Raw genomic sequence first — 115,343 nt, forward strand, 5'->3', positions numbered from 1 at the left:
GTCTGGGCAAAAGCTTCAAACACTGTATTGGTGCTTGCATCTTCACGCCCCGCAACCATACAGGCCAGCGTGTCGATAATCGCATCGCGCGCCAGCAAACGCGCCTTTGCACTGGTGACCGGCTTTGCACAAACCTGCGCAATCGCTCCGGCAACCGTCATTTCCTCCTCCCGCATTTCCCTCACCCCTGAAATGCGTCGAAGATCAGTTTCAACAAGCGACCGAATTTGTGCCGGTTAAGCTGGCGACCGGTAATGTCGGTATCCACCCGATGCACAATCACCATGTCCAGTGCCGGAATGGTAATACAGAAATGTCCGCCTGCGCCAAAACCGGCATAGCTGCCTTTAGGGGTTACAACACCGGGGAAGAACACACCGTCCCGCTCCAGCCACCACATATAGCCATAAGCGCCGCGCGCACCGGCATCGGAATAAGGCATCACGCATTCCTGCGCCCAGCCTTTTGGCAGCACATCTTCACCATTCCAGCGGCCATGACGTAAGTATAGCTGGCTGAAACGCGCCAGATCGCGGGTCGACAGACGGAACGGATAGGCCGCATGACGGCTCTCGGTGAAACGGTCATGCCAGCCATCCGGCTTATCACCGGTGAGAGAGAAATCTGCAAACTGCAGCGGTTTGGCAATGCGTTCATCAAAGGCCTGATGCACAGTCTTACCGGTCAGTTGTTCAAAGATTGTACCCAGCGCATTGAAATCCCAGTTATTATAGCACCAGAAAGTGCCCGGTGCATGGGAGTGACGCTTCTCTTTAATCATACGCATCCACGGCGTTTCATAACCTGCCGCATGATAAATACCGGAGCGTGCCGTCAAAAGATCATAGACTGTTGCCTGTTTTTCAACTTCGCTCAGACCGTCATTGTCGTCGATGCCAAGTTGCTCAAGCGTCAGGCTCAGATCAATCGTACCATCCGCCACATCCTGCCCCATCAGCGCGGCCAGAATGCTTTTACGGATCGAATGGCAGAGATATTTATGGGTAACATCACCATAGGTGTAGATGATCTTGCCGCTCTGCACGATCATCAGGGCATCCGTTTCCTGACTATCAGCACAGGCTTCAACCGCCTGTAACCCCGCTTCAGACCAACCGTATTGAGAAGGATTTTGCACCCGTTCCCATTCAGCCGCCGGATTGGCCGCATGCTGATAACTCATATCTCTTCCCCCAATTTAATTATGCGCCACGGCCTCAACACTGGCCTGCAAAAATTCCTGCGTATAAGATGCGCTGGCACGGGACTGGCGCAGATCATCTGCCGTCAGTTCTTCCAGAATAATGCCTTTATGCATCACACCGACCCGCTCACAAATATGCGCAACCACCGCCAGATCATGGCTGACCATCAGATAAGTCAGACCGCGTTCACGGCGCAGGGTCTTGAGCAGGTTGAGAATTTCCGCCTGAACGGAAACGTCCAGCGCCGAGGTCGGCTCGTCCAGCAACAGCACTTCCGGCTCTATAATCAGCGCTCGGGCAATCGCCACACGCTGACGCTGACCGCCCGACAATTCATGCGGATAGCGATACATGAAACTCGGGCCCAGACCGACAGCTGTCAGCACATCGCGGATACGCTCTTCCTTGCGATCCATACCGTGAATGGTCAGAGATTCCGCCAGCACTTTATGCACCATCTTGCGCGGATGCAGCGAAGCATAAGGATCCTGAAACACCATCTGCACGCGGCGGAAGAACGACTTGTCCCGCTCGCCGGACAGCAATGTACCGTCGAAATTAAAATTGCCGGTATAATGCGGGATCAGGCCAGCCAATGCGCGCAGGATTGTGGACTTTCCGCAACCGGATTCCCCGATCAGACCATAGGCCTCACCACGGGCAATGTGGAAACGCGCTTTTTTGACCACTGTCGAGCGCTTGCGCCCCTTGCCGAAGCTGACAGACAGGTCAGACACATCCACCAGCGGCTTTGCATTTTCGCTCATAATATCCGCCATTATTTCTGACCTCCGCTGAGTGTCGCACCTGAAAGCCAGCTCGGATCACGCTCCGGCACTTGCAGTATATCCACCGGATGGTCGAGACGCGGCAGGCTAGCAAGCAGAGCCTGCGTATAAGGATGCTGCGCTTTGTGCAGTTCTTTGGCAGGCAGGTCTTCCATGATACGACCGGCATACATCACCAGCACGCGGTCGCAGAAATCCGCCACCAGATTGAGATCGTGACTGATAAACATCAGGCCAGTACCGGAGCGGCTCACCAGTTCATCCAGCACGGTCAGTACCTGACGGCGCACTGTGACATCCAGCGCCGAGGTCGGCTCATCGGCAATAATCATATCCGGTTCAGGGATCAGCATCATCGCGATCATCACGCGCTGCCCCATACCGCCGGAAATCTCATGCGGGAACAGGTTCATCACCCGCTCCGCATCGCGGATATGCACGGCTTCCAGCATGTTCAGTGTGCGCTGACGGGCTTCCTGCTTATTCACCCGATGATGCAGCCGGTAGGCTTCCATAATCTGGTCGCCGATACGGATCAGCGGATTGAGCGAATATTTCGGATCCTGCAAAATCATCGAGATTTTATTGCCGCGCACCGAGCGCATCTGGCGCTCGCTGGCACCCAGCAAGTCAACATCACCGAATTGCAGTTTCTTGGCTTTAATCTGTGCTACTTTCGGGGTCAGTTTGAGGATCGAACGGCCGGTCATGGATTTACCGGAACCGCTCTCCCCTACAATACCGACTTTCTCGCGCCCGATGGAAAAGCTGATGCCGCGCACCACATCGATTGAGCGGTCAACACCCGGAAAAGACACCCACAGATCTTCAACTTCTAACAGAGGTTTGGTCATTTGATTTATCCGTTCCTCTTATCCGTTACGCGGGTCAAGCACATCGCGCAGACCGTCACCAAACAGGTTGAAGGCAAGGCTGGCGAGCAGAATGGCACAACCGGGCATGGCTGCGAGCCACCACGAGGTCATCATGAATTCACGGCCGCTGGAGAGCATCGCACCCCACTCAGGGCTTGGCGGTTGCGCACCAAGACCGAGAAAGCCAAGACCGGCGGCTGTGAGAATAATCGACGACATATTGAGAGTAATGCGGATCACCACCGACGGGATACACATTGGAACCACGTGATGCCAGATCACACGCATGATGGAGGCACCCTGCAAGCGGATGGCAGCCACATAATCGGACGAGCGGATGGTCAGGGTTTCCGCACGCGCCAAACGGGCAATCGGCGGCCATGCAGCCAGCGAGATCGCAATCACTGCATTTTCAATGCCGGGTCCGAGCGCCGCTGCAAAAGACAGCGCCAGAACAAGGCTTGGAAATGCGAGGAAAATATCAACAATACGCATCAGCGCTGTATCAACCCAGCCGCCCATATAACCGGCAGTGGTGCCGACAATCAGGCCGATTGGTGCAGCGATAATGGCCGTCAGCGTCACGATATAAAGCGTAATCCGCGAACCATAGACCAGACGGCTGAAAATATCGCGCCCCAGCTCATCCGTGCCGAAATAATGCGCCCATGATGGCGGCTGCAAACGGTTGGCCAGATTATTGGCGCCGATATCATAAGGCGCGATATAAGGCGCGAAGATCGCCACAGCCACCAGCAACAGAATAACGAACAGGCCGAAAACTGCGGATGTGTTGGTCAGAAGCTTCAGCCAAGAGCGGCGCAATTGCTGCACATTGGCCTGAAGGGCGGAAGAAGGCACCGGCGCACGCAGCCATTCACGGAATGACGAAGTGTTAGGTGCGGAATTGGAAGTATCAGTCATGAGAGCACCTATCGTGTACGCGGATCAAAGACGCGGTAAAGCAGATCGCTGATCAGATTGATGACAACGAAGAGAATACCCACGATCAGCGTACAGCCGACCACAGCATTCATATCACCGGCCATCAGAGCATTGGTGAGATAGCGGCCGAAACCCGGCCATGCGAACACGGTTTCTGTCAGCACAGCACCTTCGAGCAGGAACGCATAGGACAGCGCCACAACCGTCACCACCTGCACGGCGACATTGCGGAATGCATGTCCCCAGACGGTGCGCGACCATGACAGGCCTTTCACGCGGGCAGTGATGATATATTCCTGATTGAGCTGCTCTATCATAAAACCGCGGGTCATGCGGCTGATATAGGCCATGGAGCCGAAAGCCAGAATGAGCGCAGGCATGATGATATGACTGAAGGCATTGCCGAATGCTTCCCACTGCCCCTGCATCGCACTATCGAGCAACAGGAAACCGGTTGTCGGCTCGACTGAGAACTCATGAACGAAATCAATACGACCCGGACCACCGATCCAGCCGAGACCGGCATAAAACACCAGCAAAGCCATCAGACCGAGCCAGAAATTCGGCGTGGAATAGCCGAGCAGGCTGAGCATACGCACCAGATGATCCAGCGGTGAATTGCGATACATTGCCGAGAACACGCCGAGCGGAATACCAAAACCGGTACCGATGATAATCGCAACGGTTGCCAGTTCGATGGTGGCAGGGAATACGCGGCCGATATCTTCCAGCACAGGTCTGCCGGAGGTCAGCGCATTGCCGAAATCAAACATCACGGCATTTTTAATATAAAGACCATATTGCACGATCAACGGCTGATCGAGACCAAGCTTGCGATACATCGTATCATAAGCTTCCTGAGAGATATTATCCCCCAGCATCGCGATCACCGGATCAAGCGGCAAAAGACGGCTGATGAAAAAAGTCAGCGTGACCAGACCAAGCAGCGTAATCGCCACGGAAATGATCAGGCGTGCGGCGGCGGCGAGAAAGAGAAGAACGGGATGAGGTTCATGATAGACCTCATTGTCAAACTCCGTATCTTGCAAAGTTTCGGGCGTCGTCATGGCAATGTTTCCGTCAATATCGGGAAAAGGAGAATTTGCAGCACACAGCTTTCAGCACCGCAAAGGTGCCGGTAAAATAAATAGAATGTGCTGCAAACCTGACTGAATGCCGGAATATCAATTCCGGAAATTACCTGCCGCCGCAATGCAAGCGGCAGGTCTTTCGCGGTCAGTTATTTAGCGGCTGTATCATAATAGGTGCGGAAACCGTTCCACTCCCAATTCGTGATACCCTTGTTAATACCGGCAACATTATAGATCTGGAACATATAGGCCTGCGGGCCTTTTTCCATCATCTCTTTCTGCAGGGCATGATAAAGCTCGACACGCTTGGCTTCATCTTTTTCAAACAAGGCTGCATCGACTTCCTTGTTCACAGCTTCATCGAAATAGCTCGCGCGCCAGCTCGGATACATGGTCTGCTTGGCTTCCATGCGGTTATCCGGATTGAAAATATGACGCGAGGCATTGCCATGCGCATCCGGCACGCCGGTCGACCAGCCCATCAGCGAGGTCTGGAATTCACGACCACGGATACGGCTGAACAGCTGGGCATTGGCCATACGTTCGATCTTGATTTTCACACCGGCTTTGGCTGCAGCATCCTGAATACTCTGGGCAATCGGCGCATCATAAGGTGCGGTACCGATAAACATGGTGGTTTCAAAACCATCCGGATGACCTGCTTCAGCCAGAAGTGCTTTGGCTTTTTCCACATCCAGAGTGAATGGCTGGCCTTCTTTTTCATCCAGCGCACCGAAAGCACCAAGCTGCACAAAGCTTGCACGCGGCACGCCGACATTGTGCATCACAGTCTTTGCCAGACCGTCATAATCAATGAGATAGCGCATAGCGAGACGCACTTTTTCATTGTTGAAAATCGGATCAGCATTGTTGAAGTTCCAATAGAACAAGGTCGGCTTCAAAGCGCGGGAAACCGCCACTTTATCCTGTGCTTCCAGATCTTTCAGATCTTCCGGTGTCAGGTCACGGGCGATATCAATATCGCCTTTTTCCAGCAGCAGACGCTGGGTACCAGCTTCCGACACGTGACGGATCAGAACCTGTTTCAGCTTTGGTGCTTCACCCCAGTAATTATCACTCGCTTGCAGCAGTACAACTTCTGCAGGGTTCCAGCGCATCAGCTTGTAAGGGCCTACGCATTCGGTACGGGTGGCCAGATATTTATTGCCCATATCGCCTTCGACCTGATTGGCCGTCAGCACTTTTTGGTTGAGCAGAATTGAAACACGGTTTGCAGCAATAGCTGAAAAGATGAGATTGACCGGATATGGCTTATCGAGCTTAAAGACGAGCGTCTGATCATCCGGCGCTGTAATCGCAGTATCAACATTGTCTTTGACGAAACCATATTCCGTCAGTGTTGCAGCATTACCAAAACCAAGCTTAACAACGCGCTGCATCGACCATGCCAGATCACCGGCAGTTGCCTTGTCACCATTGTCAAATTTCAGGTCATCGCGCAGATGGAATGTGATCTGCAAACCGTCTTCCGACACGTCCCAGCTCTTGGCCATACGCGGCAGAATTTTGGTTTCATCTTTTGGGTCAAAATCAACCAGCGGATCGCAGGTATTCTGGATGATTTCGTTGCTCACCACTTCGCCGATCTGAGCCGGATCGAACGTGCTGATCGCATCAATATTCCATGCCATCACCAGCGCATTTGGCGGTGATGCAGCTTCCGATGCAAATGTTGCACCGGCCAGAGCGGCAGTACCGGCAATCATTGCCAAAGCAGAACTGCGGTTCAAAAATTTATTAGTCTTCATCTTTATCCCCTGTTTATGATTTTTCAGTCTTGATAAAGGGCATGGCAGCGATGCACCGCCATGCCAATTCATTTATTCCGCCACTTATTCAGCAGGGCGCGGCTGCAGCGGAGGGTTCACCTCCGGCGGAATCGGGCAGGTATAAGGTGTCTTCGCCATACGTGCCTGATGATCGGCCTTGGCAGCATTCAGGATGCTATCATCCTGCATCACATCCAGCGCGGTTCCGGCCATAACTTTAGCCGCATAGACCATACCTTTATGCGCGGCAGGCATTTTGCCCTGTGCTGTGATCTGCCATGAGTGACCAGGTGAGCCGATCGCATGGGTGGCAACACGTGCCTGCACAGTCGGCACTGCCCAGCTGACATCGCCCAGATCGGTGGAACCGATCATCGGCACGCCGGTCTGTTCACGCGGCAGCACATAATCACAAAGCGGTGCATTTTCAGCGAAAGGCTGACCAACGCGCAAGTAATCGGTTTCGATATCTTCCGCCGACAGAGTTGTCTGAATTTCCGCTGCAAAAGCACGGTCAGCATCATCAAACGGCACGCCACCAAGACGCTCCATATTGGAATGCATTGCGATTTCCAGCGGCGTATTACCGAGCAGGTTAGACACCGCACTCATGATCGAAATATCGACTGTGGTTTCAGTCATCATTGCAGCGCCCTGCGCCACTTTTTTCACACGCTCATTGAGCGAGAACATGCCCGGCAGATCGGTTGCGCGGATCGCATAACGGACTTTGGCTTTTGCCTGCACCACATTCGGCGCAATACCACCGGCATTAAGATAGGCGTAATGCAGTCGGCAATCCGCCGGAATATGCTCGCGCAGATAATTGCAGCCAACGCTCATCAGCTCAACCGCATCGAGAGCAGAACGGCCGAGATGCGGTGCAGCAGCGGCGTGCGATGCACGACCGGTAAACTCGAAGTCCATACGGGTATTGGCGAGAGACTGGGCATCATCCACTTGCGTGAACGAAGCCGGATGCCACGAAATGGCAATATCCACATCGTCAAAAGCACCGGCGCGCACCATAAAGGCTTTAGCAGCACCACCCTCTTCCGCAGGGCAACCGTAATAACGCACACGGCCTTTTTTACCATTCTGTTCCAGCCAGTCTTTCACAGCCGTTGCTGCGAGAAGTGCTGCAGAACCCAGCATATTATGACCGCAGCCATGGCCGTGTCCTGTGCCCGGAATCGGACGCGGCTCAGCAATACCGGCTTCTTGGCTTAGACCCGGCAATGCATCATATTCACCGAGGATCGCGATAACAGGCCCGCCTTCACCGGCTTCACCGATCACGGCAGTCGGAATACCGGCCACATTTTCCGTGATTTTAAAACCCTGATCGCGCAGCATCTGAGTATGCTCGGCGCAGGATTTATATTCCGTATAGGCAATTTCCGGCATACCCCAGACGCGGTCGCTAAGTTCCTCGAACTCACGCTTTTTCGCATCAACCAGATCCCAGATCACCTCACCATTCTTCATGGTGTTCCTCCCGATTATCATGTCATTTGAATACAGTTTCAGGAACAGGCCTCCACCCGCGCCTGAAACCGTGTTGTCTTTAAAGGTTTTCGTCGATGAAGCGTCCCAGCGCATCAAACACTGTGTGGCGGTTTTCAATCCGTGCGAAACCATGGCCTTCATGCGGAATACGCAGAATTTCCACCGGCTTGCCCAAGCCACGCAGGCAGGAATAAACCATCTCGCTCTCACAAGGCGTTACGCGCGGATCTTCCAGCCCGTGCACCACCATCAGCGGTGCCTGTACTGCTGCCATTTTATGAATTGGCGAGAAGCGCTCAAGCGCATCTTTCATCGTCGCCACATCACCATATTCCACTTCGCGCAGAACTTTGCGCCACGGGCCGGTGGTCTCCATCAGCGTCAGGAAATTGGCGATGCCGTAATATTCCACGCCGAGTTTCCACAAATCCGGATATTCAGTGAGTGCAGCCAGCACCATGAAACCGCCATAGGAGCCACCAAACACACCGATACGGCTGTCATCAACATCCGCACGATTGCCGACAGCCAGACGCACGGCTTTGAGATCAGCCACGCTGTCCATGCGCAATTCGCGGTCATCTAGATGCTGATAAGGACGGCCATAACCGGTGCTGCCGCGAATATTCGGTGCAACCACCATGATGCCGCGTGCCAGCATATATTGAATATCGGCGCGGAAATCAGGCTTCCACTGGGCTTCAGGGCCGCCATGAACAATGATCATCACCGGATAGCCGCTCGCAGGCGCAGCAACTGTCGGCTGGTAGACGAAGTAAGGAACATCCAATCCGTCAAAGCTCGCAACACTGGTCACAGTCGGCTCAATAAAGTCCGGCAGAGCGGTTTTTGCCTTCGGTGCATCGGTCAAACGACTATAGGTGCCTGTAGCCACCTCACAGCGCCAGATATCACCGGAGGTTGCCGCACCTTCCGCAGGCATTACCAGTGCCACACCATCCTGCGTCCATGCCACGGATGCAATCACACATGGCATCGGGGTTGGCAGAGATTTCTGCACTTTCCCCTGACGATCAATAATAACGATCTCGCTCCAGCCCTGACGGTTCAGCACCAGCGCCACGCTCTGCTGATCCGGCGCAATAGCCAGAGCTTCCACATCCTGTTTTTCAAAACCGGCAATTTCAACAAGTTCATTGCTGTCGTGGGCTTTGAACATCACACTGGAATAATCACGTCCCTGATCGGAAATCAGCAAAATACCGGAATCATCCTTGAGGAATTTCGCAGCCTGATAGGAAGCGCGTCCCTGATGCGGCAGCATATCTTCATAAGCACCGCTTGCCAGATCAAGGCGGCAGAAATTCTGATCCGTCATAGCGCGGGTACAGTCATTGACCAGCAGTGCCGCACCATCCGGTGTAAAAGCTGCCGGAGTGCGCCAGCCGGTGCCCTGATAAACACATTTGGCTTCACCTGTCGCAACCGTCATCACATAGAGATCCATGTGGGTGCGGTCACGGTAATTGGCGGAATAGGCAATCTGTGTGCCGTCCGGCGACCAGCAGCCCCAGCCATGTACCACAGTTGCGTCAGTGGTCAGCTTACGCGGCTCACCTTCCGCATTTTCAATCAGCCAGAACTGATGACGCTCATCGCCACCCCAATCGGTGCTGATCAGCAGATCACGGCTTTTCGGGTTGAAAGACAGCGTGCCGACAGGTTCCGGCAGATTGGTCAGCTGCTTCGCTTCGCCACCGGCCAGCGGCTTGATCCAGACCTGTGCGGTGCCGCTTGCATCGCTCAAAAATGCCAGCAATTCGCCATCCGGTGAGATGGCCGGTTTTACGGCTTTGCGGATCTCCGTATAGGAGGACATCGCAACGGCGGAAGGATCGGATTTCAGTGTATCAAACATTAAGCTGCCCGTTATTTTAAAAGAAGTTATGCGTGAACCGGTGCTTTGACGGCCTTAGCCAGACGCTCGGAAGCATCGGCAAGAGCGCCAGCCATAGGGCCGGTTGTCGACTGATGATTAGACAAAGTAACAATGGTGAAATTGGCTTCCGGCCATGCGGTTTTCAGCTTCCAAGCTGTCACCATCGGGGTCACCGTATCATAACGCCCCTGCACAATTTCTGCAGGCAGATGGCGGATACGGTCGAGATTATCCAGCAGTGCATTGGCAGGCATAAAGGCGCCATTCATGCAATAATGCGTAAAAATGCGCGAAACTGCCAAAGCCGCATCACTCTGCAACAAGGTCGAGACATGCTCGGCACTTGGTTCCAAAGTCTGAGTGCGGGCAGAGAAACCGCGCAGGCTCTGTGCCGCTGCATGTTCCACCGCCGGATCACCGCAGGTCAGACGCTTGTAATAGGCGCTCAAGAGATCGCCGCGTTCATCCTCCGGCACAAATTCTGCAAATTCCTGCCAGTAATCAGGAAAAATCGTTCTGGAACCATGGAACCACCAGTCACTGTCTTCGCGATCACCAAGGAAAATCCCGTGAATGCGGAAGCCAAGGCAGCGTTCAGGATGGGCCTGCCCATAGGCCAGTGACAGGCAAGAGCCCCACGAACCGCCGGCAACCAGCCAGCGCTCAATGCCAAAATGCTCGCGAATGCGTTCAACATCTTCAATCAGATGCTGCGTGGTATTTTCGCGCAATTCTGCAACAGGGGTCGATTGTCCGGCACCGCGCTGATCAAGTGTAATCACGCGATAGGTATCAAGATCAAAGCTGGCAATCTGCTTGGCCGATACACCGGCACCCGGCCCGCCATGCAAAAACACAGCCGGAATACCGTCCGGATTGCCGTAATCATAAACCGCAATTTCATGAATATCGCTGACTTTCAGACGAAAGCTGTCACGCGCCTGACGCAATTCTGCCACGGCCCATCCTCCTGCTGCTGTTTATTGAAACAGCACTCCGTTCACCACTCTTGCGTCTGAATTGATTTGCCTCTTTGCGGCATTTATTTTTTAATTTCAGACGTGAAATTTATAGGCAGCGAACAGCTTTCAAGGCCAATGCAATTTCCGACTACCTATACCAAAACGGAATAGTTTTGCTCAACATTACATAAAAATCCTCAAAACCACTCTTTTCGACAGCTATTCATCCGAAGAAAGCTATTGAAATTTATGGGGAAATAAAAAACTCCGGCATTGCTGCCGGAGTTTTCAATCAGACTGATCTCTCTTGTTTAGCGGAACAGGATCAGAGATTTCTCAAAGGTTGTCCACACACCCCAGAGTATCGGAAGTCCTACGGCTGCCCATGCAAGAGCAGCTTTGGCATCCAACCCGCCTGTGCCGATACCGAAGGAACCGCTCGGCCCTGTCGCTTCCGCTTTTGTGGCTGCTTGCAGTTTGGCAACTTCCGCATCCGACATGAACCATTTATCGCCCAGCGGTCTGATGAAGAAATTTGCAATCAGACCCAGTGCCAGCATACCCGCCAGAATATACATCGTATAATCATAGACCTGCGCGCGCGGCACACCGGCAGCAATCTGGAACTCGCGGATATAATTCACCACGACCGGCCCGACGATCCCCGCCGTTGCCCATGCGGTCAGCAAACGCCCGTGGATAGCACCCACAAATTGCGTGCCGAAAATATCCGCCAGATAGGCAGGCACAGTCGCAAAACCACCGCCATACATCGACAGGATGATACAGACCATCACCACAAACAATGTGACCGAGCCCATATGCGCGGCTGTCGGCAGCAATGTATAAAGTGCAATGCCAAGAGCGAAGAAGGTGAAATAAGTGGCTTTACGACCAAGGCGGTCAGACAGGGAGGCCCAGAAGAAGCGGCCGCCAATATTAAACAGCGAGATCAGACCGGTAAAACCGGCTGCAATCGCTGCAATCGCAGCCTTTTGCTCGGTGCTCAGTTCGGTAAATGTCAGTCCTGCCTCACCGATCAATTTGCCGCCGAAAATTTCCTGCAACATTGGTGAAGCCATGCCGATCACACCAATACCGGCAGACACATTCAGGCACAGCACCGCCCAGATCAGCCAGAATTGCGGGGTCTTATGCGCGTCACGCAAATGGACGTGACGAGTGGTGATCATAGCCTTTTTGGTCTGCGGTGCGACCCAGCCTTCCGGCTTCCAGCCCGCAGGCGGAATACGGTAGCCAAAGGCACCGCCCATCATGAATACGAAATAGCCTGCTGCCATCACCAGAAATGTCTGCCAGACACCAATGGAATCCGGTGTTTTGAAATGTTCCATCAGCAGATCAGCCAGCGGCGCACCGATCATGGCACCGCCACCAAAACCCATAATCGCCATACCGGTCGCCATACCGCGGCGATCAGGGAACCATTTAATCAATGTGGAAACCGGTGAAATATAACCAAGGCCAAGACCGATACCGCCAATGAAACCGGCACCAACCCACATCAGCCATAATTGGTGGGTCATCACGCCGAAAGCGGCAATCACCATACCGCCGCACCAGCATAGCGCGGAAACAAAACCGGCTTTGCGCGGGCCTACCCGCTCCAGCCAGCCGCCCCAGATCGCAGCGGAACAGCCGAGCAGAACAAAGAACAGCGTATAAATCCAGCCGAGATCAGCCACGCGCCAGTCGCAACTGGTGGTGAACAAGGCAGTTAAAAGGCTCATATCCGCACAGGCAGCGGCGGTTTCACCACCCAAAGCACGGCTCAGCGGCAGCCAGAACACGCTGAAACCATAGGCCATACCGATACACAGATGGATTGCCAAAGCAGCCGGTGGCACCAGCCAGCGGTTAAATCCGGGTTTGGCGATAATCCGCTCGCGGTCGAGAATCCCCGGCCCGCTCAAACCTCCCAGGGTTTGATCTGTTGCACTCATGTCAAAATCCTCCCTTCTGCGAACGCGCCGCAGCCTGCCCATCTCCCGTGAGCATCCCTTAATTGTCAGAATGAAATTATTTAAATGCTGAATCATTTCAGCCGGATACTGGACTGTATCCGGCTGAAATTGCGTATTATGAGACCGGACGTTTAATCAGTGGCGCGGCCTCAAGCACCAGAGGATGCAGCCCCTCTCCGCCTGCATCAATCAGATTAAATAATTGCGTACGCATGCGTGGTTCCCAAAACATGTTGATATGTTTGGCGACACCCGCCGCCTGATCAATCTGCGTCTGCGAACTGAAAAATGTGGCAATCTGCGATGCCATCATCGGAATACGGCTGTGATAAGTATGTTCACTCATAGCTTAGCTCACCGTATCCAAAGCTGTTTCAATATGGCGGCTGGCATCAGAATGTTCGCGATATTCCTGCTGCCATTGTGTCGGGCCGTTGGATGCGCTGATCTGCACCGCAGTTACCTTATATTCCGGACAGTTGGTCGCCCAGTCCGAGAAATCGGTAGTCACCACATTGGCCTGTGTCGTCGGGTGGTGGAAGGTCGTATAGACCACACCCGGCGTCACGCGATCTGTGACCAGCGCCCGCAAAGTGGTTTCACCGGAGCGGCTGGCGATCTTCACCCAGTCGCCGTCACGCAGACCACGCACTTCCGCATCATGCGGATGGATTTCCAGACGGTCTTCCGCATGCCATGCCACATTTTCGGTACGGCGGGTCTGTGCACCCACATTATATTGCGAGAGAATACGCCCTGTGGTGAGCAGCAGCGGGAAGCGCGGGCCCGAACGCTCGTCAGTTGCCACATATTCCGTGCGCATGAATTTGCCTTTGCCGCGCACGAAATGGTCAATATGCATCACCGGCGTGCCGAGCGGTGCTTTAGCATTACACGGCCACTGTACGGAACCTTCACGTTCCAGCAATTCATAGGACACATTGGCAAATGTCGGTGTGGTCATGGCGATTTCGTCCATGATCTGCGACGGATGCGTATAGTTCCAGTTCAGCCCCATTGCACGGGCCAGATTCTGCGTCACTTCCCAATCGGCATAGCCGTTGGTTGGTGTCATCACCTTGCGCACGCGGTTGATACGGCGTTCCGCATTGGTGAAAGTGCCGTCCTTTTCGAGGAAGGTCGAACCCGGCAGGAAAACATGAGCGAAATTAGCGGTCTCATTGAGGAACAGGTCCTGCACCACCACACATTCCATCGCTTCCAAACCAGCAGCCACATGACGGGTATCCGGATCGGACTGCAGAATGTCCTCACCCTGAATATAGATGCCCTTGAAGGTGCCTTCCACCGCCGCATCCAGCATATTCGGAATACGCAGACCCGGCTCATCCTGCAGGATCACACCCCAGATATTTTCATAAATCTCACGGGTTGCAGGATCAGAGATATGACGATAGCCCGGCAATTCATGCGGGAATGAGCCCATATCACAGGAGCCCTGCACATTGTTCTGACCACGCAGCGGGTTCACACCCACGCCCTTGCGGCCGATATTACCGGTGACCATCGCAAGATTGGCAATCGCCATTACAGTGGTGGAACCCTGACTATGCTCGGTTACACCAAGACCGTAATAGATTGCACCATTACCACCGGTTGCAAACAGACGGGCTGCACCGCGCACTTCCTCCGCCGGAACACCGGTCAGCAGTTCCACAGCCTCAGGGCTGTATTGCGGCTGGGATACGAATTCCACCCAATCGCGGAACTCTTCATTCTCGCAACGCTCACGGATGAAAGCATCATCCTGCAGGCCTTCCGTTACGATCACATGCGCAAGCGCAGTCATGATTGCCACATTGGTACCCGGACGCAGCGCCAGATGATGTGCTGCCTCAATATGCGGTGAACGCACCAGATCAATACGACGCGGATCAATCACGATCAGCTTGGCACCTTGGCGCAAACGCTTACGCAGTCGCGAACCGAATACCGGATGGCCATCGGTCGGGTTGGCGCCGATCACCATCACCACATCGCTATGTTCAACACTGTCAAAATCCTGCGTCCCCGCAGAGGTACCGAAAGTCTGGTTCAGACCATAGCCGGTCGGCGAGTGGCAAACACGTGCACAGGTATCGACATTGTTATTGCCGAAACCGGCGCGGATCAGTTTCTGCACAAGAAAGGTTTCTTCATTGGTACAGCGTGATGAGGTAATACCGCCGATGGAATTGCGCCCGTACTGTGTTTGCAAGCGTTTAAATTCGCTCGCCACACGGCCATAGGCTTCGTCCCATGACACTTCGCGCCAAGGATCGGTGATCTTTTCACGGATCATCGGCTTGAGAATACGGTCTTTATGATGGGCATAACCGTAAGCAAAGCGGCCTTTAACGCAGGAGTGACCACGATTGGCCTTACCGTCTTTATACGGCACCATACGTACCAGCTCTTCGCCGCGCATTTCCGCTTTGAAGGAGCAACCGACACCGCAATAAGCACAGGTGGTAACTTTGGAATGTTCCGGCTGACCGATTTCGATCACTGATTTTTCCGTCAGTGTTGCCGTCGGGCAAGCCTGTACACAGGCACCACAGGACACACATTCCGAGCCCAGAAAGCTCTCATGCATGCCCGGAGATACACGGGAATTGAAACCGCGTCCTTCAATGGTCAGTGCGAATGTGCCCTGCACTTCCTCACAAGCACGCACGCAGCGTGAGCAGACAATACATTTGGACGGATCATAGGTGAAATACGGATTGCTCTCGTCTTTCGGCATCCATTTCGCATTCAGCGCACCGTCATTGCGGCCTTGTTTGAACACGTGGTTCGCACCGTCCTGACCATAACGCACATCACGCAAGCCCACAGCACCGGCCATATCCTGCAATTCGCAGTCACCATTGGCCGCGCAGGTCAGACAGTCCAGCGGGTGATCGGAGATATAAAGCTCCATCACGCCTTTGCGCAAAGATTTCAGACGGCCGGTCTGGGTATGAACCACCTGACCTTCCATCACCGGCGTGGTGCAGGAAGACGGCGTACCGTTTCGGCCTTCAATCTCCACCAGACACAGACGGCAGGAACCAAATGCATCCACCATATCGGTGGCGCAAAGCTTCGGAATGGCAATGCCGGCTTCCATCGAAGCACGCATGATTGAAGTGCCTTCCGGCACAGTCACCTGATTACCGTCGATGGTCAGGGTCACCATTTTCTCAGAGCGCGATGCAGGTGTGCCGTAATCGATTTCTTTAATTAAGCTCATCTTCTGTCACTCCTATTCCGCTGCCTGCACGAAAGTCTGGCTTTCAGGGCGCGGGCGAAAATCCTCTTCAAAATGCGTCAGGGCACTCATCACCGGATAAGGGGCGAAGCCGCCAAGCGCACAAAGGGAGCCGAATTTCATTGTCTGGCAAAGATCTGTCAGAATTTCGATCTGCGTCTCTGGCTCTGAACCCTCTGCAATTCTGTCGATCACTTCAACACCGCGTGTCGAGCCAATACGGCATGGGGTGCATTTTCCGCAGGATTCAATGGCACAGAATTCCATCGCAAAACGCGCCTGCTTCAGCATGTCTGCCCGATCATCAAAGACCACAAGACCGGCATGACCGATCAGACCATCTTTGGCAGCGAAGGCTTCATAATCAAACGGCGTATCGAATAATGCGCGCGGGAAATAAGCCCCCAGAGGTCCGCCGACCTGAACTGCCTTAACCGGACGGCCGGTTGCGGTACCGCCACCGATATCATCGACAATCTCACCCAGTGTCAGACCGAAAGCGGTTTCAAACAACCCGCCATATTTAACATTACCGGCAATCTGCAACGGAATTGTACCACGGGAACGCCCCATACCAAAATCACGGTAATAGGCAGAACCCTTGTCCATAATCACCGGAACAGAGGCCAGCGAGATCACGTTATTGATCACGGTCGGTTGGCCGAACAAGCCTTTATGGGCAGGCAATGGCGGCTTGGCGCGCACCAGTCCGCGTTTGCCTTCAAGGCTTTCCAGCAGAGCGGTTTCTTCACCGCAGACATAAGCACCGGCACCGGTGCGCACTTCCATATCAAAGGCGAAACGTGAGCCCATCACTGATGCGCCCAGCACACCGGCTTTACGGGCAATCTCAACGGCCTGTTCCATCATCGCAATCGCATGCGGATATTCGGAACGCGTATAGAGATAGCCTTTGGTTGCACCCACTGCGATACCGGCAATCGCCATCCCTTCAATGAGTACGAAAGGATCGCCCTCCATAATCATACGGTCGGCAAAAGTACCGCTGTCGCCTTCATCGGCATTACAGACAATATATTTGCGTGCGCCTTGCGCATCGTGAACGGTTTTCCATTTGATACCGGTCGGGAAGCCCGCGCCACCGCGACCGCGCAGACGGGATTCCGTGACCTGCGCCACAATATCTGCAGGCTGCATGGCAATCGCGTTTTCCAGACCTTTCAAGCCGTCATGGACGCGGTAATCATCCAGCGACAAAGGATCGGTCAACCCGCAACGGGCGAAAGTCAGGCGGGTTTGTTTTTTGAGAAACGGGATTTCTTCGGTCAGTCCCAGCGACAGTGCATGGTCTTTGCCCTCAAGCAGACCGCTGTCAAACAACGAGGCCACATCAGACACATCCACAGAGCCATAGGCCATGCGGCCTTTGCTCGTTGCCACTTCAACCAGCGGCTCCAGCCAGACCATACCACGGGAGCCATTGCGCACCACTTTGATATCCAATCCGCGCTTAACAGCTTCACCGGCAATCGCATACGCCACTTCATCGGCACCAAGCGCCAAAGCGGCAGCATCACAAGGCACATAAATCGTCACACTCATGCCCGTGCCTCCGCGATCATTCGTTCTGCTTTGCCTTCATTCAGGCGACCGATCAGCCGGTCATCCACTTGCGCCGCAGGCGCACAGGCACACAGACCAAGACAATAAACCGGCTCAAGCGTGATTTTACCGTCGCCGGTTGTTTCACCCCAGCCGATACCGAGCAATTTTTGCACCGCTTCTGCCACGCGGTCGCCGTCCATAGACTGGCAAGCCTCAGCGCGGCACAACCGGATCACATGGCGACCGGTCGGCGATGCGCGAAAATCGTGATAAAAAGTCATAACGCCGTGCACTTCTGCGCGCGACAGGTTCAGTGCCTCGGCAATCAGCGTCAGCGTTTCAGCCGGTACATAGCTGAATTCTTCCTGTATGGCGTGCAAGACAGGAAGCAGCGGGCCCTCAATGGCTTTATACTCATTGATAACATCTATCGTGCGCTCGGCGACATCAGACTTTTGAGATGACGTACCTGCGCTTCTGGTAAAAACTGAATCCAAGCCTGACATTGACGTCAAAGCCTCCCGCATTATTTATATATCTCTTCCCCAACTTAGAAGAGATCAAAACTGCCTTTCTTATTCAATAGGGTAAAACCGTTGGTCGATAGAAAAAATCTATCAAGTGAGCGGCATCATGATACGGGATAAAGCACGAGCTTCATGCAGCAAAGCCGCAATCAGCGGCGTATGCGGTTCACGCTGCGCGGCAATCAGCCCAACACTATGGCTGGCCTGCGGCTCAACAATCGGAATTGAGCGGATCGGCTCGCTAAAGCCCAGAATCTGGGAAAGATTGAGCGGCATGATGCTTGCCCATTTGCCTGTACGGATATGGGAAAACAACACAATCATCGAATTGGATTCCAGTGTCGGCTGCACGGTTACACCAGCCTGCGCCAGATGTTGATTGATAATACGACGGTTCTGCATATCGCTTGTCAGCAAACAAAGCGGCAGGCCTCCCACTTCTGCCCATGTGACACTTTCACGCTCCGAAAGCTGACTGCCAACCGATGTAATCAGCTGATAGCTCTCGCGATAGATCGGCACAGCGGTAACTTTTCCAAGCGGCTCATTGTCCAGATAGCTGATTCCGGCATCAATATCGAAATTATCCAGAGCCGCCAGCACTTCAACAGAGGTGCGGGAAATGACTGTAAAAGTCACATCCGGATGTTTTTCGCGAAAAGGCGTCGTCAATTGTGAAACCATGGCCAGTGCGGTGGGAATTGCCGCAATACGGATATGTCCGCCAAGACCAAAGCGCGCCGCCCGCATTTCCTCTTTCATCGTCCGCGCATCACCGACAATGCGCCGCGCCCATTCCAGCACGCGCTGCCCTTCCGGTGTCAGCCCCTGAAAACGGGAGCCGCGCTGCACCAGCATAACGCCAAGAGTATCTTCAAGCTGACGAATACCAGCAGAAAGTGTCGGCTGGGTAATGCCACAATCCTCTGCCGCTTTGCCAAAGTGCTTTTCCCGCGCAAGCGCAATGAAATATTCCAGCTTGTCGATCATGGTGTTCCCCGTTATTTTCTGCCCTGTTATATGCAATAATATATGAGCGGTACAATCAACCGCTCAGAACTATGCCTGCGGATACAGGCGGAGACAGCTTTTGGCCGAGACCCAGCCCCTTAAAAAATCGCGCTTGCAGAAAAATCTCATGGTCTTGAGTGGCACCGCGATTGCATTGGCTGTGACATGGGCCAGCCTGGAAATTCTCGACAAAGCCTTTCCGCCACCATTGGAGGTTGTCAGTCAAACATCCAAAGAAGTGATGGATCGCGATGGCAATCTGCTGCGTGCCTTTGCTATTCCGTCCGGTCACTGGCGGCTCGCTACCACCCATAAAGATGTCGATCCGCAATTTATAGACATGCTGATTGCCTACGAGGATCAGCGTTTTCGCGACCATGGCGGCATTGATCCCCGCGCTATGGGGCGTGCGGCCATACAGCTTGCCAGCCACGGGCGCATTATCTCCGGCGGCTCCACTCTGTCGATGCAGGTTGCGCGCCTGATTGAACCGCGCACGGAGCGCTCCTTTATTGCCAAATTTCGCCAGATGCTGCGCGCCGTGCAAATCGAGCGCCGTCTATCAAAAGAAGAAATCCTTGATGCCTATCTGACGCTTGCGCCTTTCGGCGGTAATCTTGAAGGTATCCGTGCTGCGAGCCTCGCCTATTTCGGCAAAGAACCGCGCAGGCTCACAACCTCGGAAGCAGCGCTGCTGATTGCCCTGCCACAATTGCCCGAGCGCCGCCGTCCCGACCGCTATCCTGACAATGCCCGTGCCGCCCGTGACCGTGTGCTGAACCGCTTGGCCGTAGTATCGCTGATCGGCAAGGACGAGGCCGACCGTGCCGCACATCTGGCGGTGCCAAAGCGTCGCTTGGCCATGCCGGCGCTTGCGCCGCATGTCAGTGAAGCCGCATTGCGCAAAGATAGCCAAGCCAATGTGCATCATGTGACGCTCAAGCGCTCGGTGCAGCAGGCACTGGAAACCGTGGCAATGGATTCCGCCAAACGTTTTGGCCCTAAAATCTCCGTCGCCATGGTCATGGCCGATGCGGTAAGTGGCGAAATTATCGGTGAAGTCGGCTCCTCGGATTATTTTGATTCCAGCCGCTCTGGCTGGATTGATATGACCAATGTGCAGCGTTCACCGGGTTCGGCACTCAAACCTTTCATTTTCGGACTGGCTTTTGAAGATGGTCTGGTGATGCAGGAAACCATTATTGAAGACCGGCCGACCAATTTCTCCGGCTATCGCCCGCGTAACTTCGATATGAGCTATCAGGGCGACGTGACGGTACGCGAGGCGCTGCAACTCTCGCTCAATGTGCCATCCGTCCGCCTGCTCGACAGTGTCGGTGCCACACGCCTCATGGTGCGGATGCGCCGCGCCGACATTAAAACCACATTGCCACCCGGTGAAACACCGGGTCTGGCTATTGGTCTTGGCGGGCTTGGCATCAGCCTTAAAGATCTGGTGCAGCTTTACACCGGCCTTTCCAATCGCGGTAAAACTACCGTCATTTCCAATGGCGTGGATGACCGTATAAAAGATGACAAAAGCGCAATCTCCGGTGAGCCGCTGCTGCAACCCGCAGCCGCATGGCAGGTGGCTGATGTACTTGCGGGTGTTAAACCGCCGCTGGGGTCACTCCAGCGCGGCCTCGCCTATAAAACCGGCACCAGCTACGGCTATCGTGATGCATGGTCTGTCGGTTTTGATGGCCGCTATGTGCTGGGTGTCTGGGTTGGCCGTGCCGATAATGGCGCCGTGCCGGGTTTGAGTGGTTATGGCTCCGCCGCTCCTATCCTGTTTGAAGCTTTTTCCAAATCCGGTGTCGGCTTTACCCCGCTTGCAGCCCCACCGGTCGGTACAATGCGGCTACGCCAATCCGAGCTGCCGGTATCGTTGCGGCGCTTTACACCCTATCTCGCACCACTAGTCAGTGCGTCCGTACGGGAATCCGCACCGCAAATCCTGTTTCCGCCGGAAGGTGCGCGGGTTGAGCTGACCAACCAGCCTGACGGCACCACCGCACCGCTGGCATTGAAAATGCAGGGCGGCCGTGCACCGTTCATCTGGCTGGCCAATGGCAAGCCGCTGGATAAAGCCTCACGCAAGCGCTCCGGCCTCTGGCAACCGGATGGTGCAGGCTATTCCACACTGACCGTGATTGACGCGGTTGGCCGTGCCGCCAGCGTACGCGTCTTTATCGATTAGAACTAAGCTCATACCCGCATATCATCACGCCCGTAATGCACTTCGCATTGCGGGCGTTTTTATGTGATGAATTTCGATTCCGCACAGCTGCAACTTATTACCAAACGCACAATGCTAAATATAAACATATATTTATCTGCGATAGTTTTATTCGTGATTTAGCAAAATTACGCAAAAATATTCTAATAAAACTTAATTCGTAGACGAAACTTCCTTGTTATCGCATACCATTCTGTGAAGAATATACTCACACAATCCGCCTGCCTCCGTTTGAGAGAAAACAGGTATGAGATTTGTGAGGCAAAACCGTTAAGCGAGACACCGCTTAATGACCAAAATTATAAGGAAAACAGCAATGTCGTTGTCAGATATCGCCCGCGTCAAAACCTTAATTTCGCGCCGCACCGGCATGAAAATGATGCTGCTTTCCGCTGTTGCCATGAGCGTTGCATTTGCTGCACCTCTGTCGGTTCAGGCACAGGACACAACTATCAAAGTCGGCATCATGGGTGGTGAAGACGAAGATGTGTGGAAAGTTGTTGCTGAACAGGCTGCAAAAGAAGGCCTCAAAATCGAAACCGTCATTTTCAACGATTACACCCAGCCGAATGAAGCGCTGGAGCGTAAAGAAATCAATGCCAATGCATTTCAGCATGAGCCATATCTGAATGAGCAGATCAAACAGCACGGTTACAAAATTTCCGTTGCCGGTTACACTGCCCTCTGGCCAATTGGTATTTATTCCCGCAAAGTTGAAAAGCTGGAAGATCTGAAAGAAGGCGCAATCGTCGGCGTTCCGAATGATCCGACCAATGAAGGCCGTGCCCTGCGCGTACTCGAAAGCAAAGGTCTGATCAAACTCAATCCGGATGCAGGTATTCTTGCAACTCCGATTGATATTGTTGAGAACCCGAAAAAGCTTGAAATCAAAGAACTGGATGCCGGTGTTGTCGGTCTTTCCATTGATGATCTCGATGCAGCTATCGTCAACAATAACTGGGCAGCCAAATCCGGTCTGGATCCTGTAAAGGATGCTATCGGCTGGGAAGCAAAGGAAAACAATCCTTACCGCAACTTCATTGCCATCCGCACTGAAGACAAGGATGCAGCATGGGTGAAACCGCTTGTTGCAGCTTTCCAGAACGAGCCGGTGAAAGCAGAACTCGACCGTGCTTATAAGAGCACAGGTATTCCTGCCTGGGAATAAGAGCTGTCAAACCAAGCTTAAACCGCGCATAGTAACGGTCCGGATTTATCCGGACCGTTTTGCACTCTGAGCATTGCCATTTTGCTCCGTTATTATTGCCTCAATTTAAAGAAAGAGCTCGAGCATTTTCATTTTAAACTAACTCTTTGAAAATGCTCTATCTACTTGTTTTTACGCGCATTTTTTCCGAAAACCGCTTCGCATTTTTCGGGATGCGCTCCAGAGGATAAAGTGAATACTTCAGTTCCAACAAAGAATATGCAGCAAAAGCTGCCTTCCGCATCCGGTCAGCCTCCCGTGACCGGTGACGAAGTAGTTAAACTCTCCAATATTAAACGTATGTTCGGCACAACACCTGCCGTGGATGATATTTCTCTCTCGGTTCAGCGCGGTGAAATTCTCGGCATTATCGGCCGCAGCGGCGCGGGCAAATCAACGCTGATCCGCTGCCTCAACGGTCTGGAACGGCCGGATAGCGGCTCGGTCATCATTGAGGGTCAGGAAATCACCGGCCTCACTGAAAGCCAGTTGCAGCCGGTGCGTCGCCGTATCGGCATGATTTTCCAGCACTTCAATCTGATGTCGGCCAAAACCGTAGCGCAGAATATTGCCCTGCCGCTCAAAATTGCCGGCATTGCCAAGCCGGAACGCCAGAAAATCGTTGCTGAATTGCTGGAACTGGTCGGCCTGTCAGAACGCGCGCAGCATTATCCGGCACAGCTTTCCGGCGGTCAGAAGCAGCGCGTCGGCATTGCCCGTGCGCTTGCAGCCAAACCAAGCCTGCTCTTGTCGGATGAGGCAACCTCCGCTCTCGATCCGGAAACCACCCAGTCCATTCTGGCGCTGCTGAAAGACATCAACCAGAAACTCGGCCTGACCATTCTGCTGATTACCCATGAAATGGATGTCATCCGCAAAATTGCAGACCGTGTGATTGTGCTGGATCACGGGCATATTGCCGAAGAAGGCCCAGTCTGGGAAGTTTTTGCACGCCCGAAAGCCGATACGACCAAAAGCCTGCTGAAAATGCTGACCCCTGCGCTGCCGGACAGCATTGCCGCGCAACTGACACAGAACCCGCAATCAGCCTCGGAAGCGATTATCCGTCTGCGCATCTCCGGTGAAGCCGCACGCAGACCACTGATCAATGATATTGCCGCCGCTTCCGGCCTCAATGCACGCCTTGTTCATGGCGGTATTGATACGATTCAGGGAGAGCCGGTCGGCACATTATTCCTTGGCCTCCCCGCCCATGACCAGTCAGCTTTGCAAAAGGCTGTGGGTTTTCTGAAGACAATTTGTGATGAAACGGAGGTTGCCGGATATGTTTCAGTTCCTGACACCCGCAATGCTTGATCTGCTCTGGCGCTCGTTAGGCGAAACCCTGATTATGACGGGTTTCTCCAGTTTCTTCACATTGCTCTTCGGCCTGCCGCTTGGTCTGTTGCTGATCCTGACAGACCGTAACGGCCTGCTTCAGAATATTCCGGTTAATCGCGTTATCGGCGCGGTGGTTAATGCGTTCCGTTCGGTACCATTCATTATTCTGCTGGTTGCCCTCATCCCGTTCACACGCCTGATTATGGGTACAGCACTGGGCACATGGGCTTCCATCGTGCCGCTGTCGATTGCCGCTATCCCTTATTATGCCCGTATGGCTGAAGTATCGCTGCGTGAAGTTGACCACGGCCTGATTGAAGCTGCCCGCTCCATGGGTGCAAGCCGCTGGACGATTATCAAGGAAGTACTGATACCGGAATCCATGCCGGGTCTGATCGCAGGCTTTACAGTTACCATCGTCACGCTGATCGGTGCATCCGCAATGGCCGGTGCGATTGGCGCAGGCGGTCTCGGCGACCTTGCTATCCGCTATGGCTATCAGCGTTTCAACTATCCGATCATGGCCGCTGTTGTTGCCGTTCTGATCGTGTTTGTCTGCCTGATCCAGTGGATCGGTGACCGGCTGGTACAAAAAGTCGATAAACGCGTCGTTAAACGCTAGAGCATTTCCAGCAAAAGTGCGCAGCAGTTTTGCGTAGGATACTGCGAGAAAATAAAAGTTTAGAGCGGTTCCGCTCTAAATACAGAAGGCCGGTGAAAACCGGCCTTTTCTTTATCTATTTGGAAAGTCAGCCGTGTTTCTCATGAACGCCGACTTCGACCGTATTACCGTCCGGATCAAAAACCAGAGCCGCGAAATAACCCATTTCTTTCGGCCCCTGATAGGACGGTGCACTGCTTTCCCGCCCGCCGGATCTGAGCGCAGCCTGATGAAAAGCCTCAACCTGCTCATGACTTTTGGCGCTGAATTTAAGGTGTAAATGCTGACCCGGCTGTGATGCAGAATCTGCACCATTTGCAGATTCTGCCGCAACAATCCGCAAGAATGGCAGAGGACTGCGGGCATTCCCGCTGACAAAAAACAAATTATCCGCCGTCTGCAACACCCTAAGCTCCAGTGCAGCCATGCTGCCGGAGTAAAACTGGTAGGATGCCGGAATATCCCGGCTCTCAAAGCCTATATGGTCGAATAAAGACATAGGCAATAATATAGAGAGCTTCAGAAATAAGAAAAGAGCCGCCGGATACTGAATCCTGCGGCTCTTTAACTTACTATGCTCTGTCTATATAGGGCTGAACAATTACCGTGTACGGCTCAGACCATCCTTGGCAGGCTTATATTGCGGATCAAGCTGCACCGCGCGGGCATAAGAAGCCGCTGCACGTTTCTTGTCACCGCGATGCTCATAGACCAGCGCCTGATTGGCCCAGCTTTCGGCAATCTTGTCATCCAGCCCGATAGCCGTATTGAAATCATCAAAGGCATTGTCATAATCACCGAGCGCCGCATAGGAAATACCGCGGCCATTATAAGGCTCCGGCGCATTCGATTGCAGAGAAGCCGCAGCAGAGAAATCCTCAATCGCCTGCTTGTGCTGACCGCGCGCCTGATAGATCAGACCACGATTGTGATAGGCACGACCGTCAGTCGTATCCAGCTGAATTGCACGGTTGAAATCCGTCATCGCTTCATCCAGACGTCCTGCCTGACGATAGACATTACCGCGTCCGATATAGGCTGCATCATATTGCGGATTGATCTGAATGGCGCGACCATAATCCTGCACAGCCGCCGCATCATTTTTCAGATAGCGCTGGATCAGCGCGCGATTGGCATAGGCCTGATAATAATTCGGATCGAGCTGAATGGCCGTATCAAAATCCTTCATCGCCTCGCGATAGCGCCCTGCTTTACCATAGGCCGAGCCGCGCACATTATAGCTTTCAGGATTACGCGGATTGCTCTGAATGACGGTTGTCAGCGAACCGATATTTTCACTGGAACCCTGCGCAAGATCAACCGGCGTAAGCATGGAATTGGAAGTGCTCTGGCAGCCCGCCAAAGCCAGAACTGCACAGGATGCCGCAACCAGCAAACCTTTATTCAAAGAAAGGCGCTGTTCACGCAAAGTCAATTTCACACTTGCCAAAGATCCCATTCGCGCACTCCTCAAAGGCAGTCTAGTAGCCTGAGATTCCGGCCTGTACTTTGCACAATATCTGGCGGAAAATGGTAAGACTGCATATATTTTATGACATGCCAATGCACTCAGCCCATACAGAAAAAGGCGGAAGTGAATACTCACCCCACCTTAAAGCTGTTTTCCAGCGATGCAAACATATCTGTATGGTCAACTTTTACAATAAAGCTTCATATTACATCAGTTTTCAAAAACCGGCATAATAAGCCTGAAAAGCTGGCCTGAACGCAAAGCAAAACGCATGATCCTGAGATCATGCGCTGCTTAATCAGTATATCTGATCAGAAACGACGCAGCCTATAGCCACGCGTTCAGTCTGATTAACCGGTCGCCAAGCGACCCGTTAATTAGCGGGCCGCTACGCGACTTGTTACTTAACGAGCCGCTACGCGGCCGCCGCCTACCAGACCTTCACGCTGTGCGCGCTTACGAGCCAGCTTGCGTGCACGGCGAACGGCTTCAGCCTTTTCGCGGGCGCGCTTTTCAGATGGCTTTTCATAATGACCGCGCATTTTCATTTCGCGGAAAATACCTTCACGCTGCATCTTTTTCTTAAGAGCGCGGAGAGCCTGATCAACATTATTATCGCGTACGAGTACCTGCACGTGTAATCCCGTTCCGTTTCGGTTAGATTTTTCAGTTTAGCCTGAAGGCACCGGTGAGCCCCGAAGAAAAAACAGTCTGGCAGTTCCGGTAAAGGAGCCGTCTTATGGCTGAGAAATCTTAAGACTTCGCAACGGCCTTCCGATGCAAATTCGAGTGCCGTTTAACAGTATCCGGCGCGATTGTCCACACAGAATCCGTAACACAGCGCCCGATCAGGCCTTATCAACCTCATTATTACAGTTTTAACCGTAAAAATCACGTTTTATTTGCATTTATCGCTGCGGACATTGCATTGGTTTTAATCTGCAAATGCAAAATCTACCCCGTATTTCACAGAGATTCTCTGTCGCTTTTTCCGCTAAATTTCAAGCGGAATGAAGTGAGTCCTTCGCAATAATACCCTGTCGCAATACGGAGGCTTTTCAGCAAACAAAAACCGCATGATACGCCATAACCCGTCGCAAAATGGCAAAGTCGGTGTCGGCATATGGTTTAACTTTAAACCAACAGGCGGAAAAAATCTTCCGCGCCCAGATAAGGGGACATTATGCGTAAGTTTTCAGTATTTGCAGTTGCCCGTGAAGCACTGCGCGGCAACAAAGGCTGGGAGCCGCAATGGGCTTCGCCGGAACCGCGCGCTCACTATGATGTGATTATTGTCGGCGGCGGCGGGCACGGTCTGGGTGCCGCCTATTATCTGGCCAAAGAACACGGCATCACCAATATTGCAGTACTGGAAAAAGGCTGGATCGGCGGCGGCAATACCGGCCGTAACACCACCATTATCCGCTCCAACTATCTTTATGAAGAGAGCATGAATATCTATGAGCATTCGCTCAAGATGTGGGAGAACCTGTCGCAGGATCTCAACTACAATGTGATGTTCTCACCGCGCGGTGTATTGATGCTGTCGCATAATATCCATGACAAACAGTCCTTCAGCCGTCACATCAATGCCAACCGTCTCTATGGCATCGACAATGAATGGCTGACACCGGAACAGGCCAAGGCCTATTGCCCACCACTGAACATTTCGCAGAATTCCCGCTATCCGATCAATGGCGCAGCCTTGCAGCGTCGCGGCGGCGTTGCCCGTCACGATGCGGTGGCATGGGGCTATGCCCGTGCGGCCTCAGACCGTGGCGTCCACATCATCCAGAATTGCGAAGTACTGGGTATTCGCCGCAATGCAGACGGCAGTGTCAGCGGTGTTGAGACCAATCGCGGCTTTATCGGCGCCAAGAAAATCGGTGTCTCCGCCTCCGGCCATTCCTCGGTCATCATGAATATGGCCGATGTGCGTGTGCCGCTGCAAAGCTCCCCGCTGCAGGCACTGGTTTCGGAACCGATGAAACCGATTGTGCCATGCGTGGTCATGTCCAATGCGGTGCATGCCTATATTTCCCAGTCGGATAAGGGCGAGTTCGTCATCGGCGCCGGCACGGATCAGTATAACTCTTACTCCCAGACCGGCGGCTTGCAGATCATCACCCATACGCTGGATGCTATCTGCGAATTGTTCCCGATGTTCCGTCGCGTGAAAATGATGCGCCAATGGGGCGGTGTGACTGACAACACCGTTGATCGTGCACCGATCCAGAGCAAAACCCCTGTGCCGAACTTGTTCGTCAATGCGGGTTGGGGTACCGGCGGCTTCAAGGCGACACCGGGTTCTGCCCATTTGTTCGCCCATCTGATCGCCCGTGGCGAACCGCATCCGCTGGCTGCCGGCTTTACACTGGATCGCTTCCGCACCGGCCGTCTGATCGACGAAGCAGCAGCAGCAGCCGTAGCCCACTAAGGATAATTATCATGCTTTTGATCCATTGCCCTTATTGCGGCGAAAACCGCTCAGAACTGGAATTCCGCAGCGCTCATGATGCCCATATTGCCCGCCCGACCAATATAACCGAGCTTTCGGACGAGGAATTCGTGGAATTCCTCTATTGGCGCGACAATCCCAAAGGTGTGATTTTTGAACGCTGGCGGCATATTCACGGCTGCGGCCGCTTCTTCAATGCAGCGCGCGATACGGTGAGCGACAAGTTCCTCCTCACCTATAAAGCCGGAGAGCCGAAACCGGATCTGAGCCAAATCGTACAGACGAACAGTGTTGCGGCCAAGGAGAGTGGTAAATGAGCGGCTCAAAACGCATACCTGGCAAAGGCCGTCTGACACCGGCGAAAACCGCCCGTTTCACCTTTGACGGCAAGACCTATACAGCATTGGCAGGTGACACTGTCGCTTCTGCACTGCTTGCCCATGATATTCACCTGATCGGACGTTCGTTCAAATATCACCGTCCGCGCGGTTTCCTGTCTGCAGGACCTGAAGAGCCGAATGCATTGCTGGATATTTCCCGCAACAAAGCCCATCGCCAACCGAATGTGCGCGCAACAGTGCAGGAAGTTTTCGACGGTATGCACTCGGAATCGCAGAACCGCTGGCCGTCTTTGTCTTTCGACATCGGCGCGGTGAATGATCTGTTTTCACCTTTCTTTGGCGCAGGCTTCTATTACAAGACTTTCATGTGGCCGAGAAAGGCGTGGGAAAAGGTCTACGAGCCGATCATCCGTCGTGCCGCCGGTCTGGGTGTTACGCCGACAGAGCCTGATCCTGACCGTTATGCAGGTCGCTACGAGCATTGTGATGTGCTAGTTGTCGGCGCAGGAGTGGCGGGTTTAAGTGCTGCGCTTGCTGCCGCACGTACCGGCGCCAAAGTTATCCTCTGCGTTGAACAACCTGAGGTTGGTGGTGCCCTGCACCACGAGAACGGCACCAAGATCAATGGTGAAGACGGCTTTGTCTGGGCGCAGATCACAGCGGCTGAGCTTAATGCCATGCCGAATGTGCGCGTACTCACCCGCACCACAGCTTTCGGCTACTATAATCATAATTTCGTGGCTCTGGCCGAACGTGTAAGCGATCACGTCGCGCTACCGGAAAAAAACACCGCGCGTGAACGCCTATGGCAGGTGCGTGCCAAGCGTGTGATTCTCGCCAATGGTTCTATTGAACGCCATATGGTCTTTGCCAATAATGATCGTCCGGGTGTGATGCTGGCTTCGGCTGCCCGCACCTATCTCAATCATTTCGGCGTGGCTGTCGGCTCACATGTCGGTGTATTCACCGCCCATGACAGCGCCTATGAAGCTGTCTTTGATCTGAAAAATGCAGGCATTGATATTCCGGTGATTGTCGATGCCCGCGCCCATCCGGGTGAAGCCGTGCTAGCTGAAGCCCGCCGTTTGAATATTCCGGTTCTGACCAATCATTGTGTGCTGAGTGTCGGCGGCAAGCTGCGGGTCAAATCCATGACTGTTGCCACCAATGGCGCGAAGTCAGGCCGCAAATACACCATTGATGCGCTGATCACCTCCTCCGGTTGGACACCATCGGTGCATTTATTCTCGCAATCACGCGGCAAGCTGCGCTTTGACGATGCCAAACAGCGCTTTCTGCCGGATGTTTACGCACAGGATTGCATCTGCGTCGGCACCTGTAACGGCACCGACGATCTGCAGGCAGCCATTGATGAAGCCGTTGCGGCAGGCACATCTGCCGGTGTTGCAACTGGTGGCAAAGTATCAGCAACCACCACTGTCAGCGCAACAACAGCCTATAGTTGGAGCGGCGGCATGGTCGGCACCACAGCCGGTGCTGGCCCTGACAGCAATGTGAAGGCGTTTATCGACTTCCAACATGATGTCTGCGCCAAGGATATCCGCAATGCCGTGCGCGAAGGTATGCACTCTATCGAGCATATCAAACGCTTCACCACCAATGGCATGGCATCCGATCAGGGCAAAATGTCCAATATGCACGGGCTGGCGATTGCTTCGGAAGCGCTCAACAAGCCGATCCCGCAGGTCGGCCTCACCACTTTCCGCCAGCCTTATACGCCGGTGACGTTCGGCACACTCATCAACTCGTCCCGCGATCATCTGTTTGATCCGGCACGACAGACAGCGCTGCATCCTTTTGAAGCTCAGAACGGCGCGGTTTATGAGGATGTCGGCAACTGGAAACGCGCATGGTATTATCCGCAGGCCGGTGAAACCATGCATGATGCAGTGTCCCGCGAGTGCAAAACTGTTCGCGAAGTCGCCGGTATCTTTGACGCCTCGACCTTAGGCAAGATCGAAGTTGTCGGCCCTGATGCCGCTGAGTTCCTCAATCTGATGTACACCAATGCCTGGGATACGCTGAAACCGGGTCGCTGCCGCTACGGCATCATGACCGGTGAAGACGGTTTTGTGATGGATGACGGTGTGGTCGGCCGTATGGCGCATGATCGCTTCCACGTCACCACCACAACCGGTGGCGCACCACGCGTTCTCAACCACATGGAAGATTATCTCCAAACCGAGTTCCCGCATCTCAATGTCTGGCTGACCTCCACAACGGAACAATGGGCGGTGCTTGCCGTTCAGGGGCCGAAAGCCCGTGAGATTATCGCGCCATTTGTTGAAAGCATTGATATTTCCAACGAAGCCTTCCCGCATATGAGTGTGGCAGAAGGTAAATTCTGCGGCGTACCGACCCGTCTGTTCCGCATGTCCTTTACCGGTGAGTTAGGCTTTGAAATCAATGTCCCTGCCGATTATGGTCAGTCTGTGCTGGAAGCCGTCTGGGAACGTGCGAAGGCCATGGGCGCCTGCCTCTACGGCACGGAAACCATGCATGTTCTGCGTGCTGAAAAAGGCTATATCATTGTCGGTCAGGATACAGACGGCACTCTGACCCCGCATGATGCAGCGGTCGGCTGGGCTGTTTCCAAGAAGAAAACCGACTTTGTCGGTATTCGCGGTATGCGCCGTCCCGATCTGGTGGCGGAAGGCCGCAAACAGCTGGTCGGCTTGCTGACCAAAAATCCGAACACAGTGCTGGATGAAGGTGCGCAGATCGTTGCCGATCCGAACCAGCCGAAACCGATGAAAATGCTCGGTCACGTCACCTCTTCCTACTGGTCATCCAATCTCGGCCGCTCCATTGCCATGGCTGTGGTGCATGACGGATTTAATCTGCATGGTAAAACTCTGTTCGTGCCGATGCTGGATCGTGTGATTGAAGTTGAAGTAACCGGCCCCGTCTTTATTGACGAAAAGGGAGAGCGCCTGCATGTCTAACTCCGAAGCAAGCGCGCAGCGCATCACTGTTCTGGGCAACCGCCGTGCCGGCAACGGCTCGGTACAGATCATTCCGGCAGAACCGGCGGAGCGTATTTCGCTGCGCGCCCGCGTCAATGATCTCGCCGATCTGTCCAAAGCCCTTGGCGTCGTCCTGCCGCAAAAACCGAAACACAGCGCCACCAAAGGCAAGCGCTCGGCATTGTGGCTTGGCCCTGACGAATGGCTGGTGATTGACACCGGCGGACAATCACCTTTTGCGGATTTGCAAGGCGTTGAAACCTTGCATGCCGCAACGGATATATCCCACCGCAATATCGGGATCATCATTGCCGGTGAAGGCGCAGAGGCAACAATCAATGCGGGCTGTCCGCAGGATTTGTCGCTGGCCGTTTTTCCGGTCGGCGCAGCCTCCCGCACAATTTTCGGCAAGGCTGAGATCGTACTTTGGCGCTTGTCTGAAACCGAATTCCGGTTGGAATGCTGGCGCTCCTTTGGCACCTATGTTTTCGGATTGCTGAGTGAAGGCGCACTGGACGCGGCAGTCTGAGCTGTCGTCTCAACGTCCTGAAACTGTCATAATTCATCTTTAAGCACCGTGTTTCCTGAGAGACGCGGTGCTTTTATTTTGAGCAAGCATAATAGCTTTAATGTGATTGTTCATTTACAGCAGACCGCACTAAAGCATCTTCTGCGCCGCGTTGACCTCTTCTGTTTTGACAAGCACCATTTTCATGACCATTAAAAAACGTCTCATCATTAATTTCACAGGTTATGAAGGACTGCACCCCAAGGCAGTGCGCGTACGCCATCGCAAAATTATGAGCGATTTTGACAAGCTGTGGGGCACAAAAACCAACCTGTCTCCGATGACCGATGCAGATCACGGCAGCGGCACCATGCAGGTGACAGCCAAAGGTGAGAACTGGGAAACACAAAGCGAATTCTGCCAGTTCGGCACCGCAGATATTTTCGATGAATATGCAGCGCGCTCCCTGCCACACCGCTTGTTCACCGGCAGCCGCGCTTTTCTGAACATTCTCTTCACCGGCACCTTATGGCGTTATGGCCGTACCAGCTGGCGGTTTGTCATGTTTTTCATGTGGCCGTTTCTGATGGTGCTGGCCATGCTGGCCTTAACGCTCGGCATCACAGCAGCACCAGTACTGGCCGGTTTCTCACCACTGCATATGCTCTGGTCGCTGCCGCTGGCGCTTGGCATTTGCTACGCACTGATACGAGCGCTGGATGAAAAACTCTTCATCTCCTATCTGCTCGACGACTGGTCAGCCGCCTATGACCGGATTTATGACAAGAGTACCAGCCTGCGCCAGCGCAAACAGATTTTTGCGCAGAGGTTGGCAGAAAAGCTGCGCAGCAGTGATGCCGATGAAGTCATCATTATGGGCCACAGTCTCGGCACTGTACCGGCGATTGAAGCGCTGGCTGAAGTCTGGCGCACTGAACCGGAACTTCTGCGCAAACAGCCGGTCTCTTTGCTTGCTGCCGGTTCCTGTTTGCTGATGATTGCCCTGCATCCGCGTGCGAAAACATTGCGCGAAGATGTACGTGTATTACTGAATGACAGTCCGGTTTTCTGGGCGGAATTTCAGGCGCTGACGGATATTATTCATTTTTATAATTCAGAACCTGCCAAGGCACTGAAAATTCGGACGGACAATCCGCCGCTGATCAGCCATATCCGGTTCAAACACATTCACTCCCCTGTCCGTTACAAACAGGCCAAGGGCAATTTCTTCAAAATGCATTTGCTGTTTATTTCCGGCAGCCAGAAGAAGAACGCCTATGATATCGGCATGTTTCTGCACGGGCCATTTGCGCTCAAAACCCTGCTGACCGATTACCCCGATCGGCCTGCACCGCTGGATACATTACACTAAAACGGCGCTGCCTCGTTTCTGGTCAGCACGAGGCGAAAATGGTGTTCTTCGAGAACCGAAACGGAGCGTACTAAAGTACGTGAGTATCGGAAGCGCAGAAAAACGCCATTTGCAGCCCGTTCTGGCCGGAAACTTCACTCAGCAGGTGGGACGACAGCGATGGTCAGCCACCGCGCAGTGAGAGCCGGTTTGACCATACCTTCCACTTCCAGTGTCACGTCATAATGATTGACCACGCGACCGGAAGGACGGATATCAGCATCAGCCAGTTTGAAACGGGCGCGGACACGGGTTCCGGTTTTGACCGGCGACATGAAACGCACGCTGTCAAAACCGTAATTGATGCCCATGGTTGCGCCCTGCAGCATCGGCAGTGCTTCAAAAGCCAAAGTCGAGAGCAATGAAAGCGTCAGAAAACCATGGGCGATTGTACCGCCGAAAGGTGTTTCTGCCGCGCGCACCGGATCCACATGGATATATTGATGATCATCCGTTGCATCGGCAAACTGATTGATCATTTCCTGTGTGACCACACGCCACTCGGAGCAGCCGATTTCTGTGCCGATCGCTTCACGCAGCTGATCCAGAGTGATCGCATCTTTCATTGCTATAGACCTTTATGATGGATTCGCACTTTCAGAGAATGTTATTCTCTATCTCTTTCCAGCTGCTATAAACCGCTTTTGCACCTTTTTCCAAAAGCTTTTCCGTGTGTCCGGCATAAGTATGCCCGCCGCCGGTATAACCGATTGCTGTCATGCCTGCAGCAACAGCCCCTTCCACACCAAATGGTGAGTCTTCAAACACCACACAACGTGCCGGATCAGCGCCGAATTTCTCTGCAGCAAACAGGAACAAGTCCGGTGCAGGCTTACCGCGCTTGACCATAGTGGATGAATACAGAGCGCCATCGAATCCATTAATCAGACCGGTTTTTTCCAGACTGAAAGCAATACGCTGCGGCGAAGACGATGAGGCCACACAACTGCGGGTCTTCAGGCGTTCCAGCACACCGGCAATGCCGTCACAAGGCTGCAAGGCTTCAGAAAACACCCGATGTGTTTCCGGCCAGATATCATCCTGCGCTGCATCCGGCAGATAATGGCCGGTCAGATCGCCGATCAGACGGATAATATCCGCCTGCTTCATCCCCACGCCTTTGGCTACCGTACCGTCAGGAATCGGCATATTATGGCGGGCATAAACATTATGAAAAGCCAGCGCAGCCAGCGGTTCGCTGTCGACCAGCACACCGTCACAGTCAAAAATCACGAGATCCCAGTTATTATTGGTTACGCTGTCCAGCACTTTGAACTCCTGCTCTGTCATGCCGCACGGATGCAGCCTTTGCCTTATTGATCTTTAATCTAGAGCGGTTTACGCACATGTTAAACTATAGTGATCGCTCTAGCTTTTTTTAGTAATCGCATTATCACGGCCATCAAGTTGTTCCAACTTGACTGTGAAATGCTCAGGTCTTTTATAACTGTCATTATCAGGCGGGTTATTCTCCCGCAAAACACTATCTCCGGAGAACAAACATGGCCACCAATGTCGCACTCACCGGCTTAGCTCGTGATATGAAAGCCCGCGCCGATACCGGTAAACCTATCCGCATCGGCCTGATCGGCTGCGGAGAAATGGGCACCGATATTGTGACCCGTGTCGCCCATATGCCCGGCATCGAGATCGGCGCCATTTCGGAAACCAATCCGCAGCGTGCGCTCAAAGCCGCCGAGATCGCCTATGGTGAGCAAGGCCATGCGCGCGAAACCAATACCGGCTCTGATCTGAGCCTCGCATTGGAAGCGCATAAAATTGCTGTAACGGATAATGCTGACCTCATTCTCAATAATGACCTGATTGACGTTGTGATTGATGCGACCGGTATTCCGGCCGTCGGCGCGGAAATCGGTCTGCGTGCCATGGAGCACGGCAAGCATCTCGTAATGATGAATGTTGAAGCTGATGTGACAATCGGCGCTTATCTGAAAAGCGAAGCCGACCGTCTTGGCGTTGTCTATTCGCTCGGTGCCGGTGACGAACCGTCATCCTGTATGGAACTGATCGAATTTGTCACCGCCATGGGGCATCCGATTGTTGCCGCCGGTAAGGGTAAAAACAATCCGCTCAATATTGATGCGATCCCTGATAATTATATCGAGGAAGCCACGCGCCGGAATATGAATGTGCGCCTGCTGGTGGAATTTGTGGACGGCTCCAAAACCATGGTGGAAATGGCGGCTATCGCTAATGCCACCGGTCTGGTGCCGGATATAGCCGGTATGCACGGTCCTGCCGCAACACTCGACCAGTTATCCTCAACACTGATTCCTGAGAAAGACGGCGGCGTACTCTCCCGTGTGGGTGTGGTTGATTATACCATCGGTAAAGGCGTGGCTCCGGGTGTATTCGTGGTTGCCGACATGTCCCATCCGCGTATCTCCGAGCGCATGGAAGACCTGAAAATGGGCAAAGGCCCTTATTTCACCTTTCATCGTCCTTATCACCTGACCTCGCTGGAAGTACCGCTGACCTGCGCCCGTGCAGTGCTCTATGGTAAGGCCGACATGGTGCCGCTGAGCAAACCGACCGCAGAAGTTGCAGCCGTTGCCAAGAAAGATATGGCAGTTGGCGAAACCCTCGATGCGATTGGTGAATATTGCTACCGCGCATGGATCATGACGGCCGGTGAAGCCCGCGCAGCTAAAGCCATACCATGCGGTATGCTGACCGGCGCCAAAGTACTGAAGCCGATCAAAAAAGGTGAACTCATTACCTATGACAATGCGGCTCTGCCTGCCGGTTCCCGCCTTGCAGAACTACGCGCCCGTCAGGACAAACTGGTTTACGGACAATAAGCCAACGGCAACGGAATCTCTTATTCAGCAAAGCGCGCTAACCTGCTGACAGGCTGTGTTTTTACCCGAAAAGGCGTAAGAAAAGCAGCATTAAACATTGCTCAAATCGCAATAAAAAAGGCGGCTCAAAAGCCGCCTTTTCTTTTATCTGCCGAATTGCGCCGGTTTAATCCAGCGCTTTGACGATATTTTCGACCATCTTCTTTGCATCAGCAAACAGCATCATGGTGTTGTCACGGAAGAACAATTCATTCTCCACGCCCGCATAGCCGGAACCCATGCCGCGCTTGATGAACAGCACCGTTCCGGCCTTATCCACATCAAGAATAGGCATACCGAAAATCGGAGACTGCGGGTCTGTTTTCGCTGCCGGATTGGTCACGTCATTCGCACCGATCACGAAAGCCACATCGGCCTGCGCAAATTCCGAATTGATATCTTCCAGCTCGAAGACCTCATCATAAGGCACATTGGCTTCCGCCAGCAGCACGTTCATATGTCCCGGCATACGACCCGCCACCGGATGAATGGCATATTTAACTTCTACGCCCTCTTCCTTCAGCTTATCGGCCATTTCACGCAGCGCATGCTGTGCCTGTGCTACCGCCATACCATAACCCGGTACGATGATGACTTTGGCAGCATTTTTCATGATGAAGGCCGCATCATCTGCTGAACCTTGTTTGACCGGACGCTGTTCGACCTCACCCGTGCTACTTCCAGAAGATGTATCACCGCCGAAGCCGCCAAGGATCACGGAAATGAACGAGCGGTTCATGCCCTTACACATGATATAGGACAGGATCGCACCGGAAGAACCGACCAGCGCACCGGTGATAATCAGTGCCAAATTGCCGAGCGTAAAACCAATACCTGCGGCGGCCCAGCCGGAATAGGAATTGAGCATAGACACAACCACCGGCATATCCGCGCCGCCGATCGGGATAATGATCAGTACGCCGAACAGCAGAGACAGCAATACAATCGCCCAGAACACCAGATGGCTTTCGGTAATCGCCAGCACGATCACCAGAACGACAATGCCGATAAACAGCGCCGCATTGATGATATGCCGTGACGGTAGCATGATCGGCTTACCCGACATACGCCCGTCCAGTTTGAGATAGGCAATGATCGAGCCGGTAAAGGTGATCGCACCAATGGCCACGCCAAGCGACATTTCCACCAATGCCTGTGCGTGGATCGAGCCGACTTCACCGATACCGAAAGAATGCGGCGAGTAGAGAGCCGCAGCGGCCACCATCACCGCAGCAAGACCAACCAGCGAATGGAAGAATGCCACCAGCTGTGGCATTGCCGTCATGGCAATACGCTTGGCAACAACGGCACCAATTCCGCCACCGATTGCAAGCCCCAGCACAATCAGCGCCAGTCCGCCAAAAGACGGCTGCGCCAATATCAGTGTGGTAACAATAGCAATGCCCATACCGAGCATGCCGTAAAAATTACCCTGACGACTGGTTGTCGGATGCGAAAGACCGCGCAATGCCAGAATAAACAGCACGCCGGAAACGAGATAAAGAAAGGCTGCCAGATTAACGCTCATGTTTCAGCCCCTCACTTGTCTTTTTTCTTATACATGGCGAGCATGCGCTGGGTGACCAGAAAGCCCCCGAAAATATTCACGCTTGCCAAAACCAGAGCGATAAAGCCGAAACCGGTTGCCCAGCCGGAAAGGGAAAGACCGACGGCCAGCAGCGCACCGACGACGATCACCGAGGAAATCGCATTGGTCACCGCCATCAAAGGTGTGTGCAAGGCAGGTGTTACTGACCAGACAACGTAATAGCCGACAAAAATCGACAGTACGAAAATCGCCAGCTGAAATACAAAAGGATCAATCACCCCGCCGCTGGCAACATGCACAGCATTGCTGATTGAATCTGAACTGCCCAGACCTTCAGCAGCAGCCCTCAGATTTTCAACCGCTTTATCGAGACCGCCCAGCGCCTCTTTCAAAGAATCCGCACTCATGCCTCATCCCCCTTATTTCCGGCTTCATTTACGGTTTTCTTGCCTGCAACCGTTTTGGTTACCGGTTTTGCAGCAGCCGGTTTTTTCGGGGCAGCTTTTTTGACCGGAGCCTTCTTCACGGCAGGCTTAGGCGCGGTTTCAGCATTATTATCAACAGCAACCGGTGTTGCTTTCGCATCAGCAAAAGCCGGATGCACGATGGCGCCCTGATGGGTCAACACCGTTGCTTTCACCAATTCATCATCAAGATTGATTGCAAGCTGTTTGGTGTCTTTGTCGACCAGCGTTTCAAGGAAAGCGAACAGATTACGCGCATAAAGCTGTGACGCAGAGGCAGCGATGCGACCGGCCGTATTCATATGACCGATAATTTTCACGCCGTCTTTTTCAACAACCTGTCCCGCTACCGCACCTTCAACATTGCCGCCACGCTCAACAGCCAGATCAATCAGCACCGAGCCAGGCTTCATGCTGGCAACCATCTCAGCACTCACCAGACGCGGCGCAGCACGCCCCGGAATAAGCGCTGTGGTAATCACAATATCCTGCTTGGCAATATGATCAGTAACCAGCGCTGCCTGCTTTGCCTGATAGTCTTTCGACATTTCCTTGGCATAGCCACCGGCAGTCTCGGCCGCTTTGAACTCGTCGTCCTCTACAGCGACAAATTTAGCACCGAGCGATGCCACCTGCTCTTTGGCAGCAGGACGCACGTCCGTCGCCGTCACCACAGCGCCAAGACGACGCGCAGTCGCAATGGCCTGAAGACCAGCAACCCCTGCCCCCATCACAAAAACTTTGGCCGCTGGTACTGTACCGGCAGCGGTCATCATCATCGGCATGGCACGGCCATATTCCGCAGCGGCATCAATCACCGCCTGATAGCCTGCAAGATTGGCCTGCGATGACAACACATCCATCACCTGCGCACGGGTAATGCGCGGCATAAATTCCATGGTAAATGCAGTCAGCCCTGCCTGCGCTATGGCCGCCACACTGTCCTCATGGCCATAAGGATCAAGCATAGCGATCAGCACTGCACCGGTTTTATAATTTTTCAGCTCAGTCTGTGAGGGACGGCGCAGTTTAAGAATAATATCCGCAGTTTTAATGTCGGTGGTTTTACCGATCTGCGCACCGGCATCGGCAAAAGCCTGATCCGTAATACGCGACGCAATACCTGCACCGCTTTCCACGATTATCTTAAATCCGTAACCGATCAGCTTTTTCACGGTTTCCGGCGTTGCCGCCACCCGTGTTTCACTCGGATCAGTTTCAACGGGAATGAATATTACCTGAGACAAAACTGCCCTCACTTTCCCTATCCCAAAACTCACAAAATCCGTACCGGTCTCCTCCGGAACAATATTTTGGACGGGCGCAGTAAATCACGGAAAAAGCAGGCTGCAATACTCTTTATGCAAAAAATTTCTTATGTGATCGAAAATACGCAATTATGGAGAGATTTTTGCTCTGAACAGGCGTACAAAAAATTATACCGCCAAACTGGCGGTATAATTTATGGATTCCATGTAGTTCTGAAATGAAATTTTTCAGTTTGCCTCTGACAGGTCTCAGGCAAAGAAAACTGCCGCTGCCATAATCAGCGCGAACAGAATAACACCCGAGAACCAGCCGGCAGCAAAAAATGCAAATGCCATCGCGATCATCAAAGCGGAAAGCACAATCGTTCCCCATTTTACCAAAAAGGTAAAACCATGATAGGTGCGCTCATGCTCAGGATAATCCATTTCTGCGCCAAGCTCTGCAGGACCGTGCTGAATTTCTGCCATTTCTTTCTCCCTCCCCAAAGATATCTTCCTTTGCGGCCGTCTTCCGGTTCAGAAATCTTATCTGGGCACAGTTGACACAGTTCTTAAGCAATAGGCAAGCTTCACTTCACCGCCAATGTTGCGACAATCTGCTGCAAGCCGATGCCATTTGCAGCCAAGCCGGGCGACTTTTAGATCAGATACTCAGATCCCCAGTCCGGTATATTTAGCCGTCGGCAAAATAGTCAGCGGAACATTGCCTGCACGAACATCAGCAAACATATTGCGCCGCTCATGAGCCTGAGATTTAAAAAACGGAAACCGCACGGCAACCGCATCGCGGATTGAACTGACCGCCGCAGCGCCAAGCCCTACCTGAATACCATAGCCTTCATGATCACGCGGATCTGCAAGCATTTGCGAGCCAAAGATGCGCTTATAGAAAGCCATATGCTCCGGCTTGACTGCGGCAAGGCAAAAGCTTGCATTGAAATATTCTGATGCCATCGCGGCAATACGCAATGTCAGATAGGGAATGGCGGGAAATTCAGCGAGATAAGCAGGATCCGCAGCGAAACGTGTCGGATCAACAAAGCTCATATTATTATCCAGCATCGGCCCCAGAATATCGGGAAATAATTTGGCGCTGGTACCGATGCGATGCTCTGCCGTAATGTGATGAACACGGAGCGTACTGACCAGAATACCGTCTATATAGACACCGTAAACATAGGCCTGATGATCGCGGTCGACTTCATCAATAATGGTGCCAAGAAAATTGTCGTCCATGACATTGCGTGTCATATAGGAACGATAACGCAGCCGGCCGACCTCTTCCAGATCTTCCGCGTGTATAACCCGCCGGTATTCCACTCGATCCAGAAACTCCAGCATGTGCCGGGCAAAGTTCGAAAGGACTGGTGCTTTCGCAACCGGTTGAGAGACCGTCATCTATAATGTCCGCCACCAATAAACTAAAGCTCTGGTGCAGCCGTTTCGTGAATATGCCACGCTTCATATTCCGTAAAATATACAGGAATACACATCCTATTTTAAACCCGCCCCCTATAAGCAAAATCTAAAATAAAGCGTAATTTCAAAGCACTAACCATTCCGGCAAATGTCTTATGTCCGGAACATAATATATTCAGGAAACAGCAATAGCCCTCACGGGCATCACCTTGCATATCTGCCCGCTGATTTGAGGAAACAAATATGCTGGTAACCATTTCTCTTTATGTGTGACAAAAAGCAAGGGTCCAGACCGGCACAATTAATCTTTTTTATATCTGCCGCGAAATGAATGCATCGCCGCAGACAAATATCACCGGCATATTCTCAGGAAGAACCGCTGATCAGGAAGGAAGTTCGTCAGCCTGCGCGGCCTCTGCATGATTATTCGACATCACGGAGAGCGAGCGCCCGAGCTGCGCACTGATCTCATCGGCACTCAGTGGTGCGCCGAGCAAAAAGCCCTGTACCAGATCTGCACCGCCGGTTCCGCGAATCAGTTTCAGCTGCTCCTCAGTTTCCACGCCCTCAATAGTAACCCCGAAACCAAGCTCATGAGAGAGCTGTGTCACACCACGCAAAAGCATAAAGGCTCGTCTGTCCGTCACGATATCGCGGACGAAAGAACGGTCAACTTTAACCTTTGTCAGCGGCAATGTGTTCAGATAGCTGAGACTGGAATAGCCCGTGCCGAAGTCATCAAGAGCAATATTAATACCTGAATTTTTCAGCCGCTGCAGCATTTCGCAGGTTTTGACGCGGTCACTGATAATGGCACTTTCCGTCACTTCAACTTCAAGCAGGTAAGACGGCAACTGCGCTTTCTGCAAAGCATCAACAACCATATCAACAATGCCGGAATTTTTCAGATCAATGGCAGACAGATTGACCGACACGCCGATTTTATGTCCCCAGCCCGCGCAATCCTGACAGGCACGGTTCAGCATGAACTGCGTGAGTTCCGTAATAATCCCCATCTCTTCGGCAAGCGGAATATAGTCCGCAGGACCGATAGGTCCGAATTTCGGATGATGCCAGCGGGACAGCGCCTCAACCGCCACAATACGCAGAGAATTCAGGCTTACAATCGGCTGATAGACGACTGTCAGACTGCCTGCATTGATTGCCTCTCGCAGATCATTTTTAAGCTTCTGCCGTGAGCGATATTTTGTATCCATCGCTTCCACGAAAGCAACCCAGCGGTCATGTTCACTGCTTTTGGCCTCATAAAGCGCCAGATCGGCATTCACATGCAGGCCACGAAGATCGACATTCTTCATAATATCAACCGCCACACCGGCGCTGATATCCAGATAGATCTGCTGGGATGCAAATTCATAAACACCGCTCAGATAGGCCGTGACCTCATCCATAACAGTATTAATATGCGAGCGGTCTTTAATACCCTGAATGAACAGCACAAATTCATCACCGCCAAAGCGCGATGCCACAAAACGCTCGGCATCAAGCTGGCCGAGACGCTCCGCAAACTGCCGTAACAGCTCATCACCGGTGTGATGACCGTATGAATCATTCACATGCTTGAAGTGGTTAAGATCAATGACAGCAAGCGCAACGAGATCATCAGGCTTATTGCCTGCGGTCAGCGCGCGAACCAGTGTTTCAAAATAAAAACGGTTCGGCAATCCTGTCAGCCCGTCATAGCGCGCCATATGCTGGATCTGCGCTTCGGCCTCAATACGTCCTGTCACATCATCAAAAATCAACACCGCACCTTCTTCGCGACGCTGATTACACATCACCTCGATGTAGCGATTATTGCCGAAATGAAACACATCGCGCTGACGACGGCCTTCCAGCAACTCGTCAATCCGCATACGTACATTGTCCAGCTCGTCACGCGGAAACAATCCGTGCTTGCTGCAATAGCGCAGAACAACTTCAAACGGTCGGTTCAGAAGGCTGATATTTTGCGAGATATTCAACATATCCCGCACCTGCTTATTGACCACAGCAATTGATGCACGGCCATCCAGCATCACCAGCCCCTGAGGCATATTATTCAATGCCGTATCAAAACGGCTGACAACGGTGCTGAGGCGGCGCTCATTCATTACGGCCGCAAACAAGGACTGTCGCAGACCATTGGCCATTTGAATATTGCTGAGAAAATACGGCACCAGCAATGCGCCGATAATCACATGATAAATACTGTCGACCAGAATAAATCCGAACAGAACCGGTACCAGAGCGCATACCGACATCATGACAACGGCATTACGCGACGCATAATTACGGCCGACAATCGAAACAACGGAGGCAAGAAGAATAGACAGGCTGGCTAGTTCGGCAAACGGATCATCGATCACATAGGTGCTGTAGAAACAAAGCAGCCCGAGGATCAGACAAATTGCACAGGCACCCAAAAGATAGTGCATTTCCCAGCGATTGATTTTGTCGTGGGTAAGTCTGCTGAAATCCGCCCTGTCAAACACATGCATATCATACATGCGGATACTGGTAGTCAGCGCGAACAGGCCGGAGAAGATAACAAAGACAATGTCGCCGGTTTTAAAATAAATAACCATGCAGGCCAGCATATGTGCGGCCAGTCCGAACCAAAGTGTTTCCCGGTTTCCATAAAGCGCTCTGACAAATGACAGGCGAACGTCCACCGGAATGTTGGTCTTAAATAACCATGTCATTTGTCACTGCTCCCCCTCGCCGGGGAAGAATGACAAAAATACTTTAAAAATAAGTTTCAACTTTTTCTACTTCTGAGTGTTTTTACATTAAAATCAATGCCATAGGTTGCTACCCCCTTTGATAGGCTTATTATCGCCGGGAACTATAAAAATATATTTAAAAATTATGATATTCGTAAGTTCTACAATAAAGATATATCCCGCAAACACAGCGCTTTCAGCCCGCACAATCAGACTGTCCGCTGATCCCGCCTGAAAATCAATCCGCCAACAGTCGCAGATTTCACCCCTGCAGGCTGTGTCCGCCATCAACCGTGATGGTTGTACCCGTCATATAGCCGCCTGCATTGGAAGCAAGCAGCAACAATGCGCCTTCCAGATCACAATTCTCTCCAAGCCGGCGCATCGGGTTCTTCGCCTTCAGATAATTACTTGCAGGTCCTGTCATAAGCTCCTGATTAATGCCTGTCGGAAACCAGCCCGGCGCAATGGCATTCACGCGAATATTATGTGCTGCCCATTCAAGTGCCAGTGCACGCGTCATCTGCGCCAAGGCTGCCTTAGACATAGAATAAGCAACAGCGCCTTTCTGCGGCATATTTTTCAGAATACTGGTGGTGTTGATGATCGCACCGGCAATTTTGGCCTCAATCATTCGTCGTGCAGCTTCCTGCGCGACCTTGAACGCCCCGACAACATTAACCGCGAAAACCTGCTCCATCATCTCGGCGGTTGTTTTCAAAGCACTCGCTTTGCAGGCAATACCGGCATTGTTAAACACCACACTGACCGTACCGAAATGCTTCTCCGCTTCGTCAAAGGCGGCCGCAATATCCGCACTGTCGGCAACATCGGCACAAATATGCAAAATATCCGGCTTTACAGTCTCGCAATCAGCACAAGAGGTCACAGGATGGCTGCGCGCGATGGACACAACTTTTGCTCCATGTGCGGCAAGTGTGTGCACCATATGATGCCCCAGCCCTGACGAACCGCCTGTCACCGCAATAACTTTATCTTTGACAGAAAATATATTCGGATGATTTGCGGACATCGCCCTCTCAATCAATTACTTTGCCGTCATACACAGCGCAAAATTATACAATAATTATTCCCAATCACGCCGCTTTACAGTAGACAAATTCAGGCCGCTGAAAACTGACAATCCGGACGGTATTCCCGCTCCTGTTTTGCATTTTTCCGGCTCTTACAGAAACGCTGCCTCACTGCATAATCGTAAAACTAACCAACTGCCTGCGACTGCGCAACCACGACAAGGCCTGTTTATCATGCAAAAATCCCGCCCTCTGATTGCTGTCACCTCTGACATTCGTGATATTGACGGCAATAACTGGCACGCAACACCTTCGGAATATATTACAGCGCTTGCTGAAGTCGCTCAGGTCACACCGCTTCTGGTGCCGAATATCCGTGACAAGGTTGACCACGACGCCCTGTTCGCGGCGGTGCACGGTCTGCTCATCACCGGTTCCCGTTCCAATGTGCATCCGGAACATTACGGGCAGGAAGCCACAGAGCAGCACGGCCCGTTTGATCCGGACCGCGATGCGACCACCCTGCCTTTGATCCGCACTGCACTGGAACGGGGTATTCCCGTGCTTGGCATCTGCCGCGGTTTGCAGGAAATGAATGTCGCGCTTGGCGGCTCGCTGGCCAATGATATTCAGGAGCTCAACGGCAAAAACGACCACCGCGCGCCGGTTTCCACAGTCCGTGATGAGCGCTATGCGATTTCGCATCCGCTGGAGATTGCTGAAAACTCATGCCTTGCTGCCATTCTGGAAAGCACTGCAGTCAACACCAATTCTGTGCACCGGCAGGCGATTGACCGCCTTTCCGACAAGCTTGAGCCGCAAGCCGTAGCCGAAGACGGTACGATTGAAGCGGTTGTTGTGAAGGACGCACAGGATTTTGCGCTCGCAGTGCAATGGCATCCTGAATATTGGGTGCGCTCCGATGCACCTTCAGCCAAAATTTTTCAAGCATTCGGTGATGCCGTACGCAATCATGCCGGCAAAGCAGAGTAAAAAATATACAGTGTCACAGATCGCGGTTCTGAAACCCGCGATCTGTGTTTCAGAACCGGTATCTCAATCCGCCGCTTAAAGAAAAAGACTGGAATTTCATTCCGGCTCCGTCCGGAAAATATTCCACGACTTCTCCGCTGGTCAGATTATACATTGTTGTATCAGCAGTTTTGTTGAAATAGCGCTCATAATTACCGGCGAGGAAAAATGACGCCTGCGCGGTATAGGCATATTCTGTACGCGCACCGACGGACATGAATGCCAGGCTATCATATTTTTCAGTAAAACGCAGGTTCCGCCGCCAGTGATGATCTTCATCTCTGGATTTAAAGGCAAAACCACCCCTTGCCTGCACTGAGAATGTCCACTGTTCAAAGCTCTTACTTGCTTCCAGCCCTAAAAATGCTGTCGGATAACTCTGTTCATAGCTGATAGTACGTTCACCATCAGGAATATCACCGGCATCATCACGAAATTCATTCCGGCTATAAATATAGCTGCCGCCATAGGCATCCCATTTCACATTGGTATATTTAAAGCCGCCATGCAGATTAAGCAGCGCTGTTTCATTGAGGCGGAAATCATGCCCCAACGCCAGATCAGCCGTTATATAGCGGTTAAGCTGTGTATCGGGATGGATTGAGCGATGTGACCACGCACCAGAGCCATAACCGGCGGGCGGATCCATCAGCCAGTCATAATCTTTCATCCGGTTATTGCCGCTGAAACCGACCATCACATTACCTGACAGCGTCCAGTCATTATCAAACAAAGCTTTTGCTGTTGCGGTCAGAACCGGAGCATCCGTCTTCCAGATCAGATGGCTGATCTTCTTGCCGGTATTATTATAAACCAGCTCGTCTCCTTGCAGATGGATGTAACCAACTCCGCCCAGAAAAGAAAAATCGGGATTACTGATCCGTATATCTGAGGCGTGCGTGGGATTTAAATCTGCTGCACCGACTGGCAAAGCTGCAAATAACAAAAACTGACTGCAAATAACTGCTGATACAGACTTCACAACACGCCCCCGCTTATGAATACAGGGAGCATTTAGAATATAATTTTACAAAATTTCAAATACTAAAATACTAAACCTGCCTGCTTATGCGTATCAGGCAGGTTTACTTGTCGACTGGCGGATATGTAATTCCGGTTTAATCAACGGCTGATCGCTATGCATTTCAACACCGTTGAGCTGATCCAGCAAAGCACGCGCTGCCTGACGCCCGACTTCACGCTGGCCGTTCCAGACGGTTGTCAGTGCCGGTGTAGCAATTGCCGCCTCTTCCAGATCATCATAACCGGTCACAGAAATATCTTCACCCGGCACCAGACCGGCACGGGCAATACCATTCATCAGACCAATGGCGACCAGATCATTCCAGCACACAGCGGCTGTCGGCTTGTCTTTGAGAGACAAGAATTGCGGTGCCACTTCAAAGCCGCCCTGTTTGGTGCGCGGCCCCGGAATACGCCATTCCGGCTTCACAGTCAGACCGGCTTTTTCCATGGCATTGACATAACCCTGATAGCGATCGCGACCTGTAGAGGTCTGATCCGTGCCGCCAATCATCGCAATGCGGGTATGTCCGAGTGAAATCAGATGATTGGTCGCAAGACTGATGCCATAGGCATCATCACCTCGAAACACCGGCACATCCGCACCTTCCACATTACGGGCGATCAGCACCACCGGCAGACCGTTATTTTCTGCCAGTTCAATATCTTCCGCAGGCGTACCGATGGCCGGAGACATGATTACGCCGTCCGCGCCAAGCTGCAAAAGCGTGTCCACAAATGTGCGCTGCTTTTCCAGCTGATCATAATGATTGCTGAGAATGAAAGTCTGGCGGGAGCGATCCAGTTCCGTTTCAATAGAGCGCAGAATTTCCGCAAAAAACGGGTTCATAATATCATGAACCACAACACCGATAATGCCGGAGCGCGATGTGCGCAGCGATGCGGCACGACGGTTATAAATATAACCGATGGCGCGGGCATGCTCCTTGATGCGGTCGCGGGTCTGATCCGCCACCAGAGGACTGTCACGCAAAGCCAGAGAAACCGTGGCCGTTGACACGCCAAGCGCATCAGCAATGGTTGAAAGTTTGATCTTCTGGGCCAAAAGCCGTCCGCCCCTTATTCAACAATCATATTCACCGGAACCGGCAGTTCTGCGGTATAGTTATCTTCAGTAATCTTAGTTAATCAATATCTAGAATATAGTTTAACAAATAGCGAGACAGTTTTTAGCAACTTATCCGGCAAATTATTCAATATGGAACACAGAGCCGCCATCACCTGCATTGTTCCGTTTTAATCGGCATCATCATCAGCCAGATCATCCGCCGTATCGGCTTCATCACTGGCAGCCGTGCGCAACGGGCGACCGGCAGCAACAGCATTCAGATTATTTTCCATCCGCGACAGCAGTTTCAGCAGAACTTTACGTTCTTTCTTTTCAAAACCGCGCAGGCAGTCTTTTTCAGTTTTACGCACCAGCTTTTCAATTACGCGGATAACATCATGCCCCTGATCGGTCAGAAACACATGTGTCTGGCGCTGATCGCTTTCCGATGCCTGTTTGGTGACAAAACCCTGTGCCTGCAAACGGCTGATCGTTTTTGTCACGGTCGGCGGACGCACGCCCAGACGCTGCGCCAGAATACCGGGTGGCAGGCCGTCCTCTTCGGCAAGTTTCAGCAAGACCGCATCCTGCCCCGCATATAATCCGTGTTCCAGCAGCCGTGTGGCTAATATCGTGCGCATCATCCGCGCATTGTGCTGTAACGGCTGAAGAATAGCAGTTTTGCCTGACTTACTCATATGCACCCTACCTGTCCGTATATAAAAGCATTTCCAGCAAAAACCGGAACCGGTTTTGCGTCAGGAAATGCTCTATTTCATAAACAACCTAATTGAAGGTGTTATGACTGACAAGCAGCAGTCTGGTCTCAGCTGCAAAGTCAGGACAACGGGCATAAAGGCGTATTTAGAATAGCCGCGGCCACACTCAGCCGTTATGATGCCTCTCACTTGCACATATCAGAGGAGAAATATTTTGCCGGAGATCACCCAGCACGCCAGTTCCGCCCTTTCTGACAGAGTGCCGCAAACCAGTGAGGCTCTCGTAACTGAGCCGCTGCAGGACACTATTCCTGAAAATCTCATTGCTGTCTTACCGCTGGGTGCCCATGAGCAACACGGCCCGCATTTACCCTTTGAGACCGACACAATCATCGCCGAAGGCATAGCTGCACGATTGGCAGAAAATTTGCCGGAGCATATTACCGCGCGTTTTCTGACCACCGAGCCGGTTGGCTATTCTGTTGAACATATGGATGTGGAAGGCAGCCGTACGCTGGCTTTTTCTGAAGCAGTGAACCGCTGGATCGGCATCGGTGAAAATCTCTGTGCCGCCAATATCCGCAAGCTGGTTATCCTCAATGCCCATGGCGGCAATTCTCCTTTGGCAACCATAGTCGCTACAGAGCTGCGCGCACGTCTGGGAATGCTGGCCGTGGCAACCCACTGGACACGGTTCGGCATACCGGAAGATCTCATCAGCGCGGAACAAAAACACCTTGATATCCATGCGGGCTATATAGAAACCTCTGTCATGCTGGCCTTGGCACCAGAGCTTGTGCAGATGGATAAGGCGCAGAATTATATCAATGAACAGGCAAAATTCATTGAAGAGTTTCAGTATTTGCGTGCCTATGGCCCGCACGCTTTTGGCTGGATGATGAGCGATCTCAACAAGCAAGGTGCCGCCGGCAATGCTTTACGTGCCAATGCGCAAGATGGCGAAAAAATCATTGCCCATGCAGTGAACGGCCTGACCGGACTGATGGATGATGTCCACCGGTTTGATATCTCAGTCTTCGGGCAAACACCCTCACTTTGAAAACTGTCAGCAAAGCTTCAGAAGAGATTGCTCTATATAGCTAGTCTGTTCTATAGAATTACGGTTTCGCAATTCTTATATGCACAGAGATTTCAACATATAGACCGGCTCTGGCTCAACACCAGTTACCCGATCCGGTAAAAATTCTGACAATGAAGAGGCACTCTACCCATGAGCGATAGCCCTGTAGCAGATCAGGTTGCGACTGGCGCAACTACACTCCCTAAAATTCCGGTTACCGTGCTGACCGGCTATCTCGGCTCCGGCAAGACCACCCTGCTCAACCGTATTCTCAGCGAGAACCACGGCAAACGCTATGCTGTCATCGTCAATGAGTTCGGTGAAATCGGCATTGATAATGATCTTATCGTCGAATCCGACGAAGAAATCTATGAAATGAACAATGGCTGCATCTGCTGCACCGTGCGCGGCGACCTGATCCGCGTGGTTGAAGGTCTGATGCGCCGTCCGGGTCGTTTCGATGCGATCATTGTGGAAACCACCGGCCTTGCCGATCCGGTGCCGGTTGCCCAGACATTCTTCATGGATGATGATGTGCGCGCCAAAACCCAGCTTGATGCTGTGGTCGCCCTTGTTGATGCCAAACATCTGCCATTGCGTCTGAAAGACAGTAAAGAAGCCGAAGATCAGATCGCTTTTGCCGATGTGGTTCTGCTCAACAAAACCGATCTCGTTAATGCGCAGGAACTTAGCCATGTCGAAGCGACTATTCGCGCCATCAATCCGCATGCGATTATTCACCGTACCCAGCGCGCAGAAATTGATCTGACGAAAGTTCTGGATCGCGGTGCTTTTGATCTCCAGCGTGCGCTGGAAAATGATCCACATTTCCTCGATCATGATCATCCAGATCATGTTTGCGGCCCTGGCTGCGATCACGACCACGACCACGATCATCATGGTCATCACCACCATCATGATCACGACCATAGCTGCGGCCCAGATTGCAATCATGACCATGGGCATGACCACGGCCATGCTTCAGCGATCCACGATGTAACGGTTATGTCAGTATCCTTGCGCACCGGTGAGCTGGATGCCGCGAAATTCTTCCCGTGGATTCAGAATGTAACACAGGTTCAGGGGCCGGATATTCTGCGCCTCAAAGGTATCATCGCTTTTGCCGGTGACGATGACCGCTATGTGGTACAGGGCGTGCATATGATTATCGAAGGCGATCACCAGCGTCCGTGGAAACCGGACGAAAAGCGCGAAAGCCGTCTGGTCTTTATCGGTCGCAATCTGAATGAGCAGGCACTGCGTTCCGGCTTCGAGAAATGTAAATAACCATGCCGACGATTGCCCCTATTGATCTGGGAAGCCACTGCCTGAAAGCCGGCTTCCTCAATGATAATGCCTATTATGCACTGGCCGATGGTACACTTCATTGGCTGGATGAAGCGCATAAAACTGTCACTATGCATGACGGCTTGCTCTGCGTTGCACCAACGGCTGACAATAAAGCCCTGATCACCGGCGGTGAAGACGGACGCATCTGTCAGACTGACGAAAAAGGCAATGTGCAGGAACTGGCGGTTCTGCCGCGCAAATGGATCACTGCGGTTGCCAGTGGCCCGAATGGCGCGGTGGCCTATGCTTCCGGCCGCACCGCATGGGTGCGTGAAGCCAATGGCAAAACCACCGAATTTGCCCATGAGCGCAGTGTTGAAGGCGTTGCTTTCGCCCCCAAAGGCCTTCGCCTCGCCATTGCCCGCTATAATGGTGCGACATTGCATTGGGCAGGCACTGCCGGCAAACCCGTTGATCTGGAGTGGAAAGGCGCACATACCGGCGTGATCTTTTCACCGGACGGACGTTTTCTGATTACCACCATGCAGGAAAATGCGCTGCATGGCTGGCGTCTGGAAGATAACCGTAATATGCGCATGACCGGTTATCCGGCCAAGGTCAAAGACTGGTCATGGAGCCCTAAAGGCAAATGGCTGGCCACTTCCGGTGCTCCTGCGGCAATCATCTGGCCATTCACAGGCAAAGACGGTCCGATGGGCAAAGCTCCGCTGGAACTTGGCCTGCGTGGTGATACAATGGTTACAGCCGTTGCCTGTCATCCGGTCGAAGATATTGTAGCGGTTGGCTATCAGGACGGTATGGTGCTGCTCTGCCGTTTTGCCGATCAGAAAGAAGTGCTGCTGCGTCGTCCGGGTAAAGGCGCCATCAGCTCAATGGGCTGGGATAAAAACGGTACACGCCTCGCCTATGGTGCGGAAACCGGTGATTGCGGTCTGATTAATATTCAGTGGTAACAAAGAAAAAGCGGCTTCAGAGCATTTCCAGCAAAAGTGCGCAGCGCCTCCGCAGAGAAATCAGTTCACCGGACTGATTTCTTTTCCTGCTACGATGCGTTGGATAATGCGTAAAATAAAAAGAAAGAGCCGTTCCAGCAACTCGTTTAAACTGGAACGGCTCTAAGCCGCTTTTTTCATTACTTCTTCGATTGTTCCAGTGCCTGCTCGCTCTGAGTGGCCGGTTCCTGTGCTTCCGGCAGGGCTTTCAATTTATCCGTTTTGTCTTTGGCCTTTGTCGTCACAGCCTGCGACATTGCAGGTGCGCCATCCGGCCCCTGCCCCGAGAGCCATGCTGTCACCAGCGACACGTCTTTCGCACCAATCATATGACCGGCCTTCACCACGCGCGCATCCACTTTGGCACCGCTGGTACGCAGCAAGTCCGAGAGTGCAGGCGCAAAAGGCGCATACATCTTGTCATCAGCACCGGTCACAACCAGCACCTTAGCTTTACTCAGATTAGCTGCCGGTGTCTGATCCAGCACCGGCATAGAGCGCATCAGAACAGCTTTTTTCACCAGATCAGGATGCAGTATCATCGTCGCGGCCAGCAGATTGGCACCATTGGAATAGCCGACAAAAGTGGTACGGCTCAAATCAATTTGATCGTCTTCAGAGAGTTTGGTCAGGAAACTGACAAAAGCATCCGCTTCATTACGCACATCTTTCTGGTCGAATTTTACCGGCGTAATGCGGGCATACCAGCGTGTGCGACCTTCCTGCAAGACCCGTCCGCGGATACCGAGCAGCGTGGCACGCGGCCAAACCTCCTGCGCAAACGGCACAAGACTGGTTTCATTACCGCCGGAGCCATGCAGCAAGACAATCGTTTCACCGCTGCCGTTTTCCGGCTTGGTAAAGTGATAAACAAATTTCTGACTGCGGGAAATTGCCTCTTTTACCACCTTGCTCACATCTTTCGCCGCGTCAGCAGCATCCGCTTTAGGATTACGCATGGTCAGCCCCGCGCCTGTGGCCGGTGTCATTATATCTGATTTCTTCATAAATGCCGCATTACCGGAAGCTGTTTCAGCACGGGACGGCGTCTCCTGCGCAAGCACAGCCTGCGGCAGAAACGAGATCAGCATAGCTGCCACAGTGGCAGAAGCGGAGAAAGAGAATAATTTGTTTACCATAGGAGAAGTTTTGCCGGACAAATATTAAAATAATCTAACAAGTCGGTAAATTGATGCATTGCATGCCTGTAAAGGCGCATTTTACGGAGAGTTGCAATTCTGGCAAGCTCAAAACAGGCCACTCTCTAAATCTCAATCGCGGCGAAAACATGCCATCAATAATTATTTTAACTTCATGCCGCATAATAAAAATCTTCAACAGATATTCCGCCTCATCAGCAATACCGGAACCAAATGACATATAAACCAGCTCTGGTCTTCTTAGCACTTCTGGCTCAGGCTTTTTTCAGTCTGGTTCTGATTATCATCACCGTCTGGGGCAGTCTTGCACTCCATTATCAGCTGACAGAATCGCGCCTGCTCACTTATGCTGCAATCGGCATATGGGTACTCGTTGCATTGGCTGCACTCAGCACACTCTGGTTCACCGACCTGCAACATTATCGCAGAGCCGCATTTATCAGCTTTGCAATCCTGTTCGCAATTTTGCTGATCTGGTGGCACGGCATCAAGCCATCGCTGAACCGCGACTGGGCACCGGAAGTCGCACAAACAGTGACCGCCGAGTATAATGGCGATGTGGTGCGGCTCGATCATATCCGTGATTTTGACTGGCGTACGGAAAAGGATTTTACCGTTAACTGGAAAAGTGCCGATTATGATCTGAGCCAGATTAAAAGCGTTGACCTGTTCTTGTCCTATTGGGCGGGGCCAGCGATTGCCCACACATTGGTCAGCTTCGGATTTGAAGACGGGAGACAGGTCGTTTTCTCCGCAGAAATCCGTAAAAAACGCGGACAGGCTTTCTCTGAAATCGGCGGGTTCTTCAAAGATTTTGAACTGGCAATGATCGCGGCAGAAGAAAGCGACATTATCTATCTGCGCACCAATGTGCGTGGTGAGCATGTCTATCGCTATCATGTGGATATTGAACCGGAACAAGCACGGCAGCTTTTCAGATTATATACCGACACAGCCAACCGCCTGAGCAAAGAAGCCGGCTTTTATAATACGCTGACCGCCAATTGCACGACCGTTGTCTTCGACATGGCACGAATTCTCGATCCGTCGATAGCACTTGATTATCGCGTACTGCTCTCCGGCTATCTGCCTGAATATATGTTTGAAAAACAGCTGATTGTGACGGCGGAGGATAATACGCAATCGATGCGTCTCATTGCGGATATCAGCCAGCAGGCAAAAGGAAGCCGCGAAGGTTATTCACAACGTATCCGCACAATGGCTATGCCTCAGTCTCAGGCGGCAGAATAAAACACCGGTGCCGCAGTCAAAAGCCTGCGGCACCGGAAACAAATTAATCTAGAGCAGCAGTTACGATGAACTCTACTTTGTAGCCCGGAGTTGCCAGATGGGCAGAACCGGTTGCGCGTGCCGGTGTGTTTGCAGGATCAACCCATGCTTCCCAAACCGCGTTCATTTCTGCGAAATCTTTCATGTCATCCAGCCAGATAATGGTCTGAAGGATTTTGGATTTGTCGGTACCGGCAACAGCCAGCAGACGATCAACTTCAGCCAGTGCGGTTTTGCACTGTTCAGTCACGCTTGCATTTTCTGTACCAACCTGACCGGCCAGATAAACAGTATTGCCATGCACAACTGCACCGCTCATGCGCTTACCGGATTCGAAACGTTTAATGGACATAGTTCTTCCTCTCATTGTAAATTCGATAAAGCCTTATAAGCATCAAAGCGCGCCAAGACTATTTGTCAGGGTCAAGAAAACGGAAAACAGCACATATTTTTTCGGAATAATGTGAGCAATCCTTATGCTGACCGAATATTCCGCTCCATTCTTGACTCAAAACCTGCCTGCATCTATAAGCCGCCCCACGTTCAGATATTTTTTGCAAGGTCGTTCATCGACCGCGTCTGAACCAGCTCCTGTTAAAAAACAGATTTAAGAAGGGCCGCACACCGCGGTATTAAACAAATGAAGCGCACATATCAGCCATCTAAACTCGTCCGCAAGCGTCGTCACGGTTTCCGTTCGCGCATGGCTACTCCAGGCGGTCGTAAAGTTATTGCAGCCCGCCGCGCACGCGGTCGCGGCAAGCTTTCTGCATAATTGTTGCTCCGCGTAGAGCGGTGACACAACAAGCAAATAAGCAGACCAAAACACTCCGCCTTCGCAAGAGAGCGGAGTTTTTGGCTGTTCGCAGCGGGGAAAAGCGTCGCGGCAAATATTTCCTTCTGGAAGTAAAACAACGCGATGAGGCAACCAGCAAACAGGCAAAAACCGGTGAAAACCCGCGTGTCGGCTTCACGGTTACCAAGAAAAACGGCAATGCGGTTATCCGCAACAGAATCCGCCGCCGCCTGAAAGCCGCCGCTGCACTCAGCGAAGCCGCAATGGCTCCGCAAACTGATTATGTTATTGTTGCACGCAGGGAAGCGTTAAACGCCCCCTTCAGCGCACTGACCAGAGAGCTCTCAAAGCGGTTTAAATGACCGTTTCACAAAATAGGCCTGAATTATATCGTCTCAGCGTTCGCTTTTCTGAATGGCTCGTATTATAAGGCAGGCACTTAACTCTGACAGGTATGGGGCATATTCTGCACAGCGCTCTGTCAGCCAGCATATTATACGTTAGGACAGCGCAGCGATTTTGCGCACTTAGCTGTAATGAACTGACAGGAACCAGGACCCGTCAATGGAAAAAAATCGTAACTTCTTTCTCACCATTGGCCTGTCGATTCTGATTCTCACGCTCTGGCAGGTATTCTATCTGGGGCCAAAGACTGAGGCTCAGAGAGAACAGGCACGGATTGAAGCGCAGAATACTCAGAATGCGCAGGCAACATCCGCCAATGGTGCAACATCTGCCAATATCCCGCAGGGCAATGCGCCTCAGGCCGGTATTCCGGGTCAGACAGCAGAGGCTCAGGGAGCAAAACCTGTTACCCGTGAAGCAGCGCTGACTCAGAGCAAGCGTATCAGCATTGATACACCGCGCGTCAGCGGTTCGATCAATACTGTCGGCGCCCGCCTCGATGATCTTTTCCTGAAGGATTATCGCGAAACCGTTGATCCGAAATCCCCTGAAATTGAACTGCTTGCGCCTTCAGGCGTGAAAAAGGGCTATTTCGCTGAACTCGGCTTCTCCGGCAATGATGCAATCGGCACTGTTCCGGGCCCTGCAACCGAGTGGAATATTGAAGGCAATGACAAGCTCACCCCTTCAACACCGGTAACCCTGACCTATGCCAATGAAAAAGGCATCCAGTTCAAGCGCGTGATCTCCGTGGACGAGAACTATATGTTCGCCGTTGAGGATACGATCACCAACCCGACTGATGCTGCCGTTTCGCTCAGCTCCTATGGCCGCGTAACCCGTTTTGAAAAGCCTGAACATGCCAGCGGCACCTATGTGCTGCATGAAGGTCTGATCGGCGTTGTCGGCGATCAGGGTCTGCAGGAAATTTCCTATTCCAAGATCGAAGACAACAAGAACATGCCGCTTGCCAAAGCAACAGGCGGCTGGCTTGGCATTACCGACAAATATTGGGCTGCGACACTGATTCCGCCGCAGAACGAAAGCTTTGAAGCACGCTTCTCTTACTTCACTGACGGCACACCGCGTTATCAGGCTGACTTCCTCAGCGCGCCTGTAACCATTGCTGCCGGTCAGAACACCGTCATCAAGAACCATGTTTTTGCCGGTGCAAAAGAAGTTGCCAAGATCAAAGAATATGAAGAAAAGCTCGGCATCAAGCAGTTCGAACTGCTGATCGACTGGGGCTGGTTCTACTTCATCACCAAGCCGATGTTCTACCTCATCGACTGGATCTATAAATTCTCCGGCAATTTCGGTGTCGCTATTCTGGTGGTTACCGTTCTGCTGAAAGCCCTGTTTTTCCCGCTGGCCAACAAATCGTACAAGTCGATGGCCCGCATGAAGATGATGCAGCCTGCGATGCTGGAAATCCGTGAGAAATATGCGGATGACAAGGTTAAGCAGCAGCAGGAAATGATGCAGCTTTACAAGCGCGAGAAGATCAATCCGCTGGCCGGTTGCTGGCCGGTGCTGGTGCAGATCCCTGTATTCTTTGCGCTCTATAAGGTTCTCTATGTCACCATCGAAATGCGTCATGCGCCGTTCTTTGGCTGGATTCATGACCTTGCTGCGCCGGATCCGACATCGCTGTTCAACCTGTTTGGTCTGCTGCCTTGGGATGTTCCTGCATTCCTGATGATCGGTGTATGGCCGCTGATTATGGGTGTCACCATGTTCCTGCAGATGCGCATGAACCCGACCCCGCCGGATCCGACACAGGCTGCGATCTTCACATGGATGCCGATTATCTTCACATTCATGCTGGCCGCATTCCCTGCAGGTCTGGTTATCTACTGGGCATGGAACAACACATTGTCCATTCTCCAGCAGGGCATGATCATGAAACGTCAGGGTGCCAAGATCGAACTTTTTGACAACCTCAAAGGCATGTTCAAAAAGAAAGAACCTGCGGCACCGGCGAAAACCGATAAGCCTGCCAAGAAATAAAACAAACAGAAAAGCCCCCTTTACGGGGGCTTTTTTATATCTGAAGCGCATTGACGGTTGACAAAAGCCACTGAAAGCTCAATGCCATAAAGAACAGTGTTATGTTGCAATGACACGGATATAAGCCACAGGAAGAATTGAGTGACCGAAGCAGAACTGGCCGTCGCAAAAGAAGCAGAGAAATATGCAGCACTTGTTGCCGAGGGTAAGGCTCTCTTCAACAAGCGATGGATTTTTATCCGCGGCGTGCCGTCAATGAAATTTCTGCCGCCGGAAGGCCCTGTTGAAATCGCTTTCGCCGGTCGCTCCAATGTCGGCAAATCCTCGCTGATTAATGCGATTGTCGGCCAGAACGGCTTGGCACGTACATCCAACACACCGGGTCGTACGCAGGAACTCAACTATTTTGTGCCGGATGGTTATTCCGGTGAAAATGGTGACCTGCCACCATTGGCACTCGTGGATATGCCGGGCTATGGTTTTGCTGAAGCGCCAAAATCCATGGTTGATGCATGGACACGTTTGGTATTCGATTATCTGCGCGGCCGCACCACGCTGAAACGTGTTTATGTGCTGATTGACGCTCGTCACGGCATTAAAAAGAATGATGCGGATGTGCTGGATCTTTTGGATAAAGCCGCCGTCTCCTACCAGATCATTCTCACCAAGATCGACAAGATCAAGGAAGCAGGCGTGCCGCGCCTGATGGCGGAAACTCAGAAAGCGATTGCACGCCGTCCGGCCGCTTTCCCGCAGATTCTCGCCACATCCTCCGAAAAAGCCATCGGCTTTGATGCAGTACGCGCTGCGATTGCTCTGCTGACCAAGGAATAGGAACCACGCTAGGTGGTTTCTTTATCACTCACATAACCCTTCATGCCGTGGAGTGCTCCATGACCGCGACAAGCCCTGAAATCCAAGCACAACTTCTCTCAGCCGCCCTGCCCTTCATGCAGCGTTATGAGAATAAAACTGTCGTCGTCAAATATGGCGGTCATGCCATGGGCGATGCGGCACTGGGCAAAGCCTTTGCCCGCGATATCGCGCTGCTCAAACAATCCGGCATCAACCCGATTGTTGTTCATGGCGGCGGCCCGCAGATTGCAGCAATGCTGGGCAAGCTTGGCATTGAATCCCGCTTTGAAGGCGGCTTGCGCGTTACCGATGAAAAGACGGTTGAAGTGGTTGAGATGGTTCTCGCCGGTTCAATCAACAAAGAAATCGTGGCGATGATCAATGCCGAAGGCGAATGGGCAATTGGCCTGTGCGGCAAAGACGGCAATATGGTTTTTGCTGAAAAAGCGCATAAGACTTATCGCGATCCGGATTCCAATATTGAGCGCGTGCTTGATCTGGGCTTTGTCGGCGAGCCGGTAGAAGTGGATCGCACATTGCTTGATCTGCTTGCACGCTCCGCCGTAATTCCGGTGATTGCACCGGTTGCACCGGGCCGTGATGGCAATACCTATAATATCAATGCGGATACCTTTGCCGGTGCGATTGCGGGTGCGCTGAGCGCAACACGTCTGCTGTTCCTCACCGATGTACCGGGTGTTCTGGATAAGAACAAAAACCTGATCAAAGAATTGTCGGTTGCAGATGCGCTGGCACTGATTGAAGACGGTACAATTTCCGGCGGCATGATCCCGAAAGTTGAAACCTGTATTGATGCAATCCGCCGCGGTGTGGAAGGCGTGGTTATTCTCAACGGTAAAACCCCGCATTCCGTATTGCTGGAATTGTTTACGGAACACGGTGCCGGCACGCTTATCGTGCCATGAACTAAAGAGCACGCTTATCGTGCTTTAATCAAAAAAATCCCGCAATTTGCGGGATTTTTCGTTTCTTATTGCCATAATAATAAGAACAGAATGCCGGTGACAATCAGGATACATCCGGCCACTTCCATGCGGTTGATCCGCTCTTTAAAAATGAACACTGCCGAGATGAAAGTAAAAATCAGTTCGATCTGCCCAAGCGCACGCACATAGGCCACCTGCTGCAAGGCCATAGCTGTAAACCAGCCCATTGATCCCAGTACGCTGGACAGGCCAACCAGCGATGATGAGCGCCATGATTTCAGCACCAGAACAATTTCGTTCTTGTCCTTGATCAGCATCCATACCAGCATGAAAACCGTCTGGAATGTCGTTACACAAGCAAGTGTCACAGCGGCTTGCATGATCGGATTAGGGCCATCCAGCGACAGTGCAGCAGAACGATAGGCCACGGCGGAAATACCGAATACACCACCCGAAGCAATACCGATCAGAGCTGTACGGCTGACCAGCGCTTTAAACAAATTGCCCCAGCTCAGCGGCATCCGCGCGACTGAAATCAGCATCACGCCCAGCACGCCGACAATAATTGCCAGAACGGCACCGGTTGTCAGACGTTCTCCAAGTAAGATCAGGCCAAAGATAGCAGCTTGTACCGGTTCAGTTTTGGAATAAGCTGTTCCAACAGCAAAGTTGCGCAGAGTAAACAAATAAACCAGCATGATCGTTGCAAAGATCTGCGCCAGCCCGCCGACAACACTCCAGAACAGGAATGCACCATTAACCTGCGGCAAAGCAAAACCAGCAAAGATATGCAGACCCAGCACATAAAGAATGGCGACAGGAAAACCATAACCAAAACGCACAAAGCTTGCGCCTCTGGTGCCGAGCTTGCCTTGCAGTTTCTTTTGCAGTGTCGTGCGCACATTCTGCATAAAGGCAGCGGCAATTGTAATCGGTATCCAGAGTTCCATGATTATGCAGTGCTTTTCTGTTTTGTAGAAATATATCAGGCTCTGTTTGCCCTGCCCCGCCGCTAAATACAAGCCACCTGTCTCAGGCTCTGTTACCCAGCAAAATAAAGGCTGATCTTTACAAAACTTCGTGGCATAACAGCTGCATGACCAATTTACCTGAACCGCGCCACTTCGCCCATGTCACTGACTGGGTGTTTGATATGGATAATACGCTCTATCCGCACGACACTAATCTGTTCTCGCAGATTGATGTGCGGATGACATCTTATGTCTCGGAACTGTTGCAGCTGCCACGCGATGAGGCGCGCAAGGTTCAGAAGCGGTTCTATCAGGAATATGGCACCACCCTGAAAGGGCTGATGGAATGTCACAAGATTGACCCTGACGACTTTCTCGCCAAAGTGCATGACATTGACTATACGTGGCTGAAACCCGATCCGCTTCTGGGTGAAGCCATTGCCCGCCTGCCCGGCCGCAAATTCATCTATACCAATGGCGATCGCAAACATGCAGAAAATGCGGCAGCACAGCTTGGTATTCTCGACCGTTTTGACGATATTTTCGACATTGTTGCCGCACAGCTGGTGCCAAAGCCGGAGCGTGCACCTTATGAGCTGTTTTACAAACAATGCGGGATTAATCCGCAAAAAGCAGCCATGTTTGAAGATCTGGCACGCAATCTCACAGTGCCAAAATCCACCGGCATGCGCACAGTTCTGATTGTGCCGAATAATTTTGAGCCGGATTTCAGTGAGATTTGGGAAAGCGATCCCGCCTTTACTGACAGCGTGGATTTTGTCACGGATAATCTGACAGAGTTTCTGACTGCGCTGCACCCGTAAATGCATCAACCCGTGCACAGCAAACGCCGTTTCACTTCACTGGAAGCTGTAATCGATGCAGCCGCACACCGGCTGCTTGACCGGTTGCCACAACATGGTCTCTCCGGTGCATTGGTTGAGTTTCTGGTTTTCGGGCTGAAACAGGCATGGGCATGCCTGTTCGGCGGCGTCATGCTCGGGCTGATTATTCTCAGCAAATATCTATGGGCAGACGGCTCTGCCCTGCCGCAACTGATCACACGCTATGATTTCCTGTTTCTGTCAGCAGTTACCATTCAGTTGCTGATGCTGCTGAGCCGCTTGGAAACCTTACGTGAAGCCAAGGTCATCCTGATTTTCCATATTGTCGGAACAGCAATGGAAATCTTCAAAACCCATATGGGGTCGTGGATTTATCCAGAGGAAAATCTGTTCCGCATCGGTGGCGTGCCGCTATTCTCCGGCTTTATGTATGCGGCAGTCGGTTCCTATATGGCGCGGATCAACCGTATTTTTGATATCAGACTGGCATACTACCCGCCATTACCGCTGACTTTTGCACTCGCCACCGGCATTTATATCAATTTCTTCAGCCACCATTATCTGCCGGATATGCGCTGGCTGCTCTTTGCCGTCACCGCATTGATGTTCTGGCGCACCAGCATGCATTACCGCGTGTTCCGTTTTCGTCACCGTATGCCGTTACTGCTGGCGTTCTTCCTGACTTCCCTGTTTATCTGGATTGCCGAAAATATCGGCACATGGTCACGCGTCTGGCTCTATCCGGGGCAACATGACCAATGGGTGCCGGTCTCACTGTCGAAACTCGGCGCATGGTATCTGTTGATGATAATTTCCGTGGTGCTGGTGACCGTTATTCATCCGCCGAAACAGCCGGACGACAGATAATAAAAAACGCCGGTGCGTTTGCACACCGGCGTTTGCAATTCTCGCGATCAGCACTTACAGATCATAGTGATCTTTCACGACATTCCATGCCTCATCGGCCGTATCCACATAATGGAACAGCTCCAGATCTTCCGGCGAAATTGTGCCCTGTTCGGAGAGATACGGAATATTGATCGCCTTCGTCCAGAACTCCTTGCCGAACAGCACCAGCGGCACACGTTCCATACGGCCAGTCTGCATCAATGTAAGTGTTTCAAACAACTCGTCCATGGTACCGAAACCACCTGGGAAAACGGCAAAAGCCTTGGCACGGAACAGAAAATGCATCTTGCGCAGCGCGAAATAGTGGAAGTTGAAGCACAATTCCGGCGTGACATAGGCGTTCGGCGCCTGCTCATGCGGGAGCACAATGTTCAAACCGATAGACGGCGCACCAATATCAGCGGCACCACGGTTGCCCGCTTCCATCACACCCGGCCCGCCACCGGTGACGACGACGAATTCACGGTAATAGGTTGAAGCCGAATATTCCGAGCAGCGGCGGGCAAATTCACGCGCTTCTTCGTAATAGACGGAATTAGCTTCAAGGTTCTTTTTCTGAACTTCGTTTTTCGCAGCCCACGCCTCGCCGCCCGGCTCAGGAATACGCGCGCCACCGAACAGTACGACAGTCGACTTGATGCCGCGCTCTTCCATAATCATTTCCGGCTTCAGCAGCTCAAGCTGCAAGCGGATCGGGCGCAGTTCCCGCTTGGTCATAAATTCCGCATCACTGAATGCCAGCTTATAGGCAGGCGCACGGGTTTGCGGTGTATCCGGCACCGCAGCGACGCGCTTAACAGTTTCACCGGAATTGCTGAAAGGTGTCCAGCCATCTTTCTCAAGCGGATTCATGCAATATCATCCTGTTGTGGCAGCGACATCAATTATAAAAAAGCAAGCCACTGTTCGTGTTTCCATATTGAGTGTCTGAATCAAAAATCGTCAGACCGAGACGAAAAGGGTGATTTCGAGAACCGGAACGGAGCGTACCTATTGTACGTGAGTACCGGAAGCCCAGAAATTGCCCTTTGCAGGCCGGCATGGCGACTTTTAGATCAGATACTGAGGCATATAGTGCAAAAGCGGCAATGCCAAGATTGACCATGCTTTGAGCATAGCCTAATCATTTGCCGAAAATATTCCGTAATCTGTATATTTCGTCAGGCATTTCGTCTGAATGACGAAATAAATGCGATTTAATTCCGTTTCAACACCTCAGGAGCAGTAATATGTCCCAGCCTGATCTGTCAGCTCTCGAAAAAATTATCACAAAAGCTTTTGATGAGCGTGACACAGTCTCGGTATCTACCACCGGAGAAATCCGTGATGCCGTCGCACAATCCCTCTTGCTGCTCGATCAGGGAAAAGTACGTGTTGCCGAAAAACAGGCAGACGGTAACTGGACAGTCAATCAGTGGCTGAAAAAAGCAGTGCTGCTTTCCTTCCGTCTTAACCCGATGGAAATCATCAAAGGTGGTCCGGGCGCATCCGTCTGGTGGGACAAAGTCGCTTCCAAATTTGACGGCTGGTCTGCCGACGAGTTTACACAGGCCGGTTTCCGCGCTGTGCCAAACTGCGTTGTACGTCACTCCGCTTATATTGCGCCAAACGCCATTCTGATGCCGTCTTTTGTCAATCTCGGCGCTTATGTCGGTGAAGGCACGATGGTTGATACATGGGCAACTGTCGGCTCCTGCGCTCAGATCGGCAAGAATGTCCATCTGTCCGGCGGCGTCGGCATCGGTGGTGTGCTTGAGCCATTGCAGGCTGAACCAACCATCATTGAAGACAATTGCTTTATCGGAGCCCGTTCGGAAGTGGTGGAAGGCTGCATCATCCGTGAAGGTTCGGTGCTTGGTATGGGTGTCTATATCGGCAAATCCACCAAAATCGTCGACCGCGCCACCGGCGAAGTCTTCTACGGCGAAGTACCGCCTTACTCAGTTGTTGTTGCCGGTACTATGCCGGGCAAACCACTGCCAAATGGTGAAGCAGGCCCGAGTCTTTATTGCGCGGTTATCGTTAAGCGCGTTGATGAAAAGACCCGCTCAAAGACATCAATCAATGATCTGCTGCGCGATTAAAAGCAGCCTTTCAAAAACAACAAAAGCGGCGGGCCTCAAGCCCGCCGCTTTTTGTTTGTTATACCGTCAATTAACGACGGGTACTTGCAGGCGAATGATCGTCAAAGCCGTTAGCGGAACCGTCGCTATAGGTTTCGGTCTGTGTGCTGGTTACAGTCGCATTCGCAGTTACAAATGTCTGGTCAGCACCATACAGATTGTCTGGAATACCGGCATTTGGATTTTCAGCAAATGCGGCACCGGCAGTCAAAGCAAGGGCGGCAACAGTCAAAGCAATCTTTTTCATTTTCATATTCCTTTTATAGGCCGGTTATTCTCAACGGGATCAGTTGGGAGGTCTGTTCATCAGACGTTGAAATCCGGCTGTCATTCATAATGTTAATGTTATGCGGAGGAGGTACCGGCTAAATTAGCCGTTATAGCTGGATGGTGAATTGTCACCGAAACCGTGAGCCGAACCGTCTGTAAAGGTTTCAGCCTGTGTGCTTTTCACAGTTGAAGTGGTAATCACAGGTGTCTTGTCATTGCTGTACAGATCGTCAGGAATGCCAACATTTGGATTTTCAGCAAAAGCGGCACCGGCGGTCAGAGCAAGGGCGGCAACAGTCAAAGCAATCTTTTTCATTTTCATATTCCTTTTATATGCCGGTCATTTTCAACGGATCAGTTGGGAGGTCTGTTCATCAGACGTTGAAATCCGGCAGTCATTCATAGTGTTGATATTATGCGGAGGACGTGCGGACTAATCAGTCGTTATAGCTGGATGGTGCATTATCACCGAAACCGTGGGCGGAACCGTCTGTAAAGGTTTCAGCCTGCGTGCTTTTCACAGTTGAAGTGGTGATCACAGGTGTCTTGTCATTGCTGTACAGATCATCAGGAATACCCGCATTTGGGTTTTCAGCAAAAGCTGCTCCGGCAGAAAGAGCAAGTGCAGCAACAGTCAAAGCAATCTTTTTCATTTTCATATTCCTTGTTCAATTTATGTGAACGTGCTTGGGAGAAGCGCCGTTCCGATGACCCTGAGATAGGAGCCATTGTTTATGATTTCAACTCACATAAATTTTACGAATAAATAAAAATTCTGACACAATCTTTCCTTGAAAAAACAACTAACACATATCAACTCAATAAAATCAATAACTTAACAGTTTAAAAATTTGGCAGATATTTCAATATTCGCTGTATCGTTCTCTAAACAGAGACATTCCGTTCGTTGTATCGTTCCCAATTGATGAACAATAACAGTTTTATCACAATATTATTACCGGCTGTTACAGTGCTGTTTTTGGAATTAGATACCGGCAAATCACAGTGTGACTCATCAAAGATAGATTCCAGATGCACCGGCTTGCGGCATCTGCTAAGCCTTGTGCATGATGACCACATTTGATCCCGCCGAAAATCTCGCTGCTCTTATCCGCTGCCCGTCAGTTACACCGGCAGAAGGCGGAGCTCTCACAACGCTGCAGGCAATGCTGGAGCCGCTCGGCTTCAAAATCGAGCGTCCTGTCTTCACCGAAGAAGGCACGCCGGACATAGAAAATCTCTATGCACGCCTCAAAGGCACAGGCCCGCATCTGATGTTTGCAGGTCACACCGATGTCGTGCCGACCGGCGATCTCTCGCTCTGGAAACACCCGCCTTTTGCAGCCGTTATTGAGAATGGCGAACTCTATGGCCGTGGCGCAGTCGATATGAAAGGCGGCATTGCCTGTTTTGTTGCCGCAACCGCCCGCTATCTGAAAAAATTTCCGGATCGCAAGCCGAATATTTCTTTCCTGATTACCGGCGACGAAGAAGGCCCCGCAATCAACGGCACCGACAAATTGTTGCATTGGGCAAAAGCCAAAGGCGAAAGCTGGGATGCTTCACTGGTTGGCGAGCCAACCAATCCTGACCGTTTGGGTGAAACAATTAAAATCGGCCGCCGTGGCTCTGTCACCGGAACCGTAACAGTTCATGGCACACAGGGACATGTGGCCTATCCGCAAAATGCGGATAATCCGGTGCGCGGTATTATGGCTCTGCTGAATAGTCTGCTGATACCGGCCTATGATAAGGGTACAGAGAATTTTCAGGCAACCAATCTCGAAATCACTTCGATTGACGTCGGCAATCCGGCAACCAATGTCATTCCGGCAAAAGCCGTCGCTTCATTTAACATCCGCTTCAATGACACGTGGACAGCCGATACTCTGCAAGACGAAGTTACACGTCGTCTGAGCGATGCTGCACAGGACAATCCGTTCCGGCAGGATAAATCGGTGCCACTTCACTATGAGTTACAGTGGAGCGAACGTCCGAGCCATGTATTTCTGACCCGCAATGACAAGCTGATTGACTCTCTTAACGGTGCGATCAAAGCGGTGACCGGCAAACAGGCCACACTTTCCACATCCGGCGGCACATCCGACGCCCGTTTCATCAAGGATTATTGCCCTGTAGTGGAATTCGGTCTTGTCGGCCAGACCATGCATATGGCCAATGAGCGGACATCACTGCAAGACCTTGAAAATCTCACCGCAATTTACGAAAAATTCCTTGAGGGCTTTTTCGCCTGAGTCATTTTACTTCGGGTGCCTGTCCTGAAAACACAGGCACCTCTTTCGTCGTCACTTATACAGGTTGCCCATGCCCAGTTTTGAAGAGATTCAGTATTATTTCTCCGCAGTCTGGCGCACCATGACCGGCCATCCGGAAGCATTGAATGATCTGAATACGGATGCAGACGGTTTCTGGCGGTCTTTTTATGCAATCCTGATTTCTCTGCCGCCAATGCTGATCGGCTGGGTCGAAATCGCAGCCCGCCTTACCGAAGGAACAGAAGGCGGCGACGCAACAGCATTGCGCCTTATCAATACGGTCAAGCTCGGCGCTATTGATATGATTGTCTGGCTATTACCGCTGCTCATTATCGGCTTTCTCAGCCGCAGCCTTGGCCTTGAACGCCGTTTTTCTACCTATGTAGTCGCTACAAACTGGACAACCGCGTTATTTGCGTGGATCTATGCCCCGCTCTCATTCCTCAATCTGCTGCTGCCGGACTTGTCTCCGGTCTTCGCAGGTATCGGTTTCGGGCTGTTTCTGGCGACATTGGTGCTGAGCTACAGGCTCACCCGCGCAGCCTTGCAAAGACCACATAGTTTCGCCGCACCATTTTTCATTTCTGTAGTGCTGGGCAGTATTATGCTGACAATCATATTGCAAAATCTGGCAGGTTTTATGCCTGCTCTATAAAATCAGCGGATAATCCGCACCGATCATATAGAGGCCATGGGCAGGTGCCACGACACCGCAGGCTTTGCGATCACGTGCTTCCAGTGCCGCCACCAGATCGTCATTGGTCCAGCGGCCTGTACCCACTTCAGAAATACTGCCAACCAGAGACCGCACCTGATTATGCAGGAAAGACCGCGCAGATGCCCGCACCTCAATCAACTCGCCATGGCGCTGTACATTCAAGAGATCAAGCGTTTTAACAGGGCTTTTGGACTGGCATTGTGTTGAGCGGAATGTCGTAAAATCATGCAGGCCGACAAGCAATTGTGCGGCCTCGTGCATGGCATCCGTATCGAGCTTTTTCGCCACCCACCAGGCACGGCTGGCTTCCAGCGCCAAAGGTGTGCGGCGGTTGATAATTCGGTAAATATAATGTCGTCCCAGCGCACTGAAACGCGCATCAAAATGATCCGGCACTTTCTCGACATTAATCAGAAAGACGCTCTCTTTATCCAGCGCCAGATAGGCATTGACGGCATCACGTACTTTGGATGCGCCCCAATCCTTGGTCAGATCAACATGGGCGGTTTGCTGAAAAGCATGAACACCAGCATCGGTACGCCCTGCAGCCCCGATTGAATTGCTGTCACCGCAAAATTTGAAAATCGCGGCTTCAATAGCCCCCTGCACCGTCGGCGCATTATCCTGCCGCTGCCATCCGGCATAGGGTGAACCATCATATTCAACTGTCAGGCGATAACGCGGCACTCAATTTTCTCCGAATGCAGAAGCATAAATCAGTTTACCTTGCAAAGGTGCAAGAGTGGCTGTGTTCGTGAGGTGCTTTGCCTGCAAATATTGCGCGGGATAAACACTCTCAAGTCCGGCAGCATCGGCAACGCTGTAACCGAAGCGTCCGTAATAGGCCGGATCGCCTAAGACAATGCTCAGAACCTCACCTTGCTGAACCAGCAGCTTGTGTGCAGCCTCAACCAGCGCACTGCCCAGCCCCGTCCGTTGCATTTCCGGTGACACAGCAAGCGGCGCCAAAGCAACAGCAGCCAGACGATTGCCGGACTGTTCGACCCATAATCTGGAAAACAGAATATGTCCGGCAATTTTACCGTCAATTTCCGCAAGCAGCTCCAGCACAATGTCACCGTCAGCGGCCAGCTTGCGCACCAATGCAACCTCATCAGTCCCGTCAAAAGCAGCGGCAATCACACCATCAATCGTTGAGCGATCTTGCTCTCTGACGGGGCGTATATCCGGCTGCTTGACGGGAGAATGACTCATGGCAGAATTGTACCGGTTGCGAGCTTAACGCCATTGCAGAATTCTGCAGCGCTGACAGCCTTGCCACCCGCTTTTTGCACCAGCGTCAGCGCAACCGCGCCCTCACCACAGGCAATCACCAGCTGCCCGTCCAGCACTTCACCGGCTTTGCCAGCGCCATCAGCGATCACCGAGCGCAGCACTTTCACGCGCTCAAGCTGACCATTGATTTCCATTTCGCACCAAGCACCAGGAAACGGGCTCAGGCCGCGGATACGGTTATGCACGGCGTGCGCCGGTTGTGCCCAGTCGATACGCGCTTCGGATTTTTCAATCTTGGAGGCATAGGTCACGCCATCTTCTGACTGGGGGTTGAGCTTCAGGCTGTCGCGCTCCAGTGCTGCCATCGCACGCACCATCAGATCAGCACCGGTAATGCTCAGACGATCATGCAATTCACCGCAGGTCATATTCGGAGTGATGGTAATTTTCTCGACCATGGCCACGGGACCGGTATCCAGCCCCTCATCCATTTTCATAATCATCATGCCGGTCTCGGCATCGCCCGCCATAATCGCGCGCTGGATCGGCGCAGCGCCACGCCAGCGTGGCAGCAGCGAAGCGTGACCATTATAGCAACCAAGTGCGGGCGCTTCGAGAATAGCCTTTGGCAGCAACATGCCATAGGCAACAACCACAGCGACATCCGCATTGAGATCACGGAAAATCTGCTGCTCTTCTTCGCTTCTCAGACTTTTCGGTGTGAAAACAGGAATACCGAATTCTTCCGCTTTTTCATGCACCGGCGATTTTGTCAGTTCCAGTCCACGACGACCAGCCGGACGCGGCGGCTGACTGTAAACAGCCACAATTTCATAGCCCTGTCCGATCAGCGCTGTCATCACCGGAACAGAAAATTCCGGCGTGCCCATAAACACAATACGTAACGACATAGACTATCCTACCTACACTCTCTGACCTGACCGTAATTCAGCCTGCATTTCAGATTTTTTTACCTGAAGCCGGCACATGGGTCTTGGCCAGTTTTTTGAATTTCTTGATCACCATATCCCGCTTGAGCTTGGAAATATGGTCGATAAAAAGCACGCCATCCAGATGGTCAATCTCATGCTGCAGACAGGTAGCCATCAGGCCTTCAGCTTTGATTTCCTGCGGTTTACCGTCCAGATCCTGATAGGTCACGCGCACAGTCGCAGGGCGTTCCACTTCCGCATAATAATCAGGGATCGAGAGGCAACCCTCTTCATAAGAGCTCGGCTCATCCGAGCGCTCGACAATCACCGGATTAATGAAGACCTGTGGTGCAGGGGCATCGCCCTCTTTCGCCAGATCAATCACCACCATACGGATCGGCTCAGCCACCTGAATTGCAGCCAGACCAATACCCGGCGCATCATACATCGTGGCAAACATATCATCGGAGAATTTACGCAAATCCGCATCGAAACGCTCAACGGGTTTGGAAACCTGACGCAATACCGGATCAGGAATAAAAATAATCGGCTTAATGGTCATCACAGTGATCCGGTGTTGCAAATGATTGAAAATATCTGACACCCGCGCAGGCGGGCACAATCGGAATGATGTCCGATCTAATCTCTCAGCACTCCGCCGTCAATAAATTACATGAGATGAACAAAAATTTGTTCACGTTTTATTCCTATATTTACCGCGAATCGTGTAATCTTTATCTATGGAAACATTATCTGCTTCAGAAATACCGGCATCCTTTGCGGGTGCTCTCGGCCTCAGCCCCGCCCAGTTTTTGCTGGCGGCGGGCGGTTTTGTACTGCTCATCATCCTCCTGCTGTTCTGGCTGTCCGGCCGTAACAGCAGGACGATGTTGCATGCACAATTCCAGTCGGAAGAGCGGGCGCGCGAGGCAGAAATGCAAATGCAGTCGATCCTGAAAAGTCAGGCAGAAATGCAGGGCCGGATGCAGACGATGGCAGAGCTTTTCGGCGCCAGACAGGCAGAACTCAACAAATCTATCCGCGACCGGCTCGATGGTATGACCAGTCATCTTGGCCGCAGTATCAATGAACAGACCCGCTCGACCCATGAAAACTTAAGCAAGTTGCAGGAGCGGCTGGCGGTGATCGACACCGCGCAGAACAACATCCAGTCGCTCGCCGGCCAGGTTGTGCAATTGCAAGCCATCCTCGCCAATAAGCAGACGCGCGGCGCTTTCGGCCAGTCGCGTATGGAAGCAATCATTGCCGACGGTCTGCCAATGGGTGCCTATGAGTTTCAGGCTACACTCTCTAATGGTATGCGCCCCGATTGTCTGGTGCGGATGCCCAACGGCACAGCCTCATTAGTGGTCGATGCCAAATTCCCGCTGGAAAGCTGGAATGCATTGAAGGCCTCTGAGACACCGGAAGCCAAACGTCATTACGAGCAGCTTTTTCGCCGTGATATGGAAGTTCATATCCGTGACATTGCCGCCAAATATTTCATCAGCGGAGAAACACAGGATACGGCTTTTCTGTTTGTGCCGTCAGAATCGATCTTTGCGGAAATTCACGAGAATTTTGAGGTGATTATTCAGCGGGCGCACCGTTCCCGCGTGGTCATTGTCTCCCCCTCCCTGCTGATGCTCTCCATTCAGGTCATCCAGTCCGTGCTCAAAGATGCGCGGATGCGGGAACAGGCACATCTCATTCAGGGAGAGGTTGTGCGGCTGATGGATGATGTATCGCGCCTTGATGAGCGTGTGCGCAAATTACAAACCCATTTTTCACAGGCCAGCCGCGACATTGACGATATTCTGATCTCATCCTCCAAAGTCACCCGTCGCAGTGCGAAGATTGAGGCATTGGAACTGGGCGATAATCCGGATAATCACGAACAGAAAAAAGCGCCGCAGCAACAATCCTTGCCGCAGAATGGCAGCGCTCCGGCACCACGCTTTTTATAGAAAACAATTTTACGGAATCTATCTCTGAGAACGGGATTATAAGCCTTTACAGAATGAGGCAAAAATCCCGCTCAAGGCACAACAGAGCCTTATTTTAGGCAGTAAAATTAACCATTTCAGCTATCTGCGCCGCAATAAATAAAGACGAAACCAGCAATCCGCGTCTATGCAGCTCATATATATCCGCACAAAAACCGGACAACCGCAGCGGAATCTCCGTCTCAAATGATGCCCGCAACACTTTGCCCGACAAATAAAAAAGCCGGACGCACATTGCATCCGACTTTAATTCTACAATAAAAATCAGCTAGTTACGTCTTTATATATTACATAAAGACCAAAGCCTGATCAGCCCTTCATTGTCTCACGAATACGGGCAACCAGTGCATCACTTTCCGGAAAGCCGTTTTCAGCTTTACGATCCCATACCACCTGCTCATTCAGGCGGATGATGTAATTGCCATCGCCGCCCGGAATAAGCGCGATCTCGCCGACTTCGTCACCGAATGCCTGCAACAATTCCTGAGCCGCCCATGCAGCACGGAGCATCCAGTTACACTGGATACAATATTCAATGGTAATACGTGGCTTAGCAGTCATATCGAAATATCCTATATTAAGTAGAGCGTTCCCGTTCATATTGAATCGTTAGAACCACTCTACTCTTTTGTTTTACGCATTTTCCTACGCAAAACCGGTTCCCACTTTTGCTGGAAATGCTCTAAAACAAACCCGCCTGAAGGCGGGTCTGCTCGAAATCTCTGAAGTGATTATTCATCACCCATTTTAAGCGCCTGAATGAAGGCTTCCTGCGGAATTTCCACCTTACCGAACTGACGCATGCGCTTCTTACCTTCCTTCTGCTTTTCCAGAAGTTTGCGCTTACGCGAAACGTCACCACCGTAACATTTAGCCGTCACATCCTTACGCAGAGCCGAGATCGTCTCACGCGCAACAATACGTCCGCCAATTGCCGCCTGAATCGGAATTTTGAACATATGCTGCGGGATCAGGTCTTTCAGCTTCTCACACAGCACGCGGCCACGTTTTTCAGCGGCAGAACGGTGTACCAGCATGGAGAGCGCATCAACCGGCTCGTCATTGACGAGGATCGACATCTTCACCAGATCACCTTCTTTATATTCCGACAGATTATAATCGAAAGATGCATAACCTTTGGAAATCGACTTCAGGCGATCGTAGAAATCGAACACCACTTCGTTGAGCGGCAGTTCATAGGTCACCATCGCACGCGGGCCGACATAAGACAGATCGACCTGAATACCACGACGCTCCTGACAGAGTTTCAGGATCGAACCGAGATAATCATCCGGCGTCAGAATCGTCGCTTTAATCCACGGCTCTTCAATAGAAGTGATTTTCACCACATCCGGCATATCCGCCGGATTGTGCAGTTCCTTCACCGAACCGTCGAGCATATTCATGCGATAAACAACGGAAGGTGCGGTAGCGATCAGATCAAGATCAAACTCGCGGGAAAGACGTTCCTGAATGATTTCAAGATGCAACAGCCCGAGGAAACCGCAACGGAAACCAAAGCCCAGAGCGGCCGATGTTTCCATTTCAAAGGAGAAGCTCGCATCATTGAGACGCAGCTTGCCCATGGCAGCACGCAAATCTTCAAAATCAGCCGCATCCACAGGGAACAGACCGCAGAACACCACCGGCTGAGCAGGTTTGAAACCCGGCAGCATGGTTGTTGTCGGACGTTTGTCTTCGGTGATCGTATCACCAACGCGGGTATCCGCCACTTCCTTGATCGAAGCGGTGATAAAGCCAAGCTCACCCGGCCCCAGATCTTCAACAGCCACCATTTTCGGTGTGAATACGCCGACGCGCTCCACCGGATATTTGGCACCTGTGCCCATCATACGGATGGTCTGGCCTTTTTTCAGCACACCGTCGATGATGCGAACCAGCACGATCACACCGAGATAAGTGTCATACCAGCTATCCACCAGCATGGCTTTGAGCGGTGCATCACGGTCGCCTTCTTTTGGCGGTGGCAGGCGCTCAACAATCGCTTCCAGCACATCCGGAATACCCAGACCGCTTTTCGCCGAGATTTCCACGGCATCCGATGCATCGATACCGATCACATCTTCAACCTGCTCTTTCACGCGCTCAGGATCAGCCGCAGGCAAATCAATCTTGTTCAGCACAACAACCAGATCATGATTATTGTCGATTGCCTGATAAACATTGGCCAGCGTCTGCGCTTCCACGCCCTGAGAAGCGTCCACCACCAGCAGCGAACCTTCACAGGCCGCCAGTGAACGGGAAACTTCATAGGCAAAGTCAACGTGGCCCGGCGTGTCGATCAGGTTGAGAACATAGTCCTCACCGTTTTTCGCACGATAATTCAGGCGAACGGTCTGCGCCTTGATCGTGATGCCGCGCTCGCGCTCGATATCCATCGAGTCGAGCACCTGCTCTTTCATTTCACGATTATCAAGGCCGCCGGTTGCTTGAATCAAACGGTCGGCAAGTGTCGACTTCCCATGATCAATATGGGCGACGATGGAAAAATTCCGGATATGGTCAAGTGGTGTGCTCATGCGCGCGATTTAGCAGCAGATTTGCGCAAAGGCAAAGGGGATTCATGCAAATCGGGGCAAAACAAAGCTTAAAGTGTAATCTTTCGGGGTATGGTGCATTATGTCCCCTTTGCGAAACGGCAAAAAACCAGTAAAGCGTGACCCCAAAGCTGGCAGAACGCGCAAGACATCGCGGGGCAGCACTGGAAAGTTTACTGCATAGAGATGGACACATCGCTAGCAGTTATCATGCCGCAATAGGACCGGCGCAGGAGACAGGTCATGGACACGCAAACGCTTAATCACCGCACAACACCTAAGCTGGTTACAGTTTTCGGTGGTTCAGGTTTTGTCGGGCGTCATGTGGTTGATGCACTGGCACGGCGCGGTTACCGTGTGCGTGTTGCTGTGCGAAAACCGGAAGTTGCTTATTACATGCAGCCGCTTGGCAATATCGGTCAGATCCAGCTGGTTCAGGCCAATATCCGCCATCGCTGGTCAATTGAACGTGCCGTCAAAGGCGCGGATTATGTTGTTAATCTGGTTGGTATTCTGGCTGAAGGCGGCAAACAGCGTTTCAACACTGTTCATGCCATCGGCGCGAAACATGTAGCTGAAGTTGCTGCCGCTGCCGGTCTGCCACTGCTGCATATGTCGGCACTCGGTGCAGATTTGAAAAGCGCATCCGAATATGCCCGCACCAAAGCAGAAGCAGAACGTCAGGTACTGAGCGTAAAGCCGGATGCGGTCATTCTGCGTCCGAGCGTGATTTTCGGCCCTGAAGACCAGTTCTTCAACAAATTCGCCAGCATGTCCCGCTTCTCCCCGTTCATGCCTCTGATCGGCGGCGGCAAGACCCAGTTCCAGCCGGTTTATGTCGGTGATGTGGCTGAAGTGATTGCCCGCGCAGTTGAAGGTAAATTGCAGGCAGGCAAAGCCTATGAGCTGGGTGGTGCGGAAGTTCTGACCCTGCGTCGTTGCATGGAAATTTCGCTGGAAGTGATCGGCCGCAAGCGCGCCTTCATCAACCTGCCTTGGTGGGTTGCCAGCCTGCAGGGCAAGATTCTCGGCCTGTTGCCAAACCCGCCGCTGACCAGCGACCATGTTAAATTGCTGAAGAGCAATAATGTGGTTTCACAGGAAGCTGCGGATGCTGACCTGACACTGGAAGGTCTTGGCATCAAACCACAGGCAATTGATGCAATCCTGCCATCCTATCTCTGGCGCTACCGTGTGCTGGGTCAGTATGACAAGGCAAGCCTTGCCCGCTAAAACGGTCATAAACTGAATACAATAAAGGCCCCTCGCGGGGCCTTTTCTGTTTCTGATATTTGAAGCTTAGCCCCAGACCATCAACGCGGCCAGACCGGCGGAACCGACGATCAGTCGCCACCAGGCAAATAATGCAAAACCGTGGCGGGAAACATAATCCAGCAAATAACGCACAACAATCACACCGGAGATGAAAGCCGCAACAAAGCCGATACCAATCTGCGCCATATCATTGGTCGAAAGCAGCGCATGATTTTTATAAAGATCATAGGCAAAAGCACCGGCCATTGTCGGCATTGCCAGAAAAAACGAAAATTCTGCAGCAGAGCGTTTGTCCGAACCCATCAGCAAAGCACCGACAATGGTCGAACCGGAGCGGGACACACCCGGAATCATTGCCAGGCACTGCACAAGACCGATCATGAAGCACATTTTCAGCGGATATTGCGTCACATCATTATAGCGCGGACGCAGCGGCAGGCGATCCACCCACAGAAGAACAAAGCCGCCGACAATCAGCATCGAACAGACCAGCACCGGCGTTTCAAACAAAACCTGCTTGATATAGCTATGTGCCAGTGCTCCGATCACGGCCGCCGGTAAAAAGGCCAATATGATTCCGGTTGCAAAACGTCTTGCACCCGCATCCCGCGGCAGATCAGTCAGCAGCTTCCACAAACGTCCGAAATAAACACTTAAGATTGCGAGAATAGCACCAAGCTGAATCAGCACCTCAAAAGTGCGGCCGGTTGATTCAAAGCCAAGAAAATGTCCTGCCAGCAAAAGATGGCCTGTAGACGAAACCGGCAGAAACTCAGTCAGACCTTCCAGAAGACCGAGAATCGCAGCCTCGAATATTGCCCATGCGTCCATAATGCTGAATACCTTTGTCTGCGTTATATAAATATTGCTGCCGGTTCTGACAGGCTTTAAACATCTGATTTAAACAGACATCCTGTCAGCAAGCTGAACATGAGCAGAAAAACAATCACCCTGCCTTAAATTCAGCCTGTTGAAATGTTTTTACTCAAAATGCAATGCATCTTTATGTAACTCACCCGTCCTAACCAATTATTTATAGGAAGCCTGTATAATTACGCAAAATGCTCTACAACCGCATTTTTATTGCGTCTGATGTTTTAATCTAACCCCTCATCTGCCGCTCAGGCTTAACCCTCTGCCGGACCGGAACCCTCTGTAAGGTCTGACTCTTTTGCAGATCGGCTACAAGCTGGCAGATTATTCAGTCCGATTACCGGCTCACCGGTGGCAATGTCCCAGACCATGCCGCTTCCAAGCCACACCTGAAAGTACTATCGAACCACATGCTCACGCTGTTTCACCATCCGATGTCTACAACCTCCCGTTATGTCCGTCTGATTCTCAATGAATATGGCGTGGAAGCGGAAATGATTGAGGAACGTCCGTGGTCACGCAGAAAAGAGTTTCTGGCACTCAATCCTGCCGGAACTTTGCCGGTCTTGCTGGCCGAGAATGACTGGCCGGTTGTCGGGGCCACAGTGATCGCCGAATATATGGATGAGACCCGCGGTGCGCTGAAGCGCAATCGCCGCCTGCTGCCGGAAACCCCGATGGAGCGCGCTGAAGTGCGCCGTCTCGTCGACTGGTTTCTGATTAAATTTGAAAATGAAGTCACCCGTCATCTTGCCCGTGAACGCGTGTTCAAATTACAGATGTCGCAGGAAATGGGTTCATCCGCGCCGGATTCCACAGCAATCCGCGCCGCCCGTGCCAATATCCGCCAGCATCTGCGCTATACAGACTGGCTGGCCGCGACCCGCAACTGGCTGGCCGGTGATACACCAAGCTATGCCGATATGGCAGCGGCTGCCGGTATTTCCATTCTCGATTATCTGGGGGAGATTGAGTGGGCAGAACACCGTGCTACCCGCGAATGGTATGCGCGCATGAAATCCCGTCCTTCTTTCCGTCCGCTTCTCGCTGATCGTGTGCGCGGCATTTTTCCGGCATCCCATTATGGCGACCTCGACTTCTGATCGCGCTCCAAAGAAACCTCTGCCGAAAAGCGATGAGCCGCCTGCCGTCCGTCTGAAGCGCTTCTTAATGGAAGAGGCCGCAGCAGTCGGTTTTGACGTTGTGGCGATTACGACGCCGGACGCCATTCCGCAGGCACCGCAGCGGTTGCGCTATTTTCTCGATCACGGCCGCCATGGCTCCATGGAATGGCTGGAAGAAACGGCAGACCGCCGTTCAAATCCGTCTGAGCTTTGGCATGAAGTGCGCTCCATCGTCATGCTGGCGATGAATTACGGCCCTGACCACGACCCGCGTGACTTACAAAGCAAAAAAGACTGCGGGGCGATCTCGGTCTATGCGCAGAACCGCGATTATCACGATATTATCAAAGGCAAACTCAAACATATGGCCAGCCGCTTTGCGGCACGAACCGGCCATGAGGTAAAAGTTTTTGTAGATACAGCTCCGGTGATGGAAAAGCCGCTGGCGGTGTCCGCAGGCATGGGCTGGCAGGGGAAACACACCAATATGGTGAGCCGCGAATATGGCTCATGGCTGTTTCTCGGCTCGATTTTCACCACCGCGGATCTGGAACCCGATCGTGCGGGCAAAGACAGTTGCGGCAAATGCCGCGCCTGTCTTGATGCCTGCCCGACGGATGCCTTTCCTGCCCCCTATCAGATTGATGCGCGGCGCTGCATTTCCTATCTCACCATTGAAAACAAAGGCCCCATCCCGCACGAATTTCGCACCATGATGGGCAACCGTATCTATGGTTGTGATGACTGTCTGTCGGCCTGTCCGTGGAACAAATTCGCGCAGGTCTCCAGAGAGGCCAAATTACAAGCACGGGAAGAGCTGAAAGAACCCGCTCTTGATACTCTGCTGCAACTCGATGATCCCGCTTTCCGCACGCTGTTCAGCGGCTCGCCGGTCAAGCGTATCGGGCGTGACCGCTTTATCCGTAATGTGCTGATTGCAGTCGGGAATTCGAATAATCCAGCCTATCTCCCAATTGTTGAGCAATTACTGAGTGATCCCGCACCTGTAACACGCGGGGCAGCTGTCTGGGCATTGTCTCAACTGGCTGATGTGCAGCAATTTTTGCATCAGAAAAACCAGCATCTTCCCCTTGAACAAGACGCGGAAGTGATCGAAGAATGGCTGATTGCCGCAGCGCAAATTGAGAGAAACAAATAATGCATATTTTTCTGTTCGGCTCCGGCTATTCCGCTCATTATTTTATCGAAGCACTCAAGCAAAATCCGGCAGCAAAAATCAACTCAATCACCGGAACTGTCCGCCGTCCGGAACAGGCAGAAATTTTACGCAAAAACGGTATCACACCAGTTTTCTTTGATGCAGAACAAGGCCTCAGCGCAGCATTGCGCGATGAATTGCAACAGGCAACCCATATCGTCTCGTCTGTCGCGCCATTAACCGGCAGCGCGGATGAAACAGACCCGATCCTGCGCCTCATGCCGGAAGGCCTGCCCTATCACGCGCCGAATGCGCGCTTCATCAGCTATCTGTCCACCATCGGTGTTTACGGCGATTATCAGGGCGCATGGGTGGATGAAACATCGGAGCTGAAACCGCTTTCTGCCCGCTCTGCTGCCCGTGTGACCGCCGAGAAAAAATGGCTGGCGCAGGTGGAAGGCACAGATATTGCCTGTGCCATTTTACGGATTGCCGGAATTTACGGCCCGTCTTTTCAGGGGCAGGCACGCAATGCTCTGGCCAATATCAAACAAGGCCGTGCCCATCGCCTGATTAAAAAGGACCATGTTTTCAACCGTATTCATGTGGAAGACATTGGCGGTGCATTGGCACATCTGGCGCTGAACAATCAGGGCGGCATTTATAATCTTGCCGATGATGAACCGGCACCGGCACATGAAATCATTTCCTATGCCGCAGAATTATTGGGCGTCACCCCGCCTCCGACAGTCGATTATGAAACGGCTGAGCTTTCTCCGATGGCGCGCTCTTTTTATCAGGAATGCAAACGGGCTTCCAATGGCGCATTGAAAGCAACCGGCTATCAGTTGCTTTATCCGGATTATCGGACAGGGCTGAAAAATCTTCTGCAAAGCGGCGAAGGGGTCTGAACCCGCCGCGACTGTGATATTTTTACGCTTGTCAGCCAAGGCAACTCAGTCGATGCTGTCCGCGAATTTATAAATGACCGGAACCTGTTCTGATGACGTTTCGCCCCCGTATATTATCCGCATTATTTTTAAGAGTTGGACTGGCTGTTGCCCTCTCAGGCAGTGCATTATTTTCCGTACAGGCTGATGCACCGGCCAAACAGGCTTTTGGCTCGGTCAAACTACCGTCAGTCACTGCACCGGAATCCTACGGATTTTATTCCAAAGGCTGCATCAGCGGTGCGGTTGCATTGCCGGTTGACGGGCCAAACTGGCAGGTTATGCGTCTGTCCCGTAACCGCAACTGGGGTCACCCGAACCTGATTGCACTTCTGGAGAAACTCTCCCGCGATAGTGCTAAAACCGGCTGGAACGGCTTGCTGGTCGGTGACATTTCCCAGCCACGCGGCGGCCCTATGCTCACCGGTCACGCTTCCCATCAGGTCGGGCTGGATGCTGATATCTGGCTGACGCCGATGCCAAACCGCCGCTTCACCAATCAGGAGCGTGAGGATGTGAGCGCGGTTTCCATGCTCAAAGCAAATTCGCTCTATGTGGATCAGAACAAATGGACGCCGTCACGCACGGCACTGCTCAAACATGCGGCCGGCTATCCGGAAGTAGAGCGGCTGTTTGTGCATCCCGGCATTAAAAAACAACTCTGTGAAACTGTAACCGGTGACCGCAGCTGGCTGGCAAAAGTGCGTCCTTACTGGGGGCACCATTATCATTTCCATGTGCGCCTGCGCTGTCAGGCCGGATCACCGGATTGCAAACCGCAGGAACCGACGGGCAAAGATGACGGTTGCGGCAAATCCCTTGACTGGTGGTTTACCGATGAACCGTGGAAACCGGCAAAACCTGCGAAACCCGGTGAAAAACCAAAGTCGCCAAAGATTATGATGGTCTCGCAACTGCCGCAAGCCTGCGCATCCCTATTGAATGCACCGGCTCCGGCTTCTGTACAAGACGTGACTTTTGGTCTGAAGAAGGGCGGTAATGCCAGTGCCTTTGCACCGGAGCAAGCACCGGCGTCTGTGCCATTGCCCGCGCAGAAACCGTAATCGCCAAATCTGTCACACTATTGCGCTTTTCTTCAACCAGCGCATCCGATATAGAATTAAAACGATTTAGAGCCGGAGCAGACAGCAATCATCGCTTCGCTCTTTCTCTGCAACAATAAAACAAACATTCAGAGTGAGAAGCAGTATTAACAATGCCTAATATCGATCCGAACTTTGTTTTTCCTGTCCTTATCGGTGATATCGGCGGCACCAATGCCCGCTTTGCAATTCTGGTTGATTCCTACGCTGAGCCGAAAGAATTTCCGGTTCTGCTGACCAAAGATTTCGCAACGCTGGAAGATGCAATCCAGACTGTCGTTCTGGATCACACATCCATCCAGCCGCGCTCGGCAGTGATTGCTATTGCCGGCCCTGTCGAGGGCGATGAAATTCCGCTCACCAATTGCCAGTGGGTTGTGAAGCCGCGCCAGATGATGGAGCGCTTCAACCTGCAGGACATCACCGTCCTCAATGATTTTGAAGCACAGGCACTTGCTGTTGTCTCTCTCGACGATCACCATCTGGAAAATATCGGCGGTGCAGCCGCTCATCCGAACGGAAAGCGTGTGGTTCTGGGCCCCGGCACAGGGCTTGGTGTTGCAGGTCTGATCCGCTCGCGCCAGACATGGGTTCCGGTTCCGGGTGAAGGCGGCCATGTGGATTTTGGCCCGCGCTCTGAGCGTGATCTGCAGATTTTTCCGTTTATTGAAAAGATTGACGGCCGTGTTTCTGCAGAGCAGCTGCTTTGCGGACGTGGCTTGCAGCATATTTACAAGGCAATCTGTCAGGCCGATGGTGTAAAACCGTCCCTCGTTACACCGGCAGAAATCACCGATGCGGCTCTGGACAAAAGTAATGCACAGGCTGTTGAAACTTTAGAGCTTTTCGTGATTTATCTCGGCCGTCTCGCCGGTGATCTTGCTCTGATTTTCATGGCACATGGCGGCGTTTATCTGTCAGGGGGCATTCCGCAGCGCATTATTTCCGCCTTGCGCACCGGCAGTTTCCGCGCAGCTTTTGAAGATAAAGCACCGCATCAGCTGATCCTCAAATCCATCCCTGTCTATGTCATCACCCATCCGCTGGCAGCTATTGCAGGGCTTTCTGCCTATGCGCGCACCCCTGCCCGTTTTGACATTCACACAGATGGCCGCCGCTGGCGCTGATTTCCAGAGCGGTTTGTATTCAGATTGAATCACGGTGCTCGCTCTGGATTCTTTAGTGGCCGCATTATCACAGCCGCCAAATTGATCCAATTTGGCGGTGAAATGCTCTGAACTATAATAAGTCATAAACCTTATTGACCATGCTTTCGCGCAAAGAGCATGGTCAAATGCTTTATACAGCTTTATAGAAAAGGAATGACGACAGGCGCAACAAACCCTGCCGATGCTTACAGATAACCAGCAGCAGGATTTTCCCTGACCGTGACTTTATTTAAAAAGAAAAAAAAGATTGATCCCGCAGAAACCACACAGATGATCCGTCGTGTGCTTTCTGAAAATTTTTCCGATCACAAATTATCCTATGCCAAAGCCATTGCCGGCTCCCTGATGATTTCCGGCGCTACCGTTTTTGTCGGCTATATTATGCGCGATGTCATTAATGACATTTTCTACAAGCAGCGCGCCGATCTGATCGCCTATATTGCCGGTTCTATCCTGCTCGCTTTTGTTTTGCGCGGATTGGGTAGCTATATTCAGGCGGTGCAACTGGCCAAGATCGGTAACAATCTGGCCGCGATCTATCAGAAACGTGTCTTCGCCCATCTGATGAAGCTGGGGCTGAATTTCTATAATGATCACCGCTCCGGTCATCTGGCAGCGCAGATCAATCAGAATATCGGCGGTATGCGCGATCTGATGAATATGACGATCACATCGCTGGCGCGTGATGCGGTGATGCTGGTCGGCCTGATCTGTATCATGGTCTATCAGGAACCGTATTTATCGCTGTATTCACTGCTGATCGCGCCGCCGCTGATTCTGACCGTGACCTATGTGTCACGCCGTATCCGCACAGTCACACGCGAGGTTGTGCATCTGAATTCCCATCTGCTCGGTGCAATGCAGGAAACCACGCAGGGTATCGCCATTGTGAAAGCCTTCACGATGGAAGATCAGTTGCGCGGTAAAATCAACGGGCTGATCGAACTGGCTGAAACCCGCTCCAACAAAATTGCCAGCGTTTCCGAGCGTGTAACCCCGATTTCCGAAATTCTCGCCGGTATCGCTATCGCTTCCGTCATTGCTTATGCCGGTTACCGCGCCATCGCTGAGCAGCAGCCGCCCGGCACAATGTTCGCCTTCATCACTTCGATGATGCTGGCCTATGACCCTGCGCGCCGCCTTGCGCGTCTGCAAGTCAGTCTGGAACGTGCGCTTGTCAATGCCCGTATGATCTATGAAATTCTTGATCTGCAACCGGCACAAAGCGATCGTCCCGATGCTGTTGAACTGAAAGTGCAGAACGGAACTGTCCGTTTTGAAGATGTCCAGTTTGCCTATCATGCGCAGGGCACACCTGAGCATCAGCAGGTTCTCAAAGGCGTCAGCTTTATCGCAAAAGCCGGCGAAACAACGGCCATTGTCGGTGCGTCCGGCGCGGGTAAGTCCACATTGATTGCGCTGATCCAGCGTTTCTATGATGTCAATGACGGGCGTATTCTCATTGACGATCAGGATATTGCCGGTGTGACTGTCAATTCACTGCGCCATTCCATCGCCTATGTTTCGCAACAGCCTTACCTGTTTGAAGGCACCATTGCCGATAATATCCGCTATGGCCGCCCCGATGCGACAGAAGAAGAAATCATTGAGGCGGCGAAACTCGCCAATGCCCATGAATTCATCATCCGTCAATCGCAGGGTTACGACAGTCCTGTCGGTGAAAACGGCGTGACACTTTCCGGCGGTCAGCGCCAGCGTCTTTCCATTGCCCGTGCAATCGTGCGCAATGCGCCGATCCTGCTGCTCGATGAAGCCACATCCGCCCTCGACAATGATTCTGAAAAACGGGTGCAGCAGGCTCTGGAAACCATCATGAAGGACCGCACCACAATTGTGATTGCCCATCGTCTTTCGACTGTGGTCAGTGCGGATAAAATCATCGTCATGGAAGCGGGTAATATTGTTGAAGAAGGCCGTCATGCCGATCTCATCTCCATCGAGAACGGGATTTACGCCCGCTTCTACCAGCTGCAATCCGCACCTGAGAATGAAACCCTGATCGGATAAGTCATGACCTCAACTGTTTCAGCCATGCAGACTTCTTCATCCCCGATGCGCCTTGTTGTCACCGGCGCAGGCGGACGTATGGGGAAAGCACTCATCCGCGCCATTGCGGAAAATCCGGAGACCGTACTGTCCGGCGCGATAGTGCGTGAAGGCTCGCCGCTGGTCGGACAGGATGCCGGTGAAATAGCAGGCTGCGGTAAAAACGGCGTCCTCATCTCTGCCGATCCGCTGCCGGTTTTTGCCGAGGCGCAAGGTGTGCTGGATTTCACCACACCCGCTTCGACGCTGACCTATGCAGCGCTTGCCGCGCAGGCACGCATTGTCCATGTGATCGGCACTACAGGCTGCTCGGAAGATGATGAAGAAAAGATCCGCGCCGCCGCCCGTCATGCGACAATCATCAAATCCGGTAATATGAGCCTCGGGGTTAATCTCCTGTCTGCATTGGTAGAACAGGCAGCACGCGCGCTCAGCCCTTCCACATTCGATATTGAAATCTTCGAAATGCATCATAAGCATAAAGTTGATGCCCCTTCCGGCACTGCCCTGCTCCTTGGTGAAGCGGCAGCAGATGGCCGTGGCATTACACTGAAAGATCACAGTGTCAGGGTGCGCGACGGCCATACCGGCGCACGCGAGGACGGCACAATCGGTTTCGCTTCTTTGCGTGGCGGTTCTGTTGTCGGGGATCATTCTGTGATTTTTGCCGGTCTTTCAGAACGCATCACTTTATCCCATCAGGCACAGGACCGCTCCGTCTTCGCACAAGGCGCGGTAGCAGCGGCATTATGGGGACACGGCAAAAAACCGGGTCTTTATTCAATGCGTGACGTTCTCGGCCTCTGACCCAGTTTTTATTCGTCTATTCAATCGGAGATAAACTTATGTCCCGCACCCTTGTTCTTGTCCGCCACGGCCAAAGCGAATGGAATCTGAAAAACCTGTTTACCGGCTGGCGCGATCCGTCCCTGACCGAACAGGGCCATGCAGAGGCCAAAGCCGCAGGCCAGCGTCTGAAAGATACCGGTCTGAAATTTGATATTGCTTACACATCCGATCTGTCCCGCGCACAGATCACCTGTCAGCATATTCTTGACCAGCTTGGTCAGTCTGATCTGCAGACCATCCGCAATGTTGCGCTGAATGAGCGCGACTATGGTGATCTTTCCGGCCTCAACAAGGATGATGCCCGCGCAAAATGGGGTGAAGAACAGGTTCACGTCTGGCGCCGCTCCTATGATGTGCCGCCTCCGGGCGGTGAAAGCCTGCGCGATACCGGTGCACGCGTCTGGCCTTATTATCTGCACACCATTCAGCCACATGTATTGCGTGGTGAAAAAGTGCTGGTTGCCGCTCACGGCAATTCCCTGCGCGCCCTGATTATGGCTCTGGAAGGTCTGACCAGCGATGAAATCATTGCGCAGGAGCTGAATACCGGCGTACCGATCATTTATGAACTGAATGCAGACAGCACGATCGCTTCCAAGAAAGTGCTGAGCGCATAATCAGAGCCATTCGCTCAGAGTGATTCAAAGCCGGATACATCCATGTGTCCGGCTTTTTTCTTTGCATAATGTGGAAAACAACACACGTCTAAGGTGTTGAAATGATTTTATTTTCCATCCTGAGACGAAAAAACAAAAAAACTTCAAAAAAATACAAATTTTCTGCAATTTTCGATGAAATGCCGTTGACATGAATCACTCTGCCCTTTAAACGGTCACTCAACGCCCAGATGGCGGAATTGGTAGACGCACCAGCTTCAGGTGCTGGCGCTCGCAAGGGCGTGGAGGTTCGAGTCCTCTTCTGGGCACCATATAAAGACTACTACCAAGGTCTTTAACAAAAACACCCGCGCAAGCGGGTTTTTTTGTATCTGCATTTCATCGAACGATATAGCTCCCCCTCTCCTCAGCAGGAAACATTATGGAAACTGTCGCAATTGACAATCGCAGCGAATTTGCTCTCTGGGCTATTCAGCGCGCGCAGGAAATCGTTACACAGCAAGGCGCCGCACTGGCAATGGCAGCACGCGATATGAATGAAGAAGAACTGGCCAGAACTGCAGCCGATCTCGGCTCAGCTATTTCCGATGCCTTGATTGATGTTTTCGACGGATTAATGGTTCAGGAATAATTCGGATATTTTTTATCAGATTATCCCGTTTCCTTTTTTGTAAGAGCGCACTAATATTGAGGTAACATCTGCTGGCGAAACGAAAAAACACCAAAACACGACCAGCAGCATTGTCGTTTATACTACCCGTCTTCGCATGCCACCTTTCTTATAAAACAGAAATCTGGAACATATCTTGATCAGTCAGAATGCTACCCGGCCATTTGAAATCCCTGCGAATGAAGCTGAACGTCTTGTATCTGTTCGCAGCCTGCTTCCTTCTCAGTTCACAATTACAGATGAGCTGAACATTCTCACAACACTTGTCAAAAATATTTTCCACGCGGCATCCTGCGCCGTGACGATTATTGATGAAGACTGGCAACGCATCGCCTCAACGGCAGGCATCAAGGCGGAAGATTGTCCGCGTGAGCAATCTGCATGTACCTATGTCGTTAAATCCGGCCGTCAGTTTATTGTGCAGGATATGACGCGCGATCCCGCTTTCAACAGCAAAAACTATGTTACCGGCGATCCGTCCTTCCGCTTTTATGCAGGGTTTCCGCTGGAGATTGATGCAGGGCTGACATTGGGTGCTTTGTGCATCATTGATACAAAGCCACGCACCCTGAGTGATGATGATTGCGAGGAAATGCGCCGCTTTGCCCTTCTCGCCAGCGCCCTGCTCCGGCTGCAGCGCAAGAATGTTGTTTTGCAAAATGACAAAACCAATTTATGGAAAAACTCTCTGACTGATCCGCTGACGCAGCTCTACAACCGCCGCGCATTGAAGGAATATGTCTCGCCGTTTCTCCGTCAGCATTTTGATGAAAAACGCTCGGCCGGTATCCTGCTGCTGGATATGGATAATTTCAAAACCATCAATGACACGCACGGACATCCGGCCGGTGACAGACTGTTGCGGCAGGCGGCAGAAAGAATTCGTTCCGTTCTGGGCACAGACGATATTCCTGTCCGTATCGGCGGTGATGAATTTTGTATTATTCTGCCGGAAACACAAAGCGATGATACGCTGAAAACGATTGCCGACTGTCTGGTTGATGCATTTCGCATCCCGTTCAAAATCAACGGGCATGATATTCATTCAGCTGTCAGTATCGGCACATTGCTGGTACCCGAGGACGGCCGCACGAGTGAGCAAATGTCCCGCCATGCGGATAAAGCGCTTTACACAGCCAAAGCCCGCGGCCGCAATTGCGCCGTCCGTTTTGACAAGTCGATGCTTTAGACCTGTTTAAACCGCATTCCTGGGCTATAAATATACGAAAGTATCATCTGCTGGTCTGGCAAAAATCACGCATGATATTGCTCGGGGGTGCTCAGCACCCTATATACACGATCTCTGACTGCACTATTCCGGCGCCATAACAACATCCGGATAGGTTCTAGAGCATTTCACAGTCAAGTTGGATCAACTTGACGCCCGTGACAATGCGACCAAATAAAGAATCTAGAGCGAGCGCTATGATCCAATCTGGACGTAAACCGCTCTAGTGATCTGCAATGAGGAAACTGCGCTTGCGTAAGAAATTGCATGACAGGAAATTACCCCAGACAGTTCTGAGAGCAATACGCAACCGGCGCGGCTACCGGCCGCTGGCAGATAATAATCCGAGCGGTGATACAATCGTTGCCTCTTACAATGTCCATAAATGTATCGGCATTGACAAAAAATTCGATCCCGAACGCACGGCTCAGGTCATCTCCGAACTGAATGCCGATATCATTGCTATTCAGGAAGCCGATAAGCGTTTTGGTGAACGCCACGGCCTGCTCAATCTGCAACATCTGGAGAGAGACAGTGGCTTAGTGCCGGTGCCGATCCAGACTATGTCGCCCAACGGCCATGGTTGGCATGGCAATCTGCTTTTATTCCGGCAGGGGCTTATCAGAGATATTCACCAGCTGAAATTACCGGGTGTGGAGCCGCGCGGCGCCGTGGTTGCAGATATTGATCTGGAAGAAGGCCCGCTGCGGATTATTGCCGCACATTTCGGCCTGCTGAAACATTCCCGTTCCCGTCAGGCAGAAACCCTGCTCTCGATGATCCGTGAGGATAATGAGCGTCCGACCATTCTGATCGGCGACCTCAATGAATGGCGCGTCGGCAAAGGCTCCTCGCTGGCAACTTTGCAACCGGTGTTCAACCTCACAGCGGGTGCCGTTCCGAGCTTCCCTTCAAGATTTCCGGTATTGGCGCTGGATCGTATCCTCAGCAGCCCGCAGAAACTTGTTACCTCGGTCGAAGTGCATAACACGCCGCTTGCCCGTATCGCATCGGATCATCTGCCGATCAAAGCCCATCTCGACCTCAGAGCACTGGATTTACCCAATCCGATGCAAGCGCGCTTTTCTGCTTAAAGATAAGGCGACCCCAGCCAGACAATACGCTCCAGCAAACGGCGGGAGAACGGCCGCGCTTTCAGATCGGCCAGCTTGACGCCTGTACCCAGCGCCACATGCTGATCGATGCGTCTGGAAATGGATTTTGCCGTTCCGGCATCATAGATTTCAAGATCAATCTCAAAATTCAGACGCAGAGAACGCGGGTCAAGATTGCTCGAGCCGACATAAGCCCAGACATCATCGACACTCATCAGCTTCGAGTGATTGAACGCACCTTTAGCGCGCCAGATCCGGCAACCATCTTTCAGCAACTGATCGAACTGCGCCGTCATCGCCATATCTACCAGCACCAGATTATTCTGCGCAGGCACAACAATATCAACCGTAACGCCACGCCGCGCAGCCGTTACCAGTGCACTGACCAATTCACGATCCGGCAGCAAATAAGGCGTCATGATACGAATGTGTTTTTCGGCGACGGAAAAAGCGCCCATCATGATTTTATGATTGGTTTCAAGACTCTTATCCGGCCCCGAAGGCACAGCACGCACCAGCAGCCCTTCACCGGGTGAAAAAGCCGGTGGCGTCACAGACCATGCAGCACCACTCAGATGCTCATCTGTGGTAAAGCGCCAGTCTTCGGACGCCGTATTGAACAAATCTGTCACGACCGGCCCTGTGAGGCGAAAATGCGTATCCTGCGCCGCATGATCACGGGCAAATTCCGTGGTGAAGCCCGCACGGATATTCATACCGCCGGTAAAAGCAATTTCCCCGTCAATAATCAGAATTTTACGGTGTGTACGCAGATTGGCATAAGGCAGACGCAGCCCCATAATCAGCTTGCCGTTAAACACCTCTGCCTGCACAGTCTTGGAGCGCAGCAAACCAACGATACTCGGCGTGGAATAACGGGCGCCGACAGCATCCACCAGCACGCGGACTTCCACACCACGGATAACGGCCTTGCCAAGCGCCTCAGCAAATTGCTTGCCGATTTCATCATTATCAAAAATATAGGTTTCCAGCAGAATGCTGCGCTTTGCTCTGCCAATCGCTTCCAGCATGGCTGCATAGGCAATATCACCGCTCTGCAAAACCTCAATATTATTGCCTGACGTCAGATTACAGCGGCTGACAACATCGCCCAGACGCTTCATCGCAATAAAATTTTTGCCGCTGGCATCGCGCACTTCATCCGGCGAGGCATCATAATGCGACAAGTGATAAAGCTCGATATCGGTCATACCCGCACGCTGCATACTCAGCGAGGTTCGTCTGATACGGTTCACACCGGCAATGGCATAGACCACGGCACCGATAATCGGCGACAGCATGATAACGCCGACCCACCCGAGAGCGGAACGGACTTCCTCTTTGGTCATTGTCGCATGAATGGCAGCAATCGCACCGATAATCAGCGAAAAACCAAGCACAATATGCGGCCAGTAAACCGGCCAATATGAAATCAACGCGTCAAACATGCAGGCAAATTATCAGCAATCACCGAGCTTTGGCAAAAGAATTTCGCGCCTGATTTATAATACACAACTTGCCGGATAAAAATTCGGATGCGCTTTAAAAACACAGAACAAAACCTGCACTTCCCAACCCGTTTTTCAACCGCACTAAAGATCCTGATTTTAATATAGTGAAGCAGGATCACATTATAATCATTTGAATTTTGCAATAAATTTAATATGATCATCTTTTAATAAGAGTTGCGTTACTTCATCAACAGGATGACACTCATGTCTTTATCATCAGATATTAAAACTCCGGCACAAGCCATCAGCTCCCTCACTCATAAATGGGGCTGGTTTATCGTTCTGGGCATTGTCATGCTGATGCTCGGTGGTATTGCTTTCGGTAATCTCGTTTTTGCGACCGTGGCATCGGTCTATTACGTAGGTATCACTATTCTGATTGCTGGTATTGTTGAAATCATCCATGCATTCAGTGTTCAGACATGGAAGAGCTTCTTCTTCTGGATGATCAGCGGTGCGCTTTATGCGGCAGCCGGTGTTCTGACCTTCCTCAACCCGCTGCTCGCATCCAGCATTTTCACAATCTTCATCGCCGCAGCACTGCTGGGCTCGGGTGTGTTCCGTATGTGGGTCGCATTTCAGAGCCGCAGCGTTAAAGGCTGGGGCTGGATGCTCGCCGGTGGCCTCATCACTGCCCTCGCCGGTATTGTTATTGCAATCGGCTGGCCGGTCAACAGCCTGTGGATTCTCGGCATGTTCCTTGCCATTGATCTGGTCTTCCAGGGTTGGGCGATGATCGCACTGGGCTTTGGCCTCAAAACCATGCGCGGCTGATAAAACCGCTTTATGAAAAGGGCGTTTTCTGCTTTCAACGGCAGAAAACGCCCTTTTGCATTTCAGGTCGACGAACTGCCGCGATGCTGCTAGAAGGCACACCTGTCCAATTTTATATTATCCGAGCTCTTTATGCCTGAACAAACGACCCCCGCCTCGCATCGTCGCACATTCGCGATCATTGCGCATCCGGACGCCGGTAAAACCACGCTGACTGAAAAACTGCTGCTATTCGGCGGTGCTATTCAGCTTGCCGGTGAAGTTAAGGCAAAGAAAGACCGCATCCAGACCCGTTCCGACTGGATGAATATTGAGCGCGACCGCGGTATTTCCGTCGTCACCTCGGTGATGACCTTTGAATATAAAGACTGCATCTTCAACCTGCTGGATACACCGGGTCACGAAGACTTTGCGGATGACACCTATCGCACGCTCACAGCCGTTGACAGTGCCGTCATGGTGATTGATGCCGCCAAAGGTATCGAACCGCGTACGCTGAAACTGTTTGAAGTCTGCCGTATGCGTGACATTCCGATTGTCACTTTCATCAACAAGATGGACCGTGAAGCCCGCGACCCGTTTGAAATTCTCGACGAGATCGAAGAAAAACTGGCGCTGGATACAGCACCGATCACATGGCCGATCGGCTCCGGCAAGAGCTTTGCCGGCACCTATGATCTGCACAATAACACCATCCGCCGTCAGGATACCGAAGAGCAGCCGACACCGGTCAGCGGCCCTGACGATGCGCTGGCCGCCGGTCTGCTGCCGGAAAATGAACGTGAAAACTTCATTGAAAGCGTGGAAATGGCACGCGGTGTCTGCCGTGAATTTGATCTGCAGTCTTTCCGTGAAGGTCACCTGACGCCGGTTTATTTCGGCTCTGCGCTGAAGAAATTCGGTGTGCGCGATCTGATTGAAGCTTTCTGCGATTACGGCCCGAGCCCGCGCGCGCAAGATGCCGACACCCGCCGCGTTGAAGCCGATGAAGAAAAAATGACTGGTTTCGTGTTCAAGATTCAGGCGAATATGGATCCGAACCACCGCGACCGCATCGCCTTCCTGCGCGTCTGCTCCGGCAAACTGTCCCGTGGCATGAAAGCCAAGCTGGTGCGTACCGGCAAGCCGATGAGCCTTTCCGCTCCGCAGTTCTTCTTTGCCCGTTCCCGCCAGATCGCCGACGAGGCGTTTGCCGGTGACGTGGTTGGCATTCCGAACCACGGAACTCTGCGCATCGGTGACACGCTGACCGAGGGTGAAGACCTGCTGTTCCGTGGCGTACCAAACTTCGCGCCGGAAATTCTGCGTCGCGTGCGTCTTGATGATGCGATGAAGGCCAAGAAGCTGCGTGAAGCTCTCCAGCAAATGGCTGAAGAAGGCGTGGTACAGCTATTCCTGCCGGATGACGGCTCTCCGGCGATTGTCGGCGTGGTCGGAGCCCTGCAGATCGACGTTCTGACTGAACGCCTCAAGATCGAATATTCGCTACCGGTCGGCTTTGAAATGTCGCGCTTCAGCCTGTGCCGCTGGATCTCTTCCGATGATCCGGCTGAGCTGAACCGTTTCATCGCTACCCATCGCGCCGATATTGCTCATGATCTGGATAATGATCCGGTCTATCTGACGCCGAATGCATTCTCGCTGAATTATGAAGCAGAACGCTGGAAAGCCATCAAATTTGCCGCGATCAAAGATTATCAGGTTCGCGACATTAAGAAATAAACATAATAAATCCGCGTAACCGGTTTCTGCTGTCATCTTCTGCGGATGATCTGACAGAGCCGGTTACGCGGCAGCCCCTCTGCGGCTGAACTTGTTTTTATGAATGCACAGTCTCGCCGTGCAGATTGATATCGAGACCTTCGATTTCCGTGGCCTTGGACACTCGCAGCCCCATGAATATTCTGATGACAAAAACGATCAGGGCAGTCATCAGCGCCGTGTAAAGCATGGTCACCACCACACCATAAAGCTGCTTGAGAACCGTCGCGCCTTCCGAGAGCGGATTGATCGCCGCATCTGCAAACAGGCCGGTGAGAAGCGCCCCGATAATACCGCCGACACCATGCACACCAAAAGCATCCAGACTGTCGTCATAGCCGAGCCAGTGCTTGAGCTTGACTGCCGCGAAATAACAGCCTGCACCTGAGGCCACGCCGATCATCAGCGCCCCTGCCGGATTAACAAAGCCTGCAGCCGGTGTAATCCCCACGAGACCAGCCACCGCGCCGGAGATAATACCCAGCACACTCGGCCGCTTTGTCGCCAGCCATTCCACAACCATCCAGCTCAGCGCAGCCGCAGCAGCGGCAACCTGCGTATTCACCATGGCTACTGCAGCAATACCATTCGCACCACCGGCAGAACCGGCATTGAAACCAAACCAGCCGACCCAAAGCAGCGATGCACCAATCAGCGAATAGACCAGATTATGCGGTGCCATATTCACCTGTCCGTAGCCGTCACGCTTGCCCAGCATTAACGCCACAACCAGACCGGCAATACCGGAATTGATATGCACGACCGTGCCACCGGCAAAATCCAGTACGCCGTCACCACCGAGAAAACCGCCGCCCCACACCCAATGCGCCACCGGCACATAGACAATGAACAGCCACAAAATGGTGAAGATCAGCAGCGCTGAGAATTTCATCCGCTCGGCAAATGCACCAACAATCAGTGCGGGCGTGATGATCGCAAATGTCATCTGAAAGGTGATAAACACATATTCAGGAATTGTGCCGGTCAGGGATGCCGGAGTGACACCCGCAAAAAACGCTTTCGACAATCCGCCGATAAAAGCATTGGCACTGCCGCCGTCACTGAAAGCCAGCGAGTAACCGGCCACCATCCACAATACGGAAGCCACACAGGCAATTGCAAAACTTTGCATAGTGGTTGCCAGTGCATTCTTACCGCGCACCATGCCGCCATAAAACAGCGCCACACCCGGTATGGTCATCAGCAAAACCAGCACTGTGGAGGTCAGCATCCACGCGGTATCACCGGTGTCAGCCACAGCTGCCGCATCCTGCGCAAATGCCTGTGCATATGGAAAAACTATCAATACAGCCAAAGCACCGAATGCAGCTTTGAATAAACTGCGTGCTGATAATCTGGGCTCTCTGAAAATAAGCATCAAAATCTCCCGTATCTGCCGGAAGCCCTGCAACAGGCAGGCTTCTGTGGCTCAACAGAGACAGAGCAATTTTCATGCCAAACTGTGAAAAATCATTAATCAGGAACAGAGTCAAAATAATAAGCTGCTGATTTTATGTTAAAAATATTTCCACTTAAAAAATGGATTCTTTAACGACAAGTACTATTGATATTCGTTGAGCACAAAGAGCAGACACTCGTTAAAAACAGATTTGCCTAAAAATAAAGCAGCACATATATGCAAGCCTTATTTTTAGGCAATCAGTTTAAAAATAACTATTCAGCTTAAAGCAGCAGCAATCTTTTCAGCCAGCCGCAATGCCACTTCATCCTTATCCAGCAGCGGCCATTCGTCCACGCCATCACGGCTGACCAGCAACACCTGATTATGATCGCCGCCCATCACGCTGCCACCATCTTCAGAAAAACTCACATTATTCGCGACAATCCAGTTCGCGCCTTTTTTATCCAGCTTCTTGCGGGCATTTTCGACCACATTTTGCGTCTCGGCAGCGAAACCAACAACGAGACGCGGACGCTGTGCGTGATGACCAATCGTTGCGAGAATGTCCGGATTCTCCACCATCTGCAAAGACGGCGCCGCCTCACCTGCCTGTTTTTTAATCTTTTGATCCGCCGCGTTGGCTGTGCGCCAATCGGCAACGGCCGCAACCATCACCGCCGCATCAGCGGGCAATTGCGCCTCAACCGCATCGCGCATTTGCCGCGCCGTCTCCACATGGATGGTTGTAACGCCCTGCGGATCAGGAATGGTCACCGGTCCCGCTACCAGCCGTACATCTGCACCAAGCCGCACCAGAGCCGCAGCAATTGCATGCCCCTGCTTGCCCGACGAGCGATTGGCAATATAGCGCACCGGATCAATCGGCTCATGGGTCGGCCCCGATGTAATGATGATTTTCTTACCTGCCAGCGGCAAAGACTGCACGGGTAACAGCAATTGCTCGATCTTCGCCACGATCTGCAAAGGCTCACTCATGCGCCCCGTACCGGCCTCACCCTTTTCAGCCATTTCACCATACTCAGGGCCGATAAAATGCACACCATCCTGATGCAGCACCTTCACATTGCGCTGCGTCGCCGGATTATTCCACATCGCCGGATTCATTGCAGGCGCTATCAATACCGGCACTTTGCGCGCCAGCAGAATAGCCGCTGCCAGATCACCGCCCAGCCCTGCCACCATCTGCGCCATACGATCAGCCGTCACAGGAGCCACCACAATCAGATCGGCATCACGCGCCAGCCTGACATGGCCGACATCCTGCTCATCCTCACGGGAAAACAAATCCGTATAAACATGGTCGGCAGCCAAAGCACCGACAGACAACGGCGTGATAAAAGCCTGCGCTGCTTGCGTCATCACCGGCCGCACCTGTGCGCCACGCTCTTTCAAACGGCGGATCAAATCCAGCACCTTATAGGCAGCAATGCCACCGCCGATAATCAGCAAAATCCGTTTGCCTTTAAGGCTCTGCGCAACAGGATCAGATGCCGGAGCCAAAGGAGCAGGCACTTGTGTTTCGCCCGATAAAAGAACCCGCACTTCTTCTTCCATCGAGCGGCCATTGGCTGCCGCCTGACGGCGCAGAGCTTCTTTTACATCTTCATCAAGATTACGGATTGTGATGCTGGCCATGATAGAGCATTCCTAAGTTATCTTAAATGATAGGAAATGCTCTATCTATTTGTTTACGCATTTCCGGACGTATCGAAGCGGGATAAAAAATCAATCCAGTGAATTGATTTTCCCGCGAAGGCGCTTCACACTTTTGCTGGAAATGCTTGCCTCCAACAAAAAAGCGATACTCCTTTCAGAATACCGCTTTTCTGCTCAAATTTGCAATCATTTATGCAATCAATGCAATCAAAAGAGCAATTTTACCGTCAGGATCACCACACAGACCGCTATCACAATCTGGGCAATCCGGCCTGAGCGCGTATGCCGTGCTTCTGCTTTGCCGATAGCCGCAGCGGTCGCATCATCAAAACGCAGACCATTGGCAGCCATATTGTCCAGCTCTCCGGAAAGCCGCTCCAGCCGCTTGGTCAGCTCCGGTGTCTGACGCATGAAATGCAGCAATGCCATGCCGCTTTCTTTCACATCAGCCGCAATACCGACAGGCCCCAGATTTTTACGGATCCAGCCACCGACAACCGGCTCTGCCGACTTCCACATATTGAAATTCGGATCAAGCGTGCGCGACACACCTTCAACCACAACCATTGTCTTCTGCAGCATAATCAGTTCAGCACGGGTTTCCATGTCAAACAGCTCAGTTACCTCAAACAGCAGGGTCAGCAGCTTCGCCATTGAAATGGTTTCAGCAGGCTGGCCATGAATCGGCTCACCGATTGCGCGGATTGCCTGCGCAAAGCTCGCCACATCATGATGATGTGGCACATAGCCGGCCTCAAAATGCACCTCGGCCACACGACGATAATCGCGCGTGATAAAACCATAAAGAATTTCTGCCAGAAAACGGCGCTGCTGCTTATTGAGACGACCGGTAATACCAAAATCCACCGCAACAATTGTGCCTTTGGCATCCACAAACAGGTTGCCCGGATGCATATCCGCATGGAAAAAACCGTCGCGCAGCGTATGGCGCAGGAAGGACTGGATCAATGTGCGCGCCAGTTTCTGCAGATCAAAACCGGCAGCACGTAAGCCCTCGACATCCGACATTTTAATGCCGTCGATCCACTCCATGGTCAGCACATCACGACCGGTGCGCTCCCAATCCACGGCAGGCACACGGAAACCTTCGTCACCCTTGATATTTTCGGCAATTTCGGACAGTGCGGCCGCTTCCAGCCGCAAATCCATCTCGATACGCGTGGTTTGTGCAAGCGTTTCAGCCACCATGACCGGACGCAGACGGCGCGTCACCGGTACGAAGCGCTCCTGCAGGCGCGCAACCATGAAGAAGCCTTCAAGATCCTGCGCGAAACGCTGACGCACACCCGGACGGATGACTTTAACGGCAACTTTGCGCGTACCGCCAACAAATGCCGGATGCACCTGCGCCATGGATGCAGCAGCAATCGGCGCATCAAATTCCGTATAAAGATCATCAATTGTGCGGCCGAGCGAGCCCTCAACCGTACGCTTTGCAGCCTCTTCAGAGAAGAAATCCATCCGGTCCTGCAAAAGCTGCAAATCATCCGCAACTTCCTTGCCGACGAAATCAGGACGCGTAGCCAGAAACTGACCGAGCTTTACATAAGACGGCCCCAACCGGTTCATCGCCCGCGACATGCGTTCTGAACGCGCTGTATCGCGCGAGCGTTTACGTGCCAGAGCCCCTGCAACACGGTGAGCAAAAGCAGGTAAACCGCTCAGGCCTTCTGCCGGCAATGCGCTGATTACACCTTCACGGGTCATCACCCAACCGGCATGGATCAGTCGGAAACTAGCAGCAATGCGGCCCATAACTCACTCACTTTACAGAGCGCATTCCGGAAATCCTGTAGTAATTTCCGGAATTAAAATGCGCGGGAAATAATAATCAGATTTTCCAGCCAGAATGCAGGCTGGCAATACCGCCGGTGAAATTACGCCATGTCACGCGGGAAAAACCGGCCGCTGTAATCATATTGGCAAAATCCTGCTGTTTCGGGAATTTGCGGATGGATTCAACCAGATATTTATAGGAATCCGCATCACCGGTCACCATCTTGCCGATAGCCGGAATCGCATGGAACGACCACTGGTCATAAATCTTATCCAGCAGTGGCATTTCAACTTCGGAAAATTCAAGGCAGAGAAAACGGCCACCCGGCTTCAGCACGCGGAAAGCCTCGCTCAGCGCCCAGTCAATATGCGGCACATTGCGGATACCAAAAGCAATCGTATAAGCATCAAATGAATTATCGTCGAAAGGCAGTTTTTCGGCATTTGCCTCGACAAAGTCCACATTATTCAGCAGACCTTTTTTGGCCGCGCGCTCCTGCCCGACAGCCAGCATCGAACCGTTAATATCAAGCACAGTTGTATGCGCCTGACGGTCTGATGCTTCAACAATACGGAAAGCAATATCACCGGTACCACCAGCCACATCGAGCGAGCGCCAGTTCTGAATATGCGACGGGATTTTCGGCGGTGCCAGCCAAGCAACCATTGCATCTTTCCACGCACGGTGCAGACCGGCAGACATCAGATCATTCATCACATCATAGCGCTTGGCCACACTGTGAAAAACTTCATTCACCAGCCCCTGTTTGGATTCCTCATCGACATTCTGAAAGCCGAAAGAATTTTCCATACCGCCATGGGCACCGACACGGCTCTCATCTGCACCCTGATCCGCTGTAGAATTTTCGTGTTGCTGGCTCATAATTTATCCTGTCCTGCCCGCCTGACCTAGGGGTCAAGATTGAGGCATTGCATAGAAGCCTGAAACTGCAAATTTCAAACTATGCCTGATGAAACATCTGCCCAGTAGCATATAAAGGCTGGGCGCGATGTTACAAGCAAATACGGCAAAGTTTGATACGACTTAACAAAATTTGCGCTGCAAAGCCGCAGGAAACATGATTCTTTTTACCACTAAAACCCGTCACAGTTTCGTGTAGCTCTGCGCATTCATCCATAAAGCCTGCATTCTCTTTGAGAGAATTGTATAAAACGGGATAAATTTAAGCCCTGCTGCTTTTCCATACCCGTATTTTCGCTTATTGCGGTCTGGAAAATTCATCGGCTTCGGCTAATAATGCAAAAAATAAATTTTGAAAGCAGCGGGATATTATGAGCGTTACGGTAGTTAGTCATCCGCTTGTTCAGCACAAGCTCACCATTATGCGCATGAAAGAAACTTCAACCGCCAGCTTCCGGCGGTTGCTGAAAGAGATTTCCCTTCTGCTTTGCTATGAAGTGACCCGCGATCTCGATCTGACAACAACCATGATCGAAACGCCGATGCAGCCAATGGAATCGCCGATCCTCGACGGTAAGAAGCTGGTTTTCGCATCCATCCTGCGTGCAGGTAATGGTCTGCTGGAAGGTATGCTCGATCTGGTGCCTGCGGCACGCGTTGCCCATATCGGTCTCTATCGCGATCACAAGACTTTGCAGCCGGTGGAATATTACTTCAAAGCGCCGGAAGATATCGTCAACCGCCTGATTATTGTGGTTGATCCGATGCTGGCAACCGGCAACTCAGCTGTTGAGGCGATCACCAAGCTGAAAGAGCGCGGCGCAAGCAATATCCGCTTCCTCTGCCTGCTGGCAGCGCCGGAAGGCATCAAGCATTTTGCGGAAGTGCATCCGGATGTGCCGATCTATACAGCGGCCATTGATGAGAAGCTGAATGAAGACGGCTATATTGTTCCGGGTCTTGGTGATGCCGGTGACCGTATGTACGGCACCAAATAATAAGATTGCGACCGTATGTACGGCACCAAGTAACTAAAAAGCGACCGTATGGTCGGCACCAAAAATGAAATAAAAAACGGCGCTCAAAGCGCCGTTTTTTTTATGCAGTTACGGTTTCATAAATCACCGGATTGAGCTGCGGTTCACTATCACTCAGCATCATCGCCTGCCGCACCATCTGCACAGCCTGATCGGCTTTGTCTTGCGTCTGCGCATGAACCAATGCCAGCACATCACTAGCTTTAACTTCACTGCCCAACGGCAGAATATTGGTCACACCGACAGAAGGGTCGATCTGATCCTGCGGGCGCATACGCCCGCCGCCCAATGCGACAACACTCATGCCGACTGCGCGTGTATCTATGGCGCTGATATAACCATCACGCTCAGCACACACCGGCACCTGAATAGGCGCAACCGGCAGATAATGCGCGGCTCTTTCAACGAAATCTGCAGGTCCGCCAAGGCCAGAAACCATACGGCCGAATTTTTCTGCGGCACTGCCATTATCCAGAGCCGTTTGCGCTTTTGCCAAACCATCCGCAACAGTTTGAGCCAGACCTGCTGTTACCAGCATATGGGCGGCAAAATTTAGCACCACTTCGGCGAGGCGTTCCTGACGCTTGGCACCGGTCAGGAAGTCAACCGCATTACGCACTTCCACTGCATTACCGGCACAATCGGCCAGCGGCTCGTTCATATCGGTAATCAGTGCACTGGTCGGTAGCCCCGCACCATTAGCCACCTGCACCAGACTTTGCGCCAAAGCCTGCGAAGCTTCAAATGTCGGCATAAAAGCACCGCTGCCGGTTTTCACATCCAGCACCAGCCCGCCAATACCGGAAGCCAGTTTTTTCGAGAGAATAGAAGCGGTAATCAGCGGAATGGATTCCACAGTCGCCGTCACATCACGCACGGCATAAAAGCGCTTATCCGCCGGTGCCAAATCGCCGGTCGGGCCGATGATGGCACAACCGCAATCGCGCACAACTTTGTCGAACAAGGCTTTATCAGGATAGCTTTGATAGCCGAGGATGGCATCCATCTTGTCCAACGTACCGCCGGTATGGCCAAGGCCGCGACCGGAGATCATTGGCACAAAAGCACCGCAGGCAGCTACAATCGGTGCCAACATCAAAGACACATTATCGCCGACACCTCCGGTGGAATGTTTATCGACCACAGGCCCGTCCAGATCGCGCCATTCCAACACATCGCCGGAATATTGCATGGCCGTCGTCAGCGCCACAGCCTCATCACGGGTCATACCATTGAAATAAACCGCCATGCCAAAGGCAGCAATCTGCCCTTCACTCACACTGCCATCGGTAATACCGCGCACAAATGCCTTGATTTGCTCCGCGCTCAAAATCTGCTTATCGCGTTTTGCCCGAATGATTTCCTGTGGCAGCATAGCGGCACCTTTTTAACGATCAGCCGATTTCGCCAACCAGTATCTTGATAATTTTTTGCAGTTTCTGGCCGCCCAAAGGCGCCATTGTTTTGGTTTCATGGTGGGAGAGTTCATCGCCGCTCATGCCTGCACCATAATTGGTGATAACCGAACAAGCGGCAGCCCGCAGCCCCAGAAAACGCGCCAAAATCACTTCCGGCACAGTGGACATGCCCACAGCATCGGCACCCAGCACCCGCGCCATGCGGATTTCTGCCGGTGTTTCAAAAGACGGGCCGGAGAACCACATATAGACACCCTCATACAGCTTCTCATCAGCAGCGCGCGCCGCATCGCGGAAAGCCTGCTTGAGGTCTGCATCATAGGCCGCTGTCATGCCGGTAAAACGCGCATCTGTATGTTCGCCGATCAGCGGGTTCATACCGGAATAATTGATATGATCATCAATCAGCATCACGCTGCCGGGTGCCATATCCTGCACCACAGAACCGGCGGCATTGGTCAGGATCAGGGTTTCAATGCCAAGTGCTTTCAGTGTCTCCAGCACAGGGCGCATCGCCGCTGCATCGCCCTGTTCATAATAATGTGCACGTCCTGCCAGCACCATTACCAGCTTGCCCATTAGCCGACCGACAACCACCTCGCCCGCATGGCCGCTGACGCCGCTTTTCGGAAAGCGAGGCAGATCGGAATAACGGATATGCACCGGATCATCGAGTTCGCTGACCAGACCGCCAAGACCGGAACCCAGCACAATAGCAACTTTCAGCGTTTCACCGGCAAAAGCTTCATTGAGACGGGCGCGTAAAATCAAAGCTGCTTCGGTCATGGCCTTAACCAATCACATCGGTCTGAAAACTGAATGGTAGTAATTCGCGCATCGTCACGGTCTGCACAACACCGGAACTGTCACACAAATGCAGCGGCACATCAGCACCGGCAAATTCTGCCAGACGCTGACGGCAACCGCCGCAAGGGGAGCATTTTTCCAGTTTCTCAGCCATCACCAGAATTTCGGCAATCTCACCGCCGCCATCCATCACATAATGCGACAGCATAGTGGTCTCGGCACACCAGCCTTCAGGGAAGGAAATCACCTCGATATTGCAGCCGGAATAAATCCGCCCGTCTTTGGTGCGCAATGCGGCACCGACCGGAAATTTCGAGTAAGGGGCATGGCATTTCTGCATTGCAGCATAGGCTGCATCAAATAAATCCTGAGCCATATCAGCCCCTCCTCATTTTTAATCTCAACGCTCTTTGACAGCCAGCCTTAGCGTTCTTTCACATACGGTATTCCGCCCGCTTTCGGCGGAATGGCCTTACCGATGAAACCAGCCAGCAGAATAACGGTCAGAATATATGGCAGAGCCTGCATGAACTGTACCGGTACATCACCGATCAGCGGCAGAGACTGGCCTTGCAGGCGAATGCCCAGCGCATCGAGAAAGCCGAACAGCAAACAAGCATACATCGCCTGCACCGGACGCCATTTAGCAAAAATCAGCGCAGCCAGAGCAATATAGCCTTTACCGGCAGTCATATCTTTCACAAAGCCTGCGCCCTGTGCTGTCGCCAGATAGGCACCGGCCATACCGCAGAGCAGACCGCAGATAATCACCGCACGGTAACGCAGCCATGTCACCGAAATACCAGCTGTATCAACAGCCGCAGGATTTTCACCCACCGCACGCAGACGCAGACCAAAGCGGGTGCGATACAAAACCCACCATGTCAGCGGCACCATCAAGAAAGCCAGATAGACCAGAATGGAGTGGCCGGAAATCAGCTCCGCATAAAGATAGCCGACAACCGGCACGTCTTTAACGGCTTCCGCGCCCGGAAAATTAATAGATGTAAAACGGGCGCTGTTTGGCAAAGACGGTGTACGGCCACCCTGTCCAAACCATGCCTGACCGAGAATAATTGTTGTACCGGCCGCGATAAAATTGATCGCCAGACCGGAAACAATCTGATTACCGCGATGGGTGATCGAGGCAAAACCGTGCACCAGCGACAACAGCATCGAAACCAGCAAAGCCGCACCAAGACCAACAAGGGCAGAACCGCTGATGGCAGCAACTGTACCGGCAGCGAAAGCACCGGCCAGCATTTTACCTTCAAGACCGATATCGACAATCCCTGCACGCTCTGAATAAAGCCCTGCAAGACAGGCAAACAGCAACGGCGCAGACAGGCGCAAGGTTGAATCAAGCAGCTGAATAAGAGTTACATAGCTGTCCATGGCGCTTACTCCCCTGCCTTCGTGGCTGCACCGGCAGCATTTCGCGATGCAAAACGCATGAAAAACCGCTGGAAAGCAGGGCGGAACATATGCTCCATCGCACCGGCAAACAGGATCACCAGACCCTGAATAATCACAATCATGTCGCGGGAAATATTCGGCATATCAAAAGCGATTTCCGCACCGCCCTGATAAAGCATACCAAACAGGATCGCCGCCGGAATGATCCCCACCGGATGCGAACGCCCCATCAGTGCCACCGCAATCCCCACAAAACCGGCACCGGCAACAAAGTCCAGTTGCAGGCGATATTGCGCGCCCATCACCGGATTAAGCGCCATCATACCGGCCAGTGCACCGGAAATCAGCATGGTGATAATAATCGTTCTCGACGGATTGATACCGGCATATTCAGCGGCACGCGGGCTATGCCCCATCGTGCGGATTTCATAGCCGATTTTTGTCCGCCAGATCAGCAACCACACCAGATAACAGGCCAGCAACGCCAGCAAAAAGCTGATATTCAGCGGTGCCGAGCGGATTTCCATACCGAACAGGTTCATCAGCCAGTCGAGTTTCGGCAGTTGCCCACCTTCTGCAAAGCCACGGCTTTCCGGTGCCATCACGCCAATTGGCTTGATGAAATTGATAATCAGATAGACCATCAGACTGGCGGCAATGAAGTTGAACATAATCGTGGTGATCACGATATGCGAACCGCGCTTAGCCAAAAGCCATGCCGGTATCAGCGCCCAGAGTGCGCCAAAAATCGCACCGCCAAGCAGCGCCGCAATCATGGTAATCCACCACGGCATGGATGCATCCAGCCAGAGGCAGATCAGCGCCACGCCAAGCCCGCCGATATAAGCCTGCCCCTCACCGCCGATATTGAACAGCCCGCAATGAAAAGCGACAGCCACAGCCAGACCGGCAAAGATAAAATTCGTGGCATAAAACAGCGTATAGCCAATGCCTTCACCGGAGCCAAAGGCACCTTTGACCATCAGCAGTGCCGCATCCAGCGGGTTTTCCCCGACCAGCAGCACCACAAGTCCCGCAACCAGAAACGCAACCAGCAGGTTCAGTGTCGGGATCAGACCATAATCCACCCAGCGCGGTAATTTTGCAAAAGGCTGGCTCATGGCAACATTCCGATCACGGCGTCAGTGGTTTTTACCTGCGCATATTCGCCCTGCAACACGGCCAGTGTTAGCGCATGCACATCTTCCGCACTCCAGAGACGCCCCTGCAGGTCTGTGCGGTCTGTACTGGCAACCGCATCTTCCGGCACAATCACTTCAAAACCGAGATTAGCGGCCATGCGCACTGTTGCATCAACGGAATTTTCCAGCAGCACACCACCGACGACCAGCGTGCGGATTTGCAGTTCATCCAGCACATCCATCAGATCTGTGCCGATAAAAGCGCTGTTGGTACGTTTATCCACGACCGGTTCACCGATCTGAGGCTCGACTTCTGCCTTGAATTCATTGCCTGCTGTGCCAGAGCGATAAGGCGACTGCGGATCAGTTGAATCATGGCGCACATGCACCACGGGCAAACGACGCTCGCGCCATGCTTCCAGCAGGCGCTGTAAATTCGCTTCTGTCTGCGGCTGTCCGCGGCGACCCCATTTCGGATCATCAATAGCCTTTTGCATATCAATGATGAGCAATGCCGGTGTTGAGCTAATCATTAATGCAGGCCCTTTTCGGTTTTCTTATTATCTTCATTCTGAATACCCGCCATCAGCAGGCCGATTTCCCCCTCACCGGCTTCCGGTCCGCATTCACCGACAACACGTCCGGCAAACATCACCAGAATACGGTCGGACAGCGAACGGATTTCGTCCAGCTCAACAGAAATCAACAGCACGGCCTTACCGGCATCGCGCATTTCAATAATACGTTTATGAATAAATTCGATCGCACCGACATCCACGCCGCGCGTCGGCTGCGCTACAATCAGCACATCCGGATTGCGTTCCATCTCACGTGCCAGCACGATTTTCTGCTGGTTACCACCGGAGAAATTCGCGGTTTTCAGACGCGGATCGGCAGGACGAATATCATATTGCGCAATTTTGCCCTTAGCATCCTGCATGATCGCTTCAATATTCAGAAACGGGCCTTTGAGATAACGCGGATCATCATGATAACCGAGAATGGAATTTTCATATTCCTCATAGGCCAGCACCAGACCCATATGGTGGCGGTCTTCCGGCACATGGGCGAGACCGCGACGGCGCAATTCTGCCGGATGCGCATTACCGGTCACATTGACCGGCAGGCTATTCAGCATCACCACACCGCTCTCGGCACGGCGAATTCCGGCAATCACTTCAATCAATTCTGACTGGCCGTTACCGGCAACACCGGCAATGCCGACAATCTCACCGGCACGCACATCAAAAGACACCGTATCCACGACTGTGGTTTTCTGCGCATTGCGCACGACAAGGTTCTTCACTTGCAAAACAGGCTCACCGGGTGTCGCAGCCTGCTTGTTCACGCGCAGCAAAACACGGCGGCCAACCATCAGTTCAGCCAGTTCTTCCACGCTTGCTTCAGCGGTTTTGCGGGTGGCAACCATCGTGCCCTGCCGCATCACCGAAACATTATCTGTCACTGCCATAATCTCGCGCAGCTTATGGGTAATCAGAACAATGGTTTTGCCCTGATCTTTCAGCTGCCGCAAAATGCGGAACAGATGGTCAGCCTCTGATGGTGTCAGCACACCGGTCGGTTCATCAAGGATCAGAATTTCCGCGCCGCGATACAGCGCCTTCAGAATTTCCACGCGCTGCTGCAAGCCAACCGGCAGATCTTCGACCACCGCATCAGGGTCAACATCCAGCGCATATTCTTTTTCGAGCGCCTTCAACTGCTCGCGTGCTTTTGCAATACCCGCAGACAGCAAAGGCGCACCTTCCGCACCCAGCATCACATTTTCAAGCACTGTAAAATTATCAACCAGCATAAAGTGCTGATGCACCATACCGATGCCCGCAGCGATTGCCGCATCCGGATTGGATATATGCACCTGCCGGTCATTGACTTTGATCGTGCCTTTATCCGGCTGATAGAAACCGTAGATAATCGACATCAAAGTCGATTTTCCGGCGCCGTTTTCGCCGATAATCCCGTGGATGGTTCCCTTTTCGATCCGCAGATCAATAGCACGGTTTGCGTGCACAGCGCCGAAACGCTTATCAATTCCTGTCAGTTCAAGTGCAGGCTGCGCCATTATCCCATCCGTTAATCATCGACATCGCATTGCCGGAGCATTTTTATCAAATAACATATCGCGAACATCAAATGAAAACATCTGACATGTTCTGCTTTAACTGATTCCGCTACGCAGGTAACAATATATGCTATTGCATAAAGCTGTGTGTAAACCACCACAAAGCCGCATTTCACCCCTCATAATAGCGTGAAATATCACTTCCGTGCACTATATGAATACCAAACACCCTCTGATCTGTCAGGAAACCACCCATGTCTGAAAATCTGTCCGACCGGCTTACAGAGCTGGAAATTCGCAATGCGGAACAGGAAAAGACAATTGAAGACCTGTCCGGTGAGATTGCCGAGCAATGGAAGCTGATTACCGCGCTGAACAAAAAGCTCAGCGCGCTGACTGATCGTTTTTTAGAGCTGGAAGAACAAACAGCGCCGGAAGTCTCCGTGACCAAACCGCCCCACTGGTAAGACACAAAGAAATTTCAAATGGAAAAGGGCAGTGTCACCACTGCCCTTTTCTATGAATAGCCCTACCGGATTAGTAAGGGCACTTATTGTCTGTGGTGTAGTCATGCACCTTGATTTTACCGGAAATGATGTCGGCTTTTGCAGCTTCAACTGCAGCCTTCATTTCAGGTGTAATCAGCTTGGCGTTATTTTCGTCCATCGCGTAGCTCACACCATCATCTTTCAGACCCATCTGAACGATACCGGCTGTGAATTTATCAGCGGCAACATCTTCAAAAGCCTTATAAACGGCAGTATCAACACCCTTGACCATCGAGGTCAGAACATGACCCGGATGCAGGCCGTTCTGGTTGGAGTCAACACCGATGCCGAGCTTGCCCGCATCAGCCGCAGCCTGCAACACGCCAATACCGGTACCACCGGCAGCATGATAAATCACGTCAGAACCCTGATCGATCTGGGCTTTGGTGATTTCGCTGCCTTTAGCCGGATCATTCCACGCGGCAGGTGTATCGCCGGTCCAGTTATTCAGAACTTTTGTGCCTTCTTTACCGGCTTTTGCACCACCGGCATAACCGCAATAGAAACGACGGATCAGCGGCACATCCATACCACCGACAAAGCTTACAGTGCCGGTTTTAGAAGCCATCGCTGCCAGCATACCAACCAGATAGCCGCCTTCTTCTTCTTTAAAGACAACGGAGCGCACATTCGGTGCTTCCACGACAGCATCAATGATTACGAATTTCGTATCCGGAAATTCCTTTGCAACTTTCTCAATTGCGGAAACAGCCGAGAAACCGGCAATCACAACCGGCGAGTTGCCATCCTGTGCAAATTTACGCAGAGCCTGTTCACGCTGCGCATCGTTCTGAATTTCAAATTCACGATAATTAGTACCGTGATCTGCTTTATATTTGGCAGCGCCATTATAAGCGGCTTCATTGAAAGACTTGTCAAATTTTCCGCCAAAGTCATAAACAACAGCCGGCTTCAGTTCTGCCGAATAAGCTGCTGAAACACTCAGGGTCGCGGCCAACAGGCCCATAACGATACGCTTCATTACCACTCACCTCCGATAGCGCAGTAATTCTGCGCGAGAAAATATCCACCCGTGTTCGGTAAATTATTCTGTTTTTTACCGCCCGCTCAGATTTTAATAACCGGCAATCTGGCACGGTCCGGAACTTTTTTCATCTTAAATTTATGCGCTTACACATATTTCATTGCCGGAACACACCGCGCTGCCCTTAAATCACGCAGGAAACGCCTGTACCGCGCAAGCCGCAATAACCCTGAGGGTTTTTCGCCAGATATTGCTGATGATAGCCTTCGGCATAATAAAAATCAGAAGCAGGCAGAATTTCCGTCGTAATTGCGCCAAGACCACGGGCGGTCAGTGCCTGTTGGTAAGCTGCTTTACTCGCTTCAGCAGTCTTCAGATCTTCATCCGAATAGACATAAATGCCTGAGCGATATGTTGTGCCGATATCATTGCCCTGCCGCATACCCTGCGTCGGGTCATGTTCTTCCCAGAAAATCTGCAAAAGCTGTGCCAGCGTCACCTCGGCCGGATCATAGACCACTTGCACCACTTCATTATGACCTGTCAGGCCCGTACAGGTTTCCTCATAGGTCGGGTTTGGTGTCAGACCGCCGCTATAACCGGCAGCGGTGACATAAACACCGGGCACCTGCCAGAACAAACGCTCCACACCCCAAAAACAGCCCATACCGAACAGAATTTTCTTCATATTATGCGGCCATGGCCCGTGCAGAGGAAGTCCGGAAACAAAATGGTCTTCGGAAGTCGCAATCGCCTCAGTACGACCGGCAAGCGCCTCGTTACTGGTCGGCATACGCAACTTGTGTTCGGGATATTGCCTGAACATCATCATAGTCCCTGTCTGATGCATTTCCGGGTTAAATGGCAATAACGGAAATGCTGCATACTTGTTAGTTTTAACGGCAGGCAGCCGGAACAGGCTTACACATATCTGTACTCTTAACGTGCATAAGATTTACGCCCGATCGTTCCGACAGCAAAACACACTATACTCAGCACTAAAAATAAGAACCATCCGGGCATATTCAACACCGGAACCATCCAGTTGTCCCAAAAGCCGTTCCAGAAGACCTGCCGTATAAAACCGGCAAAAGCAGCCAAATATTCAGGCAGATAATCCTGCAAACTCTGCAGAAACGGCGTCACAACCAAACGAAGCTGCGCAATTGATCGCGCAATATCAAAAACAGCAAATAACAAGCTGACACCCAACGACCAGAGCGCCAGAAAATTAAAAAATACACGCATAACAACCCATATCCGTCTTCTGAAATTCAGAACTCAAAAAACAATTCTGAATATCATTCTATCACAAGGAGCTTTCCTGACAGACAGGCTATTAAATTTTTCTAATATAAAATTATAATTCACGGAAAAGTCTGTAACTTCCCTCCGCCGTTGAGCAAAAACATTTGTCCTTTCGGACATAAGATTCGACCAGTTTCGTCACGAATTTCAGCAAGATCAGTCCAAAACACTCAAAACCAAGCTCTGGCGGCACGAAGTTCGATGATATTTTCCACAGAGCCTCAAAAATATTAAAATCAATAAATTCAATATGTTAAACAAATAAATCATCTGATTATTTATATAATTTCACTGTTTTTTGCCTGTAAAATCAAATGAATTCAGTGAAACACGAAATAATGGTTGAACATCCGTCTTTTATAGCTATATTCCGCGCCGAAACGGTCGTTTAACAGCTGACCACTGTTTAAAGATACGCCGTTGTGATTGATATCACTTATAAATATCAGTCTTGAGTGGAGAGGTGGCCGAGTGGTTGAAGGCGCACGCCTGGAAAGTGTGTATACGGGGAACCGTATCGCGGGTTCGAATCCCGCTCTCTCCGCCATATTATCGCTCCAAGCCGTTGAAAACATTGATTTTCATCATCTTCCATAATATTATGGTACAAAAGGTGGTACAAAATCATTGAAAAAATACTCCCCTGACATCCCCCATTTGTACGTCCGACGAAAGACTTTCGTCTTTCGCCTTGTCATACCTGCACATCTGCGCAGCCTTGCAGGGAAATCAGAATTCAAAGCTTCACTGAAAACCAAAGACCTTTCAGTCGCCATGAAGCAATATGGCGAAGTCGAACCATGAACCGCACCGTATTTGCCGGAGACCGTTTGGTTTAAGTTATGCGGCCATAGCTGGCGCGTCCAGCATGGCATAGTATCGTTCTTCGGCCTCGGCGGGCGGAATGTTTCCGATGGGCTCCAGAAGGCGGCGGTTGTTAAACCAATCGACCCATTCGAGCGTGGCGAACTCCACGGCTTCGAAGTTGCGCCACGGTCCCCGTCGATGGATGACCTCGGCCTTGTAAAGACCGTTGATCGTTTCGGCCAGAGCGTTGTCGTAACTGTCGCCAACGCTTCCGACAGAAGGCTCAATGCCTGCTTCCGCCAGTCGCTCGGAATAGCGAATGGACACGTATTGCGAGCCCCTGTCGGAATGATGAATAAGTCCGCCACGATGGGCGGGCCGCCGATCATGAAGCGCCTGGTCAAGAGCATCGAGCACAAAGCCTGCATGGGCAGTCCGACTTGCCCGCCAACCGACGATACGGCGAGCGAAGGCATCGATCACGAAAGCGACGTAGACGAAACCCTGCCAAGTGGCCACATACGTGAAATCAGAAAGCCACAGCATGTTTGGTGCGGGTGCGAAGAAGTGTCGGTTCACGCGATCAAGCGGGCATGGAGTTGCTTTGTCCGGCACAGTGGTTCTGACTGGCTTGCCGCGAATGACGCCTTGAAGCCCCATCATTCTCATAAGCCGAGCGACGGTGCAGCGGGCGATGTCGAAGCCTTCTCGTTGCAACTGCCGCCAGACCTTGCGCGCACCATAGACCTGGAAGTTCTCGTTGAACACACGGCGTATCTCGATCTTCATGGCCATGTCGCTCCGGGCGCGGGCCGACAGGCGATCCACGTCCGCGCGCTTGGCGGCGACCTCATAATAGGTGGACGGGGCAATCGGCAGCAGCCTGCAGATCGGCTCGACCCCGAGCCTTGAGCGGTGTTCGTCGATGAAAGCAATCATCGCTTCAGTGGGCGGTCGAGCTCCGCCTGGGCAAAATACGCAGAGGCTTTGCGTAAAATCTCATTCGCCTGACGAAGCTCGCGGTTCTCCCGCTCCAAAGCCTTCATCTTCTCCGCGACGTCGCTCGGCAAACCTGCACGCTTGCCGCTGTCGACCTCGGCCTTCTTCACCCATTCATGGAGCGTATGCGCCGAGCAGCCGATCTTGGCCGCTATCGATGATACCGCCGCCCAGCGGGAGGGATGTTCGGCTTCATGCTCCGTCACCATTCGAACCGCGCGGGCACGGACTTCAGGAGAGAATTTGTTCGTCGTTTTGCTTGTCATAGACCCTACTTCTCACGAGTTGGGGTCTCCGGCAAACCCGGTGCGGTTCACCATATTATCAAAGCCTTATGGAAAAACTTCGCAATGGTGAAGACCTGACCAACTATTCAGAGCCAAGCTACGAAGAAGTTATACGTATGGCACAAGTCACCGGACGAATTTACAAACCGCTTGATCAGCTTATCCAAAATCCAGCACAATTAATGCAGACCCACAGCGAATGGACAAAAGCAGGCAAACCGAAAGGGCGCGAATTTTCAAGCTACTTTGGCACAGCCGAAGCTACCATAAAGCTGTCCAATCTAGTCGCATTCTACGAAGATGATCAGGTGCATATGCTGAGTTCTTTAAACGACAGAGAAAGATCAAAAAAAATAAACCCATTGAAGAATGCCGTTACGCAGTTAACGTCCTTCTTAGGAAAAGATATCGATCTGTCCTCCTTAGATCGTCAGCAGGCACGAAATTTCCATAGACACTTAAAGCACCAGATTGCAACGCAAGAAATTAAAGCAAACACCGCTAGTAAATATATTACACACTTACGCGTCCTTATCAAAACCTACAAAAACGCACATGATGACGAAACAGAAACTGTCTTTGATGGACTAAACTTCCAAGCACAAGAGAATGCGCGACCTCCGTTTACAATCGACTTCTTAAACGAACGCTGGTTCAAAAAGGATGCATTCACACAATTAAACCCGTGTGCAAAGGCACTTCTTTTTGCTGTGATAGACACGGGTTGTTCATTTAAAGAACTCTGTGGCCTCGATCCAGAAAAAGATATCCGCCTCAACGTCTCTATTCCACACATTATCATTCAGGGAAATGAACATCGGCAGTTAAAGACTACACATCGCAAACGTACTATCCCGCTCACAGGGTATTCCTTGCAGGCCTTTAAGACTTTCCCAGCGGGTTTCACACAGTACGCGACAGACAATGGCCCATCAAATGCATCAGGTCTGATAAATAAGTATATGCAGAACAATGGGCTTTTAGAAACCGATCAACACTCCGTCTACAGTCTACGCCACACGTTTAAAGACCGCTTGAGAAAGCACGGCATCCCTGAAGAACTACAGCACGACTTAATGGGACATAAAGATCAAGGAATGGGTTCCCATTACGGAAATGGTTATCCGCTAGAAGAAACCGTGACATATTTACAACGAATGAGTGCCGATTGGAAATATCTCTCTTTGAATGATAAAGAAAATCGACTTTCTGGATAAATACTTTTGTTAGCAGGCTCTGCAGGTCATTCACCCTCATCGCACAACCATTCGTGATGAAGACCAAAGTCAGGACTGCATAACAGAAGGGACATCGATGCATTGATCAATGCATGATAAATACAAACACATTGACCTTGATAACTATAAAGCATGCCTGCAAGAAGTCGGGAATATGCTCAGAAAAAATAATGATCATAACGGTTTTCGAAAAATCACTGCTGAATGGAACGCAGTCAAAGCTTATGAAAACTCGATGATTGCACCATGGGATTAATACGCGTCCCTTAATTCATGCGTACTCGTTGCCTGATAATACTTTCCGAAGGCAACACACAGCAAACCACTCTCACCGATAAATACCAGACAGAGGAACTTTGTCTCTTCAGCATGATCACATGTTATTTCTGGTCGGTGCAGCACGATAAATACAGCGCAGATGTTCGGCAAAAGTACTTTACTTCTTCATGTATACTTGCCACTTCACACAATAAAGCTCTATTTTTTGTTCATAACAGAGCAAAAGAGCAATAGAACTAATATCACCATAGCCCAATGCGTCCTGATAAATCAGAGTAACATCAATCATTACTTCTGAAAATAATTGAGATCAATGCATGAGCGGCACAAGCTATTTCCAATAGCAAGTATCGAAGGCAAAAATGCATCGAGAACGTGGAAATAGATTTCATTTTCATTCAACAGTTCAAGGATTTCCTTGCACTGATGGTAAACTATTATGAGAAACAATATGAGAAAAGAATTTTTACATGAAGAATTAGTAACGCACATTCCGAACTTGATGAATGCATACGGACGATTTCAGTACCATTCAGAACCAGACAAAATATGGTCATTGGGAAATGAAATTGATCACCAAAAACACATTTACGAACTCACCGCACACTTTAACAACACTGATAGAAGAACGACTGAATTACAGTTCGGTCTGGATAAGATGTGCAGTGACTTTCACAGCCATTTAAGTCGCTCACTACTGGGAAACAACTGGACTATTACTAAGAACCTTCATAAGCAGCCAATGCTGGTATGTTTCTTTGACCACGAAGGTACAAGACAACGTCAAACCCTAGCACGCAGCGTATACCCACATATTCATGGCCTGTTGCTCATTCATGATACCACCTTCGAAAAGTTCATAGATATTACAGAAAAACGACCCAACGAACGAAGGTACTTACTGCAAAAGCCATGGGCTTTCAAAGAAGTGTCATTCAAACCGACGTTCAACGGCGTCGAAGGAATGAAGGAGTTTGTAAGTTACGCGTTGAAGTTTGACAAAACCAGTGCGAAATCTGGCAACAACCTGTTCCCATGGGATATCTATCCAAAATCCAACAAGAAATGGAACTCCGCTCTGAACGAAATTCCAGAGGACGAACTGAGATATTATAGCAGTGCACTGAAGCGATACCGGAATTAATAATCAACAGACATCATCGCGCAACCATAGCAACGAATAAATACTCAGTGGGATATAATTGCAAAATACAAGATTTCCGATATTTATGGGGCATTAACAAGGACTCGGTGCAATTCCGAGTGGCTCTTCTGGCCGCCTATCCGCCAGACAACACTGCAACGGCATTCTTAAAAGCCAAATTTTCAGTTCGTTGCATCAGTGTGTAAAATTCCCAATGCTAAGATTAAAAGAATACCGCAGTCAGTGGTTTTCAAACATTCGTGGCGATATCTTATCGGGTATCGTTGTTGCTCTCGCTCTTATTCCTGAAGCGATAGGGTTTTCTGTTATTGCAGGCGTGGACCCCAAAGTTGGTTTGTATGCTTCATTTGCAATTGCATGTGTGGCAGCTTTTACCGGTGGTCGCCCTGCAATGATTTCAGCGGCTACAGCGGCCACAGCTGTCGTCATGGTATCACTCGTTAAAGAACATGGACTGCAATATCTTTTCGCAGCCACAATCTTAATGGGTATTCTTCAGATACTTGCCGGAGCATTAAAGTTGGCGCGGGTAATGCGTTTTGTTTCCCGTTCCGTCATTACCGGCTTTGTAAATGCACTGGCCATTTTGATCTTTATGGCTCAGCTACCGGAACTGATCGATGTTCCGACACAAACCTACTGGATGATTGCAGCCGGACTGGGGATAATCTATCTTTTCCCTTATCTGACCAAGGCAATCCCCTCGCCATTAATCGCAATTGTCGTACTGACGGTCATTGCATGGTCAACTGGTATGGAGTTACGGACAGTCGGTGATTTAGGGGAACTCCCTTCAGCATTTCCAATTTTCGCCTTGCCACAAGTACCCCTCACCTTCGAAACTCTGCAGATCATATTCCCTTATTCCGTAACACTGGCATCTGTTGGCTTGCTT

Annotated in this window: 106 protein-coding genes, 2 tRNA genes, 1 pseudogene and 2 other annotated features (2 of these 111 only partly in view); of the genes and pseudogenes, 48 read left to right on the forward strand and 61 right to left on the reverse strand. The window is 51.9% G+C overall.

Going from position 1 to position 115,343, the window contains the following annotated elements:
* From KHQ09_RS13800 to KHQ09_RS13875, 16 genes are all read right to left on the reverse strand, one after another.
* A protein-coding gene (locus KHQ09_RS13800; protein ID WP_033316275.1) for an MmgE/PrpD family protein crosses the window boundary here: on the reverse strand, window positions 1–161 show its start. The gene continues 1,192 nt to the left of window position 1, outside the view; the window shows 161 of its 1,353 coding nt (coding positions 1–161); the start codon lies at window positions 159–161; its stop codon lies beyond the left edge, outside the window.
* Window positions 162–181: 20 nt separating this feature from the next.
* The gene (locus KHQ09_RS13805; protein WP_213598816.1) at window positions 182–1,183 is read right to left on the reverse strand and encodes a serine hydrolase domain-containing protein; all 1,002 of its coding nucleotides are present in this window, start codon (window positions 1,181–1,183) and stop codon (window positions 182–184) included.
* A gap of 15 nt (window positions 1,184–1,198) precedes the next feature.
* Window positions 1,199–1,984, reverse strand: a complete 786-nt coding sequence (locus KHQ09_RS13810; protein ID WP_238481639.1) for an ABC transporter ATP-binding protein — start codon at window positions 1,982–1,984, stop codon at window positions 1,199–1,201.
* On the reverse strand, window positions 1,984–2,847 hold the full coding sequence (locus tag KHQ09_RS13815) for an ABC transporter ATP-binding protein (RefSeq protein WP_213598818.1): 864 nt from the start codon (window positions 2,845–2,847) through the stop codon (window positions 1,984–1,986). The genes KHQ09_RS13810 and KHQ09_RS13815 overlap by 1 nt, the downstream gene beginning before the upstream one ends.
* Window positions 2,848–2,865: 18 nt before the next feature.
* Window positions 2,866–3,792: an ABC transporter permease gene (locus KHQ09_RS13820; RefSeq protein WP_213598820.1), complete on the reverse strand. Its 927-nt coding sequence runs from the start codon at window positions 3,790–3,792 to the stop codon at window positions 2,866–2,868.
* An 8-nt stretch (window positions 3,793–3,800) separates the two neighbouring features.
* Window positions 3,801–4,880, reverse strand: coding sequence for an ABC transporter permease (locus tag KHQ09_RS13825; protein ID WP_213598822.1), 1,080 nt, complete (start codon window positions 4,878–4,880; stop codon window positions 3,801–3,803).
* A 173-nt stretch (window positions 4,881–5,053) separates the two neighbouring features.
* Window positions 5,054–6,673 (reverse strand): ABC transporter substrate-binding protein, encoded by a 1,620-nt coding sequence (locus KHQ09_RS13830; RefSeq protein WP_238481640.1) that lies wholly within the window; start codon window positions 6,671–6,673, stop codon window positions 5,054–5,056.
* Window positions 6,674–6,757: 84 nt separating this feature from the next.
* Window positions 6,758–8,182, reverse strand: a complete 1,425-nt coding sequence (locus KHQ09_RS13835; protein WP_213598826.1) for a M20 family metallopeptidase — start codon at window positions 8,180–8,182, stop codon at window positions 6,758–6,760.
* Between the two features lie 79 nt (window positions 8,183–8,261).
* The gene (locus tag KHQ09_RS13840; RefSeq protein ID WP_213598828.1) at window positions 8,262–10,082 is read right to left on the reverse strand and encodes a S9 family peptidase; all 1,821 of its coding nucleotides are present in this window, start codon (window positions 10,080–10,082) and stop codon (window positions 8,262–8,264) included.
* A 26-nt stretch (window positions 10,083–10,108) separates the two neighbouring features.
* Window positions 10,109–11,062 (reverse strand): prolyl aminopeptidase, encoded by a 954-nt coding sequence (gene pip, locus KHQ09_RS13845; RefSeq protein ID WP_213598830.1) that lies wholly within the window; start codon window positions 11,060–11,062, stop codon window positions 10,109–10,111.
* 314 nt (window positions 11,063–11,376) lie between these two features.
* Window positions 11,377–13,029 (reverse strand): OFA family MFS transporter, encoded by a 1,653-nt coding sequence (locus KHQ09_RS13850; protein ID WP_213598832.1) that lies wholly within the window; start codon window positions 13,027–13,029, stop codon window positions 11,377–11,379.
* Window positions 13,030–13,165: 136 nt separating this feature from the next.
* Window positions 13,166–13,396 (reverse strand): formate dehydrogenase subunit delta, encoded by a 231-nt coding sequence (locus KHQ09_RS13855; protein WP_022712526.1) that lies wholly within the window; start codon window positions 13,394–13,396, stop codon window positions 13,166–13,168.
* 3 nt (window positions 13,397–13,399) lie between these two features.
* On the reverse strand, window positions 13,400–16,285 hold the full coding sequence (gene fdhF / locus KHQ09_RS13860; protein ID WP_213598834.1) for a formate dehydrogenase subunit alpha: 2,886 nt from the start codon (window positions 16,283–16,285) through the stop codon (window positions 13,400–13,402).
* A 12-nt stretch (window positions 16,286–16,297) separates the two neighbouring features.
* Window positions 16,298–17,866, reverse strand: coding sequence for a formate dehydrogenase beta subunit (locus KHQ09_RS13865; RefSeq protein ID WP_213598837.1), 1,569 nt, complete (start codon window positions 17,864–17,866; stop codon window positions 16,298–16,300).
* Window positions 17,863–18,375 (reverse strand): formate dehydrogenase subunit gamma, encoded by a 513-nt coding sequence (locus tag KHQ09_RS13870; RefSeq protein ID WP_213598839.1) that lies wholly within the window; start codon window positions 18,373–18,375, stop codon window positions 17,863–17,865. The genes KHQ09_RS13865 and KHQ09_RS13870 overlap by 4 nt, the downstream gene beginning before the upstream one ends.
* Window positions 18,376–18,486: 111 nt before the next feature.
* Entirely contained in the window at window positions 18,487–19,386 is a 900-nt protein-coding gene (locus KHQ09_RS13875; RefSeq protein ID WP_213598841.1) for a LysR family transcriptional regulator, read from the reverse strand.
* A gap of 148 nt (window positions 19,387–19,534) precedes the next feature.
* Between KHQ09_RS13875 and pbpC the strand changes: the two genes are divergently transcribed.
* The 4 genes from pbpC (at window position 19,535) to KHQ09_RS13895 (ending at window position 24,816) form a co-directional block, all read left to right on the forward strand.
* Entirely contained in the window at window positions 19,535–21,607 is a 2,073-nt protein-coding gene (gene pbpC, locus KHQ09_RS13880) for a penicillin-binding protein 1C (protein ID WP_213598843.1), read from the forward strand.
* A 355-nt stretch (window positions 21,608–21,962) separates the two neighbouring features.
* The gene (locus KHQ09_RS13885) at window positions 21,963–22,814 is read left to right on the forward strand and encodes a MetQ/NlpA family ABC transporter substrate-binding protein (RefSeq protein ID WP_116088857.1); all 852 of its coding nucleotides are present in this window, start codon (window positions 21,963–21,965) and stop codon (window positions 22,812–22,814) included.
* Between the two features lie 258 nt (window positions 22,815–23,072).
* Window positions 23,073–24,170 carry a methionine ABC transporter ATP-binding protein gene (locus tag KHQ09_RS13890; RefSeq protein ID WP_213600021.1) on the forward strand — a complete coding sequence of 366 codons (1,098 nt, stop codon included), beginning with the start codon at window positions 23,073–23,075 and terminating at the stop codon, window positions 24,168–24,170.
* Window positions 24,151–24,816, forward strand: a complete 666-nt coding sequence (locus tag KHQ09_RS13895) for a methionine ABC transporter permease (RefSeq protein WP_122092538.1) — start codon at window positions 24,151–24,153, stop codon at window positions 24,814–24,816. Before KHQ09_RS13890 ends, KHQ09_RS13895 begins: the two co-directional genes overlap by 20 nt.
* A gap of 127 nt (window positions 24,817–24,943) precedes the next feature.
* Here the strand turns inward: KHQ09_RS13895 and KHQ09_RS13900 are convergent, their stop codons facing one another.
* The 3 genes from KHQ09_RS13900 to rpsU all read right to left on the reverse strand — a co-directional run bounded on the left by KHQ09_RS13900 (window position 24,944) and on the right by rpsU (window position 26,961).
* Window positions 24,944–25,354 carry a VOC family protein gene (locus KHQ09_RS13900; RefSeq protein ID WP_213600022.1) on the reverse strand — a complete coding sequence of 137 codons (411 nt, stop codon included), beginning with the start codon at window positions 25,352–25,354 and terminating at the stop codon, window positions 24,944–24,946.
* Between the two features lie 102 nt (window positions 25,355–25,456).
* Window positions 25,457–26,314, reverse strand: coding sequence for a tetratricopeptide repeat protein (locus KHQ09_RS13905; RefSeq protein ID WP_022712515.1), 858 nt, complete (start codon window positions 26,312–26,314; stop codon window positions 25,457–25,459).
* Window positions 26,315–26,730: 416 nt separating this feature from the next.
* Complete coding sequence (rpsU, locus tag KHQ09_RS13910) at window positions 26,731–26,961, reverse strand: 30S ribosomal protein S21 (RefSeq protein ID WP_022712514.1); 231 nt, start codon at window positions 26,959–26,961, stop codon at window positions 26,731–26,733.
* Window positions 26,962–27,509: 548 nt separating this feature from the next.
* On the opposite strand from rpsU, the gene KHQ09_RS13915 reads away from it, so the two are divergent.
* From KHQ09_RS13915 to KHQ09_RS13935, 5 genes are all read left to right on the forward strand, one after another.
* Window positions 27,510–28,763, forward strand: coding sequence for a sarcosine oxidase subunit beta family protein (locus KHQ09_RS13915; protein ID WP_213598845.1), 1,254 nt, complete (start codon window positions 27,510–27,512; stop codon window positions 28,761–28,763).
* Between the two features lie 11 nt (window positions 28,764–28,774).
* Window positions 28,775–29,101: a sarcosine oxidase subunit delta gene (locus KHQ09_RS13920; RefSeq protein WP_213598847.1), complete on the forward strand. Its 327-nt coding sequence runs from the start codon at window positions 28,775–28,777 to the stop codon at window positions 29,099–29,101.
* Window positions 29,098–32,091, forward strand: coding sequence for a sarcosine oxidase subunit alpha (locus tag KHQ09_RS13925; RefSeq protein WP_213598849.1), 2,994 nt, complete (start codon window positions 29,098–29,100; stop codon window positions 32,089–32,091). Before KHQ09_RS13920 ends, KHQ09_RS13925 begins: the two co-directional genes overlap by 4 nt.
* A complete protein-coding gene (locus KHQ09_RS13930; protein ID WP_213598851.1) occupies window positions 32,084–32,641 on the forward strand; it encodes a sarcosine oxidase subunit gamma in 558 nt (185 codons plus the stop codon). The genes KHQ09_RS13925 and KHQ09_RS13930 overlap by 8 nt, the downstream gene beginning before the upstream one ends.
* Window positions 32,642–32,825: 184 nt before the next feature.
* Entirely contained in the window at window positions 32,826–33,992 is a 1,167-nt protein-coding gene (locus KHQ09_RS13935; protein WP_213598853.1) for an alpha/beta hydrolase, read from the forward strand.
* A gap of 134 nt (window positions 33,993–34,126) precedes the next feature.
* Here the strand turns inward: KHQ09_RS13935 and KHQ09_RS13940 are convergent, their stop codons facing one another.
* Entirely contained in the window at window positions 34,127–34,597 is a 471-nt protein-coding gene (locus KHQ09_RS13940) for a MaoC family dehydratase (RefSeq protein ID WP_022712508.1), read from the reverse strand.
* A 31-nt stretch (window positions 34,598–34,628) separates the two neighbouring features.
* Window positions 34,629–35,321 (reverse strand): HAD family hydrolase, encoded by a 693-nt coding sequence (locus tag KHQ09_RS13945; RefSeq protein WP_213598855.1) that lies wholly within the window; start codon window positions 35,319–35,321, stop codon window positions 34,629–34,631.
* Between the two features lie 212 nt (window positions 35,322–35,533).
* Between KHQ09_RS13945 and KHQ09_RS13950 the strand changes: the two genes are divergently transcribed.
* A complete protein-coding gene (locus tag KHQ09_RS13950) occupies window positions 35,534–36,853 on the forward strand; it encodes an NAD(P)H-dependent oxidoreductase (protein ID WP_213598857.1) in 1,320 nt (439 codons plus the stop codon).
* A gap of 166 nt (window positions 36,854–37,019) precedes the next feature.
* On the opposite strand, the gene KHQ09_RS13955 is transcribed toward KHQ09_RS13950, so the two are convergent.
* The 7 genes from KHQ09_RS13955 to KHQ09_RS13985 all read right to left on the reverse strand — a co-directional run bounded on the left by KHQ09_RS13955 (window position 37,020) and on the right by KHQ09_RS13985 (window position 45,351).
* A complete protein-coding gene (locus KHQ09_RS13955) occupies window positions 37,020–38,420 on the reverse strand; it encodes an NAD(P)(+) transhydrogenase (Re/Si-specific) subunit beta (RefSeq protein WP_213598859.1) in 1,401 nt (466 codons plus the stop codon).
* 11 nt (window positions 38,421–38,431) lie between these two features.
* On the reverse strand, window positions 38,432–38,848 hold the full coding sequence (locus KHQ09_RS13960) for an NAD(P) transhydrogenase subunit alpha part 2 (protein ID WP_122092478.1): 417 nt from the start codon (window positions 38,846–38,848) through the stop codon (window positions 38,432–38,434).
* Window positions 38,845–40,152, reverse strand: coding sequence for a Re/Si-specific NAD(P)(+) transhydrogenase subunit alpha (locus KHQ09_RS13965; protein WP_213598861.1), 1,308 nt, complete (start codon window positions 40,150–40,152; stop codon window positions 38,845–38,847). Before KHQ09_RS13965 ends, KHQ09_RS13960 begins: the two co-directional genes overlap by 4 nt.
* A gap of 270 nt (window positions 40,153–40,422) precedes the next feature.
* Complete coding sequence (locus tag KHQ09_RS13970; protein ID WP_022712501.1) at window positions 40,423–40,641, reverse strand: aa3-type cytochrome c oxidase subunit IV; 219 nt, start codon at window positions 40,639–40,641, stop codon at window positions 40,423–40,425.
* 183 nt (window positions 40,642–40,824) lie between these two features.
* On the reverse strand, window positions 40,825–41,571 hold the full coding sequence (locus KHQ09_RS13975) for an N-acyl amino acid synthase FeeM domain-containing protein (protein WP_022712500.1): 747 nt from the start codon (window positions 41,569–41,571) through the stop codon (window positions 40,825–40,827).
* A gap of 404 nt (window positions 41,572–41,975) precedes the next feature.
* Window positions 41,976–44,297, reverse strand: a complete 2,322-nt coding sequence (locus KHQ09_RS13980; RefSeq protein WP_213598863.1) for a putative bifunctional diguanylate cyclase/phosphodiesterase — start codon at window positions 44,295–44,297, stop codon at window positions 41,976–41,978.
* Window positions 44,298–44,580: 283 nt separating this feature from the next.
* Entirely contained in the window at window positions 44,581–45,351 is a 771-nt protein-coding gene (locus KHQ09_RS13985) for an SDR family NAD(P)-dependent oxidoreductase (RefSeq protein ID WP_213598865.1), read from the reverse strand.
* Between the two features lie 235 nt (window positions 45,352–45,586).
* Between KHQ09_RS13985 and KHQ09_RS13990 the strand changes: the two genes are divergently transcribed.
* Window positions 45,587–46,345, forward strand: coding sequence for a gamma-glutamyl-gamma-aminobutyrate hydrolase family protein (locus tag KHQ09_RS13990; protein ID WP_213598867.1), 759 nt, complete (start codon window positions 45,587–45,589; stop codon window positions 46,343–46,345).
* Between the two features lie 49 nt (window positions 46,346–46,394).
* Here the strand turns inward: KHQ09_RS13990 and KHQ09_RS13995 are convergent, their stop codons facing one another.
* The 3 genes from KHQ09_RS13995 to KHQ09_RS14005 all read right to left on the reverse strand — a co-directional run bounded on the left by KHQ09_RS13995 (window position 46,395) and on the right by KHQ09_RS14005 (window position 49,174).
* Window positions 46,395–47,366, reverse strand: a complete 972-nt coding sequence (locus KHQ09_RS13995) for an omptin family outer membrane protease (protein WP_213598869.1) — start codon at window positions 47,364–47,366, stop codon at window positions 46,395–46,397.
* 93 nt (window positions 47,367–47,459) lie between these two features.
* Window positions 47,460–48,473 (reverse strand): LacI family DNA-binding transcriptional regulator, encoded by a 1,014-nt coding sequence (locus KHQ09_RS14000; protein ID WP_028234002.1) that lies wholly within the window; start codon window positions 48,471–48,473, stop codon window positions 47,460–47,462.
* A 191-nt stretch (window positions 48,474–48,664) separates the two neighbouring features.
* The gene (locus tag KHQ09_RS14005; RefSeq protein WP_075657041.1) at window positions 48,665–49,174 is read right to left on the reverse strand and encodes a MarR family winged helix-turn-helix transcriptional regulator; all 510 of its coding nucleotides are present in this window, start codon (window positions 49,172–49,174) and stop codon (window positions 48,665–48,667) included.
* A gap of 316 nt (window positions 49,175–49,490) precedes the next feature.
* On the opposite strand from KHQ09_RS14005, the gene KHQ09_RS14010 reads away from it, so the two are divergent.
* From KHQ09_RS14010 to KHQ09_RS14020, 3 genes are all read left to right on the forward strand, one after another.
* Window positions 49,491–50,255 (forward strand): creatininase family protein, encoded by a 765-nt coding sequence (locus KHQ09_RS14010; protein ID WP_238481745.1) that lies wholly within the window; start codon window positions 49,491–49,493, stop codon window positions 50,253–50,255.
* Between the two features lie 171 nt (window positions 50,256–50,426).
* Entirely contained in the window at window positions 50,427–51,563 is a 1,137-nt protein-coding gene (locus KHQ09_RS14015; RefSeq protein ID WP_213598871.1) for a CobW family GTP-binding protein, read from the forward strand.
* A gap of 2 nt (window positions 51,564–51,565) precedes the next feature.
* Window positions 51,566–52,540, forward strand: a complete 975-nt coding sequence (locus KHQ09_RS14020) for a WD40 repeat domain-containing protein (protein ID WP_213598874.1) — start codon at window positions 51,566–51,568, stop codon at window positions 52,538–52,540.
* A 290-nt stretch (window positions 52,541–52,830) separates the two neighbouring features.
* Here the strand turns inward: KHQ09_RS14020 and KHQ09_RS14025 are convergent.
* Window positions 52,831–53,718, reverse strand: a pseudogene (locus tag KHQ09_RS14025) (alpha/beta hydrolase); the annotation flags it as partial.
* 234 nt (window positions 53,719–53,952) lie between these two features.
* Here KHQ09_RS14025 and KHQ09_RS14030 point away from each other — a divergent pair.
* Window positions 53,953–54,990, forward strand: coding sequence for an Lnb N-terminal periplasmic domain-containing protein (locus tag KHQ09_RS14030; RefSeq protein WP_213598876.1), 1,038 nt, complete (start codon window positions 53,953–53,955; stop codon window positions 54,988–54,990).
* 43 nt (window positions 54,991–55,033) lie between these two features.
* Here the strand turns inward: KHQ09_RS14030 and KHQ09_RS14035 are convergent, their stop codons facing one another.
* Window positions 55,034–55,381 (reverse strand): RidA family protein, encoded by a 348-nt coding sequence (locus KHQ09_RS14035; protein WP_213598878.1) that lies wholly within the window; start codon window positions 55,379–55,381, stop codon window positions 55,034–55,036.
* 288 nt (window positions 55,382–55,669) lie between these two features.
* On the opposite strand from KHQ09_RS14035, the gene rpmH reads away from it, so the two are divergent.
* The 5 genes from rpmH (at window position 55,670) to argB (ending at window position 60,021) form a co-directional block, all read left to right on the forward strand.
* Window positions 55,670–55,804, forward strand: coding sequence for a 50S ribosomal protein L34 (gene rpmH, locus KHQ09_RS14040; protein ID WP_022712486.1), 135 nt, complete (start codon window positions 55,670–55,672; stop codon window positions 55,802–55,804).
* Window positions 55,805–55,884: 80 nt separating this feature from the next.
* On the forward strand, window positions 55,885–56,187 hold the full coding sequence (gene rnpA / locus KHQ09_RS14045; protein WP_238481641.1) for a ribonuclease P protein component: 303 nt from the start codon (window positions 55,885–55,887) through the stop codon (window positions 56,185–56,187).
* 202 nt (window positions 56,188–56,389) lie between these two features.
* Window positions 56,390–58,240, forward strand: coding sequence for a membrane protein insertase YidC (gene yidC / locus KHQ09_RS14050; protein WP_213598882.1), 1,851 nt, complete (start codon window positions 56,390–56,392; stop codon window positions 58,238–58,240).
* 141 nt (window positions 58,241–58,381) lie between these two features.
* On the forward strand, window positions 58,382–59,074 hold the full coding sequence (yihA, locus tag KHQ09_RS14055) for a ribosome biogenesis GTP-binding protein YihA/YsxC (RefSeq protein WP_022712484.1): 693 nt from the start codon (window positions 58,382–58,384) through the stop codon (window positions 59,072–59,074).
* A gap of 59 nt (window positions 59,075–59,133) precedes the next feature.
* A complete protein-coding gene (argB, locus tag KHQ09_RS14060; protein ID WP_022712483.1) occupies window positions 59,134–60,021 on the forward strand; it encodes an acetylglutamate kinase in 888 nt (295 codons plus the stop codon).
* 65 nt (window positions 60,022–60,086) lie between these two features.
* On the opposite strand, the gene KHQ09_RS14065 is transcribed toward argB, so the two are convergent.
* Window positions 60,087–60,992, reverse strand: a complete 906-nt coding sequence (locus KHQ09_RS14065; RefSeq protein WP_213598884.1) for a DMT family transporter — start codon at window positions 60,990–60,992, stop codon at window positions 60,087–60,089.
* A 146-nt stretch (window positions 60,993–61,138) separates the two neighbouring features.
* On the opposite strand from KHQ09_RS14065, the gene KHQ09_RS14070 reads away from it, so the two are divergent.
* Together KHQ09_RS14070 and KHQ09_RS14075 are read left to right on the forward strand one after the other, a co-directional pair.
* The gene (locus tag KHQ09_RS14070; protein ID WP_022712481.1) at window positions 61,139–61,837 is read left to right on the forward strand and encodes a pyrimidine 5'-nucleotidase; all 699 of its coding nucleotides are present in this window, start codon (window positions 61,139–61,141) and stop codon (window positions 61,835–61,837) included.
* A 12-nt stretch (window positions 61,838–61,849) separates the two neighbouring features.
* Window positions 61,850–62,725 carry a DUF817 domain-containing protein gene (locus KHQ09_RS14075; protein ID WP_238481642.1) on the forward strand — a complete coding sequence of 292 codons (876 nt, stop codon included), beginning with the start codon at window positions 61,850–61,852 and terminating at the stop codon, window positions 62,723–62,725.
* Window positions 62,726–62,779: 54 nt separating this feature from the next.
* Here KHQ09_RS14075 and KHQ09_RS14080 read toward each other — a convergent pair whose 3' ends face one another.
* Window positions 62,780–63,619 carry an LOG family protein gene (locus tag KHQ09_RS14080; protein ID WP_022712479.1) on the reverse strand — a complete coding sequence of 280 codons (840 nt, stop codon included), beginning with the start codon at window positions 63,617–63,619 and terminating at the stop codon, window positions 62,780–62,782.
* A gap of 377 nt (window positions 63,620–63,996) precedes the next feature.
* Between KHQ09_RS14080 and dapD the strand changes: the two genes are divergently transcribed.
* On the forward strand, window positions 63,997–64,851 hold the full coding sequence (gene dapD / locus KHQ09_RS14085; protein ID WP_213598888.1) for a 2,3,4,5-tetrahydropyridine-2,6-dicarboxylate N-succinyltransferase: 855 nt from the start codon (window positions 63,997–63,999) through the stop codon (window positions 64,849–64,851).
* 70 nt (window positions 64,852–64,921) lie between these two features.
* Here the strand turns inward: dapD and KHQ09_RS14090 are convergent, their stop codons facing one another.
* The 3 genes from KHQ09_RS14090 to KHQ09_RS14100 all read right to left on the reverse strand — a co-directional run bounded on the left by KHQ09_RS14090 (window position 64,922) and on the right by KHQ09_RS14100 (window position 65,813).
* The gene (locus KHQ09_RS14090; RefSeq protein WP_213598890.1) at window positions 64,922–65,137 is read right to left on the reverse strand and encodes a hypothetical protein; all 216 of its coding nucleotides are present in this window, start codon (window positions 65,135–65,137) and stop codon (window positions 64,922–64,924) included.
* A gap of 123 nt (window positions 65,138–65,260) precedes the next feature.
* Window positions 65,261–65,476: a hypothetical protein gene (locus tag KHQ09_RS14095; RefSeq protein ID WP_022712476.1), complete on the reverse strand. Its 216-nt coding sequence runs from the start codon at window positions 65,474–65,476 to the stop codon at window positions 65,261–65,263.
* A 121-nt stretch (window positions 65,477–65,597) separates the two neighbouring features.
* Window positions 65,598–65,813, reverse strand: coding sequence for a hypothetical protein (locus KHQ09_RS14100; protein ID WP_213598892.1), 216 nt, complete (start codon window positions 65,811–65,813; stop codon window positions 65,598–65,600).
* A 414-nt stretch (window positions 65,814–66,227) separates the two neighbouring features.
* Between KHQ09_RS14100 and dapE the strand changes: the two genes are divergently transcribed.
* Window positions 66,228–67,415 (forward strand): succinyl-diaminopimelate desuccinylase, encoded by a 1,188-nt coding sequence (gene dapE, locus KHQ09_RS14105; RefSeq protein ID WP_420801449.1) that lies wholly within the window; start codon window positions 66,228–66,230, stop codon window positions 67,413–67,415.
* A 70-nt stretch (window positions 67,416–67,485) separates the two neighbouring features.
* On the forward strand, window positions 67,486–68,091 hold the full coding sequence (locus tag KHQ09_RS14110; RefSeq protein ID WP_022712473.1) for a hypothetical protein: 606 nt from the start codon (window positions 67,486–67,488) through the stop codon (window positions 68,089–68,091).
* On the opposite strand, the gene truA is transcribed toward KHQ09_RS14110, so the two are convergent.
* Genes truA through def form a run of 4 tightly spaced genes read right to left on the reverse strand, consistent with a single transcriptional unit; the run spans window position 68,086 to window position 70,884 of the window.
* The gene (gene truA / locus KHQ09_RS14115) at window positions 68,086–68,841 is read right to left on the reverse strand and encodes a tRNA pseudouridine(38-40) synthase TruA (RefSeq protein WP_151160114.1); all 756 of its coding nucleotides are present in this window, start codon (window positions 68,839–68,841) and stop codon (window positions 68,086–68,088) included. The genes KHQ09_RS14110 and truA overlap by 6 nt on opposite strands.
* A complete protein-coding gene (locus KHQ09_RS14120; protein WP_213598893.1) occupies window positions 68,842–69,369 on the reverse strand; it encodes a GNAT family N-acetyltransferase in 528 nt (175 codons plus the stop codon).
* On the reverse strand, window positions 69,366–70,301 hold the full coding sequence (fmt, locus tag KHQ09_RS14125; RefSeq protein ID WP_213598894.1) for a methionyl-tRNA formyltransferase: 936 nt from the start codon (window positions 70,299–70,301) through the stop codon (window positions 69,366–69,368). Before fmt ends, KHQ09_RS14120 begins: the two co-directional genes overlap by 4 nt.
* A gap of 49 nt (window positions 70,302–70,350) precedes the next feature.
* Window positions 70,351–70,884: a peptide deformylase gene (gene def, locus KHQ09_RS14130; protein WP_213598895.1), complete on the reverse strand. Its 534-nt coding sequence runs from the start codon at window positions 70,882–70,884 to the stop codon at window positions 70,351–70,353.
* 178 nt (window positions 70,885–71,062) lie between these two features.
* On the opposite strand from def, the gene KHQ09_RS14135 reads away from it, so the two are divergent.
* Window positions 71,063–72,289 carry a DNA recombination protein RmuC gene (locus KHQ09_RS14135; RefSeq protein WP_213598896.1) on the forward strand — a complete coding sequence of 409 codons (1,227 nt, stop codon included), beginning with the start codon at window positions 71,063–71,065 and terminating at the stop codon, window positions 72,287–72,289.
* Window positions 72,290–72,637: 348 nt separating this feature from the next.
* Here KHQ09_RS14135 and KHQ09_RS14140 read toward each other — a convergent pair whose 3' ends face one another.
* The gene (locus KHQ09_RS14140; protein WP_116088892.1) at window positions 72,638–72,889 is read right to left on the reverse strand and encodes an Rdx family protein; all 252 of its coding nucleotides are present in this window, start codon (window positions 72,887–72,889) and stop codon (window positions 72,638–72,640) included.
* 170 nt (window positions 72,890–73,059) lie between these two features.
* On the reverse strand, window positions 73,060–74,868 hold the full coding sequence (gene lepA, locus KHQ09_RS14145; RefSeq protein WP_022712466.1) for a translation elongation factor 4: 1,809 nt from the start codon (window positions 74,866–74,868) through the stop codon (window positions 73,060–73,062).
* Window positions 74,869–75,129: 261 nt separating this feature from the next.
* Between lepA and KHQ09_RS14150 the strand changes: the two genes are divergently transcribed.
* Window positions 75,130–76,119, forward strand: a complete 990-nt coding sequence (locus KHQ09_RS14150) for a complex I NDUFA9 subunit family protein (protein WP_213598897.1) — start codon at window positions 75,130–75,132, stop codon at window positions 76,117–76,119.
* Window positions 76,120–76,185: 66 nt separating this feature from the next.
* Here the strand turns inward: KHQ09_RS14150 and KHQ09_RS14155 are convergent, their stop codons facing one another.
* The gene (locus KHQ09_RS14155; RefSeq protein ID WP_116088893.1) at window positions 76,186–76,992 is read right to left on the reverse strand and encodes an undecaprenyl-diphosphate phosphatase; all 807 of its coding nucleotides are present in this window, start codon (window positions 76,990–76,992) and stop codon (window positions 76,186–76,188) included.
* 452 nt (window positions 76,993–77,444) lie between these two features.
* On the opposite strand from KHQ09_RS14155, the gene KHQ09_RS14160 reads away from it, so the two are divergent.
* From KHQ09_RS14160 to KHQ09_RS14215, 12 genes are all read left to right on the forward strand, one after another.
* Window positions 77,445–78,137, forward strand: a complete 693-nt coding sequence (locus tag KHQ09_RS14160; protein WP_075657062.1) for a glutathione S-transferase family protein — start codon at window positions 77,445–77,447, stop codon at window positions 78,135–78,137.
* Window positions 78,118–79,317: a tRNA epoxyqueuosine(34) reductase QueG gene (gene queG / locus KHQ09_RS14165; RefSeq protein WP_213598898.1), complete on the forward strand. Its 1,200-nt coding sequence runs from the start codon at window positions 78,118–78,120 to the stop codon at window positions 79,315–79,317. The genes KHQ09_RS14160 and queG overlap by 20 nt, the downstream gene beginning before the upstream one ends.
* Window positions 79,317–80,228, forward strand: a complete 912-nt coding sequence (locus KHQ09_RS14170; RefSeq protein WP_213598899.1) for an NAD-dependent epimerase/dehydratase family protein — start codon at window positions 79,317–79,319, stop codon at window positions 80,226–80,228. The genes queG and KHQ09_RS14170 overlap by 1 nt, the downstream gene beginning before the upstream one ends.
* A 92-nt stretch (window positions 80,229–80,320) precedes the next feature.
* Window positions 80,321–81,331: a penicillin-insensitive murein endopeptidase gene (gene mepA, locus KHQ09_RS14175; RefSeq protein WP_213598901.1), complete on the forward strand. Its 1,011-nt coding sequence runs from the start codon at window positions 80,321–80,323 to the stop codon at window positions 81,329–81,331.
* Window positions 81,332–81,483: 152 nt separating this feature from the next.
* Window positions 81,484–82,497: a glucokinase gene (locus KHQ09_RS14180; protein WP_022712457.1), complete on the forward strand. Its 1,014-nt coding sequence runs from the start codon at window positions 81,484–81,486 to the stop codon at window positions 82,495–82,497.
* A gap of 261 nt (window positions 82,498–82,758) precedes the next feature.
* Window positions 82,759–84,567, forward strand: a complete 1,809-nt coding sequence (locus KHQ09_RS14185; RefSeq protein WP_213630854.1) for an ABC transporter ATP-binding protein — start codon at window positions 82,759–82,761, stop codon at window positions 84,565–84,567.
* A 24-nt stretch (window positions 84,568–84,591) separates the two neighbouring features.
* A complete protein-coding gene (dapB, locus tag KHQ09_RS14190; protein ID WP_420801484.1) occupies window positions 84,592–85,413 on the forward strand; it encodes a 4-hydroxy-tetrahydrodipicolinate reductase in 822 nt (273 codons plus the stop codon).
* Window positions 85,414–85,451: 38 nt separating this feature from the next.
* Window positions 85,452–86,072: a 2,3-bisphosphoglycerate-dependent phosphoglycerate mutase gene (locus KHQ09_RS14195; protein WP_213598905.1), complete on the forward strand. Its 621-nt coding sequence runs from the start codon at window positions 85,452–85,454 to the stop codon at window positions 86,070–86,072.
* Window positions 86,073–86,296: 224 nt separating this feature from the next.
* Window positions 86,297–86,383: transfer RNA gene (locus tag KHQ09_RS14200), tRNA-Leu, on the forward strand.
* A gap of 110 nt (window positions 86,384–86,493) precedes the next feature.
* Entirely contained in the window at window positions 86,494–86,703 is a 210-nt protein-coding gene (locus KHQ09_RS14205) for a hypothetical protein (RefSeq protein ID WP_116088899.1), read from the forward strand.
* A 175-nt stretch (window positions 86,704–86,878) separates the two neighbouring features.
* Window positions 86,879–87,931: a sensor domain-containing diguanylate cyclase gene (locus KHQ09_RS14210; RefSeq protein ID WP_238481644.1), complete on the forward strand. Its 1,053-nt coding sequence runs from the start codon at window positions 86,879–86,881 to the stop codon at window positions 87,929–87,931.
* 290 nt (window positions 87,932–88,221) lie between these two features.
* A complete protein-coding gene (locus KHQ09_RS14215) occupies window positions 88,222–89,064 on the forward strand; it encodes an endonuclease/exonuclease/phosphatase family protein (RefSeq protein WP_175576120.1) in 843 nt (280 codons plus the stop codon).
* On the opposite strand, the gene cls is transcribed toward KHQ09_RS14215, so the two are convergent.
* Complete coding sequence (gene cls, locus KHQ09_RS14220) at window positions 89,061–90,533, reverse strand: cardiolipin synthase (RefSeq protein WP_213598907.1); 1,473 nt, start codon at window positions 90,531–90,533, stop codon at window positions 89,061–89,063. The two genes, KHQ09_RS14215 and cls, sit on opposite strands and share 4 nt — an antisense overlap.
* A 267-nt stretch (window positions 90,534–90,800) precedes the next feature.
* On the opposite strand from cls, the gene KHQ09_RS14225 reads away from it, so the two are divergent.
* Together KHQ09_RS14225 and KHQ09_RS14230 are read left to right on the forward strand one after the other, a co-directional pair.
* The gene (locus tag KHQ09_RS14225) at window positions 90,801–91,370 is read left to right on the forward strand and encodes an HdeD family acid-resistance protein (protein WP_022712447.1); all 570 of its coding nucleotides are present in this window, start codon (window positions 90,801–90,803) and stop codon (window positions 91,368–91,370) included.
* A gap of 132 nt (window positions 91,371–91,502) precedes the next feature.
* Window positions 91,503–93,092, forward strand: a complete 1,590-nt coding sequence (locus KHQ09_RS14230; protein ID WP_022712446.1) for a peptide chain release factor 3 — start codon at window positions 91,503–91,505, stop codon at window positions 93,090–93,092.
* Window positions 93,093–93,189: 97 nt separating this feature from the next.
* On the opposite strand, the gene KHQ09_RS14235 is transcribed toward KHQ09_RS14230, so the two are convergent.
* The 4 genes from KHQ09_RS14235 to ubiE form a co-directional block, all read right to left on the reverse strand.
* Window positions 93,190–94,509, reverse strand: a complete 1,320-nt coding sequence (locus KHQ09_RS14235) for an ammonium transporter (protein WP_213598909.1) — start codon at window positions 94,507–94,509, stop codon at window positions 93,190–93,192.
* 300 nt (window positions 94,510–94,809) lie between these two features.
* Entirely contained in the window at window positions 94,810–96,189 is a 1,380-nt protein-coding gene (coaBC, locus tag KHQ09_RS14240; RefSeq protein WP_213598910.1) for a bifunctional phosphopantothenoylcysteine decarboxylase/phosphopantothenate--cysteine ligase CoaBC, read from the reverse strand.
* A gap of 228 nt (window positions 96,190–96,417) precedes the next feature.
* A complete protein-coding gene (gene ubiB / locus KHQ09_RS14245) occupies window positions 96,418–97,986 on the reverse strand; it encodes a 2-polyprenylphenol 6-hydroxylase (protein ID WP_213598913.1) in 1,569 nt (522 codons plus the stop codon).
* Window positions 97,987–98,062: 76 nt separating this feature from the next.
* Window positions 98,063–98,890, reverse strand: coding sequence for a bifunctional demethylmenaquinone methyltransferase/2-methoxy-6-polyprenyl-1,4-benzoquinol methylase UbiE (ubiE, locus tag KHQ09_RS14250; RefSeq protein ID WP_116088906.1), 828 nt, complete (start codon window positions 98,888–98,890; stop codon window positions 98,063–98,065).
* A gap of 410 nt (window positions 98,891–99,300) precedes the next feature.
* On the opposite strand from ubiE, the gene upp reads away from it, so the two are divergent.
* Window positions 99,301–99,927, forward strand: a complete 627-nt coding sequence (upp, locus tag KHQ09_RS14255; protein ID WP_183956655.1) for a uracil phosphoribosyltransferase — start codon at window positions 99,301–99,303, stop codon at window positions 99,925–99,927.
* A 100-nt stretch (window positions 99,928–100,027) separates the two neighbouring features.
* Here the strand turns inward: upp and deoA are convergent, their stop codons facing one another.
* Genes deoA through KHQ09_RS14290 form a run of 7 tightly spaced genes read right to left on the reverse strand, consistent with a single transcriptional unit; the run spans window position 100,028 to window position 106,832 of the window.
* Complete coding sequence (gene deoA / locus KHQ09_RS14260) at window positions 100,028–101,341, reverse strand: thymidine phosphorylase (protein ID WP_213598915.1); 1,314 nt, start codon at window positions 101,339–101,341, stop codon at window positions 100,028–100,030.
* Window positions 101,342–101,360: 19 nt separating this feature from the next.
* Window positions 101,361–102,170, reverse strand: coding sequence for a purine-nucleoside phosphorylase (locus tag KHQ09_RS14265; protein ID WP_213598918.1), 810 nt, complete (start codon window positions 102,168–102,170; stop codon window positions 101,361–101,363).
* 4 nt (window positions 102,171–102,174) lie between these two features.
* Window positions 102,175–102,567, reverse strand: a complete 393-nt coding sequence (locus KHQ09_RS14270; protein ID WP_022712438.1) for a cytidine deaminase — start codon at window positions 102,565–102,567, stop codon at window positions 102,175–102,177.
* A 47-nt stretch (window positions 102,568–102,614) separates the two neighbouring features.
* Complete coding sequence (locus KHQ09_RS14275; RefSeq protein WP_022712437.1) at window positions 102,615–103,586, reverse strand: ABC transporter permease; 972 nt, start codon at window positions 103,584–103,586, stop codon at window positions 102,615–102,617.
* 5 nt (window positions 103,587–103,591) lie between these two features.
* Entirely contained in the window at window positions 103,592–104,728 is a 1,137-nt protein-coding gene (locus KHQ09_RS14280) for an ABC transporter permease (RefSeq protein WP_022712436.1), read from the reverse strand.
* Complete coding sequence (locus KHQ09_RS14285) at window positions 104,725–105,282, reverse strand: cysteine hydrolase family protein (RefSeq protein WP_213598920.1); 558 nt, start codon at window positions 105,280–105,282, stop codon at window positions 104,725–104,727. The genes KHQ09_RS14280 and KHQ09_RS14285 overlap by 4 nt, the downstream gene beginning before the upstream one ends.
* Window positions 105,282–106,832, reverse strand: coding sequence for an ABC transporter ATP-binding protein (locus KHQ09_RS14290; RefSeq protein ID WP_122093547.1), 1,551 nt, complete (start codon window positions 106,830–106,832; stop codon window positions 105,282–105,284). The genes KHQ09_RS14285 and KHQ09_RS14290 overlap by 1 nt, the downstream gene beginning before the upstream one ends.
* A 254-nt stretch (window positions 106,833–107,086) precedes the next feature.
* Between KHQ09_RS14290 and KHQ09_RS14295 the strand changes: the two genes are divergently transcribed.
* Window positions 107,087–107,299, forward strand: coding sequence for a SlyX family protein (locus KHQ09_RS14295; protein WP_022712433.1), 213 nt, complete (start codon window positions 107,087–107,089; stop codon window positions 107,297–107,299).
* 70 nt (window positions 107,300–107,369) lie between these two features.
* On the opposite strand, the gene KHQ09_RS14300 is transcribed toward KHQ09_RS14295, so the two are convergent.
* From KHQ09_RS14300 to KHQ09_RS14310, 3 genes are all read right to left on the reverse strand, one after another.
* The gene (locus KHQ09_RS14300; protein ID WP_075657078.1) at window positions 107,370–108,362 is read right to left on the reverse strand and encodes a BMP family lipoprotein; all 993 of its coding nucleotides are present in this window, start codon (window positions 108,360–108,362) and stop codon (window positions 107,370–107,372) included.
* Window positions 108,363–108,549: 187 nt separating this feature from the next.
* Window positions 108,550–109,194, reverse strand: a complete 645-nt coding sequence (msrA, locus tag KHQ09_RS14305) for a peptide-methionine (S)-S-oxide reductase MsrA (RefSeq protein WP_210246333.1) — start codon at window positions 109,192–109,194, stop codon at window positions 108,550–108,552.
* 110 nt (window positions 109,195–109,304) lie between these two features.
* Entirely contained in the window at window positions 109,305–109,613 is a 309-nt protein-coding gene (locus KHQ09_RS14310; RefSeq protein ID WP_022709275.1) for a hypothetical protein, read from the reverse strand.
* A gap of 517 nt (window positions 109,614–110,130) precedes the next feature.
* On the opposite strand from KHQ09_RS14310, the gene KHQ09_RS14315 reads away from it, so the two are divergent.
* Window positions 110,131–110,220: transfer RNA gene (locus KHQ09_RS14315), tRNA-Ser, on the forward strand.
* Between the two features lie 110 nt (window positions 110,221–110,330).
* Window positions 110,331–110,477 carry a DUF6538 domain-containing protein gene (locus KHQ09_RS18610; protein ID WP_420801485.1) on the forward strand — a complete coding sequence of 49 codons (147 nt, stop codon included), beginning with the start codon at window positions 110,331–110,333 and terminating at the stop codon, window positions 110,475–110,477.
* Between the two features lie 36 nt (window positions 110,478–110,513).
* Here the strand turns inward: KHQ09_RS18610 and KHQ09_RS14320 are convergent.
* Window positions 110,514–111,745, reverse strand: a protein-coding gene (locus KHQ09_RS14320; RefSeq protein WP_213598922.1) for an IS3 family transposase whose coding sequence is annotated in 2 segments (ribosomal slippage) — window positions 110,514–111,454 and window positions 111,454–111,745 — 1,233 coding nt in all. Because the reading frame shifts where the segments join, the coding sequence is not laid out codon by codon here.
* Window positions 111,345–111,461: a sequence feature (AL1L pseudoknot), on the reverse strand. (Overlaps the previous gene by 117 nt.)
* 68 nt (window positions 111,746–111,813) lie before the next feature.
* Here KHQ09_RS14320 and KHQ09_RS14325 point away from each other — a divergent pair.
* The 3 genes from KHQ09_RS14325 to KHQ09_RS14335 form a co-directional block, all read left to right on the forward strand.
* Window positions 111,814–112,983 carry a phage integrase SAM-like domain-containing protein gene (locus tag KHQ09_RS14325; RefSeq protein ID WP_213598924.1) on the forward strand — a complete coding sequence of 390 codons (1,170 nt, stop codon included), beginning with the start codon at window positions 111,814–111,816 and terminating at the stop codon, window positions 112,981–112,983.
* A 751-nt stretch (window positions 112,984–113,734) separates the two neighbouring features.
* Complete coding sequence (locus KHQ09_RS14330) at window positions 113,735–114,427, forward strand: hypothetical protein (protein WP_213598926.1); 693 nt, start codon at window positions 113,735–113,737, stop codon at window positions 114,425–114,427.
* 97 nt (window positions 114,428–114,524) lie between these two features.
* Window positions 114,525–114,580, forward strand: a sequence feature (sul1 is cis-regulatory element that is thought to sense ions involved in sulfur or methionine metabolism; They are found in Alphaproteobacteria).
* A 61-nt stretch (window positions 114,581–114,641) separates the two neighbouring features.
* On the forward strand, window positions 114,642–115,343 hold the beginning of the coding sequence (locus tag KHQ09_RS14335; RefSeq protein ID WP_213598928.1) for a SulP family inorganic anion transporter. 786 nt of this gene lie beyond the right edge of the window; the window shows 702 of its 1,488 coding nt (coding positions 1–702); its start codon is at window positions 114,642–114,644; its stop codon lies beyond the right edge, outside the window.

It is taken from the genome of Pseudochrobactrum algeriensis, from assembly GCF_018436245.1.
Classification (GTDB): Bacteria; Pseudomonadota; Alphaproteobacteria; order Rhizobiales; family Rhizobiaceae; genus Pseudochrobactrum; species Pseudochrobactrum saccharolyticum.

Excerpts from the sequence above, each read along its gene's own strand:
- KHQ09_RS13805 (WP_213598816.1), bottom strand. The coding sequence starts at position 1,183 with ATGAGTTATCAGCATGCGGCCAATCCGGCGGCTGAATGGGAACGGGTG.
- KHQ09_RS13810 (WP_238481639.1), bottom strand. The coding sequence starts at position 1,984 with ATGGCGGATATTATGAGCGAAAATGCAAAGCCGCTGGTGGATGTGTCT.
- KHQ09_RS13815 (WP_213598818.1), bottom strand. The coding sequence starts at position 2,847 with ATGACCAAACCTCTGTTAGAAGTTGAAGATCTGTGGGTGTCTTTTCCG.
- KHQ09_RS13820 (WP_213598820.1), bottom strand. The coding sequence starts at position 3,792 with ATGACTGATACTTCCAATTCCGCACCTAACACTTCGTCATTCCGTGAA.
- KHQ09_RS13825 (WP_213598822.1), bottom strand. The coding sequence starts at position 4,880 with ATGACGACGCCCGAAACTTTGCAAGATACGGAGTTTGACAATGAGGTC.
- KHQ09_RS13830 (WP_238481640.1), bottom strand. The coding sequence starts at position 6,673 with ATGAAGACTAATAAATTTTTGAACCGCAGTTCTGCTTTGGCAATGATT.
- KHQ09_RS13835 (WP_213598826.1), bottom strand. The coding sequence starts at position 8,182 with ATGAAGAATGGTGAGGTGATCTGGGATCTGGTTGATGCGAAAAAGCGT.
- KHQ09_RS13840 (WP_213598828.1), bottom strand. The coding sequence starts at position 10,082 with ATGTTTGATACACTGAAATCCGATCCTTCCGCCGTTGCGATGTCCTCC.
- KHQ09_RS13850 (WP_213598832.1), bottom strand. The coding sequence starts at position 13,029 with ATGAGTGCAACAGATCAAACCCTGGGAGGTTTGAGCGGGCCGGGGATT.
- KHQ09_RS13855 (WP_022712526.1), bottom strand. The coding sequence starts at position 13,396 with ATGAGTGAACATACTTATCACAGCCGTATTCCGATGATGGCATCGCAG.
- fdhF (WP_213598834.1), bottom strand. The coding sequence starts at position 16,285 with ATGAGCTTAATTAAAGAAATCGATTACGGCACACCTGCATCGCGCTCT.
- KHQ09_RS13865 (WP_213598837.1), bottom strand. The coding sequence starts at position 17,866 with ATGAGTGTGACGATTTATGTGCCTTGTGATGCTGCCGCTTTGGCGCTT.
- KHQ09_RS13870 (WP_213598839.1), bottom strand. The coding sequence starts at position 18,375 with ATGTCAGGCTTGGATTCAGTTTTTACCAGAAGCGCAGGTACGTCATCT.
- KHQ09_RS13875 (WP_213598841.1), bottom strand. The coding sequence starts at position 19,386 with ATGATCGACAAGCTGGAATATTTCATTGCGCTTGCGCGGGAAAAGCAC.
- pbpC (WP_213598843.1), top strand. The coding sequence starts at position 19,535 with ATGGTCTTGAGTGGCACCGCGATTGCATTGGCTGTGACATGGGCCAGC.
- KHQ09_RS13885 (WP_116088857.1), top strand. The coding sequence starts at position 21,963 with ATGTCGTTGTCAGATATCGCCCGCGTCAAAACCTTAATTTCGCGCCGC.
- KHQ09_RS13890 (WP_213600021.1), top strand. The coding sequence starts at position 23,073 with ATGCAGCAAAAGCTGCCTTCCGCATCCGGTCAGCCTCCCGTGACCGGT.
- KHQ09_RS13900 (WP_213600022.1), bottom strand. The coding sequence starts at position 25,354 with ATGTCTTTATTCGACCATATAGGCTTTGAGAGCCGGGATATTCCGGCA.
- KHQ09_RS13905 (WP_022712515.1), bottom strand. The coding sequence starts at position 26,314 with ATGGGATCTTTGGCAAGTGTGAAATTGACTTTGCGTGAACAGCGCCTT.
- KHQ09_RS13915 (WP_213598845.1), top strand. The coding sequence starts at position 27,510 with ATGCGTAAGTTTTCAGTATTTGCAGTTGCCCGTGAAGCACTGCGCGGC.
- KHQ09_RS13920 (WP_213598847.1), top strand. The coding sequence starts at position 28,775 with ATGCTTTTGATCCATTGCCCTTATTGCGGCGAAAACCGCTCAGAACTG.
- KHQ09_RS13925 (WP_213598849.1), top strand. The coding sequence starts at position 29,098 with ATGAGCGGCTCAAAACGCATACCTGGCAAAGGCCGTCTGACACCGGCG.
- KHQ09_RS13930 (WP_213598851.1), top strand. The coding sequence starts at position 32,084 with ATGTCTAACTCCGAAGCAAGCGCGCAGCGCATCACTGTTCTGGGCAAC.
- KHQ09_RS13935 (WP_213598853.1), top strand. The coding sequence starts at position 32,826 with ATGACCATTAAAAAACGTCTCATCATTAATTTCACAGGTTATGAAGGA.
- KHQ09_RS13940 (WP_022712508.1), bottom strand. The coding sequence starts at position 34,597 with ATGAAAGATGCGATCACTCTGGATCAGCTGCGTGAAGCGATCGGCACA.
- KHQ09_RS13945 (WP_213598855.1), bottom strand. The coding sequence starts at position 35,321 with ATGACAGAGCAGGAGTTCAAAGTGCTGGACAGCGTAACCAATAATAAC.
- KHQ09_RS13950 (WP_213598857.1), top strand. The coding sequence starts at position 35,534 with ATGGCCACCAATGTCGCACTCACCGGCTTAGCTCGTGATATGAAAGCC.
- KHQ09_RS13955 (WP_213598859.1), bottom strand. The coding sequence starts at position 38,420 with ATGAGCGTTAATCTGGCAGCCTTTCTTTATCTCGTTTCCGGCGTGCTG.
- KHQ09_RS13960 (WP_122092478.1), bottom strand. The coding sequence starts at position 38,848 with ATGAGTGCGGATTCTTTGAAAGAGGCGCTGGGCGGTCTCGATAAAGCG.
- KHQ09_RS13970 (WP_022712501.1), bottom strand. The coding sequence starts at position 40,641 with ATGGCAGAAATTCAGCACGGTCCTGCAGAGCTTGGCGCAGAAATGGAT.
- KHQ09_RS13975 (WP_022712500.1), bottom strand. The coding sequence starts at position 41,571 with ATGACGGTCTCTCAACCGGTTGCGAAAGCACCAGTCCTTTCGAACTTT.
- KHQ09_RS13980 (WP_213598863.1), bottom strand. The coding sequence starts at position 44,297 with ATGACATGGTTATTTAAGACCAACATTCCGGTGGACGTTCGCCTGTCA.
- KHQ09_RS13985 (WP_213598865.1), bottom strand. The coding sequence starts at position 45,351 with ATGTCCGCAAATCATCCGAATATATTTTCTGTCAAAGATAAAGTTATT.
- KHQ09_RS13990 (WP_213598867.1), top strand. The coding sequence starts at position 45,587 with ATGCAAAAATCCCGCCCTCTGATTGCTGTCACCTCTGACATTCGTGAT.
- KHQ09_RS14005 (WP_075657041.1), bottom strand. The coding sequence starts at position 49,174 with ATGAGTAAGTCAGGCAAAACTGCTATTCTTCAGCCGTTACAGCACAAT.
- KHQ09_RS14015 (WP_213598871.1), top strand. The coding sequence starts at position 50,427 with ATGAGCGATAGCCCTGTAGCAGATCAGGTTGCGACTGGCGCAACTACA.
- KHQ09_RS14020 (WP_213598874.1), top strand. The coding sequence starts at position 51,566 with ATGCCGACGATTGCCCCTATTGATCTGGGAAGCCACTGCCTGAAAGCC.
- KHQ09_RS14030 (WP_213598876.1), top strand. The coding sequence starts at position 53,953 with ATGACATATAAACCAGCTCTGGTCTTCTTAGCACTTCTGGCTCAGGCT.
- KHQ09_RS14035 (WP_213598878.1), bottom strand. The coding sequence starts at position 55,381 with ATGTCCATTAAACGTTTCGAATCCGGTAAGCGCATGAGCGGTGCAGTT.
- rpmH (WP_022712486.1), top strand. The coding sequence starts at position 55,670 with ATGAAGCGCACATATCAGCCATCTAAACTCGTCCGCAAGCGTCGTCAC.
- yidC (WP_213598882.1), top strand. The coding sequence starts at position 56,390 with ATGGAAAAAAATCGTAACTTCTTTCTCACCATTGGCCTGTCGATTCTG.
- argB (WP_022712483.1), top strand. The coding sequence starts at position 59,134 with ATGACCGCGACAAGCCCTGAAATCCAAGCACAACTTCTCTCAGCCGCC.
- KHQ09_RS14065 (WP_213598884.1), bottom strand. The coding sequence starts at position 60,992 with ATGGAACTCTGGATACCGATTACAATTGCCGCTGCCTTTATGCAGAAT.
- KHQ09_RS14070 (WP_022712481.1), top strand. The coding sequence starts at position 61,139 with ATGACCAATTTACCTGAACCGCGCCACTTCGCCCATGTCACTGACTGG.
- KHQ09_RS14080 (WP_022712479.1), bottom strand. The coding sequence starts at position 63,619 with ATGAATCCGCTTGAGAAAGATGGCTGGACACCTTTCAGCAATTCCGGT.
- dapD (WP_213598888.1), top strand. The coding sequence starts at position 63,997 with ATGTCCCAGCCTGATCTGTCAGCTCTCGAAAAAATTATCACAAAAGCT.
- KHQ09_RS14090 (WP_213598890.1), bottom strand. The coding sequence starts at position 65,137 with ATGAAAAAGATTGCTTTGACTGTTGCCGCCCTTGCTTTGACTGCCGGT.
- KHQ09_RS14095 (WP_022712476.1), bottom strand. The coding sequence starts at position 65,476 with ATGAAAAAGATTGCTTTGACTGTTGCCGCCCTTGCTCTGACCGCCGGT.
- KHQ09_RS14100 (WP_213598892.1), bottom strand. The coding sequence starts at position 65,813 with ATGAAAAAGATTGCTTTGACTGTTGCTGCACTTGCTCTTTCTGCCGGA.
- dapE (WP_420801449.1), top strand. The coding sequence starts at position 66,228 with ATGATGACCACATTTGATCCCGCCGAAAATCTCGCTGCTCTTATCCGC.
- KHQ09_RS14110 (WP_022712473.1), top strand. The coding sequence starts at position 67,486 with ATGCCCAGTTTTGAAGAGATTCAGTATTATTTCTCCGCAGTCTGGCGC.
- KHQ09_RS14120 (WP_213598893.1), bottom strand. The coding sequence starts at position 69,369 with ATGAGTCATTCTCCCGTCAAGCAGCCGGATATACGCCCCGTCAGAGAG.
- fmt (WP_213598894.1), bottom strand. The coding sequence starts at position 70,301 with ATGTCGTTACGTATTGTGTTTATGGGCACGCCGGAATTTTCTGTTCCG.
- def (WP_213598895.1), bottom strand. The coding sequence starts at position 70,884 with ATGACCATTAAGCCGATTATTTTTATTCCTGATCCGGTATTGCGTCAG.
- KHQ09_RS14135 (WP_213598896.1), top strand. The coding sequence starts at position 71,063 with ATGGAAACATTATCTGCTTCAGAAATACCGGCATCCTTTGCGGGTGCT.
- KHQ09_RS14140 (WP_116088892.1), bottom strand. The coding sequence starts at position 72,889 with ATGACTGCTAAGCCACGTATTACCATTGAATATTGTATCCAGTGTAAC.
- lepA (WP_022712466.1), bottom strand. The coding sequence starts at position 74,868 with ATGAGCACACCACTTGACCATATCCGGAATTTTTCCATCGTCGCCCAT.
- KHQ09_RS14150 (WP_213598897.1), top strand. The coding sequence starts at position 75,130 with ATGGACACGCAAACGCTTAATCACCGCACAACACCTAAGCTGGTTACA.
- KHQ09_RS14155 (WP_116088893.1), bottom strand. The coding sequence starts at position 76,992 with ATGGACGCATGGGCAATATTCGAGGCTGCGATTCTCGGTCTTCTGGAA.
- KHQ09_RS14160 (WP_075657062.1), top strand. The coding sequence starts at position 77,445 with ATGCTCACGCTGTTTCACCATCCGATGTCTACAACCTCCCGTTATGTC.
- queG (WP_213598898.1), top strand. The coding sequence starts at position 78,118 with ATGGCGACCTCGACTTCTGATCGCGCTCCAAAGAAACCTCTGCCGAAA.
- KHQ09_RS14170 (WP_213598899.1), top strand. The coding sequence starts at position 79,317 with ATGCATATTTTTCTGTTCGGCTCCGGCTATTCCGCTCATTATTTTATC.
- mepA (WP_213598901.1), top strand. The coding sequence starts at position 80,321 with ATGACGTTTCGCCCCCGTATATTATCCGCATTATTTTTAAGAGTTGGA.
- KHQ09_RS14180 (WP_022712457.1), top strand. The coding sequence starts at position 81,484 with ATGCCTAATATCGATCCGAACTTTGTTTTTCCTGTCCTTATCGGTGAT.
- dapB (WP_420801484.1), top strand. The coding sequence starts at position 84,592 with ATGCAGACTTCTTCATCCCCGATGCGCCTTGTTGTCACCGGCGCAGGC.
- KHQ09_RS14195 (WP_213598905.1), top strand. The coding sequence starts at position 85,452 with ATGTCCCGCACCCTTGTTCTTGTCCGCCACGGCCAAAGCGAATGGAAT.
- KHQ09_RS14205 (WP_116088899.1), top strand. The coding sequence starts at position 86,494 with ATGGAAACTGTCGCAATTGACAATCGCAGCGAATTTGCTCTCTGGGCT.
- cls (WP_213598907.1), bottom strand. The coding sequence starts at position 90,533 with ATGTTTGACGCGTTGATTTCATATTGGCCGGTTTACTGGCCGCATATT.
- KHQ09_RS14225 (WP_022712447.1), top strand. The coding sequence starts at position 90,801 with ATGTCTTTATCATCAGATATTAAAACTCCGGCACAAGCCATCAGCTCC.
- KHQ09_RS14230 (WP_022712446.1), top strand. The coding sequence starts at position 91,503 with ATGCCTGAACAAACGACCCCCGCCTCGCATCGTCGCACATTCGCGATC.
- KHQ09_RS14235 (WP_213598909.1), bottom strand. The coding sequence starts at position 94,509 with ATGCTTATTTTCAGAGAGCCCAGATTATCAGCACGCAGTTTATTCAAA.
- coaBC (WP_213598910.1), bottom strand. The coding sequence starts at position 96,189 with ATGGCCAGCATCACAATCCGTAATCTTGATGAAGATGTAAAAGAAGCT.
- ubiB (WP_213598913.1), bottom strand. The coding sequence starts at position 97,986 with ATGGGCCGCATTGCTGCTAGTTTCCGACTGATCCATGCCGGTTGGGTG.
- ubiE (WP_116088906.1), bottom strand. The coding sequence starts at position 98,890 with ATGAGCCAGCAACACGAAAATTCTACAGCGGATCAGGGTGCAGATGAG.
- upp (WP_183956655.1), top strand. The coding sequence starts at position 99,301 with ATGAGCGTTACGGTAGTTAGTCATCCGCTTGTTCAGCACAAGCTCACC.
- deoA (WP_213598915.1), bottom strand. The coding sequence starts at position 101,341 with ATGCTGCCACAGGAAATCATTCGGGCAAAACGCGATAAGCAGATTTTG.
- KHQ09_RS14265 (WP_213598918.1), bottom strand. The coding sequence starts at position 102,170 with ATGACCGAAGCAGCTTTGATTTTACGCGCCCGTCTCAATGAAGCTTTT.
- KHQ09_RS14270 (WP_022712438.1), bottom strand. The coding sequence starts at position 102,567 with ATGGCTCAGGATTTATTTGATGCAGCCTATGCTGCAATGCAGAAATGC.
- KHQ09_RS14275 (WP_022712437.1), bottom strand. The coding sequence starts at position 103,586 with ATGGACAGCTATGTAACTCTTATTCAGCTGCTTGATTCAACCTTGCGC.
- KHQ09_RS14280 (WP_022712436.1), bottom strand. The coding sequence starts at position 104,728 with ATGAGCCAGCCTTTTGCAAAATTACCGCGCTGGGTGGATTATGGTCTG.
- KHQ09_RS14285 (WP_213598920.1), bottom strand. The coding sequence starts at position 105,282 with ATGATTAGCTCAACACCGGCATTGCTCATCATTGATATGCAAAAGGCT.
- KHQ09_RS14290 (WP_122093547.1), bottom strand. The coding sequence starts at position 106,832 with ATGGCGCAGCCTGCACTTGAACTGACAGGAATTGATAAGCGTTTCGGC.
- KHQ09_RS14295 (WP_022712433.1), top strand. The coding sequence starts at position 107,087 with ATGTCTGAAAATCTGTCCGACCGGCTTACAGAGCTGGAAATTCGCAAT.
- KHQ09_RS14300 (WP_075657078.1), bottom strand. The coding sequence starts at position 108,362 with ATGAAGCGTATCGTTATGGGCCTGTTGGCCGCGACCCTGAGTGTTTCA.
- msrA (WP_210246333.1), bottom strand. The coding sequence starts at position 109,194 with ATGATGTTCAGGCAATATCCCGAACACAAGTTGCGTATGCCGACCAGT.
- KHQ09_RS14310 (WP_022709275.1), bottom strand. The coding sequence starts at position 109,613 with ATGCGTGTATTTTTTAATTTTCTGGCGCTCTGGTCGTTGGGTGTCAGC.
- KHQ09_RS14325 (WP_213598924.1), top strand. The coding sequence starts at position 111,814 with ATGGAAAAACTTCGCAATGGTGAAGACCTGACCAACTATTCAGAGCCA.
- KHQ09_RS14330 (WP_213598926.1), top strand. The coding sequence starts at position 113,735 with ATGAGAAAAGAATTTTTACATGAAGAATTAGTAACGCACATTCCGAAC.